Below are 105,968 nucleotides of genomic sequence, written 5' to 3'. Positions count from 1 at the left end.
CCCTCCCCAGCCCCGCCCCCCGCAGGGGGCGGGGAGTACCGGGGCAAGCTTAGGCGGCGGCGCTCCCCCTTCCCCTTCGCGGGGGGAAGGGGGTTGGGGAGATAGGGGTCAGCCGAGGAGGCACCACCGTGGCCGTACGCGGGGAAGAGATCAGCCGCATCCTGCAGCAGCAGATAGCGGGCTTCGACGAGACCGTCACGGCCCAGAACGTCGGGACCGTGATCGAGGTTGGCGACGGCATCGCGCGCATCTGGGGGCTCTCCAATTGCATGGAGAGCGAGCTGTTGGAGTTCCCCAAGAGCAACGTCCAGGGCCTCGCCATGAACCTGGAAGAGGACACCGTCGGCGCCATCGTGCTCGGCCCGTATACCAACATCGCCGAGGGCGACGAGGTAGTCAGCACGGGCCGCGTCATCGAAGTGCCGGTGGGCGACGCGATGATCGGCCGCGTGGTGGACGCGCTCGGGGCGCCGATCGACGGCAAGGGCCCGATCGCCACGACCCGCACGCGGCCGGTCGAGCGCGTGGCGCCGGGCGTGGTGTTCCGCCAGCCGGTGAACACGCCGGTCCAGACCGGCATCAAGGCGCTGGACTCGATGATCCCGATCGGCCGCGGCCAGCGCGAGCTGATCATCGGCGACCGCCAGACGGGCAAGACGGCGGTCGCCATCGACACGATTATCAACCAGAAGGGCGGCGACCTGATCTGTATCTACGTGGCGATCGGCCAGCGCCGCAGCTCGGTGGCCGAGGTCGTCGCCACGCTCGAGCAGTACGGCGCGATGGAGCACACCATCGTCGTCGCCGCCACGGCGTCCGACCCGGCGCCGATGCAGTACATCGCCCCCTACGCCGGCTGCGCGATCGGCGAGGAGTTCATGGAGACCGGCCGCGACGCGCTGATCGTCTACGACGACCTGTCCAAGCACGCCGCGGCCTACCGCCAGGTGTCGCTGCTCCTGCGCCGGCCCGCCGGCCGCGAGGCCTACCCCGGCGACGTGTTCTACCTGCACTCCCGCCTGCTCGAGCGCGCCGCCCGCCTGAACGACGAGCTGGGGGGCGGCTCGCTCACGGCGCTACCGGTCATCGAGACGCAGGCCAACGACGTGTCGGCCTACATCCCGACGAACGTCATCTCGATTACCGACGGCCAGATCTACCTCGAGTCCGACCTGTTCTACCAGGGCATCCGGCCCGCGCTGAACGTCGGCATCTCGGTCTCCCGCGTCGGCGGTGCCGCCCAGACGCGGGCGATGCGCCAGGTGGCCGGCCGCTTGCGCCTCGACCTTGCCCAGTTCCGCGCGCTGGCCGCCTTCGCCCAGTTCGGCTCGGACCTCGACCCTGCCACGCGCGCCCAGCTCGACCGCGGCCTGCGAACGACCGAGGTGCTCAAGCAGCCGCAGTTCTCGCCGCTGCGCCTCGACCAGCAGGTCATGATCATCTTCGCCGTGACCAACGGCTTCCTCGACGACGTGCCGGTCGACAAGATCCAGGCCTGGGAGGCCGAGTTCCACCGCTTCATGGCGAACGCCCACCCCGAGATCGGCGAGCGCATCATGGCCGAGAAGCGCCTGGACGACGACCTGATCGAGCAGCTCAAGGCGGCCATCGAGCAGTTCAAGAAGACCGCGTCCGTGTGAGTGAAGAGTGGTGAGTGATTAGTGGAGAGTAGACCGGGGCTGCGTCTACTCACCACTCTTCACTAATCACTCTGTGTAGGAGTCCGCCCGTGCCAAGCCTGCGAGACATCCGGCGGCGCATCCGCAGCGTGCGGAACACGGCGCAGATCACCAAGGCGATGGAGCTGGTGGCGGCGTCGCGCATGCGGCGGGCGCAGCAGCGCGTGCTCGCCGCCCGGCCCTATGCCGAGGCGATGAGCGCGATGATCAACCAGCTCGGCACGGCGCGGCGCGAGGGCGCTGCCCTCCACCCCTTGCTGCAGCAGCGTGCCGAGCTGCGCCACGTCGCTCTCGTGATGCTGACCACCGACCGCGGACTGTGCGGCGCGCTCAACACGAACGTCATCCGCCGCGGCACGGAGTTCCTGCTCAGCACTCAGCGGGAGATGGAGCTGGTCACGGTGGGACGCAAGGGCCAGGACTTCATGGCCCGCCGCGGCCGGTCCATCCGCGCCACGTTCACCCAGCTCGGCGACCGCCCCGACTACATGGCCATCGTGCCGATCGCGCGGGTGATCATCGACGACTACGAGCAGGGGCGGATCGACGCCGCCTACCTGCTCTATCCGAAGTTCATCTCGACGCTGAGCCAGCGTCCAGAGATCACCCAGATCCTGCCCATCACCCCGCCCGCGGCGACCGATGGCGGCCAGCGCGCGGTCGAGTACATCTACGAGCCCGACCCGCGGGCGATCCTCGACGAGCTGCTGCCGCGCTACGTCGAGGTGGAGATCTACCAGGCCGTCCTCGAGACAGTCGCCAGCGAGCAGAGCGCCCGGATGGTCGCCATGCGGGCGGCGAACGACAATGCCAAGGAGCTGATCGACGGCTTGACCCTGACCTACAACCGGGCGCGCCAGGCCGCGATCACCAGCGAGGTCAACGAGATCGCCAGCGCGGCCAACGCGATGGCCCAGCGAGAGTGATGAGTCATGAGTGATGGGTAATGAGTGGGAGCCTGGACTCATCACTCATCACTCATCACTCATCACTGGAGGCACAGTGGCAACCGGAAAAGTCGTCGAAGTCGTCGGCCCGGTCGTGGACGTCGAGTTCCCGCCGGAGCAGATGCCCGAGATCTTCAACGCCCTCGAGATCACCATGCCCGACAACAGCACCCTGGTCGCGGAGGTGCAGCAGCACCTCGGCAACAACTGGGTGCGCGCCGTGGCGATGTCCAGCACCGACGGCCTGCGCCGCGGCACCGAGGCCCGCGACACCGGCGGCCCGATCAGCGTGCCCGTGGGCCCGGCCGCGCTCGGCCGCATCTTCAACGTCCTCGGGCAGCCGGTCGACGGCAAGGGGCCGGTCGACACCAGCACCCGCTACCCGATCCACCGCCCCGCGCCGAGTCTCGAGGACCAGGAAGTGCGGCCCGAAGTGTTCGAGACGGGCATGAAGGTCGTCGACCTGATCGCCCCGTTCCGCAAGGGCGGCAAGATCGGCGTGTTCGGCGGCGCCGGTGTCGGCAAGACCGTCATCATCATGGAGCTGATCCGCAACGTGGCCGAGGAGCACAGCGGCTACTCGGTGTTCGCGGGCGTCGGCGAGCGCACCCGCGAGGGCAACGACCTCTACCTGGAGATGAAGGAGTCGGGCGTCCTCGACAAGGTCGTGATGGTCTTCGGCCAGATGAACGAGCCGCCCGGCGCCCGCCTCCGCGTGGGCCTGACCGGCGTCACCATGGCGGAGTACTTCCGCGACGAAGGGCGCGACGTGCTCCTCTTCATCGACAACATCTTCCGCTTCACCCAGGCGGGCTCCGAGGTATCGGCGCTGCTCGGTCGCATGCCGTCGGCCGTGGGCTACCAACCGACCCTCGCGACGGAGATGGGCCAGCTCCAGGAGCGCATCACCTCGACGAAGCGCGGGTCCATCACGTCGCTCCAGGCGGTGTACGTGCCCGCCGACGACTACACCGACCCCGCGCCGGCGACCACCTTCGCGCACCTCGACTCGACCATCGCGCTCGAGCGGTCGATCGCCGAGCAGGGCCTGTATCCCGCCATCGATCCGCTCTCCTCGACCTCCCGCATTCTCGACCCGCTCGTCGTGGGCGAGGAGCACTACCGGGTCGCGCGCGAGGTGCAGCGGGTGCTGCAGCGCTACAAGGACCTCCAGGACATCATCGCGATCCTCGGCATCGACGAGCTGAGCGATGACGACAAGCTGATCGTCGCGCGGGCGCGGCGGATCCAGCGCTTCCTGTCCCAGCCGATGTTCGTGGCCGAGGCGTTCACCGGGACGCCAGGGAAGTTCGTCACCCTCAACGAGACGATCCGCGGGTTCGCGGAGATTCTGGAGGGCAAGCACGACGAGCTGCCCGAGCAGGCCTTCTACATGGTCGGGACGATCGACGAGGCGGTGGCCCGGGCCGAAGAACTGGCGAAGGCGTGAGCGGACGTCTTGCGGACCGATTAGGGAGAAACAGGTGCCGAAGCTAACCGTCGAGCTGGTAACCGCGGAACGGGAAGTTCTCAAGCAAGAAGCCGATATAGTAATTGCACCCGCGACGGATGGGACGATCGGCATCCTTCCGCGGCATGCGCCATTGGTCACCACGCTCAATCCTGGAGTCATGACGCTGCGCAATGATGGTGAAGAGCAGGTGCTTTCCGTTTCCGGGGGGTTCCTGCAGGTCTTCCGCGATCGCGTGCTGATCCTGGCCGACGCGGCCGAGCGATCCGACGAGGTCGACGAAGAGCGGGCCGACGCGGCGCGGCAGCGGGCCGAGGCGGCGCTCCGGGAAGCGCAGCGGCGCCCCGGAGGTAGTCTCCAGGCAGAGGCAGCGCGCACGGCGCTCCGTCGCTCGCTGGTGCGGCTCGACGTTGTCCGACGACGGAAGCGCAGAGCGAACCCGTGACGTCCGAGCGCGGCGAGGTGCCAGATGCCTGAGCCGAGCGAGAGCCCGGTCGCGCAGCTGTCTCAGCTCCTCGCTGGCCCCGGGTCCTCCGGCAAGCACCAGGCGGCCGCGCGTTCCGCGGCTGGACCGAGCGTGGTATCGGCGCCAAACGTCGCGCTATCCGTGCGCGGCGGCGCGCCACTCCGGGGCGCCGTTGCCATCGGCGGCGCCAAGAACGCGGCCCTTCCCATCATGGCCGCGTCCCTCCTGACGAGCGGCACGTGCACCATTCGCAACGTGCCGCGCATCGAGGACATCGCAACCCTGACCGATCTGCTTCGCTCGCTCGGGGCGCGGGTGGAGTTCCCCGAGCCGCACACAGCCGTCATCGACGCGAGCAACCTGACCTCCACGCGGGCGCCCGCCGAATTCGTGACGAAGATGCGAGCATCGTTCCTCGTCATGGGGCCCTTGCTCGCGCGTCTCGGCTGCGCAGAGGCCGCCCACCCCGGAGGCTGCGAGATCGGGATCCGGCCGGTGAACGTCGACGTCGAAGGATTTCGCTCGATGGGCGCCGCCGTGCTCAACGACGACGCCGCGTATCACGTCGAATGTCGGCGACTCCACGGCGCGCGCATGTACCTGGACTATCCCAGCCACACAGGGACCGAGAACCTGATGATGGCCGCCTGCCTCGCCGATGGCGAGACGGTGATCCGCCACGCGTCGATGGAGCCGGAGGTGGTGGACCTCGCCCAGTTCCTGAATTCCATGGGGGCGCGGATCCGGGGCGCAGGCACCAGCACGGTGGTCGTTGACGGCGTACCGAAGCTCCACGGCAGCGACTACACGGTGATGCCCGATCGGTTGATCGCGGGCACGTTCCTCGCGGCCGGGCTCATCACCCACGGCGACGTCACGGTCGAAGACGTCATTCCGGACCATCTGGACCCGGTCATCTACAAGCTGGGGCACATGGGCTCAGAGGTCGACACCTGGGGCCGCGCCATCCGATGTCGCTGGCCCGCCAGCGGGCGACTCGAGCGAGTGGACATCCAGGCCATCCACTATCCAGGTTTTCCCACGGACCTGCAGGCGGTATTTGGCGCGCTGCTCACCCAGGCCCACGGGCCCAGCACCATCCACGAGCGCGTATTCGAAAACCGATTGGGGTACGCGACCCAGCTCAACGCGATGGGCGCCCGGATCGAGGTCAGCGCGCAGACCGCGACCATCCATGGTCCGACGCCCCTCCATGGCGCCACGATATCCGCGTTGGACATCCGATCGGGCGCGGCGCTCACCCTCGCCGCCCTCTCGGCCGAAGGCGAAACGCGCATCAACGACGCGTACCACGTCGACCGGGGGTACGAGGATCTGGTCGATGTGCTGCGCCGCCTCGGTGGCGATATCGACCGTCAGTGCTGACTTCGGTGAGCCACTCGCGTATCATGCCCCGCGTCGATCCAACCTAGAACAGGACTCACCGTGTTCGGCAAAGCCATCGGCATCGATCTCGGCACCGCGAACGTCCTGGTTTACGTCAAAGGCCGCGGCATCGTACTCAACGAGCCATCCGTGGTGGCCTACTCCGCCAGCGATTCCAAGGTGCTCGCCGTGGGCACCGAGGCCCGGCAGAGGCTGGGCCGCACGCCCGGGCGCGTGATCGTGACCCGACCCATGCGCGACGGTGTGATCGCGGACTACATGATTACCCAGGCGATGTTGCGGTACTTCATTCGCAAGGTGACGGGCCGCTTCCACCTGTTCAAGCCCAGCGTGATGATCTGCATCCCGGTCGGCGTGACCGGGATCGAGAGCCGCGCGGTCATCGACGCCACCCTCCAGGCGGGGGCGCGCGAGGCGCACCTCATCGCCGAGCCGCTAGCGGCGGCGATCGGCGCGGGCGTGCCGATCTCGAGCCCCAGCGGGAACATGATCGTCGACATCGGCGGCGGCACCAGCGAGGCGGCCATCATCTCCCTCAACGACATCGTCGTCAGCAGCAGCATCCGCATCGGCGGGAACAGGATCGACGACGTGATCGCGACGTACGTCAAGAAGAAGCACAACCTGATCATCGGCGAGCGCACCGCCGAAGAGATCAAGATTCAGATCGGGAGCGCGCTCCCACTGCCTCAAGAGCTGGAGCTCGAGGTCCGGGGGCGGGACCAGGTCGAGGGATTGCCCAAGACCATGGTCCTCACGTCGACGGACATCACTGAGGCGATATCGGAGACCCTGGGGCTTATCGTGGGGAACGCGAAGGCCGTGCTGGAGCAGACTCCGCCCGAGCTGGCCGCCGATATCGCCGACCGTGGCATGCTGCTCACCGGAGGAGGGGCCCTGGTGCGCAACCTGGACACGCTCTTCGCGCGCGAGATCGGCGTCGCGGCTTACGTCGCCGAGGACCCACTGTCCGCGGTCGCCATCGGCGCCGGCAGGGCGCTGGAGAACTTCCACATCTTCCGCGACTGTTTGACATCCGCGTGAGCCGACGGTGACGCCGCTCCTGGTCGCCTTGCTGGCCCTTCGAACCCGTCGCTATACTCAAAGGGCCGCAGGCCACTGGAGGAGGCGTCGATGGTGACGTCCTTTGGGCCGATCGTGCTGGCGGCGGTCATCGCGACCGTCTTCGGGCTACTCCCCCTGATCATCTCCGCGATCTTCGTGCCCCGCCATCCCGACCGCGTGAAGAATGCCCCGTATGAGTGCGGGGTGGAGACGATTGGGCCGACCTCGATCCAGTTCAAGAATCAGTTCTATCTCTACGCGCTGATCTTCGTCATCTTCGACGTCGAAGCGGTGTTCCTGTTCCCCTGGGCTGTCACCTACCGCCAGCTTGGAACCTTCGCCCTCGTGGAGATGGCGATCTTCATCGGCCTGCTGCTCGTCGGGTATGTGTACGCATGGCGCAAGAAAGCGCTCGAATGGACTTAGCAAATGACTGACGCGAGGAATGGATCAAACCCCTCCAATGGATACCACGACACGTCGGCGGAGCAGGCCCGACACGTGCGGCCGCCGCGCCTTGACGGGCTAGTGGCCGCGGGAATCGAACCGGTTGGCGAGGTGCCGCTGGAGCTTCAACACAACGTGCTCCTCACCAGCGTCGACCGCGTGGTCAAGTGGGCGCGGAAATCATCCCTCTGGCCTGTGGCCTTCGGGCTCGCCTGTTGCGCCATCGAGATGATGGCCGCGGGGACGGCGCGCTTCGACATCTCCCGCTTTGGCGCGGAGGTCTTTCGCCCTTCACCCCGCCAGGCAGATCTCATGATCGTCGCGGGCACGGTAACAACGAGGATGGCCCCGGCGGTGCGGCGAATCTATGACCAAATGGCTGAGCCAAAGTACGTCATTGCCATGGGAACGTGCACGATCGCCGGCGGACCCTTCCAGGGCTCGTACAGTACCGTACCGGGGATCGACAACTTCGTTCCCGTCGACGTGCACGTGCCGGGTTGCCCGCCGCGGCCGGACGCCCTGCTGTGGGGCATCATGAAGCTGCAGGAAAAGATCGAAAATCAGCGGACGAGCGGCTAAGGAATGGAGGAGCAGGCATCCGCGTCGGCCCCGACACCGGTCGAGGTGGCAACGTCGCGTCTGAATGCACTCCTCGCCTCGCTCTCCATCGAGACATCCATCGAACCAGTGCACGGCTACCTCGAGTGCACGGTCCCCGCCGATCGTCTCGAAGACGTCGCGCTCAGGCTGCGGGATGATCTCGGTTACGCGTACCTGTCGATGGTCACGGCCGTCGACTACCCGGACCAGCTCGTCGTGATCTACCTCGCCTTTTCGCTGGAGCACCCCAACGGTGTCATGTTGAAAGCGAGCCTCCCGAGAGAGGGCATCCCCGATTGTCCGTCGCTCACGAAGGTCTGGCCGGGAGCCGAGTTCCAGGAGCGCGAAGTCTACGATCTGATGGGCATCAACTTCGTTGGACACCCGGACTTGCGGCGCATCCTCACCGACGACGACTTTCCCGGGCACCCCCTCCGCAAAGACTTCTCCATCGAGCCGGACTACGTTCTGATGCGGCATCTGCGGTTCGGCGCCGAGGGGCAGCTCGCACCAAACGACGCGACCCGCGGACGGGGCGAATGACGGGGCTGGGTTGCCCCGCGGATCTGCCCATCTGTAACCCATTTCAGTATTTGCATCAGCTCGTCGCCGCCATTCTGGGTGCGATTCTGCCGGAGCCCATCCTCACCATCCTGGTGACGGCGCTCTCCATCGGGATGGTCACCACCCTCGTGGCTATTATCGTCATGAGCCAGGTGTGGGCCGAGCGACGCGTCGTGGGCTTCATGCAGGGGCGGCTTGGGCCCAACCGCGTTGGGCCGGCGGGGCTCCTCCAATCAGTCGCCGACGCGGTGAAGCTGCTCGCCAAAGAGATCATCATCCCCTATCAAGCCGATCGGGGCCCGTTTCTCCTGGCGCCGCTGCTCGTCCTCGTGCCCTCCCTGATCGTTTGGTCGGTCATTCCCTGGGGCCCCGGGCTCAGCGTCACCGACCTGAACGTCGGCGTGCTGTTCGTGCTGGCTATGGGCGCATTTCCGACCATCGGCATCCTGACGGCCGGCTGGTCGTCGGGGAATAAGTACGCGGTACTTGGGGGCATGCGAGCCGCCGCCCAATTGATCAGCTACGAGATCCCCATGGTGCTGATCGTCATGGTGCCCGTGATCATCGCCGGCTCGATGTCGCTGGGCGGGATCGTGCAGGCGCAATCCGTCGCGTGGTTCGTCTTCTTCTTGCCCGTCGGACCCATTGCCCTGCTTCTCTTTCTGATCGCGGGGATCGCCGAAGTAAACCGATCACCCTTCGACCTCCCTGAGGCCGAGTCAGAGATCGTGGCCGGCTTTCACACCGAGTACAGCGGAATGGCGTTCGCGCTCTTCTTCCTCGCCGAGTACGCGAATACCTTCGCCGTCTCCGCCATGGCCACCGTGCTCTTCTTCGGCGGGTGGACGGGCCCGGTCCTGCCACCATTTCTCTGGTTCTTCATCAAGGCCTACGTCGTGTTCCTCGCACTCGTGTGGGTTCGGGCGACGCTGCCGCGCATGCGCTACGACCAGCTCATGCGCGTAGCGTGGAAAGTCGCGCTCCCGGTCGCGCTCCTCACCGTCGGCGCGACCGCCGCGGAGGTAAGCTTGCGGGCGATGGCCGCCTGATGCCGACCGAACTTCTGGTCGCGGGCGGCTTCTACACCTTCGCCGTTCTCGCGATTCTTGGCTCGATCGCCTTGATCCTGTCGCGGGTCATCTTTCGAAGCGCGCTCTCCTTGACCCTCGTGCTCGCCAGCGTGGCGGGCGCCTACGTCGTTCTGGGAGCGGACTTCCTCGCGGTCGTTCAGATCCTCGTCTACGTGGGGGCGATCATGGTCCTCATCATCTTTGGGATCATGCTGACCCCGCAGCAGGTCGTCTTAGAAACGGCGCGCGATCCGGGTAAAGCGGTCGCGGGCGTGGCGGTTGCCGCGGCGGTGTTCGTCGTCACGACCGGCGTGCTCCTCGGTAGCACGTGGCCGCGCTCGAACCCCACGCCCGTCGACATGCCGACGACCGCGATCCTCGGCGAGGGTCTGCTGACAACCTTTGGCCTGCCCTTCGAGCTGGCGTCGATCCTGCTGCTGCTGGCCATGATCGGGGCGATCGTGATCGCCCGCGAGGAGTAGCGATGCCGACCGCGCTGCCTCCGCTGTATCCCATCACGCTCCAGCACGGTCTGGTGCTGGGCGCCGCACTCTTTTCCCTGGGGATGATTGGCGCCCTAACGAAGCGGAACGCGATTGAGATCCTTATGTCAATTGAAGTCATGCTGAACGGCGTGATGGTCACCTTCATCTCGTTTGCACGCCATGCTCAGGGCCCGGCGCTTGGCGGCCAGATCTTCGCGATCTTTATCATGACCGTCGCCGCGGCGGAAGCGGCGGTTGGCCTCGCGATCGTGATCGCCGTGTACCGCTTGCGGCGCAGCGTCGCGGTCGACACGGTCAATAGCTTGCAGGGATAGGGGCTGAGGATGGCCGAAGTGGCATGGGCGATCCCTCTGTGTCCGCTCGTGGCCTTCGTCATCATCTCCCTCGGGGCGCGACGCTCTCCGGGCTTCAGCGCAGCGCTCAGCATCGTCGCCGTCGCGGTCTCGCTTGTCCTGGCCGTGGGGGTGATCGCGGATGTCCTGGCCGGCGGCCACGTCGAGCAGAGCCGCGTGTGGATTCCGGCGCCGGCCATCGCCGGACCCATTGTTCCGCTGAATGCGGCGGCGCTGCAGTCCGGCGCCGCGCCCCAGCCGTTTTCGATCGGCTTCCAGGTCGACGCCCTTACGGCCGTGATGCTGCTCGTCGTAACGTCGATAAGCTTCGTCGTGCAGATCTATTCCCTGGGCTACATGCGCGGGGACTCCGGTTTCGCGCGCTACTACGCGTTTCTGTCTCTCTTCAGCATGTCGATGCTGGGGCTGGTGCTCGCCAATAACTTCCTGGCGCTCTTCGTGTTCTGGGAGCTGGTCGGGCTCTGCTCCTACTTGTTGATCGGCCACTGGCACGAGCGCCCGGCGGCCGCGGAGGCAGCCAAGAAGGCCTTTATCGTCACGCGCGCCGGCGACGTGGGACTCCTTCTCGGCGTCCTTTTTCTGTATTGGCACGCGGGCACCTTCGCATTTGGGGACATCGCCCAGATGGCTGCGGACGGCCGGATTCCAGCGGGCGCGCTGACTGTCGGGATCCTGCTGGTCTTCTGCGGAGCCGTCGGGAAGTCGGCCCAGTTTCCCCTTCACGTGTGGCTGCCCGACGCAATGGAGGGCCCGACTCCGGTGAGCGCCCTGATCCACGCCGCGACAATGGTGGCCGCCGGCGTCTACCTGATGGCCCGGACGTTTCCGATCCTCGAGCATTCCTCGACCGCGATGGCGGTCGTGGCGACGATCGGCGGGTTCACCGCGTTCTTCGCCGCGACAATGGGTCTCGTATCGACCGACATCAAGCGGGTCCTCGCCTACTCCACCGTGAGCCAACTCGGATACATGATGCTCGCCATCGGGATCGGGGCGATGTCGGCCGGGGTGTTCCACCTCTTCAACCATGCGTTCTTCAAGGCCCTGCTCTTCCTCTGCGCCGGCAGCGTGATCCACCTGGTGGAGACCAACGAGATGTTCGAGATGGGAGGCCTCGGTCGACGCCTCCCCCTCACCACGATTACGATGACCATCGCTGCTCTGTCGCTCGCGGGACTTCCACCGCTCAGCGGCTTCTGGAGCAAAGACGAGATCCTCGGGGCGGCGCTTGCCGGCCATCCGATTCTGTTTGTCCTCGCCCTCGCCACGGTAGGAATGACCGCGTTCTACATGTTTCGGGTCATCTTTCTCACCTTCAGCGGGAGCTTCCGCGGCACCGGGCACGTCGAGTCGCACGGCGAGCCGATCAGCATGGCCCTATCGCTCGTGATCCTCGTCATCCCGAGTATCATCAGCGGCTTCTGGGGCATGCCCTTTGCCGGCAACCCTTTCGGGAGGTTGGTCAGTGGCTCCGCCGAATCGACCGGGTTTCACCCGGTCGTCGCGACGTCGTCAGTCATCGTGGCGCTGCTCGGGATTGGGATCGCGTGGGTCATGTACGGCGGGGGACGAATCGAGGCCGGCGCGGGGCTCTCTGCGCGCATCGCGCCCCTCCATCAACTCCTGATCCGTCGGTACTACCTGGACGACCTGTACGAATGGCTTGTGGCGCGCGTTTTCCTCGGGATCGGGCGCCTCGCGGCGACCTTCGACGCGGAGGTCATCGACGGCGCGGTGAATGGCACCGGCGCGCTCACGGTACTGATTGGGGGCTCACTCCGACGGATCCAGACCGGCCAGGTCCAGACCTACGCTTGGGCGCTGTTCGCGGGGATCCTCGTCCTCGCGGTGCTCCTCGCGGGCCTGCGGTTGGAGCGATGATGGAGCGCTCATGACACTCCAATCCGACGCGCTGAGCCCGCTGCTCAACTTGGCCATCTGGCTGCCACTTGCAGGCGCGGTCCTCATCGCCGTTTTGCCGCGAGGCGCTGAAGGATCCGCCCGGTGGGTCGCCGTCTTCGTCTCCGGCGCGGTCCTGCTCTTCGCCGTTGCGCTGTTCTGGAACATTGGATTCGCCGCGCCCGCCCTCGCCGGTGCCTCAACCGCTGGTACGCTCGCTCCACACCTGGTCACGACCGTCGGCTGGATCCCCGCCCTGAACGTCCACTACGCGGTTGGGCTGGACGGTCTGAGCGCCCCGATGTTTCTCCTGAACGCCCTCCTCGTCCTGCTCGCCGTGCTCATCTCCTGGAATACCACACTCCGGCCTCGCGCCTATTTCGGGCTCGTCCTCGTCCTCGAGACGGCCGTGAGTGGGGTTTTTTCGTCGCTGGACCTCTTCCTGTTCTTCCTGTTCTGGGAGATGGAATTGGTACCCATGTTTCTCCTGATCGGCATCTGGGGGGGCGACCGGCGGGAATACGCCGCCATGAAGTTCATTCTCTACACCGTGGCAGGCAGCGCCTTCATGCTGGTCGGGATCTTCGTCCTGTACCTTTCCGCGCCTGCCCCGTCGTTCGATCTCGTCTATTTGTCGGCGCAACACTACGCCCCGGTCGCGCAAACGGCCGCGTGGCTCCTGTTCTTCCTCGGGTTCGCTGTGAAGATCCCGATCTTTCCGTTTCATACATGGCTGCCGGATGCGCACACCGAGGCCCCCACCGCGATGAGCGTGCTCCTGGCCGGCGTTCTTCTGAAGATGGGCGCCTACGGGCTCCTCCGCGTCAACGTCGGCGTCCTCCCGGACGCGACGCGCGCATTCGCGTTCGCGCTCGCCGTCCTCGCAGTGATCAACATCTTCTACGGCGCCCTCGTCGCGATGGTGCAGTCAGACCTCAAACGGGTCATCGCGAATTCCAGCATCTCCCACATGGGCTACGTGGTCCTCGGCGCCTCCGCCCTCACGCCCATCGGGCTGGAAGGCGCGGTGTTCCAGATGTTCACCCACGGAACGATCACGGGGCTGCTGTTCATGATGGTGGGGCTCGTCTACGATCGCACGCACACGCGCGTCATTGGGCACCTGGGTGGGCTGGCCGCGCGCATGCCCAACATCGCAGTCATCTTCGTCGTCGCGGCGCTCGCGTCGCTCGGGCTACCCGGGCTGAGCGGGTTCATCGCCGAATTTCTCGTCTTCACCGGTAGCTTCCCCCGGTGGGGCATTGGGACCGTTATCGCCGTTGCCACGATCGCGGTCACGGCCGGGTATATGTTGTGGCTCGTCGAGCGCGTCTTCTGGGGGCCGCAAAAGGGCGAGTGGCAGCATCTCGGCGACGCGTCCGGACGCGAGCTGGTAACGATCAGCGCGCTCGTCTTCGTCATCCTGCTCGTCGGCCTCTTTCCGGGACTGCTTGGCTCGATGATCACCACGGCGGTGGCGCCCATTGCCGCGCGATACTAGCCCCTTTGCCGTCGGGGCCGACGCGGAAGGAGGAGCGAGGTGGGGGTAAGCCTCGAAACCCTGGCCCCCGAGATCATCCTGATCCTTGCCGCGGCGGTGGTCATCCTGGGCGACGCCTTTGCCCCGCGAAACCTCCCGCGCAATACCGTTCTCTCCATTGCCGGGATCGGCCTCCTCGCCTCCGCCATCTCCGCGGTGCCTTTGCTCTCCGTACAGCTTTTGACGTTCAACGGAAGCATCGCGGTCGACTCGTTCGCCGTCTACTTCAAGCTGCTCCTCATCGCCGCGACGGCGCTCGTCCTCCTGGCATCAACGTCGTTCCTGGACGAGGGCCCGCGCTACCGGGCCGAATTCGTTGGACTCTTGCTGCTCGCCACGTCGGCGCTCATGTTCATGGCTGCCGCCGCGGACCTCATTACCGCGTACATCTCCATCGAGATGTCGAGCCTCTCCATCGCGTTCCTCTCCGCCTGGCGCAAACGCGACCTGCGATCGACCGAGGCAGGTCTGAAATACTTCCTCCTGAGCGCCCTCTCGTCTGCGATCATGCTCTACGGCATGGCCATCGTGTACGGCCTGACCGGTCAGCTCCAGTTCGCCGCCATTGCCCGCGCGCTCGGATCGACCCCGAGCGGCGCGCTGCTCCTCGGCCTTACCATGCTGTTGGCAGGTTTCGGCTTCAAGATCTCCGCCGTACCGTTTCAGATGTGGACACCGGATGTGTACGAGGGCGCGCCAACGTTGGTGACGGCGTTCCTCTCGGTTGCCTCTAAGTCCGCAGGCTTCGCCGTCGCCATTCGCGTCCTCTCGACCGCCCTTCCGTCGGCCCAACGCGACTGGGCGCTCCTCGTCGCGCTCCTCGCCATCGCGTCGATGACGGTCGGCAACGTCATCGCCCTCGTGCAGTCCAATATGAAGAGAATGCTCGCCTACTCGAGCATCGCGCAGGCGGGCTACATCCTCGTTGGCGTGGCGGCAGCCACCCCCCGGGGCGTATCAGCCGTCCTCTTCTATCTCATCGCCTACACGGCGACGAACCTGGCAGCCTTCATCGCACTGATCGAAGTCGCGCGCCTGACCGGCTCGGAGCGGATCGCCGACATGCGCGGGCTGCATCAGCGCGCGCCCGGACTCGCATTCGCACTTGCCGTGAGCCTATTCTCCCTCGCGGGCTTGCCGCCCTTTGTCGGATTTTTCGGCAAGCTCTACGTATTCTGGGCGGCCGCGGAGAGCGGGCTCCTCTGGCTCGTTCTCATCGCCGTCGTCAACTCCGCCATCTCCCTCTACTACTACGCGCAGGTCGTTCACGACATCTATCTGCTCCCCCCGCCCGTTGCCGTCGCCGAAGTCGAGCAGCCAGCCAGACCCACACCGGCCATCGTGTCGCTTGCCCTCGCCGTGGCTGGGGTACTGGTTCTCGGGATCGTCTCCGGCTCCTTCCTGGCCGCTCAGAATGTGGCAGCGGTAGCCCTCGCGAGGTAGAATCGCCGCGAAGTGATGGACATTGCCCGCGGTCGCCTTGTCCAGGAGCGTTGGTTCAGCCTCATTCGATGGCTCCTCGCCCTGGGCTTCTTTCTTCAAATCCGCCCTGAGACCGAGCTCCCGCGCTTCGTCGAAGCGAACGCAGGGGTCCTCCTCGTCGCCTTTGTCGTCTACACCCTCATCGTCACGATCGCCGCCGCGACTCGGACGGCATGGACACCCGGGCTCGCCTACACCACTGCGGCGCTGGACGCGCTGTTCGCCGCGGCAGTGGCAGCGCAGTGGTCCGAGCTGGTGCTCAACCCCGGCCTCGTCGGTGTCGGCGCCGCCGCGGTCGGGATAGGCGCGCGTCGATTTCCCATCTACGACACGTTCGGATACGCGCTCCTCATCGAGCTGGCGATGCTGGCCGCACACTTTGCGATCTATCACCACGTTGCGATGGGCCAATTCGATATGCTGGTGGTGACCAGCTTTGCGATGCTACCTGTGCTCGCTCGCGCCGTGACGTTATCCCCAAATCCGGACGAAGAGGGGGCGCAGGTACGCGAGCTCGCGGGGAAGGCGTCGAACGCGCTCCTCGCGCTCCCCTCGGAGAACCAATCGACCGCGGACGAGCTGTTTCCACCCGCCGCGTCGGCCCTGGCAACCTATTCGGATTCCCAGCTCGCAGGCGTGGTCATCCAGACATCGGAAGACCAAGTAGACCTCTACACCGTCTCGGATGGCCAGGATACGAAGGAGCGCCTCGCCGTGCCGGCCCCAGATCAGCTCGCGGCTCGCCTGCTCGCCATCTCCCAGCCGACGGTCCTCACCCGGCGCGACGATCTGACGACGCGCGGCTTGCCAGATCAATATCCCACGCGGCTCGACAGCCTTGTCGCCACACCTCTCCGCAGCCTCTCCAATCGGGGCGCGACGCTGTTTGCCGCCAACAAGAAGGGCGGCGTGTACCTTCCCGAGGATCAGATCCTGGCAGCGATCCTGGGAAGCGAGGTCTCTCGGCTCAAGCTCGCCCACGACTTCGCCGTCGATACGTCGCAGGCGCTGCTTGCGGCCGCGGATGCGCTCCTCGCCGCGGCGGACGCCAAGCGGCCGGGGAGCAAGGCTCAAGCCGAGGAATCGGCGCGGTTCGCCATCGCCATCGCCCGCGAGCTCGGATGGAGTGACAAGGCGCTCGAGGAGCTGGGCCTGGCAGCGCTCCTCCACGACGTCGGAGAGATCGCCGTCCCGGACGCGCTGCTCGACAAGGCCGACCAGCTCACGCCCGAAGAGTTCGAAATCGTCAAGCAGCATCCGCGCATTGCTGCCCGAATCATCGATCCGCTCAACCGCTCCAAGGTCGTTCTCGACGCGATCTACGCGCATCACGAGCGGTGGGACGGCCGCGGGTATCCATCCGGCCTCACGGCCGAGGAGATCCCCGAGGGGGCGCGGATCCTCTCCCTGGCGCACGCGATGGACGCGATGCTCAGCCCCAGACCCTACCGACCTCCAATCGCGCCGGCCGACGCCCTGCAAGAGTTGATTCTGGGATCCGGCACGCAGTTCGACCCATCGGCGGTTCAGGCCTTCCTCGCCGTGCTGAAGCGTGAGGGGGAGGCGTTCCTTCAGCGCCGCGAAACGTCAGGGGCGATCAGCTAGTGGCTGTTGCCATCGCGTCGCAGGATCCCGGCAAGCGGACGCGCACCAATCGCCGATCGCCTCGCCGTAGTCTCGCGCGGAGTGAAGCGCTGCGAATCCGCTGAGCCGGGCATCGGGCACACCCTTGCCGAAGAGCAGCGCCTTGATCCCACCCAGTTCCCGCCGATCTGACAAAATCGATAGGGCGCGGCGGTGCGCCCAGGCGTGGGCGCGGCGCTCCGTGCGCGAGGCCAGGATTCGCTCCACCGTTGGCAACCCGAGCCGCGCCAGGAGCGCCGACTGCGTCGTCGCGGCCAGCAGCCGCGCGCCCCGCGCTTCCGCGGCACGCGTGATCGCGGAAAGGTCGACGTGAGCCGTGATGTCTTGTCCCCCCGGCAGATCGAGCGGATCCTCGCTCATAACCTGGTAGCGGTAGCAGCGAAGGGTCCCACGCGGATGGCGCGCCCCATACAGGAGATCCGCCGGCTCCCCATAATCGAACAACAGGTGATAGCCGCGGGAGACCAGCCCTTGGGCCGCGCCGAGCCAGGCCGGGGCAGACAGGCTCACCTCCGCCTCGTGTCCGTCTTCGAGCCGGCCACCCCCAGCGCGAATCTGGTCGAAGATCTCCGGCACGGACAGCGGCCCCTCGACGTCGACCAGTCGACCGCCATCGATCCCGACGTAGCGCTCGCGCAGGCTTGCGCCTCGCATGACGACGCGATGGAAGGGCAGCGCGTCCAGGAACTCGTTCGCGAACACGCATCCCGCGCCGAGCGGGCTGACATCATCGAGAGAAGATTCGATCCACTCGACCCTCGACCGCCATCGCGCCAGAACCCGCGCCTGTTTCTCGCGCAGACAGCTGCTGCGCTCAACAAGGGCGAGATGGACGGCCGCGGCGAACGGCGGAAAACAGCGCTCAATGGCGTCGAGCGCGTCGCGGGCGAAGCGCCCCGAGCCCGGACCCAGCTCGATGAGCCAGAAGGGTCTCGGACGCTCCAGCGCTTCCCACATCTCGAAGAGCTGCGCGGCGATGAGCCCTGAGAAGGCTGGGTGGATCTCGGGGCTCGTGAGAAAGTCGGCGTCGCGCCCAGGCCCCGCCCTGCGTCCTGCGTAGTACCCCACGGCCGGGTCGTAGAGCGCCAGCTCCATGAATCGCGCAAAGGAGATCGGACCCAGCCGCGCGATCTCCCCCACGACGAGAGATGTGGCCGATCCCGCCGAAGACGCCATCCGCGAGGACGATTGCCGCGTGGGCCGAAGGCTCATTCGCGATCGTTCACGACCTACGGGTCGCGGCGTAGAGCTCGAGCACGCGCCGGGCCCGTTCGACGATTGGGCGGTCGACGAGCTGTCCGCCCAGCGCCACCGCGCCGGCGCCGGTCGCTTCGGCCTCCTCGAATGCGTCAACGACGCGACGCGCGTACGCCGCGTCCGCTTCAGTCGGGGTGAAAACCTCGTTGATCACGTCGATCTGACCGGGGTGGAAGGTTGACTTGCCCGAGAAGCCCAATCTGCGAGCCTGGATTGCGTCCGCGCGAAGGCCCTGCTCGTCGTGGAAATCGGGCCACACGCCATCGATCGCCTGCACGTGGGCGCTCGCCGCCGCCACGACGACGGCGGACCGGGCGTACAGCAGCTCGCGCGCCTCTCCCTCGCGGTTCGTCGGGAGGCCCAGATCCAGCCCGAAGTCTTCCGCCCCGAACATCAGACCCACCATGCGTGGGCAAGCCGCAGCGATGGCGGGCGCGTTCAGCAGTCCCCGAGCGCTCTCGATCGCCGCGACGATGCCGACCGAGCCGCGCGCGAGCCCTGCGCCGACCTCATGCTCGTCCAGGTATCGCTCTACCACGCGCACGTCCTCCGCGGTCTCGACCTTCGGCAGCACCAGGCCTTCCAGCCCCTCGCGCACGACCGCCTCGAGATCGGCCTGCATGTTCTCCGTTCCGATGGCGTTGATGCGGACCCAGCGCCGCGGCCCGCCCGGCGGCTGGCCGAGGACGGACGGCAGAAGCGCGCGCCCCTCCGCCTTTCGAGCGTGCGGAACGCCATCTTCGAGATCGAACATCGCGACGTCGAGGTTTCGCAGGCCGAGAGCCTTGCTGGTCATCTTTTCGCTGTTCCCCGGTACGAACATGAAGGATCGCAGCAGCTCCAATTTCCGCTCCTCTTCTGGTCTTCGGCGGGCCCTCTTTTCTTTGGCGCCAGACTGCGCCAGCAGGTACACGCCTCCTCCGACGGACCGGCCCTCAGTACGTTCTCGGCATGTCCAACACGTGCTGCCCAATGAATGCCAGCACGAGGTTGTTGTTGATGGGCGCAGTCATAAAGAGCCGAGTCTCTCGGAATTTGCGCTCGACGTCGAACTCGGAGGCGAATCCGTAGCCGCCGTGCGCGTCCAGGGTGGCATTGGCCGCCTGCCACGCGGCCTGGCTCGCGAGGAGCTTTGCCATGTTCGCCTCAGCGCCGCACCGTTGGCCGGAATCGAACAGCCACGCCGCTTTGAATCGCATCAGGTCGGCTGCTTCGATCTGCGCGTACGCTTGCGCAATGGGAAACTGCACGCCCTGGTTTGCCCCAATGGGCTTTCCGAACACAACTCGCTCGCTGGTGTAGCGCGCGGCGCGGTCTGTGAACCAGCGGCCGTCGCCGATCGCCTCCGACGCGACCAGGATGCGCTCGGCATTCCACCCATCGATGATGTAGCGAAACCCCCGCCCCTCTTCGCCGACCAGATTCTCGGCGGGCACCTCCAGATCCTGGAAATAGAGCTGGGTCGTGTGATGGTTGATCATCATGTCGAGCGGGCGTATGGTGAGCTGGTCCTTCGGTGCAGCGCGGAGATCGACAAGGAAAACGCTCAACCCCTGCGTCTTGTCTGTCAGCTCGCTGTACGGCGTCGTGCGGGCCAGCAGAAGCATCAGATCGGAATGCTCGACACGCGAGATGAACACCTTCTGCCCGTTGATGACGTAGCGGTCGCCATGGCGTACCGCGGTCGTCTCGAGGCGGGTCGTCTCGGACCCCGCGTTCGGCTCGGTCACCGCGAAGGCCTGGAGGCGCAATCTTCCATCGGCGACATCGGGAAGATACCGGCGCTTTTGCTCTTCGGATCCATGGCGAAGCAGCGTTCCCATCACGTACATCTGCGCGTGGGCGGTCGCGGAGTTCCCACCAGAGCGGTTGATCTCTTCCAGGATGATCGAGGCTTCCGTGATGCCAACGCCTGAGCCGCCATACTCGGGGGGGATGAGACACCCGAGCCAGCCGCCCTCGGTCAACGCTCGAACGAACTCGTCCGGGTAGGCGTGGTTCTTGTCCAGCGCGCGCCAGTACGCGTCCGGGAAATCCGCACACAGCTCGCGGATCGCGGACCGAATCGACCGGTGCTCCTCACTCGCGGAGAAGTCCACGGCTAGCTCCTGGGCTCGGGAAACGCGCTGGCGCTCGGCGCGTGGGCGCGCTTCCATACCATCACGCTGCGTGTATATTCGATCACGACGGTCCCATCTTGCTTGATCCCACGCGTCCGAAACTTCACGATGCCCCACTGAGGCCGTGACTTCGACTCGCGCGCCTCGACGACTTCGCTCTCTGAATAAACGGTCTCCCCTTCGAACAACGGGTTTGGCAGATCGATCTTGTCCCAGCCGAGCGCAAATCCGTTCTCGCTCGTGTCGGCCACGCCGAGCCCCGCGACGATGGCTAGCGTCAGGGCACTATTCACCAATGGCCGCCCGAACTCTGTGCGCTCCGCGTAATGCTGGTTGAAGTGAATTTGATTGGTGTTATTGGTCAGCAGCGTGAACCAAATGTTGTCCGCCTGGGTCACCGTACGTCCGATGCGGGATCGGTACACGTCGCCGACGGCGAAATCCTCGAAATAGCGCCCCTGCCAGCCAGGTTTGAGGGTCACGGCTCGACCTCGCTTCGCATCTCGCGCCCCATTATCTCAGGAGTCCGCGGATGCGTGCCGATCTCAGGCCACGCCAGGTTGGCCAGCGATCAATCGGATCTCGCCCAGACCCGGCATTGCGGCCTCTCGCACGCATGGGCTAGGATTCGCGCGAAGCCCGCCGTTCCTCCAGAATCGCATAGCACGCGGCCCGCACCCCGTCATGATGCCGATGCCCGCTCCTGTTTTGGAGGTCTCCATGACCAAAGCCGCGATTCAGCGCTACGTCCGACCGCTGTCAGAGGTCCGCACGATCATGCTCGAGCGCGCGCGGGAGCAACGAAATCCGTTCGACTACACAGAACCGGGCGAAGTCGCGCGCATCTTCGACGGCTTGACCTCGCTCGACCGGGAGGAATGGGCGGCCGCCTTCAGTCGTGCGGCGGCCCCGCACGTCGAGGAAGCGGCGAAGGCTGAAGCAGCCGGGGACGTCGATCGCGCCCGAGCGGCGCACCTTCGCGCATACGGATACTACCGCGTCGCCCGGTATCCGGCGCCCAACTCGCCCGCTAAGCGCGAGGCGTATCGCCGATCACAGGAGCACTACCTCGCGGCCGGTCGGCTCCTGGACCCTCCCATTGAGCGCGTCGAGATGCCATTCCACGGACGTGCTGAGGAGGGGAGCCACGTTGTGGGATTGCTTCGTCGGCCGCGAGCTGACGCCCGACTCCCCGTGCTCATCAACTTCGGCGGGATCGACTCGTTCAAAGAGGAGCGTCGGGCCGACCCCTTTCTCGCCGCCGGCCTTGCAGTGCTGGCAGTCGATATGCCCGGCGTCGCCGATGCGCCGGTCGCCGGATCCGAGGACGCGGAGCGAATGTTCGACGCGGTCTTCGACTGGATCGCGACGCGTCGAGATCTGGACGACGGCCGTGTTGGGGTGATCGGTGGCAGCACGGGCGGGTACTGGGCGGCGAAGCTCGCCCACACCCACAAAGAACGGCTGTGCGCAGTCGTGAACCAGGGCGGCTGCGCGCACTTCGCCTTCTTGCCCGACTGGGTCGAGAAGTCGCAGCACGGAGAGTACCCGTTCGAGCTGGCGGAGACGCTGGCGTGTGCCTTCGGGCTCTCCACGTTCGACGACTGGGTCGAAAATGCGCCGAGGTTCTCCCTCCTCACCCAGGCGGTTCTTGATCGTCCATGCGCGCCGCTTCTGTGCGTCAACGGCATTCACGATTCCGTCTTTCCCATCGCCGACCACTATCTGCTGCTCCAGCACGGCGACCCCAAGAGCGCGCGTTTCTTCGACGTCGGACATATGGGGCACACGCCGCAGACGACGCCCATCATCGTGAATTGGCTGAGCGCCAGGCTTCGAGGTTAACGATGAATTTCGACGTGGAGTTCGACTCAGGCGCGTTTTATCCTGCCGTGGGGGCGGTGGAGCTTGCGCAAATGGCCGAGGACCGCGGCTTCGGCGCTGTCTGGAAGGGGGAATCCAACAGCACCGATCCCCTCGTCTTGCTGTCGGCCATGGCGGCCAAGACTCGTTCTATTAAGCTGGGAACCGCCATCTATCACATCTTCGGCCGGTCGCCTGTGACCCTCGGGATTCAGGCAGCCACGCTGAACGACCTGTCGGACGGGCGTCTGCTCCTCGGACTTGGGGTCGCGAACCAGCCGATCGCGTCCTGGCACAGTGGAACGTTCGATAAGCCGATCCGCCGAATCCGGGAATACGCCGACATCGTTCGCCAGGTAGCGACCGGCGAGCGCGTCGAGTACGCGGGCGAGATCTACCGTGCTTCGTCGTTCAAGCTGTCGTGGCGACCGAGCCACCCGAAGGTTCCGATCCTGTTCGCCGGTCTCGGCGAACAGATGACGCGGCTGGCAGGACGCCACGCCGATGGCGTCGTGGTGAATATGGCGAACCCGCCGATGATCCGGGAGATCGTGAAACGGGTGAGCCAGGGGGCTCGGGACGCGAATCGGGACCCCGAGCAGCTCGAGTACGTGATCAAAGTGCGCGTGTGCATGAACCCCGACCGCGACAAGGCGAAGGCGAAGCTCAAGCAGGTGCTCACCTTCTACATGCTGGCCGGCGCCGAGGGCGAAGGGTACAACGCGCTGTTCGCATCGATGGGATTTGGCGCCGAAGCGCGCGCGGTTCGCGAGGCGTATGAGCGCGGTGGATTCCGCGCCGGCCAGGCCGCCATTCCCGACGCGATGCTCGACGGTGACGCGACGCGGCCTCCCGTGCCCATGGTTGCCGCCACGACCATCGAAGAGGTGCGCGATCGGCTCCAGCCCTACCTGGAAGCCGGTGCCACGCGGCTTGTCATCCCCTACGTCCCAACGACCGAGGACGCCGTGGGGGAATCGCGGCGATTCCTCGAGAGCTGGCGCTAGAGGCGCTCCAGAAATCGGTCCAGCTCGGCATTGAACCGCTCGGACCGCTCGACAAAAGGGTAATGGCCCGTATCGGCAAACATGATCCGGGCCGACCCCGCAATCGAACGTTCCAGGTACTCCTGAAATTTCGGTGGGGTCCAGCGGTCCTCCTCGCCTGCGACGATCAGCGTGGGCAGCTGAATCTCCCCCAGCCGCCCCATCACGTCGAACCCGCTCGTCGCGAGAAAATCTCCGTAGACGGCACGACCCGTGGCGCGACCGAATCGGGCCCGAAGCCAGTCGCGGACTTCGCGCGGTGCCGTCGGCGACACCGCTTCGTCGAGGGTGACGAGCCGATCGACGATGGCGCTTGGCGGCGAGCTTTCCGCCACCTGGCGGGCCGCCTCGATGAGATCCGGTCGGATGCGGAGCCGAGCGCCAGTCCCGACCAGCACCAGCGCGCTCGCCGCCTCCGGGTGATCGAGGGCCGCGAGGAGGACGGCGGCCCCACCCATCGAGTGCCCGATGAGCGCGGGGCGATCGAAGCCGTGCGCTCGAACGGCAGCGAGGACCTCGCCAACGTACGCTTCGACACTGGTGATCGGCGTCTCGGCGAGCCGGTCCCCATGTCCAGGCAGGTCCAACGCGAGGACTCGGTGCCGCGCGCTGAAGTGCTGGACCTGGCGCTCCCAGACGGCCCCGCTATCCGCCGCTCCGTGGAGGAAGACCATATCCATCAGCGTTCCACCAGCTCGGAAGATAGGGCGAGGCGCCTCCATGGTATGATGCCACCATTCCGCCGAGACACGGGTTCAAACACCGGTGTCTACCGCCCTTCACCGAGGAACTCCACCCATGCGTTACGATCTCGACCTCGATTCGGGCGTCGTGTACCCCGGTACCAGCATGGTCGATCTGGCGAAAGTCGCTGAAGATTGTGGCTTCGACGCCATCTGGAAGGGCGAATCCAACAGCGCCGATCCGATGGTGTCCCTCTCCGCGATGGCCGTGGGCACCCGCACCATCAAGCTCGGCACGGCCGTCTACCACGTGTTCGGTCGAACGCCGGTCACCCTGGGTATTCAGGCTGCGACGTTGAACGACCTCTCCGGCGGACGAGTGCTCATCGGCCTCGGCGTGTCCAACAAGACCATCGCGGCGTGGCACGACGCCACCTTCGACCGGCCCTTGCGCCGGATCCGCGAGTACTCCGACATCGTTCGCCAGGTCGCGCGGGGGGATCGCGTCGAATACGACGGCGACGTCTACACGACCACGCCCTTCAAGCTATCCTGGCGGTCGAGCTACCCCGAGGTCCCCATCTACTTCGCCGGCCTCGGCGAGCAGATGACGCGACTCGCCGGCCGGTACGCCGATGGGATCATGGTCAACATGGCGAACCCATCGATGTTGCGGGAGATATTCGGCCGCGTGCGCGAGAGCGCGGCCGCGGCCGGACGGGACCCATCGACGCTCGAGTACATCGCCAAGGTGCGAGTCTGCTTGCATCCAGATCGGGCCTCGGCCATCGCCAAGCTGAAGGCAGCCCTCGCCTTCTACAACATCGCCGACTTCTACCGCGACCTCATTGGCCAGATGGGATTCGCGCAGGAATCGGCGCACATCCGCGAGGCCTACCGGGAAAGCGGCTTTCGCGCAGCGCAGGCCGCGGTTCCCGACTCTCTTATCGAGGAGCTGCCGACGATCGCCGCGACGACGGTGGACGAGGCTCGCGAGCGCCTCCAGCCCTACCTCGAAACAGGTGTGACACGCCTCATCATTCCGTACGTCGCGGCGTCCGACGACGCCGTCGGAGAGACGCGGCGCTTCCTCGAAAGCTGGGCCATCTAGGAGACGACCGTGGTAGCGGACTTCCGCGCGAACCTGATCGTGGACGACGACGCGATCCTGGAAATCGTCCGCTCGGCGCGCCGAATCGCCGTTCTGGGCATCAAGACTGACGAGCAGGCGGACCAGCCCGCCTTTCGCATCCCGAGCTACCTTGCGTCCGCGGGATTCGAGATCATGCCTGTCCCGGTCTACTATCCCGAGGTCACCACGATTCTCGGCCGAGCCGTGTATCGACGCCTCGTCGACATCCCAGGCGCAGTCGACATCGTCGACGTGTTTCGTCGACCTCAGGACATCGGCCAGCACGTGCCCGACATCCTTGCCAAGGCGCCCAGAGTCGTATGGTTCCAGACCGGCATCCGGAACGATGAGGTCGCCGAAACACTTGCGCGGGCAGGAATCAAGGTGGTGCAGGATCGCTGTTTGATGGTGGAGCACCGCCGGGTTGTTGCGCTGCGAGATCGTACGCTCGCCGTTTAGCCACCGCCCGCGAGGTCTCAGGCGCCGACAGGCTGCCCGTCGTCACCGGCAGGAATGGCGTGCTCCCGCGCGTCGATACCGGGGAAGCGGTTGGCGGCTGGGTCACGAACGACGTGCGGCGGATCCGCGCCCTCGCGAACGTCCTGGATCGCCCCATACACGACGCTACGCATCGCCACGATGCCCCGATCTGAGCCGGCCAGGTTCTCCTGCGTTCGATCGTAGATCGCTCCCTGGCTTTCAGCCAGCATCGTCGTCCAGGCAATGATGTTCGGCTCAGGCATCGACTCGTTTTGCTCGTGGAGGTACTGAGCGATTGCGCTGTGATCGACGCGATAGTCGTTCGTCCGCTCAACACCGTTCCGTCGAGCGTCTTCGTCGCTGAGGTCCCCGTCCCGACGAAAGGCGATGACAAATCGCCAGTGGTGCGTGTCGTCCATGGGCACGTGCCAGTGCACCGAGAAGCCGTCGATTCCCACTCCGGGGACGCAGCACAGACTCGGGAGCATAAAGCTCCGCACTTCGTGAGATATGGCCGCTGGCGATTCCTGCCACGATGAGACGAGGCGGATCCCGAATTCGGTCTCCTCCGGCTCGACCGCGACCTCGTCCTCCAGGTGCTCGTCGGCGAGTTCTGTCGACTGCGTCCTCGATAGGATCCTCCGCAGCGCGATGAGCTGGACCGGATCTACGCTGCCCTCCGCCCCCTGGAGGTAATTGCATTCCTGGACGTACTTGGTGCACCGGCGCTGGCTTTCCGGGACCTGGAAGAACTCGTAGCTCGGCATCAGCGGCGGCTCTCCAGGACCGAGATACGCGAAGATGATTCCAGCGTGCTCCTGGCATGGATACGCCTTGTGCTGAATCTCGTCCTTGAGCGTGCTATCCGGCGGCTCGAGCGGCTGCTCGAGGCACCGACCCGCGTGATTGTAGAGCCAGCCGTGATATCCGCAGCGAAGGCCAGCCTCCTCGACGCTACCGTAGCGGAGGTCCGTGCCCCGATGCGAGCACCAGCGGCCCAAGACGCCCAGCCGCCCCTGGAGATCGCGATAGACGACCAGGTCTTCGCCGAGCAGCCGCGCGGCGACGGGCGGACCGTCGGGCTCCAGCTCCTCCGCCAGCGCGACCGGCTGCCAGTACCGGCGCATGAAGTCGCCACATGGAGTTCCCGGCCCCGTCCGGGTGAGCAGGTCGTTTTCCTCTTTAGTCAGCATCGTTCGTCCTCGAATCAGTCGTCCAACCACATGAGCTTTGCCGGGTTGTCCCGGACCATCATGAAGATCTCGTCCCGACTCATGCCAAAGGCCAGCAGCGCCCGCAGAAAGATGCGCATCCCATCGAGCGAGTTCACGTGCATCACCTGCCCAAAATCTGTGCCGATGATGCAGCGCTCCGGCCCGATCTCCTTCATGGTGCGGATCGTCTCCATCGGGTCGCAAACGGGCTGGTACAAGCTCGGAATCATCGGCTGGCAGTACGTCCCGACATATGCGCCGAGGTCCGCTAGCTGCTTCATCTCATCGAGCAGGAGTTTGTTCAGCTCGAGCAGTGGGTGGTCGAGAACGACCCGGGCGCCGATGTCGCGTGCCGCCCGGACCAGGGGCAATAACTCGGGGTAGTCCGTGTGGCCGAGGCCGATTCCGACGTGGTGCTCGGCCGCCAGCTCCATGATCCGCACGACTTCGGGCAGCACGGTCCCGGTCGTTTCATCGACGAGCCGCACGCCCTCGTGCTCCGGGTGACCCGCCCCCCGCCAAAAGCCGTAGGAGGTGAAAGTGGGGAACCAAATCATCTTGAAGTTCGGATATTGCAGAGCAATGCGGACGGCTTCGGGGTTCATTCCGTGGCACGTGCCCGTGCCGCCGTACACGGTCACTCCCCGCGCCAGATCGTCGGGTCCGAGCGGCTCGCCGCGCGCGGCCTTCGCCTGCCCACGCTCCACCATGGAATCGATGTAGCGCTGGACCAGGTAGGCCGCGTTCGCGCTTACGTTCCAGTGATCTTTAAACGCGACGGCCCGCATGCCGGCTCGGGCCGCGTCGATGGCGACCTCGATCATGTCCTGCGCGCGAAACACGAAATCCGGATAGGCGTGGATGTGGGTGTCGATGGCGCCGACGAGGAGCTCATTCTCGATCCCCGGATGAATCTTCAAGATCTCCGGGTTGTCCTTCAACATCTGATAGAAGTAGTCCTTGGCGTTAAGCTGGCGGACCCGCTCGAGGGTGAGCGTCCGCCCGACCATGATCTGCTCGGCCGCCTCAGCATCCATGAAGAAGTCACACATCCACTGCGTTCCTTTCTGCTCGATTATCGGTTCGGCGAGCCGACTCGCCGCGGACGCGCTCGGTTAGCGGCCTACGCGAGCGCCAGCTCCGGGTAGATCTCCGGCCGGAGAGCGGCGCGCCAGTCTGCGCCGGGCGCGAGGACCCGCTCGATGGCGCGAATGTGGTGGTAGCTGTCCCCTGTTCCCGGCGGGTTTCCGCCAGCGGCCACGGTCCGCACCGCGTCGACCAGAAGGCGACGGGCCGTCACGACCGCCCGATCCGTGGACCCGAGGTGCTCCTGGCTGCGGTCCACGATTCGCCCCATGCTCTCCTGGACTGCATGGTCCTGGGTGTTGATGCCCTCGATGCCGGTAAAGCTATAGGTGCGCTGCTTGGCGCGATCAATGAGCCACGCGTTGTCGCGATTCCGCACCTTTCGAAAATCGGCCGTCTGCTCGCCGCCGGGAAATGTCGGCTGGCGAGATCGACGCTGCTCTTCCGGAATCGGCGTGTCGCCGAAGCTGTAAAACCAGTTGTAGACCATGTGGTTTTCGTCGTCCATCGGCACCCACATGTGCCCATGCACGCGCTTGCCGCTTGGCTCACCCGTCTCCCCTTGGGCAGCCCGTATCTGCGTGAAGGGCATCACGTAGTGATATGTTCGAACGTAGTTCCCCTCGTCGCCGAGGGGACGAATCGATGCATAGAGGAAACCGTAGTCGGTGACGTCGACCTCGAGCTTCGCGGAGATGGACCGCGCACGCAAGCCTGCCAGTCCGCCGCTGTTGGAGCTGCCGGTGAGGGACCGGTGGAGAAATGAGGAGTGGATGCTGTCGATCCCTCCCTCCAGCCCCTGCAGCCAGTTGCACTCCTCCCACGTCTTGTTGACCTGCCGGTGGGTCTCGGGGACCTGCGTCCATTCGAACATGGGCGGAGGCGGCATCGTTTCGCGCGGCCCCATGTAGGTCCAGATGACGCCCCCCATCTCTACGCTGGGATAGGCCTTCGCTTGGATCCGGTGCTTGAAATCCATCTCGACGGGCTCATTCGGCATCTCGACGCACTTGCCGTCCACGTCGAACTTCCAGCCGTGAAACACGCAGCGCAGGCCCTCTTCTTCGTTCCGCCCCAGCCAGAGAGAGGCACACCGGTGGGGGCAAAACTCGCCGAGAATCCCGACCCGTCCGACCGAATCTCGAAAAGCTACCAGGTCTTCCCCGAGCAGCTTCACCTTGACCGGCGGCGAGTCGGGCTCCTCGATCTCCCAGGCCAACAGCGCCGGCATCCAGTAACGGCGCAATACGCCGCCCATCGGCGTACCGGGTCCGGTTCGAATCAGCAGCTCGTTGTCAACCTCGGTCAGCATCGCTCCTCCCGTTCAAGCGCTCGGTCCATGCAGCTTCCTCATTGGCCAAATGGTACCGTCTGGCCCGGAAATCCTGGCGTCGACACTAGAAGGCTGAGACGTACATGCGATTTGGGTCCAGCTCCTCCCGGATCAGCCGCACCTCCTCCTCCGTTGGAGGTGGAGTGAGCGGACAATCCCGCGGGACGTCGATGGGGAACCCGGTGCTGTCGCGAAGGTCCTCGGGCGTGACGCCTGGATGAATCGACAGCACCTTCAGCCGCTTCGACTCGGCGTCGAAGCCGAAGACGGCCTTGTCCGTCAGCACGCGTGAGGGACCGCCGCCCGGCAGTCCTATGCGCGCCCGGCTGTCGCCACCGGACAGAAACCCAGGGCTCGTATTGTGGACCAATCGTTCCACGAGCTTCCGTCGTTCGTGCCGGATGATGATGATGGTGGAGCGCGCATGCGAGGCGATATCGTTCGCGCCGCCCCCGCCGCCAAATCGACGAATGCCGCCGTCGTCTCGGCGGACCTCGCTGCTGTTGTTGTTCCCGAACTGGTCGACCTCGAGCGCTCCAAGGAACCCCACGTCGACCAGGCCTCGATGAAGCATCATCCCCACGACGTCGAGGAAGCTCGTGAAGCACGTCGCCCGGTACCAGTGGCGCGGGTCAGCGTTCCCAACACCCAGCTCCAGCAGGTGCGGGTCCACCAGCCCAATCTCGTTGAGGACCTGGATTCGGGGCGCGTGGGTTCGCTGTGCGAGAGATACAGCGAGCTGCGGGATTCCAAGCCCCGCGAACACAACCTGATCGTCTCGCAGCTCGCGGGACCCGGCCGCCACCATCAGCTCTGATGTCGAGTAGCTGCCCGCTGCTGCCTGGCTCACCGATTCACTCCTATCGCGTCGCTCAGTATCCAAGCAAAGGATCCGCTTTGAGTGCGGAGAGAGCCGCGATCCCGCCTACGCGCTCCAGATATCCAAAGTGATCACCGGTCTTTATGATGAATTCGTCAATATATTCGGCCACGCCCGCGTCGGTTCGGGCTTTGCTGACGTAGTGCTTCAGGTGCTCCTCGTCGTGGTCGTAATACCGATAGAGGGACGTAGGATGGGCGCCGAACGGCAGGTGGACGACCGCCGAGACGTGGAATCCGGGCACGATGGTCAGCTCCGGCTGCTGACGGATCAGGTCCACGGGCACGAGATCCTCGGTTATCACCACCACCTGGCGGGCGGCGCGCGCCGCTTCGGCATTCTCCCATCGGGGACCATACACCCGTGCGTTTCCTTCCGCGTCGGCCATTTGGACCTGAAGCACCGCCACGTCCGGCTGGAGCGCCCGGAGGAGCACGAGGCGCTCGCCGGTGAACGGGTCATCCATCTCCCGCACACTGTCGGGCGCCGTCTCTTCCTCGAGTCGGGTGAGCAGATCGGATCCCAGCATAGAGCGAATCGGCATGTGGGGGATCCCGAGGGCGCCGGCGAGATAACGGAATGACACGGCGAGGCTGCTGTAGTACTCCGCGACGACCTTCTTCTGCTCGTACGCGCGGTTCACGCACTGGATCGGCCCGTATCGGTCGAGCGACCCGCCGCCATAAATGAGCCGGCGCGCGGCGCCAGCGCCTACCAAGAGATCGGCATCGAGGCCCAGAACGCACGCCGAGAGGGTGAGGTCGTGCCGGCCTTGACGGATCAGCTCGTGCGAGAATGCGACGGCATTTCGGGTGCAGGCGAAGCCCGATAGCGCCACGTGGTCTCCGTCGTGTACGAGGCTGGCAGCCTCGGCAAGCGAGACCACTTTGCTCCGCGCCTCATCGCCGCTTCGCTCTGCGCCGTTCATTGGCCCTCCGATCCATCCGCTCGTCCGCGCACTATGCTAGGCGGTTCACGCCCCCGTCGCAAGCACGGCCGCTGAAGCCGCGTCCCTTACTCCGCAATCTCGCGCAGCAGACGATGGGTCGCCGTATCGCTCGCCACCTCCAGCAACGCCGCGATGTCCGACGGCGCATCGACGTCGAGGGCAAGACCCGGGAGCCGACACACCGCGGCCTGGACACCGACCGACTCGGAAGCTCGACGGTGGCGCGCGAGGCTGCCGCGCCCAAAGGCCGGCCGAATCAGGCGCGGTGGACGCAGGTAGAGCGCATTCGTCCCGCGGCCGGCTCGATCGGGCGCGATCGCAACGCGGGGTCGACCCTCGCGAGGCAGCCCCGCGCCGCCGTTCGCTGCAACGTCCGCCGCAGAAGACCACGCCTCGGCTCCTCCGCTCTCGGCTGAGACCAGCGCGCGTATTTCGGTGGACGATACCAGCGGCGTATCCGGGAGGATCACGAGGATCGCGCGCGTCGGCGCCGTCGCCGAGATGGCACGGGCCAGCGCCTGGTTGAGGGTCCTGGCTCTGGGATCTTGTGGCATTGGCCGCGCGCCGACGGCGTCCGCGCGATCCAGCACCCGCACGTCTGGACTCACGACCGTGACCACGAAGCCCGCTCCGCGCACCGCCGCCGCCACGTCTTCCAGCATCGCGAGGACGAGACGCCCTCGCTGCTCTTGGCTCAAAACGCGGCTCAGTCGGAGCTTCGCGTCCCGCAGCTCCTTGACGGGAAGGAGGACAGATACGCACGCGGGACTGGTCACCACGTCCCACGATTGACCGCGCACGTCCTTCTCGCGCGGCGCCTCGACGCCCACGGCGCTAGCGCCCGCAGGAATCACAATCCACGGCGTGCAGGACTCGATCAGCGAGGGCTCGCTTCTCCTCGGGACCCGTCATCAAGGTTGGCGCGACGACGGCGCGCATCCGGAGCGCTTCGACGCGCGAAGCCAGATGGGCATCGGTCGAGTCCAGCACGAACGTCCCGGCGACGTCCCGATAGAGGGCCGCGACGCCAAGGGCAGACACCTCCGCCCCCATTCCCGCGAGCATCGCGGCCGCCGGCCCCTTGATCGCTGCGCCCCCGATGATGGGCGTGACGGCGACGACGCGCTCGCGCCGCCGGGCCAGCTCGTCGCGCACGCCCGGGATCGCGAGAATGGTTCCGATGCTGACGAAGGGGTTGCTCGGCGCAATGATGACCGTGGTGGCGGAGCGGATCGCGTCGACGACGCCCGGGGCTGGCGACGCCTCGGCAGCGCCCCGCACGTCGACGCCCCGCACCACATCTCGCTGGCCGCGCTTCACGAAGTACTCCTGGAAGGGGAAGTCTCCCGCCGGCGTTCGGATGAATGTCCGAACGGAGTCGTCGCTCATCGGGAGCACGTGGACCTGCACGCCAAGCCCCTGACAGAGCCGCTCGGTGACGGCCGAGAGCCGCGCTCCCGCGCGAAGGAGCCGCGTTCGTTCGAGGCAGGCCGCCAGATCGCGATCACCAAGCCGAAACCACGTCTCGACGCCGAAGCGCTGGAGCTGGTCGAGCGTGACGAAGGTATCTCCGCGAATGCCCCACCCGCGCTCCTCATCGACCAGGCCCGCGAGGGTGTACATCACGATGTCGAGGTCCGGTGAAACGTGAACGCCGTAGAACTCCGCGTCGTCACCGGTGTTCACGATCGCCACCACCTGCTCGGGAGCAACAACCTGGACGAGTCCCTGAAGAAAGCGGGCCGCGCCTACGCCACCGGCCAGCACGGTCACCAACGGCCCCGAATCCGCAGGCGCGGTCACCACTCACCCCTATCCGTTACCCTGCCGCGTTCTCATCGAAAGAGATCCTCCGCGGGGTCGCGCACCAGCGCGTGCGCTCCACCGGGGGCCCGATCGAATGCGAAGCCGCGCACGAGGGCAAACGGTACGCCGTCCACCTTTCCCATCACCAGCTCCGCCGCCGATGCCAGCTCGTCGGCGATGGCAACGATCGTCACGCGCAGCTCGTACCCGTAGGGGTCGTGCTGACCGGCAAACGAGCGCAGCGGCTCGATCCCTGCTACCCCGATGGCCACGTTCGTCAGCCCGTTGCGCCACGCCCGGCCAAAGGTGTCGGTAATGATGACAGCGGGCATCGCGCGGCTCAATTCCCGGACCCGGTCGCGCAGTGCTGCGGCCGACGCGTCGGGGTCGACGGGAAGGAGCGACACGACGCCCGGACCGACGTTCGACGCGTCCACGCCGGCATTGGCGCAGACGAACCCGTGGCGCGTCTCCGCGATGATGATGCCTCGATCCATCTTGACAATTCGGCGGGACTCCCGCAGCACTGTCTCGATCTGTCGAGCGTCTTTGCCGTAACGATCGGCCCACTGCTGGGCGATCGGCGAGGGATCCACTTCGGAAAGGCGAACGATTCTTCCCTCCGACTTCGATACGGCCTTCTGGGTCACGACGAGGACGTCGGAATCCAGGATCGTCGTCCCTCGGGCCTTCGCCGCTTCGAGCGCGAGGCGTGCGAGGTCCGATCCGGTCTCAATTTCTCCCTCCACCGGAAGCGGAATGATTCGGACCTCCGGCGGCCCCTGCTCGATCACGAACGGGGCTCCGCCGCGGGCAGACCGGTGATGCGGATACCCGCACCGGGAATTTTGTAGCGGATATTGATGCCGACAAGGAGGGCGGTGATCGACTCCACGATCCGGGCGTTCGCCAGCGGCCCGGCGTCCACAAAGCGCGCACCGTCCAGCGCTTCCACGAGGCGCGCCACGCGAACCTTCGACCCGCGCTCGTCGCCACACACGAGGACGTCGCAATCGATCGCGGCCTCGAGATGGTCAAGATGGCCGGCCGAGATGTTGTGGAACGCCGCGACGACCGAGACGCCATCGGGTACGGACTCCGCCGTCGCTTCGGCCGCGGATCCCTCCCACACACCCAGTACGCGCGTTGCCCGTCCGCCGATAGCCGCGGCCAGCGGGACAGTGACGTCGACGACTACCTGGCCGGGCCGCAGCGCGCCGCGGATCGCCTTCAACGTCGTCTGCTGCGCGGCGAACGGCACCGTGAGGACGACGATCTCGGCAGACGCGGCCGCCGCGACGTTTTCGGCGCCATAGACCCGCCCACCACCCACGCGCTGCTGGATCCGGGCCGCCATCTCCCCCGCGCGAGACGCATCGCGTGAGCCGATGGCGACCGGAAAGCCAGCTCGCGCCCAGCGCAAGGCCAGCCCGGAACCCTCTGGCCCCGTGCCTCCAATCACTGCGATGGTCTCGCGTCCAAGTTCACGGGCCATGAAACGGACCTCCCCTGCCGACGGCTCCGCAGCGAGCTCTTGACGCTGCCGATGACGTCAGATGGCGTCGACCACGAGCTCCGCGGTCGGCCGGCGCTCGCGGACCTTGGGCCACGCCACGGGATAGCCAATAGTAATCAAGCCCTGCGGGTTCAGGTCGGCGGAGAGTCCGAGCGCCTCGCGCACCACGTCCGGGCAAAAGAGCGGGGCGCACATCCAGCCGGTGGCGAGGCCGCGAGCGAATGCCGCGAGCATCATGTTCTGGACCGCGGCGCCGACGCTGTGGGCGGCCATCATCAGCTCGGCGCGCTGGCGGCCGGCGTCCGGGTATGCGTCCAGCCCCTCGCTGGTAAGGCACACGACGATCCCCGCTGGCGCCTCGACGATGCGGCGGATCGATTTGCGCTGCTCCGCTTCGATCGCGTCCGGCGCCCAACCATCGCGCGCGAGGTCTTCACCCCATCGCGCCCCCATCGCACGGGCGAGCCGGTCCTTTGCCGCGCGGCTCCGCAGGACGACAAACCGCCACGGCTCCGCGTTGTGGGGTGACGGAGCCCACCGCGCCGCGTCGAGCACGGCGTCGAGGTCGTTGTCGGAGATGGGGTCTGGTCGAAAGGATCGTACCGACCGGCGCCCGCGAATTGCGCGGTCCACGACTGGAACGACGTCCGCGCCGTCTACGGTTCGGCGGGACGCGGGCTCGTCGGCGATGCTCATCGCGGGGACGCGGCCGACGCACGCGCGCTCACGCCCGCTCCTGCCGCGATGCCTGGACGGAACCGGAAGTCATCCCGGGTGATCAGCTGCTGATACGATCCGAAGCGATCCCCGCTAGTATCCACAACGTCGAGCGGATCGGGTACGGCCGGCTCGTCCGGCAGCTCCCGCAGGATTCGATACGTGGTGGAGCGCTCGGCAGGAATGCGCCCGGCCGCACGGATCAGCGCCCGGATCTCCCGCGGACGCGTGAGCTGGCCGTGGGAGGCGCCGGCGGCGGTCGAGATGCTCTCGTTGATGAGCGTGCCACCGAAGTCATTGGCGCCGGCCGCGAGACACGCCTGGGCAAAGCGTGGCCCCTCCTTCACCCACGAGACCTGGATGTTGGAGATGAATCCGTGGAGCATGATGCGGGCCACCGCGTACATCTTCAACACCTCGGTCCCACTGGCCCCCGGGCGCACACCTGGCACCAGGCCTTTGAGGAACATCGGAGCCTCGGTATGCACGAAGCTCAGCGGCACAAACTCGGTGATCCCGCCCGTCTCACGCTGGATCTCGCGCAGCGTTGCCAGGTGCTGGGCGCGATCTCGCGCAGTCTCAACATGGCCGTACATGATGGTTGACGTCGTGGGGATGCCAGCGCGGTGCGCGCCGGTGATCACGCGAATCCAATTCCGCACCGAAATTCGACCCGGTGAGATGATCCGTCGCACCCGCTCGTCCAAAATCTCCGCCGACGTCCCCGGCAGTGAGCCGACGCCCGCGTCTTTCAACCGCTCCAGGTACAGCTCCACGCTGCACCGGGAGCGAGCAGCTCCATAGAGCACCTCTTCCGGCGAGAACCCGTGGACGTGGATGTCCGGCAGCTCGCGCTTGATGGCTCGACACACGTCCAGGTAGAGAGAGCCGTCCATCTCCGGCGGTAGGCCTGCCTGGATGCACACCTCAGTGGCTCCGAGCTCCCACGCCTCCCGCGCCCGACGCACGACCTCGGAGATCGGCAGAAAGTACCCTTGCTCCTCCAAATGGCCGCGACTGAACGCGCAGAACCCGCACCGCTTGATGCAGACATTCGTGAAGTTGATGTTGCGGTTGACGACGTAGGTGACCCGATCCCCCACCGCCCGACGCCGCAGCTCGTCCGCTGTCATCAACAGGAGGTTGAACGAGCGGCCGCTGGCCCCGAACAGCAGCTCCCCCTCGTCGACGCTGACCTCGCGTCCATCGAGGGCGCGATCGAGGATCCGAGCGATTGTCGGGTCCGCCCCGTCGAAGAGCCGAACAAGGCGCTGCCCGGCCCCGCTTGCGTGATCCTGGCCGCTCAGCTCCACCACGGCTCCTCGTCGCGGACCAATCCGTCGATCCCGGCCCACGACTCGATCTGTGAGCGAAATCGCGGCGGGACAAATGACGGCCGACGGAGGTATTCGGGGTAGATGCACAGTCGTTCGCGCAGGTCGAACCCCGCTTCTTTTGTCGTGTCGCGAAGGTGGGCGATCGCCGGCCACGCGCACTCGGGGTTAATGTGGTCGATCGTCACCGGGGAGATTCCGCCCCAGTCATTGATTCCCGCGCGAAGATAGCTGGACAGGTCGCTGGTTTCGCCTTCCAGGAAGAGGTTGGGCGGCGACTGGATGTTCATATCGGGCCCGAGGATGAGCCGCGCGACGGCAATCGTCCGCGCCATGTCGAGAGCGGAGGGCTCAGGCCATCTGCGCATCCGAATCGTCGGCTTCACCCGAAAATTCTGGATGATGACCTCCTGGATGTGTCCATAGCTCGCGTGCAGCTCACGAATGGCGAAGAGCGAATCGACACGTTCCTCGAGGGTTTCCCCAATCCCAATGAGGATACCGGTCGTGAACGCGATTTCGAGATCCCCCGCCGCCGCGATCATATCCAGGCGCACGCGGGGCGCCTTTCCCACGCAGCCGAAATGCGCCTGCCCCTGCTCCATGAGTCGCTCGCTGACACTTTCGAGCATGAGCCCCATCGACCCGTTCACCTCGCGAAGAGCCATCAGCTCATCACGGCCCATCACTCCCGCGTTCGTGTGGGGGATGAGTCCGGTCTCGTCGGCCACCAAGTGGCACATCGCGCCCAGATAGTCGACGGTACTCCGGTACCCCAGGCGACGGAGCGCATCGCGCGCGATGGCGTATCGCTCCTCCGGGCGCTCCCCAAGGCTGAACAGCGCCTCCTTGCAGCCCCGATCGCGGCCAGCACCCGCGATCTGGAGGACATCCTCCGGATCGAGCGTGCGCGCATCCGGATGCCCGGGCGCCTTCGCGAACGTGCAGTACCCGCACTTGTCGCGACAGAGATTGGTCAGCGGGATGAACACCTTGCGCGAGTACGTCACGGTCCGGCCTTTGCCGCGATCCCGCAGCTCCCCGGCCGCCGCGATAATCGCGGGCAGCTCGTGGGCATCCGCGCGCATGAGACGATACGCGGATGCGCGATCGAGAGCCCTCCCCGCGAGGACCCGATCGAGCGGCGCACGGACCCCAGGAGGGCACGCCTGAAGATCGGGAGCTTCGACTGTGGGGCTCATTGGTCGCGTGCTCCTGCGCTGTCGGGGAATACCCGTACTCTAGCCGTCGGGCCGGAGCGTGTCAACCGAGCGCCAGAGGCCTATCGACCGCGAGAGCCCAGCGGTGCGCTGGATGGGCCAATGCTATAATCGGTCGCCCAGAGCCCTCCCCGCTCGCCCCGGACGCTCGCACCATCGCTCCTCAGGACTGACCCATGGCCGATTATCCGTTCCGTGAAGTCGTCGAGATCCGCGGACACATCATCGACTCCATGATCCTGCCCACCATCATGGACGAGATCATGGACCGCGGCGGTGAGTTCGATATCCAGACGATCGAGGTTGGCCGCCACAAGGAAGACACGAGCTACGCGCGAATCGAAGTCCGCGCCGCGACCGCCGACGAGCTGGCGGCCCTCATCGAACAGATCGGGCGTCTGGGCGCCACCCCGGTCCAGGCCGCCCCCGTCCAAACCGCGGCGGCGCCTCGCGACGGCGTGTTTCCCGACGATTTCTACTCCACGACCAACCTGCAGACCCTTGTGAACATCGCGGGCACCTGGCAACCGGTCGCCTACCCCGAGATGGATTGCGGCATCCTCGTCGACACCCAAGCCCGAACAGCACGGTGCGTCACGCTTGGTGAGGTGCGCGCGGGCGATCGCATCGTGGTCGGACACGAGGGCATTCGGGTCATCCCGCTGGAGCGGCCGCGCCAGCAGCCCCCCGTCTTCGCGTTCATGGGGAGCAGCGTCTCGCCGGAGAAGCCGAACCCGCGCCTGATCCGCGAGATCGCGACACGGATGCAGGCCGTCCGCGCCGCTGGGGAGAACATCCTCCTCGTCGGCGGCCCGGTCCTGATCCACACCGGCTGCCGCCCCCAGGTGGAATGGCTCATCGAGCACGGATACGTGCAAGCCCTCTTCGGGGGCAACGGGCTCGCAACGCACGACATCGAGGTCGCGCTCTACGGCACATCGCTCGGGGTGTCGCTCCAGGACGGGATTCCGGTCGAGGGTGGGCACGAGCACCACCTCCGCGCGATCAACGTCATTCGACGAGCGGGGGGGATCCGCGCCGCCGTCGAGCAGGAGATCCTCACCTCAGGAGTCATGCACGCCTGCGTGCGACACGATGTCGATCTGGTCCTGGCCGGCTCGATTCGCGACGACGGCCCGCTTCCCGACGTGATTACCGATACACAGCTCGCGCAGACGGAGATGCGCCGCGTGATTCGGCGAGGCGTGAAGTTTGCCCTGATCCTCGCTTCAATGCTCCATGGCATCGCCACCGGGAATCTGCTTCCGGCGGATACGACAACGGTCTGCGTCGACATCGAGCCGGCCGTGGTGACGAAGCTCTCCGACCGCGGTACGTTTCAGAACATCAGCATCGTCGCGGACGTGGGAAGCTTCCTCCGGGAGCTGGTTCGCGACCTCGCGGACTGAGGGCCACCGCGTAGGGGAGAAGACTAGACGCGGGACTCCGCGCGTACTCGGTCGAAACAGGTGCTGCAATAGACCGGACGGTCCCCCCGCGGAAGGAATGGCACCATCGTCTCGACGCCACACGATGCGCAAATCGCGGGATGCATCTCGCGCCGTGAGCCCAGCTCGAGTCCGCCAGAGGCCGCTCGGGACCGGCGCAAGGCTCGGCAGTCCGGGCACCGCGCCGGCTCATTGAGGAGTCCTTTCGCGGCGTAGAACTCTTGCTCTCCCGCCGTGAACACGAAGTCGACTCCACATTCCCTGCATCGCAACGTCTTGTCAGTGTAGATCACGCTCGCTTGCCTCCCCTAAGGCCTCGTTGGCGGACATTACCATGTATCCGAGTGTGCCTGTCCCCACCGAGATCGGACTCGTGGCCACGGTGAGACGCGCGCGTGTGCAGCGAACGCCTACAGTCATTCTCGACGCCGCGAGAATCACGCAATGAACGTCGCTTTGCCCGATTCTTCCGTAGGCCGGCGCGCAGTATATCGAAACGACGTCACAAATGCAACACACGTAACAAACGCTGCTGGTGGCGCGCCGGTCACTCAGAGGGGTCGCCGGCGCGGAAGGCCCGGGCGGCGAGGATATGCCGGGTCCGTCGATTCGCTTTTCCGAATCGTAACAATGACGCGGTCGGGCAGAATTTCGGGCAGGCATGCGTCGTCCACGGACACCACGACGGAGCCCAATAGTCGAAGCGCGCGCTCGGCCTCGGGTAACTCTCGATCGACCCCTTTGCGCGTCTTCATGAGCAAGGCGTACCCACCAACCCGGACGAGAGGAATAAGGAGCTCCACGAGCGTCGGGATGGAGGCTACAGCACGGGTAACGGCCGCATCGTAGCGTTCTCGATGCTGTCCGTCGCGGCCGAGGTCTTCCGCGGCGCTGTGAATCGCGACAACGTTGCGAAGACGAAGCTTCTTCACGACATGGTGAACAAACTCGACCTTCTTTCGGGTCGCGTCCACCAAGACGAATCGCAGCATCGGCAGGAGAAGCGCAACCGGCAGACCGGGAAAGCCGGCTCCCGTACCCACATCGACAACTTCGCCTGGAACTGGCCCGAGGAGTGCTCGGAGGACGGGAACGATCGTCAGGGAATCGAGCACGTGTTTGACCTCGATCTCCCCCCGGGACCGGATCCCGGTGAGATTCGCCCGCTCGTTCCACGCAAGCAGTTCATCCACGAGGCTTGCGAGCGCGACGCGATCCTGCATGTCGACGTCGATGCCCAGGATGGGCGCGGCCCAGCCCAACACATCAGACAATATTGATTGTTCGGTCACGAAAGAGATCCTATAATCTCATCAATAGCCGGATTGTCGATTCACATTATCCCGCCCGCGCCATTCGCATCCGGAAATCGTTTGTCAACGTGGAGGAGCCCCTCACTCTTGCGTTCGAACGACACACAGGCCAACGAGAGCACCAGACTCGGGGAAGCCATCAGCGCCTACATCCAGACCCTCGCCACGGAAGATCGTGAGCTTACCTCGCGAGAGCTTAGTCGGTTTGGTCGCTGGCTCGGAACCGACGTCCTTGTTTCCCGAATCACCGCGGTCGACGTCTCTCGCTATCAAGAGCAGTTCTCCGAGTCGAGCGTCGACTTGAACCGTCGGCTCGAGCCCGTCAAGGCGTTTCTCACCAACCTCAAGACCCAGAAAGTGACGTCCATCAACCTCGGAGCCCACATCCGCCTTCGCCGCCCTCCGGCGCGGAAGCGCGCGCCGTCGGAGCGCAAGGATGAGCCGGAGCAGGTCCGCATCACCGAGCGTGGCTTTGCCGCGCTCACGGAAGAGCTGAAGGACCTGGAGGAGCGCGTTCGGCCGGAGGTTACCGAGCAGCTTCGACGGGCCGCGGCCGATAAGGACTTTCGCGAGAATGCGCCCTACGACGCGGCGAAGCAGCGCCTGGCTGAGGTGCAGACGCGCATCAATGACATCCGGAAGACCTTGAGCGCCGCCAGCATCTACACCGGGAACTCCACGGATACCGTTGACCTCGGCACCAAGGTCACGCTCCACAGCCTGCTGGACGACGAGCTCGTCGTCTATACGATCGTCGGCCCGGGAGAGGTGAGCGCGCGTGACGGGCGGATCTCTACCCAGTCGCCGGTGGGCAGCGCACTCATGGACCGCGGCGTGGGCGAGGTAGTAGAAGTTCAGACGCCGGTCGGCCCTCACAGCTACCGTATCGAAAAGATCGAGCCTCGGTAGCGCCGGTCTTTCCCATCCCTGTACCCTCTACGCCATGAGGCCGCGGCTCACTTTGGCGCTGTTGGCGGCTCGAGTTGCGTCGCTCTCAAGCCGCCGCCTCGGGCATGGCGGAACCGTTCTTCCTGGCCACGTCGTGCCTCGCATCGATCCGTCCGCGCTGTCCCACATCGCGCACCAGCTCACCCACGGCGTGGTCATCGTTTCCGGAACAAACGGGAAGACCACCACGGCCCGGCTGCTCGCACGGACCGCAGAAGCCGATGGTCTCCGTCCGATCCACAACCGATCTGGGGCCAATCTGATGACCGGTGTCGTCAGCGCGATGGCCTGTTCGACAGACCTCCGCGGAAGACCGTCGGGGGAGATCGGCATCTTCGAGGTGGACGAGGCGACCGTCGGCGCCGCCGTCGACGGTCTCTCTCCACGCGTCGTTGTGCTCACGAATGTATTTCGCGATCAGCTTGATCGCTACGGTGAGGTCGAGCTGATCGCCTCTCGGTGGCGCGAAGCCATCGCCCGCCTCGACCCTCACGCCACGGTCGTTCTGAATGTCGATGACCCGATCGTCGCTCAGCTCGCCTCAGTCTGCGGCTGCAGAGTCGTGGGCTATGGAGTGGAGGACGCGAGTCTGGGAGAACGCGAGCCGTCCCACGACGCGGATCGACGCCTCTGCCCCAGCTGCTCCGCTCGCCTCCGATACACCTGGTCGCTGTACGCGCATCTTGGCCACTACGCGTGCGCTTCCTGTGGATGGCACAGGCCCGAACCGGACGTGTCCCTCGTGCGCGGCGAGTTCCATGCCGGACCAGAGGCTCCCGCAAGCGTGCTGGCGATCCGCACGCCGCGCCAGGTGATGACGTTTCGCCTGGCGCTCCCAGGGCTCTACAGCGCATACAATGCGCTCGCAGCCGTCGCCGCGAGCACGGCGGTGGATCTCAGTACGAACGCGATCGTTGAATCGATGGAGCGGGCCGAATCGGTCTTCGGGCGCAGCGAGCGCGTCGGGATCGGCCCCGGCGCCGTGATCCTGACGCTGGTCAAAAACCCTGTCGGGTTCAATCAGGCTCTGCGCGCCTTCGTCCCCGGCCAGGCATCGCCCAGCGACGGCGAGGAGAGCGCCGCCCCCTCGTCCACTCCTTTCCCGCATAACCTCACGGTGATCGCGATTAATGATCTCTTCGCCGACGGCACGGACGTAAGCTGGCTTTGGGACGTCGACTTCGAAGTGCTCGGCGGACACGCGGGGCGTGTTCTTTGCACCGGGACCCGAGCCCACGATCTCGCCCTGCGCCTGAAGTACGCGGCGCTGGGTGACGTCGCGGTCGAGCCCCGGCTCGCGTCAGCCGTGGCTGCCGCCGTGGCGGAAGCTACGATGGGTGATCGGGTGCTGCTCTTCGCCACGTATACGGCCATGCTCGAGGTTCGGCGCGAGCTTGAGCGGCTCGGCCACGTCGCTCCCTTCTGGGAAGACTAGTGGACCTCCGCCTCGTCTACCTGTACGGGGACCTCATGAACCTGTATGGCGACCGCGGGAACATCCTCGCCCTGCAGCAGCGGTGCGCATGGCGAGGGATCCGCCTGCAGGTCGAGAACGTGACGATCGGTGACCGCTTCGACCCGGCAGCCACTCAGCTCCTCTTCTTCGGCGGCGGTCAGGACGCCGAACAGGCCGCGATCAGCCGCGACCTCGCCGTCCGCACGGGCGAGGCCGTCGAGGAAGCGATTCAGGATGGCGCGGCGCTCCTCGCCGTCTGTGGCGGATACCAGCTGCTGGGACGGTCCTTCCGAACGGCTGAGGGGGTGGAGATTCCCGGCACCGGCCTCTTCGACGCGTATACGATCGCCGGATCGCGGCGATGCGTGGGAGACGTCGTGGCCGAGGCAACGCTCGACGGCGACCGTTTTCCGCTCGTTGGTTTCGAGAACCACAGCGGGAAGACGTACCTGATGCCCGGTGGATCGACCGCACCAGCGACGGATCAGGCGGGCCCTCGCCGGACCGTTCCCCTCGCGCGCGTCATCGTGGGAAGCGGGAACAACGGCGAGGACGCGACCGAAGGGGCGCGATACCTGGGAGCGATCGGCACCTATCTGCATGGTCCCATCCTGCCCAAGAACCCATGGCTTGCCGACTGGCTCATCCTGACCGGCCTCCGCAGGCTGATCGGGCCCGAGGCGACACTGGCCCCGCTGGACGACCAGCTCGAATCGGCCGCGAGGGACGCTTTCACCGAACGCGCACGACGACGGCGCCATACGCGCACCAGCATTCGATGACCACGGGCGACACGCCACCTGCGCCAGGGCAGTTAGAGGCAACGCCGAGGGCAGGTCGGCGTGTAGAGGACAGGACTGGCTCGCTGCCCGGCGAACGTCGCGCGGCCGACGGGTCGTTGCAGCGCTTGATGGGCGCGGCGGTGATCGTGATGAGCGGCTTCGTGGCGAGCAAGCTCCTCGGCCTCGTGCGAAACATCGTCATCAGCCACCAGTACGGCGCCTCGCGCGACTACGAGATGTTTCTCGCCGCGATCAGCGTTCCCGACACGGTGTTCCAGGTGCTCGCCGGCGGCGCGGTGAGCGCCGCGTTCATACCCGTATTTGCCACGTATCTATCCCAGAGCGATCGTGAGCGGGCGTGGCGCCTCGCAAGCGCCCTGGTCAACGTCGCTTTGATCACGCTGGGGTGCGTCTCCGCGCTGCTCGCCCTAGCCGCCCCGGCCATCATGGGCATTCTCGTGGCCGGCTGGCCACCCGAGAACCAGGCGCGCGCGGCGACGCTCACCCGCATCATGCTCGTGACCCCTGCCGTCTTCGCCGCCAGCGCGCTCCTCACCAGCGCGCTGAATGCCGTGCACCGCTTTGCGCTGGCCGCGGCGGCGCCCCTGGCCTACAACCTTTCGCTCATCTGCAGCGCGCTCCTGTTCCGCTCCCTCGGCGCCGAAGCGCTCGCGCTCGGCGCGGTCGTCGGCGCGTTTCTCCACCTGGGCGTGCAGGTCCCGGGTGCCCTCCGGGTCGGCATGCGCTACTCGCTGACGCTCGGACTCGACCTCCAGGGGACGCGGGACGTGATTCGCCTGATGCTCCCCAGGGTCATTGGGCTCGGCGTGAGCCAAGTGAACCAGCTCATCAACGTCGCGCTGGCCTCCTTTCTGGTCGTCGGAAGCATCGCCTACCTCAATTACGCCTGGCTGATCCTGATGGTGCCGCTGGGCATCTTTGCGATGGGTCTTTCGACGGCCCTCTTTCCGACCCTGGCGCGGCAGAGCGCCGAGGCGCGCGCGGACGAGGAGCGCGCGACCTTCCTCTTTGGGCTCCGACTCATTCTCTACACCACCATACCCGCCGCCATCGGGCTCATCGTCCTCGGCCGCCCGATCGTGAGCCTGCTCCTCCAGCGCGGCGCCTTCACCGGCGCGGACGCAGCCGCCACCGCGATGGCGCTCGGCTGGTACGCCATCGGACTGCCAGGGCACTCGATGATCGAGATCGTCGATCGCGTCTTCTACGCCGAGCGCAATACCGCCACGCCGGTGCGCGTGGCGGCTGGGGCCGTGCTGCTGAATGTCGCACTGAGCCTTGTGCTGATGCGGACCGGCCTCTCGTTCGGCGGGCTCGCGCTGGCGAATTCCATCGCCGCGCTCGCCGAGGCGACGACGCTCACCCTCCTCCTTCAAAGGACCCTGGGCTGGGTCTATCCCGTGGAGCTGCTCGATTTCGGGTGGCGCATTGGGCTGTCCGCGATCGCGATGGGCGTCACGGCGATGTTGCTCCAGGGAATCGCGGGACAGGCGGGCGGCGCCTATCAATGGATTGGTCAGCTGGCCCTCGTCGTCGGCGTCACCGGCGCATCGGGCGTTACCTACGTGGCCGTCGCTCACCTTCTGGGGGTCCGGGACGCCCGCATGGTGGCCCGGCTCCTGCGTGGCCGGTAACGAGCGCCAGGAGGCCTGCACAGATGGCCTCACGTGTCGATTGGTATACTGCGGCCCGCGCACTACCGTTTCAGGAGGGTCGAGTGCACAGAATCGCTGTGTTTCTCGGGATCCCGCTGGCCGCGGTCGGCCTGGCGCTCGCGGGGATCGCAACAGCAACGGAGTCGACGACCCTGGCTCAGGCTGGGCAGCCCCTGACGATCGTCACCGGCCAGGGTCAGGGCCCGATCGCGGAAGAGGACTTCATCGGCGACCCCGCCCTTGGCGGCAATACCGTGCGGGTCACGACCGGATCGACCGTGATCTGGAAGGTCATGTCTGACGAGATCCACACGGTTACCTTCCCGGGCGATGGTCCGATCCCAGACGTATTTATTCCCCAAGAGGATCCCAGCTTGCCCGGCATGTTCAACCCGCAGATCGTGTTCCCCACCGTCCCCGATGGGCCGTGGGACGGGAGGTCCTTCATCCATGTCGAGCTGCCCACGGACGGGCCCCAGCTCGCGGTCACATTCGCGCGACCGGGCACCTATGATTTCCTCTGCCTCTTCCACGTAAACATGAAGGGACGAGTCCAAGTCGTTCCGCCCGGATCGGCGGGGATCACCACTCAGGCGGCTCTCGATGCGCAGGCGACTGCCATCGACGCGATTCGCCAGACCCAGGCGGCGGAGATTCTGGCGGAGCGCGGAAGCGCGACGCGAATCGAGGGTGGCCGAGGAACCGACCTGTGGTTCGTCCGCGCTGGGACGGATACACGCAACGGCAACCTCGACATCCAGGCGTTTCTCCCGGGCGATCTCACCATCTCGCAAGGGGACACCGTCGTCTGGTACGTCGATCACCTACAGCCGCATACGGTGACGTTCCGGCCGACGGACGGCTCATCCGTCGATCTGTTCGTCCTCCAGTTTCCGGATGGGACCGTGCTCTCGCCCCCCGCTCCGGGACAGCCACTGCCACCGGAGGTGCTCGCGGCGATGCACGATCCGGACTCGGCGCCCCGAGTCGTGTTTGGTCCGGGCGCGGAGAGAACGACCAATCCGATCTACGATGGTCGCAGCCTGTACAGCTCCGGCATCATCGGAGAGCACCCACGGATCACGGTGCCCCTCGACAAGGTCTGGGCGCTCACGTTCAACACGCCAGGCACCTTCAGCTACAGCTGTCTGCTCCACGAGGATCTCGGAATGAAGGGGACCATCACTGTCCAGAGCCGCTGACCGGGTTGCCCAGGGCCCCGACTCACAAGGCGCCCCTCGCCTCATTGGTTCGGGCATTTCCTCGCTGCACCCTGGGTTGTGGCCGCCGCGGGCACGTTCGGTGGCAGCGCTCCTCTCGTCGCTCGCATGCCTGGCGATCGGGGCCGCTTGCTCGGGCCCTTCCTATCCGGCATATCCATCATCGGGGGCGTTGGGCGCGCGCGACGCCGGGGCCGAACTCGGCACCTGGGACCAGACCGTCGCGTCGGCGAAGCAAGAGGGCAAAATCATGATTCTTGGTCCGCGAAGCGCCACCCTCCGGTCCGCGCTCAGCGATGGGTTTCACCGCCGATACCCAGAGATCGCTCTCGATTATCGTCCGGTCGACCCAGCGGACCTCCGTCGATGGGCACAGTCCTCAGAGCCGCGGGGAGATCTCGTCGTCGCGCCACCGGGCGCCATCGTGCGCGCGCTGCTCGCAGCCCGCGCCGCCGATCCCATCGGTCCGTATCTCACGGGGCCCAACGCCAGTAGCCGCGATGAGGCTTCGGATGAAAACGTCGACACGGGGTGCCTCGTGTTCGCGTCGGCGGCGAAGGCGCCGATCGCCTACAATCCGGCCCTGGCGCCCCCGGGAGAAATCCACTCGTGGCGTCAGCTTCTGGATGCGCGGTGGAGAGGGCTGGTCGGATTCGTGGACCCTCGACGCAACGAAGAGGCGCGCTTGACCGCGGCGTTCCTGGCTCGCACCGGTGGGCTTGGCCCAGATTTCTTGCGCGAGCTGTTTGCCACGGGCGCTTCCCTTGTCATGAGTCCGTCCGAGGCGATGCAGGAGCTGGAACAGGGCGCGCTCGCCGTGGCGATTGGCGTCGACGATCAGCTGGTCGCCGATGCGCGAGCCAAGGGCGGACAGATCGATGTTCTCCCGCCCGATGCATTCGATGAGAATAGCTACGTAACCGCTGGACCGAGCGCTGTGTCCGTGCTGACGCACGCCCCCCATCCCGAGGCTGTGCGAGTGTATCTGGACTATCTTCTCTCACCCGATGCTCAGATCACCTGGGAGAGCGCGTCAGGCTTCGCCCGTACTCAGTCGGATCCCGAGCCTGACGCGATGGAGGCGCCGAGGCCCGCCCCGAGCGCCGATGTCGAGCCGCGGTGCGTGGCTGGTGACGTCGACGAGGAAGCCCAGCTGGATTCGCTCATCCGGAGCGTGCTGGCATGATGGATCTCTCGACGCTACAGGTGGCCGCGCTGGACGACTCGGCGATGGCCGCGGCACGGGCCCGCCTCGACCAGCTCACCAAGCCGCCCGGGAGCCTCGGCCGCCTCGAGGCCCTGGCCGTCAAGCTCGCCGGGATCACCGGACGCGCGCGCCCCCGAATGGCGCGCAAAGCGGTCATCGTGCTGGTCGGTGATCACGGAGTCGCAGCGGAAGGCGTGTCGGCGTATCCATCCGCGGTGACACCGCAAATGGTCCGCAACTTCCTGACCGGCGGTGCCGCCATCAACGTGCTGGCCCGCCGCGCGGGAGCGCGCGTCATGGTGGCGGATCTCGGGGTCGCCGCGGAGCTTCCATCCCATTCCGCGTTGATCCAGAGGAAGATCGGCCTCGGCACGCGTAACATGGCTGTCGGGCCGGCGATGGATCGGGCAGAAGCGATGGAGGCGATCGCCGCAGGCGCCGACATCTTTCAGTCCGCATTCGACGATGGCGTGGACCTCGTCGCCACGGGAGAAATGGGCATCGGGAACACGACCGCGGCGAGCGCGATCGTCGCGGCGATCACGGGCCGCCCGGTCCAGGACGTGACTGGTCGGGGGACCGGGCTCGACGAAGAGGGCTGGCGACGAAAGGTCGCGGTGATTCAGCGAGCGCTCGAGGTGAACCGCCCTGACCCGTCAGACCCGATCGACGTCCTGTCCAAAGTCGGCGGCTTCGAGATCGCCGGTCTCGTGGGCGTGGTCGGACAAGCCGCGCTTCGGCGCGTGCCGGTGGTCATCGACGGGTTCATCTCCGGCGCCGCGGCCTTGATTGCGACGGAGCTGCTACCTCGCTCCCGCGACTACCTCATCGCAGCGCACAACTCCGTCGAGATCGGCCACCGAGTCCTGCTGGAACGCATGGAGCTGACGCCGCTCCTCAACCTCGACCTACGGCTGGGCGAGGGCACGGGGGCGGCCATCGCGATGCATCTGGTCGACGACGCGGTGGCCATCCTCGATGAGATGGCGACGTTTGCCGATGCCGGCGTGTCCGGGCCGATCGAGGATGATCACACCTTCTGATAGATGCGGGCTCCGGCCTCGCGAAACTCGCGCGCCTTCTCCTCGAGCCCCGCGGCGATGGCCTGCTCCTCCTCAATCCCCCTGGTGCGCGCGTACTCCCGCACGTCCTGGGTGATGCGCATGCTGCAGAAGTGCGGCCCACACATCGAGCAGAAATGCGCCACCTTCGCCGGCTCAGCGGGCAGTGTCTCATCGTGGAACGCGTAGGCCGTGTCGGGGTCGAGGGCCAGGTTGAATTGATCCTTCCACCGGAACTCGAACCGCGCCTTCGAGAGCGCGTCGTCGCGCAGATGCGCGCCCGGGTGGCCCTTGGCAAGATCGGCGGCGTGGGCAGCGATCTTGTAGGCGATCACGCCATCCTTCACGTCCTTGCGATTTGGCAGGCCGAGATGCTCCTTCGGGGTCACGTAGCAGAGGAGCGCTGTTCCGAACCAGCCGATCATCGCGGCGCCGATGGCGGAGGTGATGTGGTCGTAGCCCGGCGCGATATCGGTCACCAACGGACCGAGGGTGTAGAAGGGCGCCTCGTGGCATACGTCGAGCTGGCGGTCCATGTTCTCCTTGATCTTGTGCATCGGCACGTGGCCGGGCCCCTCGATCATCACCTGGACGTCATGCTTCCACGCGATCTCGGTCAGCTCCCCCAGCGTATCCAGCTCGGCGAACTGGGCCGCGTCGTTCGCGTCCGCCGTGGAGCCGGGGCGTAGGCCATCGCCCAGAGAGAATGAGACATCGTAGGCGCGCATGATGGCGCAGATCTCTTCGAAGTTGGTGTAGAGGAAGTTCTCCTTATGGTGGGCTAGACACCACGCCGCCAAGATCGAGCCTCCACGAGACACGATGCCCGTTACCCGATTCGCGGTCAGTGGGATGAAAGGAAGCCGCACCCCGGCGTGGATTGTGAAGTAGTCCACCCCCTGCTCACACTGCTCGATGAGCGTGTCGCGGAACACCTCCCAACTCAGCTCTTCGACCTTGCCATTGACCTTCTCGAGCGCCTGGTAGATGGGAACCGTGCCGATGGGGACGGGCGAGTTCCGAATGATCCACTCGCGCGTCGTGTGAATGTTCTTGCCGGTGGAGAGATCCATCACTGTGTCGGCGCCCCAGTGGGTCGCCCAGCACATCTTCTCCACCTCCTCCTCGATGGAGGAGGCCACCGCCGAATTCCCGATGTTGGCATTGATCTTCACCAGGAAATTTCGGCCGATGATCATCGGCTCGGTTTCCGGATGGTTCACGTTGGCCGGAATGATGGCGCGGCCCCGGGCGACCTCGTCGCGCACGAACTCGGGGTCTACGTTCTCGCGGATGGCGATGAACTGCATCTCCGGGGTGATGATGCCCCGGCGCGCATACGCGAGCTGGGTGGGAGCCGCGCCGTCCTTCCCGCGAAGCACCGGACGTTTGAGGCCGGGAAAGACGGCCATATTGGCCCGGGCATCCCCGTTGCGCATGCCATCGTCCCGAGGCTGGACCTCTCGGCCCGCATATTCCTCGACGTCGCCCCTTTCGAGAATCCACGATCGCCGAAGGGCCGGAAGGCCGCGCCGCACATCCGTTTCGACCTCGGGGTCGGTATACGGGCCGCTCGTGTCGTAGACCCGGACGGGCGCATTCGGCTCGTCACCGTAACGCCCGGTCGTTGGGTCGAGGGTGACCTCGCGCATCGGGACACGAATGTCGGGCCGCGATCCGGAGACATAGACCTTCCGACTGGCGGGAAATGACTGGGTCACCGATTCGGAAACCTCGACGGCCATGGCGCTCCTTCCTTTCCATCCACAAAAATGACCGCCCCCAGCCGAAAGGCCGACCGGAGCGGTCACCGTCCTTCGGCCGCATTCCCTACGCTCGTCTTCCGCGCCGCGTTGCCGAAACAACCGTGCGGCTTGCCGAGATCAGGTTCGAGGGGTTGGTGGGCCTGACCCCACCTCTCAGCTGCACGCTCCCCCTGCGAGCCGGTCAAATATGTGGTTGTGCCTGCGTTACGCGAACTATAGCATCTGGCCGACGCGCGCACCCGCTTCGCGGCCCCGCTCGTCCCAGTCGCCCCGTTGATCTCGGATACATAACACCGACGCGAGGATAGTTGACAGCGCGCCAAGAGGGCGCATACCATCTGGCCAGCGCACAATGGGAAATGCAGACTTGGTCGGCTCCAGATGTCCGCGCGCCCCGCTTCGCCGCGCGGTGCCGTTCAGTGCCCTCGTTCTGTCGTGGCTCCTCTTGTTGGCTTGCGAGGCCGACCGAGCAAATCTCTCCGCGGCCCCGATCACGAAGAGCAACGCCGCGACCGCCAACGCGTCCCCGGGCGTCGAAGGTGAGCTCCGCGTATATGCCGCCGCGTCGCTGACCGACGCCTTCACAGAAATCGGTCGCGACTTCGAAGCGCAGAACCCGGGCGCCCATGTGGTATTCAACTTCGGTCCCTCGTCCGGCCTACGCACCCAGATCGAAAACGGCGCCGCCGCGGACGTATTCGCCTCCGCGGACGACGTCCAGATGGCGAGCGCCGTGAAGTCGGGCATCGTGGCGGGCGAGCCTCAGCCCTTTGCCCGCAACTCGCTCGCCGTCGTCCTGCCCGCCGACAATCCCGGGAAGATCGACTCGCTCCATGATCTTGGACGCCCCGGGGTGCGCCTCGTCGCGACCAACCCGCAGGTACCGGTGGGCGCGTACACCCTCCAGGTGCTCGACAAGCTCAGCAGAGATCCGACTTACGGCCCCGAGTTCTCGAAAAACGCCGTCGCTAACATCCGTTCCCACGAAGAGGACGTGCGCTCGCTTCTGGCGAAGGTGACGCTGGGCGAGGCGGATGCCGGGGTTGTATACACTTCCGATATCACGCCCCAGGTTGCGTCCCAGGTGAAGGTCATTGCGATCCCCCCTGCCGACAACGTCACGGCCACCTATCCCATCGCGGTGGTCCAGGGATCTCACCGGCCGGACGTTGCGCAGCGCTTCGTCGAATCCGTGCTCTCGGACGACGGACAGAAGACGCTGGCTCGCTGGGGTCTGCAGCCGGTCCAGTAGGGCGAGCGCGTGACGGCGGTCACCGTTCCCGCGTCCCCTCGCGTGGAAGCGATGGCCGCGCGCAGACTCTGGGCGCAGCGCGGAACCCTCCTCGTCCTGCTCTACAGCGCGATCCTGATGCTCTTCCTGATCGTTCCACTCCTGGTGGTGCTCTGGCGCACGGCCTCCAGTGGCCAACTGGGCCCCTATCTGGCGAACGACGTCGTGGTGAGCGCCCTTCGCTTGAGCATCCTCACCACGACCATTGCCCTCACATCCTCGGTCGTTTTTGGAACCCCGCTCGCGTACCTCCTCGCCCGCGGGCGATTCCCAGGGCGAGGCGTGATCGACACACTCGTCGACCTCCCCATGGTGCTTCCGCCGGCCGTGGCTGGCGTGGCGCTGCTCCTGACCTTCGGCCGGCGCGGTCTGCTTGGCGGGTGGCTCGGAGCACTCGGCATCGAAGTCGGCTTCACCACCGCCGCGGTCGTTCTGGCCGAGGTATTCGTGGCGGCTCCCTTTTACGTGCGCGCCGCCAAGACTGGCTTCGAGGGTGTCGATCGGGAGCTGGAGTACGTGTCGGGCAGCCTCGGCGCGTCTTCCCTGCGGACGTTTCTCCGGGTCACCGTGCCCCTCGCCATGCCAGCGCTGCTCGGCGGCGCGGTCATGACGTGGGCGCGCGCCCTCGGCGAGTTTGGCGCGACCATCATGTTCGCGGGCAATTTCCCCGGCACCACCCAGACCATGCCCCTGGCCATCTACGTCGCCATGGAGCGCGACCTGCCCGCCGCGCTGGTCCTCGCCAGCATCCTCATCGTCGCCTCCTTCGTCGTCCTGCTGGGATTCAAGACGCTCGCTCGCGCGCGCGTGTCGGCCGTTCCATGACCACGACCGGAGCGCGCGCGCCGTGTTAGAGGTGGCAATTGAAAAGCGCCTCCGCGACTTCGAGCTACGGACCGCCTTTTCGGCGGACGACGAGCTTATCGTCCTCTTCGGCCCATCAGGCGCTGGTAAGTCCGTCACCGTGAGATCGATCGCCGGCATCATTACCCCGGATGCCGGCTCGATCAAGATCGACGGTCGGCCCGTCTTCGACGCCTCGCGCGGAATAGACGTCCCGATTCAAAAGCGGCACGTTGGCTATGTCCCACAACACTACGGGCTCTTCCCACACTTGAGCGTCGGGGAGAACGTCGCATATGGGCTCGCAGGGATCCCGGCAGACCGTGCTCGGGCGCGCGTCAGCGACATGCTCGGGCGCCTCGATCTCGCCGGGTACGAGCGTCGGCGCCCGCGCGAGCTCTCCGGGGGACAGCAGCAGCGCGTAGCCCTGGCGCGCGCACTGATCACCGAGCCGCGCGTCCTGCTCCTCGACGAGCCCTTTTCCGCCCTTGATTCGATGCTCCGGGCACGGCTCCGCAGGGACCTGCTAACGATCCACCGACAGTTTCCGGTTACGACGATCTTTATCAGCCACGATCTCGGCGAGGCGTACACCCTGGCCGACAAGATCGCCGTCTATGATCGCGGCTCCGTCCTCCAGGTGGGGAGCCGCGATGACATCTTCCGCCGCCCGGCCTCCGGCCGCGTGGCTCGGCTGACCGGCGCGTCCAACGTCTTCCCAGCACGCCTCGTCGCGCGAGCCGAGCCGCACGGGCGCGGAGTAGCCTGCGATGAGCCCGAGCGCGGGCACGGTCTTCGCGTGCAGCTCGCCGGAACGGACAGCATCCTGGCGGCGGAAGACCCCGGCGGCCTGCTCCAGGCCAGCGTGTCCATCTGCATTCGGCCGGAGGCGATCGTCGTTGAGGACCTATCTACCGCGGATCGTCCGAATCGCATTCGCGCGCGCGTGCTCGATCATGTGCCGGGGGCAACGAGCGTCACGCTCTTCTGCGAGGCATCGGCATCGCTCGCGGGCCAAGGGCGAATCGAATTTGAGGCGGTGATCCCGGCGGAACGCTTCCGCATTCTGAAGCTCGCGAACGGAGCCGAATGCGTCTTGCACCTCCCACCGGCGGACCTTTTCGTCCTTCCGGACGACGAATCGAATGGATGAGATAGCCCGAGCGCTGGCCGTGGCCACCGAGGCCGCGGTCGCCGCGGGGTCCTTGATCCGAGAGGACTTTCACCGGCCCGGGGGCGCGCGCGGACACGACGATCACGCTGAGGTCGACGAAGAAGCGGAAGTCTTGATCCGGGGGAAACTGCTCACAGCCTTTCCGGAGTGGGGCTATCGCGGCGAAGAGACCGGGAGCGCCAACCTTGACCCACCGCCACGCTTCATCTGGCTCGTTGACCCCAACGACGGCACACGGTCGTACCTCGAAGGCTACCGAGGGAACGCGGTCTCCATCGCCCTCCTGCGCGACCGAGAGCCAGTCCTCGGCGTCGTCTTTGCGCCGTGCGCGCCTGATGACGATGGTGACTTGATTGCCTGGGCCGAAGGGTGCGGCCCCGTCACCCGAAACGGCGCCCCCGTCGCCCCGCCCGCATGGCACGAGCGAATTCGCGACGGCGACTGCGTCCTGGTTTCGGTCGACGCCGACAACGACGCGCTGGTAAACAGCCGGATTCTTGCTCCGGGGCGCTATCGGATCATGCCCAGCATCGCCTATCGGCTCGCTCTCGCGGCGGTCGGCGACGCCGCGATCGGGACAGGACTGAAGGGCGCTGGCGACTGGGACTACGCGGGCGGCCAGGCGCTTCTTCGTGGAAACGGCGCCGACATGTTCGATCAGCACGGTGTTCCGGCGGTCTACACGGCGGAGGGCGAAAGCCATTGTCGCGGCTGCTTCGGTGGCGCGCAGGGCCCGATCCGGCAGCTCCTGTCGCGTCCCTGGCGCGAGATGCTGCCGCGCCGTCACCGCCACGACCCGACCGGCCTGATGCCGCCTTTCCCCACGCTTCCGCCCGGACGTCACGTGCGCGACGCCGCCTCCCTGCGACGCGCCCAGGGATGTCTCCTCGGACACTTCATCGGGGACGCGCTGGGAAGTCTGGTTGAATCCCCATCGGGGTCAACCGCGCCAGCCAGGCCCCCCGAGAGTCCGGTCGAGATGGGAGATGGCGGGCCGCTCCAAACCCTGGCTGGGCAACCGACGGACGTCTCCGAGCTTGCGCTGACCCTCGCTCACACCATCGATCGCGCCCGCCGGTACGACGACGAGCTGGCCGCGCGAGCGTACGCGTACTGGCTCCGGTCGCAACCATTTCGGATTGAAGGAGCCACCGCGACGGCGCTTCGTGCAGCGCCGAACATCAGCCTGCCACTCCTCGTGCGGTCGGCGGACGGCGGCTACCGCATCGCCGCGGCTCATCGAGATGGCAGCGTCGAGAGCGTCGCGGCGTCCGCCCGCGCGGCTGCCGACGCGGCCAGCACCGGGTTCGGATCGCTGACCCGCGCGAGCCCTCTGGGGATCTTCGGCCACGCCATGGAGCCGGACGACCTCGCGTCGATCGCGCGGGCGGATAGCGCCCTCACCCACCCAAACCCTATTTGTCAGGACGCATGCGCGGTGTACGTTGTTGCCATCGCTCACGCGATTTCGACCGGCGCGGCAGCACGCGACGTCTACCGTTTCGCGCTAGACTGGGCGGAAAGCGGGTGCCAAACGGCCGAGGTTCGCGGCGCCCTCCGGAACGCGGAGGTCGAGCAGCCATCTGGCCGCGCGATCACTCGAGCGAGCGCCCTAACAGCCCTGCAAATCGCCTTCCATCAGCTCCTTCACGCACCGGGCGCTCAGGAGGGGATCGAATCGGTCGTCCGGCTGCCGGGCCCGGCCAGCGCGCACGCGGCGGTGGCGGGCGCGCTCCTGGGCGCCGTACACGGTCGCGAGTCGCTCCCCGCCCGCTGGCGAGGTCTGGTGCTGACGTGTCGGCCCGTCGCTGGCGCGCCGGGCGTGAGGCGACCGCGCCCGGAGGTCTTCTGGCCGACGGGCGCGCTCGAGATGGGTGAGCGGCTCCTGTGGGTCGGAGCAGCGGACCTCGCGTGAGGCGCGCCCTCCTTGCCGTGGCCATTTTGGCCATCGCTGGAGCGGCCGCCTGGGGGCTTCTCGATTCGACTCGACGAGGCCAGACGATCGTTCGCGAGCTGCCACCGGCGGCGCGCGACGAGGCGTCCATCGGAGCCGCGACGGGCGCCTGGTATGAGCTGCTCTTCACGTCGCCGAGCTTCGCAGAGGGGCCGGCAGCGCGGCACAACTCCATCGAAAAGCGGCTCGTCGCCATGATGGACCAGGCAGAGCGAACCCTCGATGTCGCCGTCTACGAATTCGACCTACCATCGGTGGCCGACGCAATGGCCCGGTCCGCCCGCCGAGGGGTCCAGGTTCGCATGGTTACCGACAGCGACACGCTCAAAGACACGGGTCACGCTGCTACCCAGAAGGCCATCGAGACACTGCAATCGGCTGGCGTTCCCATCGTCGACGACAACCGTCGGCCAATCATGCACAACAAGTTCACCATCGCCGACGGCGAATGGGTGGAGACTGGCTCGTGGAACTACACGATGAGCGACACCTTCAGAAACAACAACGACGCCATCTTCGTGCACTCACGCGACCTGGCTGCCAACTTCGAAGCGGAGTTCGCGAAGATGTTCGACCAGCGGAAGTTCGGAACAGCCAAGTCCGCCGGCGTCCCGCACCCATCGCTCTCGATCGCGGGCGCCCACGTCGAGAACTATTTCTCTCCGGAGGACAAGCCCGCGACCCACGTGATTCGCTGGATAGGGAGCGCACGGCAACAGATCCATTTCATGGCGTTCTCCTTCACCCACGACGGCATCGGCGATGCCATGCTCGAGCGGGCCCGCGCGGGCGTGTCCGTCGGCGGCGTGTTCGAAGCGGAGGACTCAGAAACCCGGGCGTCCGAGTTTCCGCGCATGAAGGAGGCCGGACTCGACGTGCTGCAGGATGGCAACCCGTGGAGGATGCACCACAAGGTAATCATCATCGACGAACATGTGAGCCTCTTCGGGTCGTTCAACTTCTCGGCGAGCGCTAATCGGGCGAACGACGAGAACCTTCTGGTCGTCGACGATCCCGGGCTCGCCTCAGCCCTCGAAGCCGAGTATCAGCGCGTTCGAGCCACCGCAATCAGCCCCCCGTCGCGACGCGCGGGGTCTTGAGACACCCGGGCAAACGGTAAAATCGGATGCGATAACGCGAGATTGGCGCGAATACGCTCCGCGTTCCGTAGCATGCATGCACTGAGGTTGGGAATGAAGCGGTGGATGTACTCTGCGCTCATCGCCACCGCCACGTTGGTTGGATGCACGCAAAACGGGGCACTTTCGCCGGCGCAGCGATCGGCCACGCAGGCAAGCGGCGCGTCGCCAGGCTCCCGGGTCCTCACGGTCGGCATTGCGAATGAGCCGCCGAGCGTCGGTGCCGTCGCCCCCATCGCGGGGGGCTTCGGCTCGAGCTTCTCGTATCGACCGTTTAACGAACTGCTGGAGATCGTAGATGACCGCGGGATCGCGCACCCCGCGCTAGCGGAGGCGCTGCCAGTACTGAACACCGATACCTGGCAGGTCTTCCCGGATGGCACGATGCTGACGACGTACCGCTTGAAGCCGAACCTCACGTGGCACGACGGCGCCAAGCTGACAGCCGACGACTTTGTCTTTTCATATCACGTCCTGATGACGCCCGGCCTCGGATTCATCAACGGAAAATCGGCCCCGCTCAACCATATCGACGACGTGCAGGCGCCGGACGAACGAACCATCGTCATTCACTGGACGAGCCCGTTTCCGGGTGCGGACGTCCTTCAGCAGGGAGGATCGATCCTCGGCCTGCCGGCGCTCCCGCGCCACATCCTCGAGGGCGTGTACCGCGACGGCAGTCCGGATGCATTCGGCGCCCATCCATACTGGAACACCGCTTTCATCGGGACGGGTCCGTACAAGCTCGACCGTTGGGAATTCGGATCCTTTATCGACGCGTCGGCATTTGATGGCTACGTCTTTGGCCGCCCGAAGATTGACCATCTCAAGATCCTCTTTGTGGAAGATCCGAACGTGGCGCTCTCGTATCTGCGCGCGGGAACCATCCTCTTCGCCACCGATAGCGCCATCGACTTTCCCCAGGCTCTCGAGCTCAAGAAGGATTGGGGGCCAACCCATCGGGGCGTCTTCCAATACACGGCCCGATCGCTCCGGTCTATCGTGTTCCAGTTCCGACCCGAATACGTGAATCCAAAATCACTCCTCGACGTGAGAGTTCGTAAGGCAATTGCGTACGCCGTGGACAAACAGGCCATCAATGAAGCGCTTTTCGGCGGTGAAGGCCAGACGATCGACTCGATCTTCGACAACCGGGCCGATTTCTACCCTCAGATTGACGCCGTCATTACCAAGTATCCTCTGGACTTGCGTTCAAGCGAGCGGCTGATGAACGACGCAGGGTTCCGCAAAGGAACCGATGGCACATATTCCGGGCCTGACGGACGATTCGTCGCCGACTATCGCTCGGGGATTGGCGCCGAAGGCGACGCCGAGCGCGCGATTATCGGCAACACGCTGCGTCAAGCCGGCTTCGACGTCACAGAAACTCCTCAATCACAGGCGCAGTCGCGCGACGGCGAGGCGCGCGGCACGTTCCCGGGTATGTACGGTCAGTCCACCGGCGCCGGGGAGAGCAACCAAGTCGCGAGTCTCTCCACGGATCAGGTTGCCGGGCCGGCAAACCGCTGGACCGGCCGCAACCGGCAAGGCTGGTCCAACGCCCAGTTCGACGATCTTGCGCAACAGCTCGATACGACCCTCGACCGGAATCGGGGGAACCAGATCCGTGTCCAGATCGCCAAGCTCGTCAGCGAGGAAGTTCCCGAGATCATGATGTTCTGGAATCTCAATCCCGAAGTCTTCGTCTCCGACCTCGAAGGCCCCGTTCAGACGGCGCTCCTGGCAACCGGCGGTGCGAGCTGGAACATGTATCAATGGGAGCTGCGGTAGCCCTCGAGCCAATTGCGTGCCACCGTGAGGTTCAGCGAAGCTCCCACTCGTGGATGTTCCAACTGATGTTCCCCTCCGGCGGAGCAATGGCAATCCCCTTGAGCTCCGAAACGTACACCCATGGCTGGCCGCGGATCAGGAGCGAGATGGATTGCATGTCATCCGTCATGACGTGGACCATAGACGTCACCTGGGCCTCGCGCTCTTGAAAGTCCAGCGTCTGCGCGAACGCCGACGCTAGCCGATCGAAATCGGCGTTCGACCAGCCTGACCGGTTCGCGCCCGCCCATCGCGTATCCTGGGTGCCGATATTGGCGCTGGTAAACCCCAGCAGGGCGCTGCCACAACAGTTCTGGCTGTTGCTGAACGTCGCCGGGAAGGTGGCTCGCTTTTCGGGATTGCGCGCTTCAGACGCGGACAGCACGTTCTCCTGCACGTCGAAACCGGCTTGTCTCCATCCAGCGGCTAGGATCGACATCTCCGACTCGTTGTCGCTCCCCGCGTTCGTTTCGGTGAGCCAGCTCAAGCGACCGTCCGTTGGGCTCGCGTAGACGCCATCGGGACCTTTTCGAAACCCCGCTTGCTGCATGAGCTGGTCCGTCTGCTTCAGGTCGTACGGGTACTTCACCGCTCCCTTTTCGGCGGCAGGTCCCCAGATCGACTGCGGCGCGACGAGGCTGTCCGTGGGAGTGGCGAGGCCGTAGTACAGAGCATCGTTGAGCGCGTTCTTGTCGACCGTATGGGCCAACGCCTTCCGAACCGTTCGGTTGAGGAGCGCTTGCGGCTGCGCGATGTCGGCCCGATTCTGGAAGTGCACGGCGCGCCACTGGTTCGGATGAATGACGACGTTCCCCTTCCCTTGCGGGATCCAGTCCTGCTTCAGCACCTGGACTTCCGGCAGCCCCATGGACGTTCCGTCGGTCATGAGCACTTCGCCCGCGAGGATCCGCGACAGGACCGCGCGCTCATCGCTGCTAAAGTCCAGGCGGATTTTTCCGATTTTCGGTTTCCCCAGGATGTGCCTGTCGAACGCCTCGGCCTCGATGTAGGCGCCAGGCTCCCATTGCGTCAGGCGATAGGGACCCAGCCCCACGTATTCCCGCGTCCAGAACGGATCGGCGACGAAGGCATCCATCGCCCCGCTTCGGAACGAATCTTCGAGAATGTGGCGGGGAAGGGGCGGAAACTCCGTGTTGAGCCCGTCCGTAAACGACACATCGGGGTACGGCTCTTTCCAGTGGATCACGAGCGTGCGCGAGTCTTGCGCGACGACGTCTCGGATCGATCGGAACGGGGAAGCGCCCGATTGACCGAACTCTTTCGTCGAGTACACGTTCCACGCGAAGACGAAGTCGTCGGCATCCAAGGCCGCACCATCCTGCCAGACGACGTTTGGTTTGAACCGATAGGTCGTGGTCATCGTGCCGTCGGGACTGAGCTGCCAGTTATCCGAATTGAGCTGAGGAAGAGCATCGACGAGATATGGACGGACCTTGCCGTCACCATCAAGCAGACCAATGCTCGCGTTGAACATGCGGCTGGGGAGGTAGAGTCCGATCCCGGCCGTCTGCAGCGGCCGCGTCGTGATCGTCGGCGGCTCGACCCGAATCGCCACCACGAGCGTTCGCCCCGATGGCGCCGCGGGAGGCTGGCTCGCGCCCGAGCCGGAGGTGCCCGGGGCCGTGGAGGGCGCACATGCCACCAGCACAGCCATGACCACGGCGCACGCCAGGAGTCGATGCGCCAGGCCGGTCAAGTCCGTCGCCCTCCCGATCCGCGCTGCCAGCCGCGGAGTCGCGCCCTCCGAATGCGCTGTCGCGATGGCGCCCTGAGGTTGCATGCCGATAACCTTCCCTTCCCCCGCCGGGTAGCGCGGTACAATCGCAGAACGGTTCCAAGCAGCGTAGCGCGGAGCGAATCGTAGTGACAAGGGGCGATTGTGCGATGAGCGTAGCGACCAGCGCGTTCACCCGAGAGCCCTGGACCCGGTGAACACTCCCGCCGTCCAGGACGCCGCCGTGGCCGCACCCGCTGCCCGCGCCAACCAGAGGCTCGAACCGGCCGGTTCGCTGCCTGAGTCCCCATCGCTCCTTCGGCCGCTGCGGCACCGCAATTATCGCTTCTACTGGCTCGCGCAGTTTCCATCGGTTCTCGCCCAGAACATGCAGCAGGTGGCTCTGGCATGGCTGGTCCTCCAACTCACCAACTCTCCCCTGCTCCTCGGTGTCACGGGCCTCATGCAATCGGCTCCCCAAATCGCGCTGTCGTTCGTGGGAGGGGCCGTGGCAGACCGCATGGACCGGCTCCGCCTCCTCATGACCACCCAGGCGACCACCGCGCTCCTGTTTCTCGCCCTGTCCGTGCTCACCCTCACCGAGCGCGTGCAGGTCTGGGAGGTCATGCTGTGCGCGTTCCTTCTGGGGTGCGTTCGATCCTTCGATCAACCGAGCCGCCAGGCATTGATCCCCCTCGTCATCCCGCGCGAAGAGATCCCGAGCGCGGTGCCGCTTGGCAATACCGTGTGGCAGGGGACAAGACTCGTAGGCCCGGCGTTCGCAGGCATGCTGATCTACCTCATCGGCGTCGGTCACACGTTTCTGGTGGCGTGTATGGGGTTCGTCCTTGCGCTCGGCCTTTTCAGCCGCATACGCGTGGAGCAGCCGCCTGCACAAATGACCGACCGCGGACTCATCCGCAACATGCTGGATGGCATGAATTTTATTCGGACCAACCAGATCTTCTATGCGCTCATCGGCCTCACCTTCTTCAACAGCGTGTTCGGGATGTCGTACGTTCTGCTGCTGCCGATCTTTGCCCGCGACATCCTCAACGTCGGATCGCAGGGCTTCGGCTTGCTCGAGTCCGCGGCCGGCCTGGGTTCGCTCCTTGGGACGATCGGCGTGCTTTACCTGGCCCGGTGGGGGCGAAGCGGCATCCAGGCCCTGGCGGGCTCTGCCGTCTTCGGCGCGCTCCTCATCGGATTCGCGCTCTCACCCTCGTACGCCCTCTCGCTCGCTTTCCTCTTTCTGGGGGGCGCGGCGAATCAGATGTACATGACGACCATCAACACGAGCCTGCAGCTCAACCTGCCCGAGGATTTTCGGGGGCGGGTGATGGGCGTCTGGGGCCTCACGTGGAGCCTCATGCCCTTCGGCGGCACCATCGCCGGGGGCATCGCGGAAGTCTCCAGCCCCCAGATAGCCATCGCGCTCGGCGGCGCGCTCGTCGTCGGGCTCGCGCTATTTATTGCGGCTGCGCTTCCCGACGTCCGGGGCCTGCGTCAGGAAGTCCGATCTACGGAAGGCGCCCCACTGGGACGGGCGCCGCAATGATCCCGGCGATGTAGGCGCGCGTCACCATCCGCTCCACATCACGAATGCTTTTCACCGCGTCATCGCCCTTCGCGATCGCCGCGAGGACCGGCGCGAGCTGCGCGTCATCAAGCTTCTGGAGCGCGGCTCGGTGGCGCGCGACCTCCTCCAGCACGTCCTTCGGCGGCGTGCCGAACTCGTACGGGAGGAAGCGGTCGACGATCGCCTCGTCAACCAGGTCAATCCGATTCGTGGTCAGGACTACGGCCGTGCGCGACGTATCCAGCTCGTCGATCGCGTGGAAGAACACGCTGTTCTGGCTGAAGTGCCATTCTTTAGCGCCGCCCGAGCTGCGTGCGAGGAACAGGCTCTCCACATCGTCGAACAGGAGCACGGTCCGGCGTGTCGGGTCCTCCTCGTGCCGGTGGCCGTGGAACTCGCCCTCGCGCGCGTACTGGAAGAGCTTCCGAAGCTGCTCTTCGCTGTCTCCGTAACGTCCGCGGGCGATATCAGCGCCGTCCACGATCACCAGCACGACGTCGTCGCCGGCCAACTCGGGCGAGAACGGATCGTGGCCGTGGATGTGGGGCTCCTCGTGCACGTGATGGTGGCCGATGCCGTCCGCGTGCTCGTGGCCATGCGTTTCGGATACCTGGGCGATCTCGCCGGCGAACAAGTCTCCGCCGAAAATCCGTGCCAGCTCATACGTGAGGCGGCGCCCCATGGTCGTCTTGCCGATGCCGACGCCGCCGTAGAAGAGAAATCCTTTGAGCGCGCTGCGCGTGATGTCATTCCGCCACTGGTGAGCGACGATCGCCGTCGTCTCCGCCAACACGCGTCGGTATGGGGCGCCGACGATGTCGTTCGCGCTAACGGCGGTTCCATCGGCGCCGGGCTCGCCGAGGAACGGACCGAACTCCTGGAACAGCCTGGAAGGCCGATAGAGATTGACGTCCGAGTCTCGCATTGTCCGTCCGTCCCCCCTCAGGCTTCCACCGAATGTCGTTCCCAGAGCGATGGATCGCTGCCATCGAGGCGCGCCGGCTCCTCGTACATGGGAAGCGGATACAGACAGAAGCTCATCAGCTTGTACTGGCTCTCCCACATGTGCATCCGGATGATCACCGCAATGTTGTCTGGATCGGCGTTGAAGTGCTGGTGCCACGACCATTTCGATACCAGGGTGGCATCGCCCGCGGCCCACTCGTGGCGCTCGCCGTCGATGACGCTGTAGCCCTTGCCGTCGACGCAAAACAGCACCGCCTCACCCCCGTGGCGGTGCTTCGATTGCCAGCCACCTGGCGCTATCTGGAACATCACCATGCTCAGCCCGGTGCCATGGAAACCCTGGCTGATGTCGACGAGAAACGTGCTCCTCGTCCCCTTCTTGTTGAGAAGCAGCGTCTGCTCCTTGAAGTGAGTCACGAGCGTCCCCGTAGCCAAACGGCGCTCGTTCTCGGCGGCGGCGAGGATGGCGGCTTCGTATTCCCCCGATTTTCCCTCTACGGCTCGCGCAATCCGCTGCAGCTCGGTGTCCGGGAAGAAGGGACCGCGGGGCTCGGCCTGGCCGATGTCATCCATGCTGTCAAGGTGGAACAGATCGAAGAGCGGGGCGTCGCTGATGCTGACGAAGCGCGCCGGCGTGTTCCCAGTGTTGACCGTGTAGTGCCAGGTGTTGGTTGGAATGTACACCGCGTCCCACTTACCCCACGTTGCGCGCCGATCATTCACGACCGTGTACCCTTCGCCTTCGAGACAGAACAACTCGGCGCTGTGCGTGTGCCGATGGGTGCTCGTGCGAGCGCCCGGCTCGATCTCGATCATTCGCGTATCGATCACGCGGGACGGGCACTGGCCGCCCGGCCCGATGAGGGTGCCGTACGAGGCATTGCGCAGCGGGGAGTACGACATGCGCAGATTCCTTGCGTACGCCATGACCTTGCGATTTCGCTCCCAATCGTCGACGTCGGCCGCGCGCCGCTCCATCTGGATGTCGTAGTGAGTTTGAACCTCCCGCGCTCGCTCTCGCACCGATCGCTGCCTCCGCACAGAAATCTCAAGGCGCCGCGCCGCGCCCACTCATGCTCGCTTCCAAGTCTATCTCATCCCTCGACAGCGGCGCAGTGCGCACTCGGAAACTCCGGAGCGCGCCCTGCGTCCCCGCACAAGAAGCCATTGACCGGTCCGTCGCCGCTGAACTATGCTTGCGGCATGCACGAAGCTGAGCGGCGCGCGCAGACCAAGGACGACATTCGTGACCCCCGCCGACGCCGCTCGACCCATTCCATCGCAACTCGCGGGTCGTGCTGAAGCAGGACCGAACGCCGCCGCATCGAGTGCGCCAGCCAGTATGGGCTGTAGCCGCGCTCCCGCACTTCGGCTCCCCGACCACGGATCCTTGGCCGTCCGCGCCATGTGCGTAGCCGGAGCGCGCGGGCGGTGAGCATCGAATCGCGGAATCCGGCCCCGGCGTCTCCGGGTGATGCGCCACCGGGTCGCACACCGGTTGCCGCTTTGCGCCACCGGGACTTTCGCACGTACTGGACCGGATCCGTCATCTCGAGTATCGGAAGTCAGTTCACCTCGGTCGCCATCGCCTGGCAGATCTACGAGATTACGAACTCGCCCCTTCAGCTCGGGCTTATCGGTCTCGCCCGAGGTGGACCGACGCTGGTGCTGCTGCTCTTCGGCGGACTGCTGGCCGACGCCATCAACCGCCGCAAGCTGATGATGCTGACCCAAATCGGTCAGATGTGCGTTTCCGCCAGCCTCGTCCTCTGCACCTTTGCCGGCGTGATCTCGCCCCCCGTGCTGTACGGGGCAAGCGTGCTGCTCGCGCTGTTCGGATCATTCGAGAACCCGGCTCGGCAGGCGATGGTCCCGAATCTCGTGCCCCGTCACGAGCTGACGAATGCCCTGGCGCTGAACAGCTCCCAGCGCCAGGTGGCGACCATCGTCGGTCCGTCGCTCGCCGGCCTGGTCCTGGCAGCCGCCGGCCCGGTCCTGTGTTACGCGGTCGATGCAAGCTCGTGGCTCGCCATGCTGGCTGCGCTCCTCATCATGCGGCCGACGGCCCAGATCGCTGCGGGACGGCGCGCGGTATCGCTCCAGTCGTTGCGCCAGGGTCTCGCCTTTGTGTGGGCTCACCCCGTGATCCTCTCGCTCATGGCGCTCGATTTCGGGCAGAACTTCTTCGGCAACTCCCGGGCGCTCCTGCCCATTTACGCGCGCGACATCCTGGAAGTCGGTCCGCAAGGGCTCGGGCTCCTCTACACGGCGACCTCGTTCGGTGCGCTCGGGATGGCGGCGTTTATCAGTGTTCGGCCGCAGGTGCGCCGGGCGGGGATGTGCGTCCTTGCCAGCGTCGCCGTCTACGGCGTTTTCATGGCGCTCTTCGCCATTTCGCACACGTTCTGGCTCTCGTTCCTCATGCTCGCCGGGGCAGGGGCGTCCAACTCGTTGAGCAACGTACTCCGGGGGACCATCAACCAGCTCATCACACCGGACGAGCTGCGCGGGCGTGTCACCAGCGTGAACAGCATGTTCACCAACACCGGCCCGCAGCTTGGACAATTCGAGGCGGGGACGCTGGCATCCGTCGTGGGCGCGGAGGGGGCGACCCTGGCGGGAGGCCTCTTCGTGGGCGCCCTCGCCGTGGGGCTGGCGACCGGGACCGTATCGGTCCGTCGCTTTGAAATCGGGGCCGTCCATCGTGCGGACGCGACCCCCGCGCCTGACCGAGCAGTGCGCGTCGAACGTACCGGCTCGGGAGTCCGCTAAGCCCCTACGAGAGGCTCGCCGCGATTCGGCTCAGGAGCGCGCCGATGGCTGCATCGAACCGGTCGATGGCCATGATGACGATAGTGGCGACGCCGGCGAGGACGAGGGCGTACTCCATCATCCCCTGCCCCGGTTTCCGCGCGCGAAGGGCTCGCTGGCGGCGCGGCGCAAAACGCTCAATGAGCCCCGTCTTCATCACTCCGCGCCAAATTCCGCGGGCATCCTCTGCCCCGACTGCCTATCGGCGCTGAAATCTTAACAGTCGGTAATGATTATGTAACGAACAACGCCATTACAGAGACGACACGCTTACGCGGCCGCTCCGCTCGCCGCGAACCCTTGGGGAACCGCCCGCTGATCGCGAATGAGGAGGGCGAGACTTGCGCCGACGACGCAGACGAGCGCGCCGGCGAAGAATGCGACCTGGTAATCGCCGAGCCACACGCGCACGGCCCCCGCGGCAAGTGCGGATGTCGCGGCGCCAACCTGATGGGAGAAGAAGATCCATCCATAGATGGTTCCGATGGACCGCTTGCCAAACAACTGCGACGACAGCATCGTCGTCGCCGGAACTGTCGTGTACCAGTCGAGCCCGAACAGGATCGCAAAGATAAAGAGCCCGGGAAACCAGGTGACAAACGGGAGAACCATGAGCGCGATACCGCGAAATCCGTAGTAGGCGGCCAGAAGCCGCCGCGGATCCACACGGTCGGTGAGCCAGCCCGAGCCCAGGGTGCCCACGAAGTTGAGCCCTCCCATGAGCCCCACGGCCGCTGCCGCGGTGACTTCTGGAATCCCGTGGTCGATAGCGTGCGGAATGAGGTGCGTTCCGACGAGTCCGTTCGACGTCGCCCCGCACACGAAGAAGCTCCCGGTGAGAAGCCAGAAATCGACCGATTGGATCGCTTTCGACAGCGGAACAGCCGGCGCCGCTGCCTGCTGCTCACGACCAGCGCCTGACGATGTGGAATTCGCTGCGCCATACGCCTGGACGCCAACTTCGGCCGGCTCGTCCCGCATGAAGAGGGCCACGGGAACGAGCGTCAGAGCCGCCGCAAGCGCTAGCGTGATGCTCGCGCCGCGCCAGCCAACGCCCACGACCAGCATCATGAGGAGCGGGACGAAGACGACCTGGCCCGTCGACGTCGCCGTGCCGAGCAATCCGATCACGAGTCCACGTCGGCGCACGAACCACCGGCTCGCAACCGTCGCGGCCAGGACCGAGCTCCCGCCCGCCGCCAGTCCGATGACCAGCCCCCACAGTACCGTGAGCTGCCAGAGCGCATTCATGCCGATGGTGGCTGCGACGGCCGCGCCCAGCACCAGAAGGTTCGCCGTTACCACCTTCCGAGGACCAAAGCGATCGATGAGGCGCCCAGAGACCGGTGCACCGAGACCGTAGAGCAGCAGGTTCACGGAGATCGCGCCCGCGATGGCCGCGCGGTTCCACCCAAATTCGGCCTCGAACGGGTGGATGAACACGGACGGCGCAGCGCGGATACCCGCGGATACGAAGGCCGCGCTGAATGCGAGCGCCGCGACGAGCCAGCCATAGTAGAAGGGAATGAGGAGCCGTGGGGCGCGAAGAGAAGCCGAGGGACTCGCTCTCACTGGTGAATAGCTTGGAAGGCAGACTCCGCCATGACCTCGACGACGGAGCGGCCGTCGCGCACGGCCTGAACCATCGCGGCCTCGCGCTCGACGATGCGCTCTGCCGCCTCGATCACTTCTTCCGCGCGCTCGGCTGGGATGAAGACCACGCCGCTCCCGTCCGCGATAACGAGGTCGCCCGGGCGGACCTGGACGCCGCCGCACTGGACCAGCGTGTTGAACGCCTCCTGAATGATTCGCCCCCGCGCTGTCACTGGTACACCGGCCCGCGCGTAGACCGGAAATCCAATCTCTCGACTGCCATCAACGTCGCGGCAGGCGCCATCGATGATCACACCACGGACGCCCTTCACCTGCGCGGCGTTGGAAAGGATGTCGCCCCAGCTCGATACGTCCGTCCGGCCAGCGTTGTCGACGACGATCACATCGCCCGGCTCGGCCGCCTCCACGGCAGGCGTGGCGAGGTGATGTTCCGGGCGGGTCAAACCGGCCGGCACGATCTTGACGGTCACCGCTCTGCCGACGATTTTGGGACAGGCCCACACGGGGCGAATGCCGATCACGGCGCCTCGGAGCCCGAGGTGGTCCAGCGCGTCCGACACGGCGCACGTGTCAACCCGCTCGAGGCGGGCGAGGAGTTCTGTGTGCGATGCCATGCTGACAACTCCTTAGCGACGGAGGAGCGCTAACGTCCACTCCGTTGAAGCTGGTGGTATCCGTATTTCACGCGCGCCTCGCGCAGCGACGTCCCCGACAGTGCCTCTTCGACGATGTGGTCCTCCAGCTCGGCGATCTCCAAGGCGACTTCGAGCACTTTTTCCGCGTGCTCCTGCTGCACGACCAGCACGCCATCGTCGTCCCCGATCACGACGTCTCCGGGCCGCACGCGCACGTCGCCCAAGGTGACCGGCACATTCATGCCCGACACCTCGACGCGGTCTTTCCCGGTGCGCATGAATCGCCCGCAGCTGTAGATGGGATAGCGGACGTCGAGCGCGCGATACACGTCGCGGCACACTCCGTGGATCACCGTCCCAGCCACGCCGCGCGCGTGGGCCACGGCTGTCAGGATGTCGCCCCAAACCGTGCAGTCACGTCGGCCGCTGTTGTCGAGGACGACCACCTGCCCGGGCTCCACGTCGTCGATGTAGTCGCCGACCGTCCCCGGGGGCGAGCCGGCCGGCACGTACTGAATCGTGTATGCGCGGCCAATCATGCGCTGCCCATTTTGTAGGGGGCTGATGCCGAAGGCGCTACCGGGCATGCGAAGACGGTCGAGGGCATCGGAGATGTTCGCAGTGGACATCCCCCGAAACTTCTCGATGATCGCGTCGCTCATTCCTGACTCCTCATACGATATGCTCCGTGGACGCGACGGCAACGCGGGGGCCGAATGTCGCTGAGGGCAATACGAGGGTGGCAGCCGTCGTCCGCGCCGCGATGGCATGGTAGCAGGCGACATGCTCTGGAACAAGCAAGCCAACTCGGGTTCGCCGCCTTGGCCGGACCGGTCGCTCCGCGTTCTACAATGGCTCCATGACCGTCCTGCCGCGCCCGTACGATGGCCAGCACCTGGGAGACCGGCCGCACGTCGCCGTGATCTTCCGCGATCAGATCGGCGACTTTCTCGTCGCCACTCCCCTCATGCGGGGGTTCCGCGAACGGTTCCCCCGGCTGGTCCTGGACTACCTCGGCGGTGAGCGCACGCGAGAGCTGGAAGCCGCGAGCGACCTGATCGATGCCCGGTACTCCCTGTATGGCCGTGAGTCCGATCTTTCCGCGCTCCGGCGGTTTTTGAGCGCGCGTCGCGATGAGGCCGGCGGCTACGATCTGGCCATCAATCTCGAGTTGGACACGCGCGCGGCAGAGGCGTGCTCGCTCATTGACGCGCGCTTTGTTGCCGGGCGCGTCGCGGCGGATTCGTCGAGCGAAGCGAGAGTCGTTCACGCCGGGCGCCACGTCGACCGGCTCTGGACGGACATGGCGTGGAATCGTTCCACGTTGCTCCAGGATTTCCCCGAGCTGACGAGCCAATTCATCGGGGAGATCTTCTGCCGCCTCGCTCGTGTAGAGACGGACTTCACGAAGACGGAAGCGCCAATAGTCGAGGCACCCGTGGACACGCCAGAGGTCCTTCTATCCACGGGCGCCAATCGCGTGGCAAAGCTGTGGCCGGCAACCCATTGGCTCGCCGTGGCGCGGTGGCTGAGGGAGTCGGGACGCGCTGTCGGACTTCTCGGCGCGCCGCCCGGCAACGATACCTACCATGTAGCGGACACGGACGACGCGCTGATCCGTGCGGGCGTCCGTGACCTTCGCGGCGCGCTCTCGCTCCCGCAGGTCGCAGGCGCGCTGGCGCGCGCCGCCATCTTCCTCACCGTGGACAACGGCCTCATGCACCTCGGCAGCGCGGCCGGTGCGCGCTGCGTCGCCCTATTCGGGGCGAGCCCACAACGACTCTGGGCGCCACGTGGCAAGAACGTCCACATCGTCGAGCCGACACTGCCATGCGGGTTGTGCGAGGAGAATCGCTTTCGTAACACTCACTGCTTGCTTCCCGTGCACCAGTGCATGACAACTATCGAGCCGGAGCGAGTCATCCAAGAGATCCAAACGGTGCTCGCCGGAGGTTGCACACGGCCATGATTCAGCCCACCTTACGCCTCGGCATCGCCGGCCTCGGGCAGGCTGCCGCGTCCATGCTGCCGGACATCGTCGCGCACCCCCACGTGCGGCTCACGGCTGCGGCCGATCTTCGGCGCGAGGCGCGCGAACGCTTCGCCGCGGAGTTCGACGGGGAAACATACGAGCGCGTGGAGGACTTGTGCGCGAGCCCCGGCGTCGACGCCATCTACGTTGCGACACCGCATCAGTTCCACGCACTCCATACCATCGCCGCGATCGAGCACGGTAAGCACGTTCTGCTCGAAAAGCCGATGGCCCTCACGCTCGAGGACTGCGATGCCATGATCCAGGCGGCCGAAAACCGCGGCGTTCACCTCCTGGTCGGGCGGGGATCGCATGGGTTCGATCCGCCCGTCCTGCGCATGCGGGAGATCATCCGCGCGGGCGACATCGGTCCACTGCGGATGGTGAACACCTGGCATTTCGGCGACTTCCTCTACCGTCCGCGCACGCCCGAGGAGCTGGACACGCGGCTGGGCGGCGGCGTCATCTTCAACCAGGGGCCGCATCAGATCGATGTCGTCCGGGTGCTGGCTGGCGGGGTCGCAACCCGAGTTCAGGCCATGACGGGCATCTGGGACCCTGATAGGCGCTCCGAGGGCGCCTTTGTGGCGTACCTCGAGCTGGCCGGCGACGTGGCCGCGACCATCGTCTACAGCGGGTACGACCACTTCGATACGGACGAATTTCACTGGTGGGTGGGGACCTACGGCCAGCCGAAGAAGCCGGACCACCACGGCGCGACCCGGCGGTCGCTCCAGGCCCTGCTGGCCTCCGGGGAGGACGAGGCCGCCCTCAAAGCGTCGTTCGGCTACGGCGGCACCCGCCGGCGCGAGGGCTCAGACGGCGGACCACCGTCGGCCCACCAGATCCACTGGGGCATCACCCTCGTGAGCTGCGAGCGCGGCGACATGCGGCAATCGCTGGACGGCATCCTGGTCTACGGCGACGATGGGAAGCGCGAGGTTCCGGTGCCGAAGAGCGCCAACATCCGGGGCGGCGTCATCGAGGAGTTCTACGACGCCATCGATCGCGATGAGCCGCCCCTTCGCGACGGTCGCTGGGAAAAGGGAACGCTCGAGATCTGTCTGGCGATCCTCGAGTCAGCACGCACACGCGAGCCGATCACGCTGCGCCACCAGGTGCCGCTGCGCGAATGAGTCCCATCCCTCGGCGGCGGGGCTACTGCTGGCCACCGATCGGCGGGCGAGGATCTTTGCAGAAGAACGGATCGCCGCCGAGCTGACCGTGGTATTCGTACGTCACGTCGTCGACGGAGAAGACCACGCGATAACCCGGCATCACGATCTGTGGATAGGCCCGACCGGGCTGGGGGCAGCCGAGAGCGCCGTCGGGCCAAGTCACCGCGTCGGCGGACACCACGGCGATCGATTCGACGTCCACACCGAGTCTGGCTGCCAGGTCCGCCCGCGCAGCGTGAATCGTCGCGTCGTCGGGCGCTGTGCCAACCGGGCCCTCGCCTTCTGCCGGTCCCACCACGACCTGATCCGGCCCCGTCTCCGGCGGCGCGCCGGCGCGCGCTCCGCGCGGGATCCCGACCTGAACCGCGATCACGAGGCCGAGCGCACCCACGGCGAAAACCGCCACGATGCCGCGCCCGTTCACCAGCGATCTCGCCCGAATCCAACCTGCCATCAAACGATGTCCGTGCGATCCATATCCAGCGTACCAGAGGCGTCCGCCCGCGCGCACGCCGAAAACGGGGTTGTTCGGGGATGTGTCTCGAGGCGCGTGGCTCCTCCCGCGCCCGGCGGGATCACACGAAGCCCAGGCGCTCGTACCGGGCGCCCAGCGTGGCTTGCTGGTCGGCGCCGAGCCACCCCTCCAGCACGGTGCCGTAGACCGATCGAAAGTCAATGCCGTACTTGAGGTTACCGTTCGCGTCGAGATCAGTCAGGCTCGGATGATCGCCGTACAGGCCGCCCTTCACGCGAGATCCGATGATGAGCATTGGCGCCGCGGTCCCGTGATCCGTCCCCAGGCTGGCATTCTCGTGGACCCGTCGCCCGAACTCCGAGAACGTCATCACGAGGACGCGGTCGGCTTTTCCCTGGTCGGCGACGTCCCGCAGAAACGCGTCAATGGAGTCCGAAAAGCCGCCAAGGAGCCTGCTGTGAGTAGCCGCTTGGGCCGAGTGCGTGTCGAAGCCCCCGAAGGCGACGTAGTAGATCCGCGTTCCGAGATTGCCGGCCATGAGCTGTGCGACCGTCTTCAAGCTGTTTGCGAGGGCGAAGCTCGGGTACTCGATGGAGCCGCGGTAGGCGGCGACCGCCCCCTGAACCTGGGCGACGGACGCCAGGGCCGAGCTCGCTGTCCGAGCGACCAGGGACTGCAGGGGCTGTGAGCCGTAGTCCTGTCCGTAAATCCACGTTGCCGCATCCTGAAACGCCTGATCGTCTTCCGGGTGTCGCGGATCGCCGCGGAGCTGATAGTTCTCGATGCTCGAAATCGACGCCACCGTGACGCCCTGCCCACGAAGCGCCGGACTCAGCACGTCGGTCACGCTTGTGGCGTACATCGGGTTCGCCGCCTCACCCGCCGTCGCGGCAAGATAATCGGCGAGCCACCCGTCGTGAATCGAGGCATCGGGCGTCGCACGGTGCCAGACGTCCATGGATTGGAAATGAGACAAGATCGGGTTCGGATAGCCAGCACCTTGCACGATGGCGACATGCCCTGAGCGATAGAGCTCGGCGAGCTTTCCCATTTCGGGGTGGAGCCCGATCGCACCCTCGAGCGGGATGACGGCGTCTTCGTCGATCCCGATCGTCGGCCGCGCCTCGTGGTACCCGTCCAGGCCGAAGGGCACCACCATATTGAGGCCGTCATTCCCGCCGCTCATCTGGACCACAACCAGAATCGTGTCCGAGCCATACGGGCTGGACGCGCTAGAGTTGGCCACCACGCGGCTTGTTCGAGAGAGAAACGCGGGCACGGCGCCGGCCGCCGCCAACACCATCCCACCGCCGAGAAGAAAACGTCGTCGCGTTAACACGGGGATCACCTCCGCATGTGCAGGAGTATTCGTGCATCGACTGCATCACGCCATCTGGTACACGGGCGTGATCATGATCAAGTGGGCCGCTCCACGCACCGCTCGGTCAGTCCGCTGCGGGTCGGCGAAGAACGCATCTGTCGGGCCGCTGTACCCATGCGCGACGTACTGCAGCAGGTGGGCCCGGGTCGCCGCAGATACGTCACCATCGACGAGCAACTGAGCGAGCGCGTCCACCAATTGGTCGGGCGTCCGAATGCCGAGAGCATCAATGATCGCGGCGGGATTGGGCCCGAACTTCTGGTTGTTTCCCCGCTGTGCCGTCAGCAGGCCAGCCGCGTTCGCGCGCTCCAAGAGCGTCGCGCTGCTGATCCACCCCGCTCCCCAGTCCCATCCCGCAACATTCGGCGGGTTGAAGAGATCCATGCCCATTCGCCGAAGAAGGCCCGGCGCACTCTTCGGGATCTCGCGAACCCCAAACTGCTTCATCATCCCGATGAACAGCTCGGCCGGACTCTTGACGACGCCGTGATACGCGTCGTCCGACAGGAAGTCCGGTGAGTGCAGAATGGCGCGAACCAACTCCCGAATGCTGTAGCCCGAAGCGCGGAACTGGTCTGCGAGCCGGGCGATGGTGTCCGACGAGGGATGGTCGTGGACGAAGAATCGGTACAGCTTCTCTGCGATGAAGGGCGCGGCAGCGGGCTGCTGGAGGATGATGTCCAGAACGTCATCGCCGTCCCATGGGCCGGTCTGACCGAGGAACGTTTTTTCACCGAAGTCGTGCTGGTTTCGATTGAAGACGAATTCGCCGTCGCGATTGAAGAACCAGCCGGTGAACGCGCGCGCCGCCTCGCGCACGTCCAGCTCGGTGTAATTCCCCGACCCCAGTGTGAAAAGCTCCATCAGCTCCCGGGCGTAGTTTTCGTTGGGGCTGCTCTTGCGGTTTGTGTTGTTGTCGAGCCAGCGGAGCATGGCCGGGTCGCGCGAGACCGCGCGCAGGAGCGTGCCAAAGTCGGCCATCGCGTTGGCCCGCAAGAGCCCAATCTGTGCGTACATGGCGGGCGGACGACCCACCTTGTAGTTCGCCGTGGCGAAGTGGTCGTGCCAGAACAAGGTCATCTTCTCTTCGAGGGGACGGGCTGTGCTCAGCATTCGGTGAAGCCAGATGTGCTGGATCGCCGGCAGCCGCGCGGTTCCCAGGGTCTCCTCCAGATCCGCCACGGACGCCTCGAGCGCGTCGTTTGCGACCGCGTCGTAATCGACCAGGTGGTCGACGGCCTGGTCAAAGTCCATGCCAGCGTAGGATCGAATCTCATCTGGGCTTCCGCCAAAGCCCGCCCGACGCAGTAAGTGCGCAACTCTTCGCAGATTGGACTCGATACTCATCTCCTCCTCCTGTGGCGCGACGCCCGTTGGAGTGGGTGTTCATCAGGGACGCGATTACAAGAATGACGGACCGGCGGGGCAAAAAGTTTCAGACGGCCCATCGAGTTGTCCGCGATGGCACGCCCTCGGATAATCGCGAGGTCGGAGGTGCTCGTTGGAGCGAGGGCAGCTGCCAGACCAGGAACTGGTGCGAAGGTTCCGCGACGGCGACTCGACCGCGTTTGAGGCCCTCGTCGAGCGGCACACCGCGACCATCTTCAACTTCGCCGTGCATCTGCTGGGTGATCCCGCGGATGCGAGCGATGCGACCCAGCAGACGTTTATCCAGCTCTTCGCATCCGCTCGCGGCTGGCGGCAGGACGCGCCGTTCCGTGCGTGGCTTCTCAGAATCGCCCGGAACAAGTGCATCGACCTCCTTCGCCGACGCCGGGCAGTCCCTATGTCCGAGCTGACTCGCGGAGAGGAAGCAGCCGATCTCGATCCGGCCGACGCTGACCCGCTGCCCGAGGAGATCTACGAGCGTGCCGAGCTCCAGCAGGCGATCCAGGCGGCCATCGACGCGTTACCGTTTCGGAATCGAGAGGTCGTTCTCTTGCGATACCTCGGAGGGCTGACGTTCGCCGAGGTCGCCGAAAGCCTCGGCATTCCGGAGAACACGGCAAAAACCCTCTTCCAACGGGCGAAATCTCAACTCCGCCGCGAGCTTGGTCGCTATCGCTGAAACTGAAAGGGGACCTGCCGCGTCCCTAGGATGGAGGATTGATGAGCATCGAGCCAGCGCCCGACGACGTCGACCGATTGTTTGCGCGCCTCGAACGCGTGGAGCCGCCCCCGGACCTCCAGGCTCGTATCCTGGAGACGATAGCCGCCCGCGCCCGGGCGCGCCGTCGCATTGGACGGATCATCCTGGCGCCCGCGCTCGTCCTGATCGCCACGTTCTCGTTCCTCGCGGGACGCCAGTTGAGCGCCTCGGGTGCGCTCGTGCTGGCGGACGCCGTCCGGACAGACCTCGACCTCGTTCTCGCCGCCCCGGTCGACGTCGCCCTCGCCACCATCGACCTGATCCCCTGGGCGCACGTCGGCGCGGTCGCATTGGGCATCCTGCTGTTGGCCTATGGTGGATCGTTGATGCTTCAGCCTGACGCTCGGTTCCGCGCGCTCGACCGGGACGGGGGATGGCCATGAGCGCGCGCGCCCGTCGCGCCGTCGCCATTGCCGCCGTTGCCCTGGCCGGACTCAGCGCCCTCGTAGGCGGGACTGCGGCCGGAGCCGCCACTGCCGCGCCCGGCCCCAATGTCACGGTGAGCGCCCCGGGCGCTGGCCCGGCACGGGATTCCGACGGTTCGGAGCAGGCTCTCGCCGTTCGGCCTCAGCAGCATCTGGTCCTGGGCATCGTGCGCGGGATTCGCGGCCAACGGATCGCGATCGTCGCGCGCACCGGCCGGCACGTCGCCATCGTGCGCCCGGCCACGAAAATCTGGATCAACCAGCGTCCGGCGGGGCTCGACGCTATACAGGTCGGCGATAGCGTTCTGGCGCTGGGAAGGGCCGGGCCGCGCGGCGCCTTCATCGCGCGTGCCATCCGTGTCGTACGACGGCCCGCCCAGACTCAATAAAAGATCTCTGCCAGCCGATAAAGGCCGAGGTCGACGGTCTTCATCCGCCCGACGGCGGACGCAATGGAGACGCGCCTGAGGCGTCCGTCCTTCAGCGAAACCATCACACCAAAAGCGCCATCATGGACCGCGTCGACCGCCTCGACGCCAAAGCGCGTCGCCCAGATGCGATCGATGGCGGACGGGCTGCCGCCGCGCTGGAGGTGACCGAGGACCATGACCCGCGTTTCCAGTCCCGTGCGCTGCTCTATGACCCGCGACAGCGTTTCGCCGACTCCGCGTCGATCGAGCCGAACGTGTCCGAAGGCGTCGACTTCGCGGATCGCCTCTTTCGACACCACCTCCGGCATCGTGACGCCCTCAGCCACCACGATGAGAGAGAACTCCTTCCCCATCGCGAATCGCCGACGAAGATGCTCGCAAATGCGATCCACATCGATGGGAACCTCGGGAATCACGATGAAGTCCGCGCCGCCAGCCAATCCTCCCGCCACGGCTACCCAGCCGGCGTCGCGACCCATAACCTCGGTCACCAAGACGCGATGGTGCGCGCTGGCGGTCGCGTGGAGACGATCCAACGCGTCGACGACCGCGGTCACGGCCGTGTCGTACCCGATGCAGTAGTCGGTCTCGGAGAGATCGTTGTCCACGGTCTTGGGTACCCCAACCACCCGCACGCCCAGATCGCTCAGGCGGCAGGCGACGGAGAGGGTATCATCGCCACCGATCGCCACGATCGCGTCGATCTGGGCACGCTGAAGGTTCTCCAGAACCTGCTGGCTACCGTGATCCTCTTTGAAGGGGTTGGTCCGGGACGTGCCCAGGATCGTGCCGCCGAGGTGCAGAATTCCCGAGACGTCGGTCGGCTGAAGCGGGCGAACGTTTCCCGCTCCCATCAGTCCAGCCCATCCATTGCGAATCCCGATGGGCTCGTCACCGAGTTCGAAGCACCGCCGAGCGACGGCGCGAATGGCCGCGTTGAGGCCGGGGGCATCGCCCCCGCCAGTTAACACACCTACTCGCATCGCACTACCTCCTGATCGGCGTGAATTCCAGGAGGGAGCTGCGCAGCTCCCAAAACCGAGCCGCGCCATTGCGGATCGTGTCCCACCAAAAAGTATACTGACGGCCCCAGGAGGTGCCGATGCAAACAACTCGCGGGCAGCGACAGGCTGAGCGGCTTCGGGCTGCTGTGGCGGCTTTCGTGGAGCAGATCCAGCGCGTCCCGCCGGAGCTCTTGGCCCGGCCTCCAAAGCCCGGCGAATGGTCACTCCTCGAGCTGGCCGCCCACTCCGCGGAGATCTACCCCTATTGGGCCAAGCAGATCGTGTGGCTTCGCCAGCATGCCGGGCAGCCCTTCGGACGCACGGCTTCCGACCCCGAGCGCATCAAGTTCGTCGAAGAGCATCGATCCGAACCGCTTGACCAACTTGTCGGCGCTATCCAACGGGGCAGCGAGGAGGCGGCACGCGCCCTCAGCTCGTATAGCGACTCAGAGTGGGAGACAGTCACGGGCATTCACGCGGCGCGCGGCGAGATGCACATGGACGGCATCGCGGATTTGTTCCTCGCCGGTCACGCGGAGGAGCACCTCCGCCAGCTTCGGGAGACCCTCGCGGAGCTCCAGTCCTAGCGAAACCCAGGCCGTATAATGCCTCATGCCCGCCCTGCGGCATGAGGGATCGTGATGGACGAGTCCATTTTGCGGGTCCGCACGACCTTTGCGGCAATGGTCAATCGCCCCAGCTCCTCAATCCCCCTCGCGGAAACGTGCCTGCTCATCGCTGCCGAGGAATACCCACAGCTCGACGTCGGCTCCTATCTCTCCCGTATCGATTCCCTGGCCGACGGGATTCGCGAGCGCGTGGACAACGCCGAGGATGCCCGCGCGGCGGGGACGGCGCTGGCACGCTTCCTCCATCATGAGGAGGGATTCCGCGGTGACGAAGAGGACTATTACGATCCCCGGAACAGCTTTCTCAACGAGGTCATGGACCGAAAGCGCGGGATCCCCGTGACCCTGTCGATCCTCTACATCGAGATCGCGCGAAGACTGGGCCTGCCCGTCTCCGGTGTCGGTCTTCCCGGTCATTTCCTCGTGCGGCTTTCAGACGCCGGCACCTTCGTCGATCCCTTCACCGGTCAGGTCGACCTGCAAGAGGCCGACTGTGCGGAGCGGGTCCGGGCGATCCACGGGGGCCGCCTCAAGTTCGAGCGGAACATGCTCACCGCGCTCAGCAACCGCCAGATCCTCGTGCGGGTGTTGCGCAACCTCAGAGAGATCTATCGGGAACGCGCGGACACGCACAGACAGCTCGCGGCCTTGGACCGAATCGTCCTCCTGCACCCGCAGGACCACCACGCGCGCCGCGACCGGGCGGCGGTCCTGGAGCAGCTGGGCGAGTACCAGAGAGCCCTGCGCGACATCGAGCAAGTGCGGCGGCTTCAGCCGTCTCTTCGCAGGAGCGAGCGATTCCGCGCCTGGCGCCGGTACCTGCGCGAGATGGCCGCCCGAATGAACTAGTGAGTCACTTCTCACGGGCATGACCCCAGCGCGCGTAACGCAATCCGGTCGGGGGGTTTCTTCGCCGCGACGTCGAACACCGCACCAGGGCGGCTGGGGACAAGCCTCAGCCCGACCGGACCCTACCGCCACAAGCGAGAGAGCTGACCCGCTCGTGCCGGGGCCACGACCTGCGCGCATGGACTGAGCTGTAGGTCAGCCGAGCCCGCCGCCCATCGGTCGCGGGCAGACGTACACGTCCTCGCCAACCACCCGCACACGAAACACCTTGAGCGCGTACCCACGAACGACTCGGGCCATGGGCGGCCAGATGGGCTCGCCGCTCCGAACGTCGTAGCGCCAGAGGTGCGCGAAGCACGTCAGGGTATGGCCGCTCATGCTTCCCAGCGCAAGGGCGGTACCCAGGTGCGGGCACCATCCGCCGACGGCGTAGATGGCCCCCTCGACGTTGGCAAGCACGACCACTTCGCCATCAACCTCGACGTCCACTGCTGCGCCGGGGGCGACGTCGGCAACGGAGGCAACGCGGATGAAGTCGTCGTCGGTCATATTTGCGCGAGGGTATCGCGCCGACCGACCTGCGCCACGAACGCTCGCAGCCGCTCTGGCTGCTTCTCGTGAAGGCGCCCAGGTTGAAGGCGCGGTACGCGAGGACGCGGCGACGGAGCGCGGCCGGAGGGACCGGCCGCGCCCGTGATGCCGACGCTAGAAGTTGACGCCTTCGTAGGACATGGACGCGTCGCCTGGACGCGTGTAATTCACCTCATTCACGATCGCGACAATCGGCGCCCCAGTGACGCTGGCTACGATGGCCGAGCCGATGGTGTTGGGTGGAATCGACGGGTTGTCGGGCTGATAGAACGTGTCCGAGCTGCCGGCGGCGATGAGCGCGGCGTCCACGGCGTGCTGGCCACCGGGCAGATAGTACGTGATGTTCACAGTCGCATCGGCCGCCCCCAGGTTCTGGACCTGGACGCCGGAATCCCAGCCGTTCGATCCCTTGAACACCACGGGGATGCTGATCTGGGGAGTCCCCGTGTTGAATCCGGAATACGCCATTCCGGTTCCGCGGTCGGCGTTCAACTCCTGCACGACCACCGAGATCGGACCATTCGCGTTGAACACGCCGGACCCCACGAAGCCATCCGGCAGCTCCTGAATGGCGGGGAGGTAGTACGTGAAGCTCTCGTTGGGAGCCAGCGTGCGCGGCGCCAGGTTGAAGGAGACGTTGGCGTCGCGTGGGAAGATGGACGCCGTCACCGTGACCGGGCTCGACGCGACGTTCACCACCTGGGCGCCGCTGACCCATCCGTTGTAGTTCTTGAACAAGAGCGGGGCATTCATGACGTTGGTGCCGCCGGCGAATCCCGCGTAGCTCAGCAGCACGCCCGTATCCATCTGGATCGTTTCCGCCGCGACTTGCATTGGCGAGCCCGCGCCGGCCACCACGGCTGTCCCCACGAAGTCCGGCGGCACACCCACCTCAGGTCCGAGATGGATGCGGGCAGAGGCGAGCGGCGGGATCACGCGCGGAATCGTCGAGATGGGCGTGGTGACGCCGGTCGGGAATAGGGTGATCGTGTAGTTGCCGGGCGCATGACCCGTGTTCTGAACGCTGATGGTCGTGAAATAGCCGTGATAGCCGCCGAACGCAACGGGCACAGACTCCTGAGGCGCGCCAGGCCCGGCCATGAGGGAGAAGGAGCCCGCCGACGAGCGTGCGGCCTGCGCCGCCTGAACGTCGCCCGACCCAAGATCCGTCGATCCGGTGAAGATGGTTCGGTTCACGACGCCGGCGATCGGCTGCGCGGACTGCACCACGGCCGATCCGTCGAACCCCGGCGGCAGGTTGGGCATGACGGAGAGGTCGAATACGGCGGATTCTCCGGCCCCCAGCTGCGTCGTCCTCGACCAGGATGGATCAGAGAATCCGTTGAGATCGTAGAACTGCACGTTCACAGACGTCGGTCCCGGCGAGATGTTCTGGATGAACATGGCCGTGCTGTCGTCGCTCGATCGTTTGATGGCGACCGGAACGAACAGCGTGGACGCGAGGGCGGTGACGTTGAATTGACCGGCGAGCGGCGGTGACGGCGGCATGCCCGGGTTGACCACCGTGATGGCATAGGGCCCGGGCGGCAGGCCGGCGGGGACCACGCCTGTGAGGAGCGTCGGCGATACAACGGTCGTCGGCAGCGACCGTCCCTCGATCTGGATCACGGCGCCGGGCATGAAGCCCGTCCCGGAAACCGAGATGGTGCTGGAATTGGTCGAATCAACGGACGTTGGGGCGATGCTCGTCACGACCGGCGGCGACCCGGTCGTCACCGTGCCAGTCGCCGCGGGCGTGGCGGTGGCGGTGGAGCCGGGCGGGACCGTCGCCGTAGGCGCCGGCGTTGCCGACGGCGGAGGTGTGACGGTGGGTGTTGCTGGCTGCCCCGAGACGGTGGCTGGCTCGCCCCAGGGCGACGTTACGGCCAGGGCCAGGAGTCCTGCGAGGATCAGGACGCTCATGATGCGCATGGTGACCTCCCACACGAAAACGTAGAGAGCAATCCGTCGCTATCTCTGTCGGTGATCGTCACTGGCACCTTCAGCATGCCACGAAGGTTCGCGTTATCGCAATCTGTGATCTCCCGGCGGATGTGAGAAAGCCTGACGTTCACGAGTCCCCACCTCCCCTGAAACGACCGCGCGCTGGAGGCACGCGGGCACCTCCGCGCGCGCACCACGCTCCACCGATGCCGCTTCCGACGTGCGAAAGGAGGGGCTGCTGGGGCAAGAAACGCGCACAAGGCTGGTGGCGAGTGGAAGCGAAGCCGACGAAAGGCCGGTGGCGGGGGTGGGGATCGAACCCACGACCTAGCGGTTATGAGTCGCTCGCTCTGACCGACTGAGCTACCCCGCCATCAGAGGTCGTGCCGCGACTCCTGATTATACGAGACCCGTCTCGAACGGGAGACGGGTCTCGCAACCGTTGATCGGCTTAGCAGCGCGAGTAGCCGCACGTAAAGCACTTGTCGCAGCCCTCCTCGTGGACGAGGGCCATGCCGCAGTCCGGGCAGAACGCGCCCGACAGCTTCAGCGCCTTCCCATTGAGGCGCGAGGGCGTGGGAGCGGGATCGGCCACGGCAACTGGCGGCGTGTCGCCACTCAGCGCCGCAAGGTGCTCCTCCAGGACCCGCGCCAGAGCGTCAGGGAGGGAGCGCGTTCGTTCCGGACCGAATCCGGTGCTGTTGGCGCCGCCAATGCCGCGCAGCTTCTTGATCATCTCCTCCATTCGCTTGCGCGGGGGCATCGCCGAGGGGATCCGGAGCAGCAGCGAGCTGAGCTTCCCAATGGCTTCCGAGAGCGGGGCGATGTCACTTCCCGCCTTCCCCTGGTTCACGAAGACCTCGAGCGGTTCCCCACGCTCGTCGTGATTGACGGTGATGTAGGCCGTCCCGAGCGGGGTCTCGATCTGATACGTCACGCCTCTGAGCGCGTGCGGCCGCTCACCCAGCTCGGAACCGTTCGCCGCCGCGGGCGCCGCGCTCGCGATGACGCTCTCGCGCGCTGGCAGCTGCGCGCCAGACTCGGACGGCGTGCCCGCGCCGACGTGCAGCACGCCCTCCTTGCAGCCGTCCCGGAACACAGTGATGCCGTTGCAGCCCAACTCATACGCCAGTCGATACGCGGCGGCAACGTCCGCCACGGACGCGTCGTGCGGAAGATTGATCGTCTTGGACACCGCGTTGTCCGTATGTTTTTGCCAGGCCGCCTGCATCTGCACGTGCCACCTCGGCTCGATGTCATGGGCAGTGGCAAAGACCGCCTGCCACTTGTCCGGCACGGCGCCCACGCCGCGAACCGTTCCGCGCTCGCGTACGGTCCGCGCCAAGTCCTCTGTCCAGAAGCCCTCGCGGCGGGCGATCTCTTCGAACATCGGGTTCGTCTCGAGGCTCAGCTGGCCATCGAGCGACCCCTTCCGGTCAAAGACGAGCGCGAAGAGGGGCTCGATCCCCGACGAGCAGCCCGCGATGATCGAGATCGTGCCCGTCGGCGCGATCGTGGTCACCGTCGCGTTGCGCAGCGGCCGATCATCCTTGTAGATGCTCTTCGACCAATTTGGGAACGGCCCGCGCTCCTCGGCGATTCGCGCGGACTCCTCGTGTCCGACCCGATTGATGAAGGCCATCATCTCCGAGCCCAGCTCCAACGCCTCGCGGCTGTCGTATGGAACCTCCAGCAGCACCAGCAGGTCCGCCCAGCCCATGACGCCGAGACCGATGCGACGGTTGGCTTTCACGGCCTGATCGATCAGGTCATCGGGATAGGGGTTGACGCTGATCACGTCGTCCAGGAACTGAACGGCGACGCGAACCGTCTCCTCCATGCGTCCCCAATCGATCCGATCGCGCGCGGCCACCCGGGCGTGGCCGTTGGTATGTCCTTGGCCATTGCTCTGTCCCGTTCCACGGGGTTTGACGAAGCTCGCCAGATTGAGCGACCCCAGGTTGCACGCCTCATTCGGGTAGAGCGGCTGCTCGCCACAGGGATTCGTCGCCTCGATCGGGCCCATCTCCGGCACGGGGTTGGCCGGGCCAGCGTTGATTCGGTCGAGGAAGACCACGCCCGGATCGCCGGTCTCCCACGCGCATTCCGTCATCTCTTTGAACACATCGCGCGCGCGCAACCGACCCACCACCTCACCGGTGCGCGGCTGGATGAGGTCGAATTCGCCGTCACCCTCCAAGGCGCGCATGAACGCATCCGTGACGCCCACGGAGATATTGAAGTTGCTGATCTGCGCTTCGAGGAGCGCCCGCTTCAGAGACGCTTGCTCGTCCGCCGAGAGTGCCGCCGCGACGGAATCGAAAGCGTACTGGTTGCGCTCGTTCAGGTCTCGCTTGCAGCGAATGAAGTGCATGATGTCGGGATGGTCGACGCGCAAAATACCCATATTGGCGCCGCGGCGCGTGCCACCCTGCTTCACCGACTCCGTTGAGGCGTTGTAGACCTCGAGAAAGCTGACCGGGCCGCTCGCGACGCCACCGGTCGATCCGACGATGTCGCCCGCAGGCCGAAGGCGCGAGAACGAGAACCCGGTGCCCCCGCCGCTCTTGTGAATAAGGGCCGTGCGCTTGTTGGTCTCGAAGATCCCTTCCATAGAATCGGGGACCGGCAGCACGTAGCACGCGGAGTACTGCAGCCCGTTGTTCTTGCCCGCGTTCATGAGGGTCGGCGAGTTCGGAAGGAAGTCCAACCGCGCCATGACCGAGTAGTAGCGCCGGGCGCGGCGCTCGATGGCTTCGGGCCCTTCCCACGGCTCGCTCCCGCGCGCCACCTCGCGCGCGACCCGCCAGAAGGCGCCGCTGGGCGTCTCCAGCGGAGCACCGCCATCCTTGCGGTGGAGATATCGGCGCTCCAGGACCGTTCGCGAGTTGGGCGTGAGCGACGGCTCCGGCAGATCGCTGGGAGCTCGCAGCAGGTCACGATCGGTTCGTTCGGCCTGGTCAACCATTCAGCCCATCTCCTTTGGCGGCAACGCCGACGCGTGGTGATACCTTGAGAATAGAACAACCGTTCTCATTTGTCCAGTCGCGGAGAAAAGAGCCCAGCAACGGCTCAATTCTCCAGCGGTTGCGGTCCTGACCTCGTAGTACCACAATATCTTGTGGTCTTTTGGGGGAGCGGCCACTACATGTGGCATATTAACACCGCGCTCCCGCGCGTTCCATCACGATTATGTGACGGTGATGACGTGCTGACACTGAGCGCCAGCTAGGGCCGCGATGCCCGGCGCCGCCGCCACCAGCGCCAGCCCCCAATGGACAAGAACAAGAGCGCCGGGACGTATTCCACCGCGCGAACGGCCGGCCACCATCCCGTTCCTCCGGGCAGATATGCCACCTCGGTCAGCGTCCCGGCGCCCATCAGCCACAGCCACGCCAGCGCGTCGTTGATCTGGAGCCAGCCGCGACCCGTCGCCGGCCGCAGCTCGAGCGCCACCAGCGGCGCGAGCCAGGTGAAATACCAGGGCTCCACCACCGGGGCGACCAGCACGTACGCCGCCAGCACGCGGCTTCCGCCCGTCAGGGCGCCTCGCGCGCTTCCGTCGCCCCACCACCACGCGGCCGCCGCGGCTCCGGCCACGACCACGAGACCGATCGCGCTCGCGAGGGCGCTCGCGCCGCTGGGCGCTACCATCGCCGCGATGCGCTGAACGATCAGGTGCAAGCTGTCATTGAACTGCTCGTCCCCCGCTTCCCGCAGCACGCCCAACACGAGGCCCGGTCCCGCACCGATGAGCGGCAGTGTCAGCAAGGCACAGACGCCGGCCCAAGCCAGCGTGGCCCGCCCGCCGGCGCTTCGAACGAAGGCCGGCACGAGAAACGCCGGCGTCGCTTTCACCATCGTCGCGAGGCCGAGCGCCCCCATCGCGGCCACGCGTCGCCGACCGGTCAGGAGCAGGGTTGCGGCCAGGACGAAGGCGATCATCACCGCGTCGTTGTGGCCACTATGGGCGAAGTGCACGGCGCCCATCGGGCTCCAGGCAATCACGACGCACCGCCGCGGGTCCATGCCGAATCGCGCCAGCACGATCGCGAGCAGCGCGGCCGACACGAGGTCCGCGCAAGCGGCGAGGCCCTGAATCGCGATCAGGCGCTCGGGCAGCACGGCGTACGCGGCAGCGCTGAGAAGCTCGGCCAGCGGCGGGTACGGCGTCCGCTGGTCCGGATGATTCACTCGGGGCCAGATCACCGCGTCTCGATAGGGTGCGAGCGCGGGGTCATTGGGCGCAGAGGCGTACGGATTGAGGCCGGCGTGCATGAGCCGCGCATCCCACACGGCTCGATACCCGTCGTCGGAAAGGCTGGGCGAGATGGAGAGCAGCGGTAGACGCATCAAGATGGCGATGGCGAAGATCAGTACGAAGTCCCATCGCCCCGGCCGCGTGTCGAGGGCGATCACCGTTCGCGCCGCGGCGACGAAGCATACCCACGCGGCGATGGTGAGGGCCACGTACCGCTGAAGGTCCGCGCCGGGCACCACGTGCAGGAACGCCAGCGCCCAGGCGACGAGCGCGAGGCCGCACGCGACCAGCACCCCTCGGAGTGGGGTCCGCGTCCGCGTGGCTACCACTGGTCGCGCATCGTCGCTTCGTCCGACGGGCGTCCCTCACACCGCGCGATTGCCTTGCTCTTCCCTTCGCGCGGACGCGCCGCTTTTGCTTGCACGTGCCCGGCCCTTGCGCTAAGATATGGCGATGTTAGCACTCGCTTCACGAGAGTGCTAACCCCGAAACCCAGGTACCCCAACGAGCCGGTGTGCAGGACTGGCCGGCGCAGACTTCAAGAGGAGGGAGGGAGATCTATGACCAAGACCGCGAGCAAGCTTGTCCCCTTGGGCGATCGAGTCGTCGTGCGTCCGAAGCAGAAGGAAGAGATGACGAAGAGCGGGATCGTGCTTCCCGACACCGCCAAGGAGAAGCCGCAGGAGGGCGACGTCATCGCCGTTGGGCCGGGCCGCGTGCTCGACAACGGGACGCGCGTGGAGATGGGCCTCAAAGTTGGTCAGACCGTCTTGTACGCGAAGTACGCGGGCACCGAGTTCAAGCTCGACGACGAAGAGCTATTGATCCTTCGCGAACCGGACGTCCTCGCCGTCGTGACCGAGTGAGACTCGCCAACTCAGACGCGATAGACCCGAGCGCCAAGAACGCGTAAGAGAGATCAGAAAGGAGATCCAATGCCGGCGAAGCAGCTGGAATTCAGTGAAGAAGCGCGCCGATCGCTGCGCGAAGGGATTGACGCGATGGCGGACGCGGTCAAGACGACGTTGGGACCACGTGGCCGCCACGTGGCGCTGGACAAGAAGTTCGGCGCCCCGAACGTGACGCACGATGGCGTTACGGTCGCCAAGGAGATCGAGCTGGAGGACCCCTTCCAGAACATGGGCGCCCAGCTCGTCAAGGAAGCGGCGACCAAAACGAATGACGTCGCCGGCGACGGTACGACGACCGCCACCGTGCTCGCTCAGGCCATCATCCACGAGGGCTTCAAGAACGTTGCCGCGGGCGCGAACCCAATGGGGGTCCGTCGCGGCCTCGAGAAGGGCCTGAACATCGTTGTCGACGCGATCCGCGAGATGGCGACTCCGGTGAAGGGCCGCGACGACATCGCCCACATCGCCACGATCTCGGCCGCCGATCCAGAGATCGGCAACATCCTCGCCGACATCTTCGAGAAGGTCGGCAAGGATGGCGTCATCACGGTGGAAGAGGGCAAGAGCCTCTCCCTCGAGGTCGAGTACACCGAGGGAATGAAATTCGATCGGGGCTACATCAGCCCCTATTTCGTGACCAGCGCCGAGCGGATGGAGGCGATCCTCGAGGAGCCCTACATCCTGATCACCGACAAGAAGATCAGCGCCATCGCTGACCTGCTGCCCGCGCTGGAGAAGATCATTCAGAGCGGCAAGAAGGAAGTCCTCATCATCGCGGAGGACGTGGACGGCGATGCGCTGGCGACCCTCGTCGTCAACAAGCTGCGGGGCACCATCAACGCACTGGCCGTGAAGGCGCCGGGCTTCGGGGACCGGCGAAAGGAGATGCTGCAGGACATGGCCGTCCTCACGGGCGGCACCGTCATCTCCGACGAGACCGGCCGCAAGCTCGACAGCGCAACCCTGGACGACTTGGGAAGATGCCGCCGCGTCGTGGCCAATAAGGACGAGACCACCATCGTCGAGGGCCGGGGCAAGTCCGACCAAATCCAGGCCCGTATCGGGCAGATCAAGGCCCAGATCGAGATCACCACGTCGGATTACGACCGCGAGAAGCTGCAGGAGCGGCTGGCCAAGCTCTCCGGTGGCGTCGCCGTCGTCAAAGTCGGCGCGGCGACCGAGATCGAGCAGAAGCTGCGCAAGTCGCGGGTCGAGGACGCCATCGCGGCCACCAAAGCGGCGGCTGAGGAAGGCATCGTGCCCGGCGGCGGCGTCGCCCTGATCAACGCCGCTGCCAAGCTGGCCGACGTCAAGCTCGAGGGCGACGAGGGCGTGGGCATCCGCGCCCTGCGCCGCGCCCTCGAGGAGCCGCTGCGACAGATCGTCGAAAACGCGGGCCTCGAAGGCTCAGTGGTTGTGGAGGAGGTCCGCCGCCAGCAGCGCGAGCGAAAGAGCAACAACGTCGGGTTCGACGTCTCCGCCGAGGAATACACCGATATGGTAGCCCGGGGAATCATCGACCCGGCCAAGGTGACGCGCTCGGCTTGCGAGAACGCCGTGTCGATCGCCGGCATGATCCTCACCACCGAGGCGCTGGTGACCGACGTGCCCGAGAAGGAGCACCACGGCGCACCGCCGATGCCCGAGTACTAATCGCGGCCCAGCTCAACGGCAATACGGGGCGGTCCGATTCGTCGGACCGCCCCTTCGTCGTGCGCGCGCATATCTCAGTCGGGGCCGGAGAAGCCCCGCCGGCGCGGCTCGCCGTTCAGGAATACCCGATCCAGCGGCACGATACGGAAGAGGACCCACACGTTCCCGTCCGAGTGGCTCCGAATGGCCGCGGTGATCTGCTGGGCCAGGTCTTTCCCGTGCCGCGCGAGCTGCTCGTCCGAGCTCAGCTCCACCCACACCTCGGTCCCGGGATAGTCCGACTCCGCTTCCACTCGACGGATCACCACGTCCTCGGGACGAGCGTTCAGCACGCCGGCGATTCGGTTCTCGAGGACCGCCAGCGTGTCGGCAAAGAGCGACGGTGAGCCGTAGAACTCTGCGAATATCACGGGGCCTATTGTAGCCGCTGGACTCCACCCGTCCGGGCAAGGCCTTTGAGCGCGTCGGCCACGCGGAACGGGTCGCTGGAAACGACGCTCGCGGCGTACAGCTCCATCGCCCCGATGTCGGCGGTCTTGTTCGTTGGCACGCCCCGATCGACGATCCGCACCATGCACGGAAAGCCGCTCCAGTCCTCCTCGCTCGCGGCGAGAGGCGGCAGGTAGACGACGAGATTGAAGCTGGTGACGCCGAGATGGTGCACGAATTGCTCGAGCACACGCGCGGCGGCCCGCTCCACGTTCGCGTCCAGACGGTCCCCGATGATCAGCGTCTCCTTCTCTTTGATGGGGGTGAGGCTGCTGATGATCGTGGCGCCCGGCGCGTCGACGGCGAGGCCCAGGGAGCGATGCACGGCGACCAGGTCGTCGAAGTAGCCGCTGCCAGAGCGATCGCGGTATTCCAGCGCTTGGCGGCGAAGCCCCTCGATCTTCGCGTAGTGCATGTCGTGGGTCGCGGCAACCTGGGCGTGGCCGTGGAGGATCGACGCGCCGCTCTTCCATAGACAGTTCCACATGAAGAAGAAGTACTTCGCCTCCGGGTCGAGGTCGAGCACCCGATGCGCCCACTCGAGCCCGACGTCCATCGCGTCGCTTACCGAGGCCTCGTCGAAGTGCAGCGGATTGTGCTCGTCGAACACCACGACGCTGTGGAACGCATCATATTTGGCCACGTTCGCGGCGGTAATCGCCCGCTTCCCCTCGACCCGACCGAACACGTCGGCGGGCGTGCCCGTCAGCGGCGTGCAGAACGGGTCCCCGACGCCTTCGCTCACGAGGGCGTCGATGTCGCTGGAGTGTTCGGACTCGAAGGGCCGGGAAGCCCTCAGCGCATTGAAGAGGGTTCCCTCCATCGTCACGCGGTTCGTCGTTTTGACGATCACCTGACGCTCGACAGCCGTGACCGATCCGAAGTGGCCCGTTATCCACGCGTGCATCGATTCAGGCGGGACCAGCTCTCCGACGGACCGACTCACGTGAAACAACCGGTCGAACCGGGCGCGATCGACGGAGGAAAGAGCCGACACCAGCGCCGGAAGATTCGAGATGCTGCGCTCTTCCACACGCCGAGTCTTTCCGTTGTGTGCCATGCAATGAATCCTTTGTGCGCAAGCGAGATATTTGTCATAAGACGCAGGTGCTGCGGGATTGTACGGGTTTCGATCCCCAGCGCCCCCCGGCTTCGCACCCGCCCGGGGTGTATAGGATCTGTCGGTCCCCGCACAGCGCCGCGTTGACACTCGATCAGACACGGGCAGATAATCTCGGAGATTCATCACCTGCGAGGAGCGCTGTGGCACAAACGGCTGTCGTCGAAGATTCCCTCGTGATCGCGGGCCAGCCGCTGCGCTCGCGCCTGATCCTTGGGACCGGCAAGTACCGAACCAACGAAGAAATGGTGGCGGCCATCGAGGCGGCGGAGGCGGAGGTTATCACGGTGGCCCTGCGGCGCCTCGACCTCGACGACCCCTCCAAGAAAACCATACTCGACATCATCGACTGGGAACGCTACCGCATCCTTCCCAACACCGCTGGCTGCCAGACGTCCGACGAGGCGATTCGGGTGGCCCACCTGGCGCGCGCCATGGGCCTCTCCGATTGGATCAAGCTCGAAGTCATCCCGGACCAGCGGTATCTCCTTCCGGATCCCATCGGGACGTTGGACGCCGCCCGCGCGCTCGTCGCGGAAGGGTTCACGGTCCTGCCCTACATCAACGACGACCCCGTCCTCGCCCAGCGGCTGCAAGAAGTTGGCTGCGCGACGGTCATGCCCCTCGCGTCGCCCATCGGCTCCGGGCAGGGCATGGTGAACTTCGAGCAGATCAAGATCATCATCGAGCAGGCAGCCGTGCCGGTGGTGGTCGACGCCGGCATTGGGGCCCCGTCGGACGCGTCGCTTGCCATGGAGATCGGGGCCGATGCCTGCCTCGTCAACACGGCCGTTGCATTGGCGGAGAATCCGCGGCTCATGGCGAAGGCCATCGCCCAGGGCGTGCAGGCCGGCCGAAGCGCCTTCCTGGCCGGGCGCATCCCGAAGAAGGCGTACGCCTCAGCGAGCAGCCCGCTGGAAGGCGTGCTGCGGTGAGACGTGCACGATGACCGGCGGCGGAACGCGCGCAGCCATCCCTTTGTGACGGCGACGACCCCAGTTGCCCTCCGACTCCCGATCTTTTGCCTCGTGACCGATCGGCATCTCCTGGAGGGCCGGTCTATGGAGTCCGTCGTGGCGGACGCGGTCGAGGGGGGTGTCACCCTGGTCCAGCTTCGTGAGAAAGACTTGCCGACCCGCTCCCTGATCGACCTGGCCCATCGGCTGCGCGACGCCGTGCAGCCGCGAGCCGCGCTCGTCATCAATGGTCGGGCTGACGTCGCGATGGCCGTGGACGCGTTTGGCGTGCACCTCCCCGCCGACGGTCTCCCGACGGACGCGACCCGCGACATCGTGGGCGCCGACCGACTGGTCGGCCGATCCGTCCACAGCGCCGCGGAGGCGCGGGAGCGCAGCCGCGAGCCACTGGACTACCTGCTGCTCGGCACGATCTTTCCCAGCCGCTCCCACCCGGGGGCGGGGGGGATCGGCCTCGACGCAGTGCGGGACGCGCGGGTGTGCCGCGCGCCAGTCGTCGCCATCGGCGGTATTGGGGCTGACTCGGCTGGCCAGGCGATCGGGGCCGGAGCCTCGGGCGTCGCCGTGATCTCGGCAATCCTCGCCGACCCCCGCCCGCGCGACGCCGCGCAACGGATCCACGAGCGCATGGCGGAAGCGTGGGCGCGGCGCCCCGTCACCAGCGAGGCCTAGCGGTGCGGCTCGCGGTCAACGGCAAGCCCCGGGAGATCGACGGCGAGCAAACGATCCTGCAGTTCCTCGCAGCCAACGGCGTGAATCCACTGATCGTCGCCATCGAACACAACGGTGAGATCATCCGGCGCGAGCGATTCGGCGAGGTCACGCTTCGCGAAGGGGACACGCTGGAGATCATCCACGTCGTCGGCGGCGGCTGAAGCCCAGCAGCTACAATTTCCCTCACCTCGAGAACGAACAGGGAGGAGCCCATGCTCACGGAGGCACGCATCCCGACGGCCGCATCGGACATCGCCGACCTGCGGGACTGGCTCGCGCGTGTCGAAGCCATGGGCGAGCTCCGGCGCATAACCGAACCCGTCGACCCGATCGAGGAGATGAGCGCCATCACCTATATGGTCGGGAAGCGGATCGGGAGCCCGGCTCTGCTCTTCGAGAACGTCAAGGGCTATCCCGGCCCTTGGCGCTCGCTCTTCAACCTCCTCGGCTCCAGCAACAACCGCATCGCTCTGACCTTGGGGATGGAGCCCAACCGCCCGCCGATGGAGCTGATCCAGGAAGCGCGCCAACGACTGAGCCGACGCCTTCCGCCGGTTGAGGTCGACCCTTCCACGGCGCCGGTGAACGAGATCATCCTCCGGGGCGACGAGATCGACCTGACGAAGTTCCCGGTCCCGAAGCACTGGCCCCTGGATGGCGGCGGCAGGCCCGGGGAAGACGTCGGCCGCTACATCGGTACCGCGGACGCCGTGCTGACCCGCGACCCGGATACCGGCATCATCAACGTCGGCACGTACCGCATGATGGTGCAGGGGCCCCGCGAGGTCGGGCTCTACCTCTCGCCCGGCAAGCACGCGCGCCTGGACATCACGCGCGCCTGGGAGCGGGGCGAGGGCATCGACGTCGCCGCGGCCTGGGGTATCGACCCCCTCTTCATGATCGTGGGCGCCATGGGCTTTCCCAAGAACGTCTCGGAGTACGAATTCGCCGGCGGCATCCGAAATCGACCCGTCGAAGTGACGCGCGGCGTCACCACCGACCTTCTGATCCCCGCCCGCGCCGAGATCGTGATGGAGGGCCGAATCGAGTACAAAGCAACCCGCCGCGAGGGCCCGTTCGGCGAGTTCACCGGCTATTACGGGCGGCCCGAGGGCACCTGCCCGCTCGTCCGCGTCACGGCGCTCCACATGCGCCCCGACCCGATTTTCACGAACGCGCTCATGTCCGATTGGCCCTCATGCGAGCAGAACGGCTTCTTCGCCATCGCCCGATCGGCGCGCATCTGGGACGATCTGGACAAGCTCGGCGTGCCGGGCATCAAAGGAGTCTACATTCACCCCGCCGCGGCCGGCGGGTTCGGCGCCGTGATCGTCTCGATCGAGCAGCGATACGCCGGCCACGCAGCGCAAGTGGCGGCCCTGGCGGCGCAGGTGCCGGGCGGCGCCTACTACACCAAGTGGATCATCGTCGTGGACGACGACGTGGATCCGAGCGACTGGGACCAGGTGTTCTGGGCGATGACGACGCGATGCGATCCCGAGAAGGACATCGACGTCCTCCGCCAGACTTGGTCCACGTGGCTGGACCCGACAAAGAATCCGCCCGAAGAGCGGCCGTGGGGCTCAAAGGCGTTGGTCAACGCCTGCCGCGAGCACAAGTACCTACCGATTTTTAGCCAGCGCACGGCCCTGACGCGCGGGATGTACGAGCGCGTGAAAGGCCGGTGGTCAGAGCTGGGGCTCGATTCGTTGGGCGAGCCGCCACGCCTTCCCATCTTTTTCGAGGACATGCGACCGCCGGCAAACCCTGAGCTGACCGACCTGCACCAGGCGTCGCGAATCGCGACGAGTGACGAGCCACCCAGCGAGGCGCCTCGGATGTGAGCCGCTACCAGTAATAGTGGCTGTAGAACTCGTTGGTGTCCTCGGTGCCGTCGGCCCAGGAGATGGTCTGATAGGTGACGTACGACCCGCCGCCGAGAGGAACGGGTCCGTCCACCGTGGCCGTCCGGTCGAGGGGCTGCTCGGGGTCCAGCTCCGCGTGGACGCCGCCGGCGTCGATCCACGCATGGACCGTGATGGGCGTGGACGAGTCGTTGCGGATCACCAGCGTGTTCGTGGCATCGAGACCGGGACCGAGGATCGGCACCAGCCCATAGTGGTTCTCGCGAAAGTCCGTCTCGAGGCCGGCCTCCAGGGCGGCGTTCCAGAGCGCGGTCGAAAGCCAGCAGACGCCGCCGCCCCGCATCGGAATAAGGCCGTGAATGGAGGTCGCGACGCTCATCAGATAGATGGGGTCTTCCTGGAAGTCCCAGGTATGGGCGACATCGTCGAATGAGAGCTGCTCGCCCGGAGGGATGACCGTTCCGTCCAGGAAATTCACCGCGATCTTGATGTTGGTCAGCGCCACGTACCCGACGCCCGAGAGAGAGGCGGCCCCCTGTCCGGCGGGCGGCGGCGGCGCTGGCACGGGGACGGCCTCGGGCGCGAGGAGGTCCGGACGGTCGACGCACGCGGCATCGCCGCCCGTACACTCGGGCGCGACGGGACGATAGAGGATACGCGCGGGCAGCACGGTCTCCAGGGGCGCTCGGACGCCCGAGACCAGAAGCGAGGCCTGATAGAAGACGATCATCGCGCAGAGCGCGGCGGTATACGGGCGCACCTGATTGAGGAGAAGACGGCGGCGGTACACGGCCATCGGGATGGCCTGCGACCGCATAATGGCATAGGACTGCACGGCAACTCCCGGCTGCGTGGATAACGCGGCAGTATAGCCCATTCCGAAACGCGTTCGAAACAATCGCAATTGTGTCTTCAGGACAAGACAGGCGGGACGACTTCCGTGGAATCCGTAACAGACGAGATCGAGATCGAGCTGACGAGCGCGGCCTTCGGCGGGAGCGCCATCGGTCGCGTTGACGGGCAGGTGGTGTTCGCTCCCTTCGCGCTGCCCAGGGAGCGCGTGCGCGCCGCGATCACGCAGCGCAAGGCCGACTACTTCCAGGTGGAGGTCCGCGAGATCCTGGAGGCCAACCCGGCGCGCGTCGCGCCCCGCTGCCCGGTCTTCCGCGTGTGTGGCGGCTGCCAATGGCAGCACGCCGACTATCCGCTGCAGCTCGCCATGAAACGGTCGGTCGTCGTGGACCAGCTACGTCGCATCGGCGGCTTCGCGGAGGCGGAGGACCTCGTCCGGGACGCGGTGGGCATGATCGACCCCTGGGGATACCGAAACCACGTTCGGTTCAGCCTCGGTCGCAAGTACGGGGACGTCGGATTCACGTACAGGGGCACGCGCCGCATCCTGCGAGTCGATGCGTGCGACATCACGCATCCCGCGATCGTCGAGGTCCTGCGCACGATCCAGCGCCGCTGTGCGGGATTGCGGACGCACCAGATCACGGTGCGCTACGGCTGCAACACGGGCGACCTGCTGGTCAACCCGGCCCTTCCCGCTGTACCTGAGCTGGCAACGGGCCAGACCTCGCTGACGGAGGAGCTGCTGGGGCGCCGCTTCGTGATCTCGTCCGCCGCCTTCTTCCAGGTCAACACGAAGCGCGAGCGGCGGCCGATGCCGTCGGCGTTGCAGGGGGCGGGACGGGTCGACGGAGGAGACGGTGACTACTCCATGGCGGACCTGCTGGCGGCGTGCGTCCTCGCCCGCCTCGATGCCCAGCCAGACGACGTGGTGGTCGACGCCTACTGCGGGGTCGGCACCTTCGCCGCGCTCGTGGCGCCCAGGGTGCGGCTCGCGATCGGGATCGAGGAGTCAGCGGCGGCGGTGCGCGACGCCGAGCGCAACACGGCTGACCTGGGCAACGTGCGCTTCGTGACGGCGAAGACCGAGCACGCGCTCGCCGCGCTGGCGGACGAGCGCCCGAGCGCCGTCATCCTGGACCCATCGCGCGTTGGCTGCGCCCCCGCCACGGTCGCCGCGCTCCTCGGGCTGCGCCCGCGGCGCATCGTCTACGTCTCCTGCGACCCGGCCACGCTGGCCCGCGATCTTCGCCTCCTCTGCGACGGCGGCTACATGGTCGAGCAGGTGGAGCCCATCGACATGTTCCCGCAGACCCACCACATCGAGACGGTGACGGCGCTTCGGTGGGATCCATCGGCGACGGCTACGAGCACGAGCCAGGCGAATTGATGGGATCGTGGTACCGCGATTACTATGAGGGCGCCTTCGAGCGCTCTTGGGCCCACATCGGGCGAAGCGTCGTGGAGAATTCCTTTGGACACGACCCACCTCATGTTTGAGCAGCCAATCCTGAACTCGCCCTACCTCTACCCATCGCGGCAGTGGGAACTCGTCGACGGGCAGCCTGCTCAGCGCATCTTTCAGTACCGCCGCCCGGCATCGCTCATCGCCCCGATCCCAAAGCCGAAAAAGCAGAAAGGCCCCCCGTCCAGACCAAGATGGTTTTCCACGAGGGAGCCGGCCTTTCCACCGCGGGGCAGCAGTGCGACCCGATTTCGCTCATCAATGACGACCTCAAGAACACGGGCAAGCGCAACGCTTTCGTCATTTTCGGCGAGCAAGACATCAGCCGCCTCCCCGAGCCCGATGGCCGCATCCGGGTCAAGGTCAACGGCGTCGACGTCTTTGATCCTAAGACTGGCGAGGCACGCAGTGACGGGCCCGACGGGATCGCCTGCTGGTTCATCGACACCGACTATAACGAGGAGAGCTTCTTCGTTCGGCGCGCCTACTTCCTCGGCGCCCATGACTCTTACAGCGCGCTCAAGACGACCCTCAAGGCTGAGATCAACGAGGATGCCTGGGCTGCCCTGCGCAGCGACACCCCTCGGCCCTTTGAGAAGCCGAAGCGGCGTCGCATGGCGGTCGATAAAGACCACCTGGGCGACTTGATCATGAAAGTCTTCCGCGTCTCATGAACCCACCCGGCGATTCCTCGAATGTGCCCGATAGATCTCTCGTCAATCCCCCGATCATCGAGGCGGTCCTCGACATCGACTGCTCCATGCCACCCGACTTCGACGTTGCTGCCCTCGAGCCGCACGTCCGTTCGGCGTACAGCGATCGGTACCCTGTAGTCCGCCCAATCCTCCTGCAGCAGCATCTCTTCACTCCGGGGAGCGGAGGACATCCTGTCCATGAGGAGCAGACCTCCGTCCAGGGATTTCAACTATGGCAGCAGGATGAGAAGCAACTCCTCCAGGTCCGGTCGCAAGGCTTCTCGTTCAATCGTCTGAAACCGTACTCCACGCTGGCGGAATACCTTCCGGAGATCGAGCGGGCATGGAAGACGTTCGTGTCGATGACATTGCCACTGCAGATCCACGTGATCCGTATGCGCTACATCAATCGGATTCTCCTGCCGACTCGGGGTGATCTCGTCAACCTAGACGACTACTTCGCCATTGGTCCCCGCCTCCCGGACAGCGATTCGCTCATCTTCACAGGATTCCTCGACCAGCACTCTGCGCAAGAGCGCGCCACGGGCAATGCGGTTACCATCATATTGACCGCCGGACAGCCGACGGAGGATGCGCGCGTGCCGATCATCCTCGATATCGAGACGTCGCGAGCAGTAAGCGTGCAGCCAGACGACTGGTCATCGATTCTCGAGATCGTGGAATCGTTGCGGCGCCTAAAAAATCGCGTATTCTTCAATTCGTTGACGGCAAAATGCCTGGAGCTGTTTGATGCCTCTTCTCAGTGAGCGCGCCGCGACAGTGGCCGCTGGCTACTCCTCGTTGCTCCCAGCCACCCACGCGCGGAGCGCAATCTCTCAGGAGGCGCGCCTCGTCCAGGAGCGCGCGAGCGCCGTGATGGAGTCCGGAGAGCGCTCTATTGCGCTCTTCGGCGGTAAGAGCAAGGAGCTCCGCGAGCTGTGGGCCGTGTTCGACGAGTCGCGTGAAGAAGGCGCCGACGAATCGGACGCCATCTCCTACCACGCGCTCGATATTGCGTCCGACTTCATCCGGGCGCTACCGGACGATGTTCCACTACCCGAGCTTGCCGGGGAGCCCGGAGGTTACGTCTCTATGGACTGGATCATGGGCCGGAGCCGGGTTTTTTCGGTCAGCGTGGGACCACGTCAGCGACTGCCGTACGCGTGGCTGGACGGAGCCGACCAGGGCCACGCGGTGGCATTCTTCGACCGCAGCTCTGTGCCGCCAAGGATCCTGGACGGCATCAGAAGGACTGTTGGTGTCGGAAAGCCTCCCTTCCGGGCTTCCTAGCACCGTCCGCGACGAGGAGGACCTCGCCCGATTCCTCTTTTCCCGAAGGGACCTCAGCGGCCACATCGTCAAGCACGGGGTCTTCATGCCGAGGCATGGGGAAACGTCCGTGTTCCGACATGGAAAGGCGCCCGGGGAAACGCTCTGGGAGCTTGGACGGCTCGCCGCGGGAGGCCGCTCGCTACGCGGCGCGGCGATGTTCAAGGCTCGGAGCGTCAGGGCAGCGGCCCTTGACGTGAATCCGGACGAGCCCCCGCCGCGCCATGCGGTGATTGTCGGCTGGGCTACGATCAGTTCCCACCCAGAGCTTGCTCGATCGCAGGACAAGGAAAAAGCTATGAAGTTGGCAGAGAGCGCCGAGGCTATCCGCTATACCTCGTAAGCTGAAGTCCGTTCGCCGCGGATCGACGGAGCGCATCGGCGGACTTCCGCATTGCAGATACTTTCACAGACAGGCTCGGCCAGCGGTGACCTGCGGCCCATCGTGCGTCGCGCCCCGGTTCTCCGTACCATAGCCACAGCAGCCCCCGGCCGAGCCATCCGCCCAGGAGCCGAGGGGTGAGCGCCCGACCGTCACCAATTCGCTCATGGATGGAGGCCCACCATGGCACAGCCGGCGCCCGAGGTCCTGCGAGCCCGCGACCCGAACCACAAGGTCGAAGTAGAGGACAGCCCCCGCTGGGTGCGCGTGGAGCTGAACGGCCTCATCATCGCCGACACCAAACACGCCAAGCTCCTTCGAGAGACCCAGCAGCGCCCGGTCTACTATTTCCCGCCGGAAGACGTCCGGCTCGACCTCATGCAGCAGACAGACCGGCACACCCACTGCCCCTATAAAGGGCAGGCCTCCTACTGGACGGTCGCTATCGGCGACCGGGTGGCCGAGAATGCGGTCTGGAGCTACCCGGACCCCTATCCAGAACACGACCAGATCCGGGGCCATCTCGCCTTCTACTGGAACCAGATGGACGCCTGGTACGAGGAGGCCGAGCAGATCTTCGGCCACCCCCGGGACCCCTACCATCGCGTCGACGTCATCGAGAGCACCCGACACGTCCGCGTCGCGATCGATCGGGAAACCGTCGCGGAATCGCGCAGGCCGCGCCTGCTCTTCGAGACCGGCCACCCGACGCGCTTCTACCTGCCGCGCGACGACGTGCGCATGGACCTCCTCTCGCCGACCGAGACGCGCACGCGTTGCCCGTACAAGGGTCAGGCGTCCTACTGGACGGCGCGGGTTGGCGACACGGAACTGGCGGACATCGTCTGGTCCTACGAGGACCCAATCCCGGAATGCCCCAAAATCAAGGGCTACCTCTCCTTCTTCAACGAGAAGGTGGACGTCTGGGTGGACGGCGAGCTGGAGAAGCGGCCCATCACCGGATGGTCGTAGCCCGTCTCGCGAGCCCAACGCTGCACGCGCCGGTGGAACGGAAACGCACTCTGGAGGAGATGTCATGGCCGCTTCGAGCGGAGAGAAGGCGCTGAAGCTCGGGATCGTCGCGCGATCTCAATACGCAGCCCTGAAAAATGAATCGGTCAAGCCGCGCGGGGCGACGCTCGAGTGCGTCGAGGTCGCTCCAATGCCCCGCCTCTTCGACCGCATGATCAAGGACCGCGAATTCGACGCATCGGAGATGGCGATCGTCACGTATCTCCAGGGCCGGGAATTTGGCGAGCCATTCACGGCGATCCCGGTCTTCCCCTTGCGCGCCTTCCCCCACGGCACGATCCTCTACAACGTCAACGCGGGGGTCCAGTCGCCAAAGGACCTCGAAGGGAAACGGATCGGCGTTCGCGCCTATGCTGGAACCGCGGGTGTGTGGGCCCGAGGCCTGCTCCAATCGGAGTACGGCGTCGATCCCGCGAAGGTGACCTGGATCATCAATGACCTTGAGCACATCGCGGCCTACCAGCTCCCGGCCAACGTCCAGCTCGTCAAGGGCGCGAACCTCGCCGAAATGCTGACGTCGGGCGAGATCGCGGCGGGCATCGGTGTGATGGGCGTCGATTCCCCCGAGGTCAAGCCTCTGATCCCCAATCCGCGTCAGGCGCAGGTCGAATGGTTCCGCAAGACCGGCGTCTTCCCCATGAACAACACCGTCGTCGTCAAGAACGAGCTGCTCACCTCGGACCCCGGCCTCGCCGAATCCCTCTTTGGCGCGTTTAGGGACGCGAAGGCCGACTACCTCCGACGGCTGTCCGAGCCTGGGGAGAAGACCCGGGACGAGGAGGCGGACCGCCGCCTCATGGAAATCGTGGGCAGCGATCCGCTCCCGGTGGGAATCGACGCCAATCGGAAGGCACTCGAGATGATCGTGCAGTTCTGCTACGACCAGCAGATCATCGCGCGGAAGCCCGACGTGGACGTGCTCTTCGCCCCCGCCACCCGGACCTTGACGTAGAGGGCCCGATGGAGACGGTCATTCTGAGCCCGCAGGCGAAGGATCTATCCAGGATTGCCCGTTACTGAATAGACCCTGCGCTTCGCTCAGTATCACGTGCCATTTCTTGGCCGCGCCTCTAGAAGCCGTAGAAGGCGCGCGGGTTCGTCTCGAGGAGCTTTGTCGCCACCGTCTCGCTGATCCGCCCGTCCTCGACCCAGCGCCGCACCTCTCCGAGGGCCTGCAAGTTCGCCGAGATGTCGCCGTGGCAGTAGTCGGTACCGATCATTAGGTTGTCCTCAGCGTCGAGGCGAACCAGGTACTCAATATCGTCCACGGGGTCGATGGCCACGAACAGGCGATTCGCCCGGAAGAGGTCCTGCTTGAGCTCGAAGGTCTGCGCCCGCTCGTGGAGCGCCTGTGAGCGCCGCTGCATCCCGAGCTGCGAGAGGCAGTAGGGGATCCACGACGCGCCGGCCTCGATGAACCCGAACCGCAGCCGCGGAAACAGGTCCGGTATCCCGGCCGTGATCAGGCCGATGAACGAGGCCATCAGCGGAAAGCCCCGATCCCACTCGCGTCCGGGCAGCGGGTGCCCGGTGTGAATGCAGATGGGCAGATCGAGCGCGCTCGCTTCCTCATAGATGGGAAAGAAGCAGGGATCGGTCACCGGCTTCTCGAGGTCATAGCCCCGCTTGTAGACGCCGCACGCCCCGTTGTCCTTTGCCCAGCGCAGCTCCTCCACCGACCGCTTCGCGTCCAGCATCGGGACCTGCGCCACCCAGCGAAGGCGACCACCGGACGGCGCGCACCGATCGGCCAGCCACCGGTTGTACGCCGACGCCAGCGCGGCCTCAGCCACCGGGTCGCTGGCGCCGTATCGGATGAAGAACGTCGGAAAGATGACCTGCACGTCGACGCCGAGCCGATCCATGTCGCGGAGTCGCACTGCAACGTCGTGCATCTCCCGCGCCGTCCGGGGTGGATGGTGTGCATCGTCGCGGATCGCCCTCGGGACCATTTGCCCACCCACGAGCCACCACCGCCCGCGCCCCGCATTGGGGCCATCGGGCGCCGCCTCCGTGGGCATGACGGTCACGGGTGCGAATTTGCGGCAGTCCCCATCGAGGTACTCCCACGTCGCTTCGCATTCGTCGACGTGGGTATCCGCGTCGATCACCATCTGGCTTTGACCTCCATCAGGAACGTTAGGCCCCGCCCCGTTCGCCCTGAGCCCTTCGGCTTCGCTCAGGACAGGCCTGTCGAAGGGCGCTCAGGACGGGCGCGGCACGTTCGGTTGACCGCATCCCATCACAGCCGGTAGAAGGCCCGGGCGTTATCGCCGAGGATCGCCGCCTTGTCGCCATCGCCCAGGTCGCCGCGCTCCAGGATCTCGTCGATCTCCTCCATGCAATTATCCATGCTGATCTCGTGCGGGAAGTCGGACGCGAACATGAAGGCCTGAGGACCGACCCGTTGCACCGCGTAGGCCAGGGCCTCCTCGTTGCCCTCGCACCCGACGAAGATTCGCGGCGATCGAAAATACTCGGCCACGGGCTTGTCGATGGCGAGGCCGCTGTAGAGCCGCTCGCGCTCCAGGCGGTCGATCACGAGCGGGATCCAGGCCGTGCCGCCCTCGAGAAAACCGATTCGCAGGTCGGGGAACGCGTCGAGCACTCCGTCAACGATGAACCCCGTCATGGCGATGGCCAGCGGGAAGGGCATCCCGAGCGCGCGGGTGGCGGGAAACACACGGTAGGTGTCGAACCCGAGGTCGCCATAGCAGCCTCCGTGTACGGCGAGGGCGCATCCGAGCTTCTGCGCTTCCTCGTAGATCGGCCAATAGTCCTTGTGACTCACGTGCGGCGTCAGCCCGTTCGAGGGAATCATCGCCGCCACCATGCCCAGCTCCGTCACCGCGCGCCGCAGCTCCTGAATGGCCGAGGGCACGTCCTGCATGGGAATGAGCGCGGCGCCCTTTAAGCGCGGGTTGAACTGCAAATACCGGTCGGAGAGCCAGTCGTTGTAGGCCCGCGCGTAGGCCACGGCCCAGTCGGGGTAAACGATCTGCCCAAAGGCCAGACCCGTCGTCGGATAGAGCACGGTTGCGTCCAGGCTGGCCTTGTCGAGAAACTCGACCCACCGCGCGGCGTTGATGCTCCGGTCGAAAGTGCCCGGCTGGCGCGGCCCGCGACTCACGGTAGGCGTGTGGAATCGGTCGAGGCTTGGAAGCACCGCGCCCCGCCCATCGCGATACGGCCCTTCGAGGAAGTCGCTGATCTCCTCCATGTTCTCCATCACATGGCCGTCAGCGTCCACGTAGCGGTTGACCATCGATGCTCCTCCCCTGCCTGGGCTCTCGGCTGGTCGCGGCGTCCCGCGCGGGCCGACGCCCTCCGTCAGCGCGACAGCCAAAGGGTAGCGACCCGCGGTGACGTCGTCAACGAATGATTGAGCCGCGTGATTGCACTGCCACCGCTTGCCGGCCTCGGCGGGTGGCGGTACGCTCGCCGGGGAACTCGACGACGGAGTGGACCGATGGGCACAAGAGCGACGTATGGGCTCGTCTGGATGGCGCTCTGCGCTCTCACCGTACACTGCGGTCCTCCGCCGCCGGGGGCCGACCGCGGCCGAAGCCAGGATCCGCAGGTCGTCGGGCCGAAACGCCTGGTAGCCGCGATCCACGGGAACCCGGTGTCGGTGAGCAACGCGCTCAACGCTGGCGGCGGCGGTCGCATCGACGGCGGACAGGAGCTGAGCGGGCTGACCAGCTCGGGGTTCGCCGTCCAGAGCACCTCGGGCGAGTGGATCCCGCTGCTCGCGGAGCAGCTGCCGAGTCTCGAAAACGGACTCTGGACCCTCCTGCCCGACGGCGCGATGGAGACGACCTGGGTGATCCGCCACGGCGCGCTCTGGCACGACGGCGCGCCCTTCGTGGCCCACGACATCGAGTTCACCGCGGAGATGAACAACGACGGAGCAATGCCCTGGCCCATCGACCCCATCTATCCATACGTGGACTCTGTCCGCGCCGTCGACGATCGGACGCTCGTCGTGAGGTGGAAGGAGCCTTTCATCCGGGCGGACCAGGTGCCGTTCAATCCGCCCTTCCCGAGCCACCTCCTGGAGGAGCGCTATCGGGCGGATAAGGACAACGTCGCGACCCTTCCCTACTGGACGACCGACTTCGTGGGAACCGGTCCGTTCCGCGTCCGCGACTTCGTGCGCGATAGCCACGTCGTTCTCACGGCGTTCGACCGGTACGTCCTCGGGCGGCCCAAGCTGGACGAGCTGGAAGTCCGCTTCATCCCGGACGATAACGCCATCGTGGCGAACCTGCTGGCCGGCGCGATTGACCTGACCCTGGGACCAGGGATGTCCCTCGATGAGGGAATTCAAGTGCGCGACCGCTGGGCCGAGGGGACGATGAGCTCCGGCGTCTCGAGCGTCATCAATCTCAACCCCCAGTTCCTCAATCCGGACCCGCCCGTTCTCCTCGACGCGCAGTTCCGCCGTGCGTTGTATATGGCCATCGACCGGAAGCGGCTCTCGGACGAGCTGATGTTCGGCCTGTCCGAGATCGCCGACGGCACGATCAACTCTGCCGAGGTCGAGTACCCGTACGTCGCCTCGTCCATCGTTCGATACCCGTACGACCCCGACCAAGCGGCTCGGATCATCGACGACCTCGGGTTCCGGAAGGGAGGCGACGGCATGCTCGTTGACGCAGCGGGCAAGCCGCTCTCGGTGCAGATCATGGCGACTCAGGACGACAGCAACGCGAAGCCGCAGCTCGCGGTTCTCGACTCGTGGAAGGCGCTGGGCGTGACGCCGGACGCGGAGGTCGTGACGCCGCAACGGCAGCGCGACCTCGCGTATCGGGCGAACTTCCGAAGCTTCTCGCTACAGTCGGGTATCGTCAACGGGGCCGATGGCGTGAACGCCCTGCTCAGCCGGGAGGCGCGCCTCCCCGAGCGCAACTACCGCGGGCGCAACTACACTCGCTTCATGAACCCGGAGATCGACGCGCTCGTGGATCGCTACTTCACCACGATCCCCTTCGCGGATCGCATGCAGGTCTTGAGTCAGATCATCCACTACACGACGGACAACCTCGTATGGATGCCGCTCTACTGGCGCATGCTGCCGACGCTCGTGAACAAACGCGTGGTCGGCGTGCAGCCGCACGGCAGCGGCAACCAGTGGTGGAACGCGCAGCTCTGGGACGTGCAGTAGCGTCGGCCCCACCCTCCCCCGCCGCGGCCGGGGAGGGGGCTGCGAATTCGCCTCGCCCCCCAGCGGGGGGAGCAAGAATCAACCCCTTCCCCCATTGCGGGGGAAGCAAGAATCAACCCCTTCCCCCATTGCGGGGGAAGCAGGAATCAACCCCTTCCCCCATTGCGGGGGAAGCAGGAATCAACCCCTTCCCCCCTTGCGGGGGAAGGCGGGGATGGGGGGCCTCACGCCCAACGCAACCCTCCCCGTTGTCGTGCAGGGGGAAGCAAGAATCAACCCCTTCCCCCCTTGCGGGGGAAGGCGGGGATGGGGGGTGTCACCGGGGCGCGGCGCCTAATCTCCGCGGTACTTCCACTGATACGTCGGGTTCGTGTAGACCTCCGGGGGCATCCGCGACTCGATTCCGCGCTTCGCCAGCTCCGCCTCGAACCGACGCCGAATCTCGGGGTCCTCCTCCGTATACGGAATCTGCCGCGCGTCGAGAGACTCATCGGTGTCAAACACGCGCCCCGGTCGAGCGATGGCGAGGTAACGAGCCGGTGTCGTGCCCGTGTTGAAGTGCTGGTGGTACCACTGGTTCGGCGGCACGAACACGCTCGCCTCGCCCCACGGGACGTACGTCTTCTCCTTCTCACCGCCCTGCGGCCACAGCACGCTGAAACCCTCTCCCTCCGGAATGACGATCACGGTCCCCGGGCCGTGGCGGTGCGCCATCTTGTACGTCCCGACCGGGAACACCGACATGTGGCCACCCCGGCCGGTGCGCGACCGAAAGTCGACGACGCTGCCGCCCGCGCCGCGACGTCGGTGCGCTTCCAGCTTGTCCCAGCTCTTCATATCTGGGAAGAAATTTCCCACCCACAGCGCGCGGATGCCCCGCTCGCCCGGATCGTCGCGCTCGACGGACACCGCCTCGGAGAACGCGTTCGCCTCGCGGTAAACGATGTCGAGATCGACGAAGTCATTACTGAAGAAGAATTCGGGAATGGGCATGATGAGCATCGCGAGGGGGAGGTAGTTGCACTGCAGCAGGCGGACTTCCTCACCCCCCCGAACGTTACTGAGCTGATACGTGTAGTTCGGCGGAATCATGAACAGGCTGTTCTTCTGGAACTCGAATTGCCGCTTGGGCTTGTCGCCCGCCCAGACGGTGCACATCCCGTGCCCCTGGACGCAGTAGCACATCTCCTCGAGCGCGATCTTCCACGGCGGCAGCGTCTCGCCGCCCGGGATGGCCGTGACGCGGGACTCCTGGATGTCCTCCTGCCCGGCCAGGACCAGGAACGCGGCGCGGCACTGGCGAAACTCCCACCACCCTACCTCGACCGTCCGAAGGTCCTCGATGAAGAAGGCGCGGTGGATGGGAATCCCCTGCCGCCTGATCCACTTCTCGTAGGGCGTGAGCCGCTCGTCCGGCGCGATCACGCGCCGCCCCTCCTCTGTCGCTGCCATGGCCACTCCAGCTTTCAAATAATCGCATCGGTTTGCGCGGGCTGTGGCGCCCGCCGTTCGCGGGCGGCAAGGGCTGCCTACCGCGGCGCTGCTGCTGTTGTACCACGCGCGGGCGCGTCGTCCGTCGCGCAACCGGGATCACGGTAGCTTTCTTCCCGGTTCCCTCCGCGCCCATTATGATGGCGTCGTGTGCTCGCAGAGAGCGCTCGGCGCCCTGCCAAGGAGGTGCAGCGTGAAGTTCGGGGCCTACGCGATGCCGAGCTTTCGAGAAGAATTCGGACTGACCCAG

At 66.0% G+C, this 105,968-nt stretch carries 96 protein-coding genes, 1 tRNA gene, 1 pseudogene and 1 riboswitch; of the genes and pseudogenes, 56 read left to right on the top strand and 42 right to left on the bottom strand.

Annotated elements, in window-relative coordinates; translation table 11 throughout:
- Window positions 1-128: 128 nt before the first annotated feature.
- The 16 genes from atpA (at window position 129) to VFC51_14115 (ending at window position 17,104) form a co-directional block, all read left to right on the top strand.
- Window positions 129-1,640, top strand: a complete 1,512-nt coding sequence (gene atpA, locus VFC51_14190; GenBank protein HZT08174.1) for a F0F1 ATP synthase subunit alpha — start codon at window positions 129-131, stop codon at window positions 1,638-1,640.
- An 89-nt stretch (window positions 1,641-1,729) separates the two neighbouring features.
- Entirely contained in the window at window positions 1,730-2,605 is an 876-nt protein-coding gene (gene atpG, locus VFC51_14185; protein ID HZT08173.1) for an ATP synthase F1 subunit gamma, read from the top strand.
- 76 nt (window positions 2,606-2,681) lie between these two features.
- The gene (gene atpD, locus VFC51_14180; protein HZT08172.1) at window positions 2,682-4,076 is read left to right on the top strand and encodes a F0F1 ATP synthase subunit beta; all 1,395 of its coding nucleotides are present in this window, start codon (window positions 2,682-2,684) and stop codon (window positions 4,074-4,076) included.
- A 34-nt stretch (window positions 4,077-4,110) separates the two neighbouring features.
- Window positions 4,111-4,542, top strand: coding sequence for a F0F1 ATP synthase subunit epsilon (locus VFC51_14175; protein HZT08171.1), 432 nt, complete (start codon window positions 4,111-4,113; stop codon window positions 4,540-4,542).
- Window positions 4,543-4,566: 24 nt separating this feature from the next.
- The gene (gene murA / locus VFC51_14170) at window positions 4,567-5,949 is read left to right on the top strand and encodes a UDP-N-acetylglucosamine 1-carboxyvinyltransferase (GenBank protein ID HZT08170.1); all 1,383 of its coding nucleotides are present in this window, start codon (window positions 4,567-4,569) and stop codon (window positions 5,947-5,949) included.
- 60 nt (window positions 5,950-6,009) lie between these two features.
- Window positions 6,010-7,014 carry a rod shape-determining protein gene (locus tag VFC51_14165; protein ID HZT08169.1) on the top strand — a complete coding sequence of 335 codons (1,005 nt, stop codon included), beginning with the start codon at window positions 6,010-6,012 and terminating at the stop codon, window positions 7,012-7,014.
- A 90-nt stretch (window positions 7,015-7,104) separates the two neighbouring features.
- Window positions 7,105-7,461, top strand: a complete 357-nt coding sequence (locus VFC51_14160; protein ID HZT08168.1) for an NADH-quinone oxidoreductase subunit A — start codon at window positions 7,105-7,107, stop codon at window positions 7,459-7,461.
- Window positions 7,462-7,464: 3 nt separating this feature from the next.
- A complete protein-coding gene (locus VFC51_14155) occupies window positions 7,465-8,064 on the top strand; it encodes an NADH-quinone oxidoreductase subunit B family protein (GenBank protein ID HZT08167.1) in 600 nt (199 codons plus the stop codon).
- Between the two features lie 3 nt (window positions 8,065-8,067).
- A complete protein-coding gene (locus VFC51_14150; protein ID HZT08166.1) occupies window positions 8,068-8,628 on the top strand; it encodes an NADH-quinone oxidoreductase subunit C in 561 nt (186 codons plus the stop codon).
- Window positions 8,625-9,698 carry an NADH-quinone oxidoreductase subunit NuoH gene (gene nuoH, locus VFC51_14145; protein ID HZT08165.1) on the top strand — a complete coding sequence of 358 codons (1,074 nt, stop codon included), beginning with the start codon at window positions 8,625-8,627 and terminating at the stop codon, window positions 9,696-9,698. Before VFC51_14150 ends, nuoH begins: the two co-directional genes overlap by 4 nt.
- Window positions 9,698-10,201, top strand: a complete 504-nt coding sequence (locus VFC51_14140) for an NADH-quinone oxidoreductase subunit J (GenBank protein ID HZT08164.1) — start codon at window positions 9,698-9,700, stop codon at window positions 10,199-10,201. Before nuoH ends, VFC51_14140 begins: the two co-directional genes overlap by 1 nt.
- A gap of 2 nt (window positions 10,202-10,203) precedes the next feature.
- Window positions 10,204-10,539, top strand: coding sequence for an NADH-quinone oxidoreductase subunit NuoK (gene nuoK, locus VFC51_14135; GenBank protein HZT08163.1), 336 nt, complete (start codon window positions 10,204-10,206; stop codon window positions 10,537-10,539).
- 9 nt (window positions 10,540-10,548) lie between these two features.
- Window positions 10,549-12,459 carry an NADH-quinone oxidoreductase subunit L gene (gene nuoL / locus VFC51_14130; protein ID HZT08162.1) on the top strand — a complete coding sequence of 637 codons (1,911 nt, stop codon included), beginning with the start codon at window positions 10,549-10,551 and terminating at the stop codon, window positions 12,457-12,459.
- A 10-nt stretch (window positions 12,460-12,469) separates the two neighbouring features.
- A complete protein-coding gene (locus VFC51_14125; protein HZT08161.1) occupies window positions 12,470-13,978 on the top strand; it encodes a NuoM family protein in 1,509 nt (502 codons plus the stop codon).
- 39 nt (window positions 13,979-14,017) lie between these two features.
- Entirely contained in the window at window positions 14,018-15,460 is a 1,443-nt protein-coding gene (locus tag VFC51_14120; protein HZT08160.1) for an NADH-quinone oxidoreductase subunit N, read from the top strand.
- A gap of 15 nt (window positions 15,461-15,475) precedes the next feature.
- Window positions 15,476-17,104, top strand: coding sequence for an HD domain-containing phosphohydrolase (locus VFC51_14115; GenBank protein ID HZT08159.1), 1,629 nt, complete (start codon window positions 15,476-15,478; stop codon window positions 17,102-17,104).
- Here the strand turns inward: VFC51_14115 and VFC51_14110 are convergent.
- Genes VFC51_14110 through VFC51_14095 form a run of 4 tightly spaced genes read right to left on the bottom strand, consistent with a single transcriptional unit; the run spans window position 17,087 to window position 21,002 of the window.
- Window positions 17,087-18,355, bottom strand: a complete 1,269-nt coding sequence (locus tag VFC51_14110; protein HZT08158.1) for an SAM-dependent methyltransferase — start codon at window positions 18,353-18,355, stop codon at window positions 17,087-17,089. The genes VFC51_14115 and VFC51_14110 overlap by 18 nt on opposite strands.
- Window positions 18,356-18,365: 10 nt before the next feature.
- Complete coding sequence (locus VFC51_14105; protein HZT08157.1) at window positions 18,366-19,313, bottom strand: CoA ester lyase; 948 nt, start codon at window positions 19,311-19,313, stop codon at window positions 18,366-18,368.
- 22 nt (window positions 19,314-19,335) lie between these two features.
- Entirely contained in the window at window positions 19,336-20,499 is a 1,164-nt protein-coding gene (locus VFC51_14100) for an acyl-CoA dehydrogenase family protein (protein ID HZT08156.1), read from the bottom strand.
- Between the two features lie 2 nt (window positions 20,500-20,501).
- Window positions 20,502-21,002, bottom strand: a complete 501-nt coding sequence (locus tag VFC51_14095; protein ID HZT08155.1) for a MaoC family dehydratase — start codon at window positions 21,000-21,002, stop codon at window positions 20,502-20,504.
- Between the two features lie 238 nt (window positions 21,003-21,240).
- Between VFC51_14095 and VFC51_14090 the strand changes: the two genes are divergently transcribed.
- Window positions 21,241-22,365: an alpha/beta fold hydrolase gene (locus VFC51_14090; GenBank protein HZT08154.1), complete on the top strand. Its 1,125-nt coding sequence runs from the start codon at window positions 21,241-21,243 to the stop codon at window positions 22,363-22,365.
- Between the two features lie 2 nt (window positions 22,366-22,367).
- Window positions 22,368-23,390 carry an LLM class flavin-dependent oxidoreductase gene (locus tag VFC51_14085; protein HZT08153.1) on the top strand — a complete coding sequence of 341 codons (1,023 nt, stop codon included), beginning with the start codon at window positions 22,368-22,370 and terminating at the stop codon, window positions 23,388-23,390.
- Here VFC51_14085 and VFC51_14080 read toward each other — a convergent pair.
- Window positions 23,387-24,109: an alpha/beta hydrolase gene (locus VFC51_14080; protein ID HZT08152.1), complete on the bottom strand. Its 723-nt coding sequence runs from the start codon at window positions 24,107-24,109 to the stop codon at window positions 23,387-23,389. The two genes, VFC51_14085 and VFC51_14080, sit on opposite strands and share 4 nt — an antisense overlap.
- A 118-nt stretch (window positions 24,110-24,227) precedes the next feature.
- Between VFC51_14080 and VFC51_14075 the strand changes: the two genes are divergently transcribed.
- Both VFC51_14075 and VFC51_14070 read left to right on the top strand, forming a co-directional pair.
- Window positions 24,228-25,223 carry an LLM class flavin-dependent oxidoreductase gene (locus VFC51_14075; protein HZT08151.1) on the top strand — a complete coding sequence of 332 codons (996 nt, stop codon included), beginning with the start codon at window positions 24,228-24,230 and terminating at the stop codon, window positions 25,221-25,223.
- Between the two features lie 9 nt (window positions 25,224-25,232).
- The gene (locus tag VFC51_14070) at window positions 25,233-25,703 is read left to right on the top strand and encodes a CoA-binding protein (GenBank protein HZT08150.1); all 471 of its coding nucleotides are present in this window, start codon (window positions 25,233-25,235) and stop codon (window positions 25,701-25,703) included.
- A 17-nt stretch (window positions 25,704-25,720) separates the two neighbouring features.
- Here the strand turns inward: VFC51_14070 and VFC51_14065 are convergent, their stop codons facing one another.
- The 12 genes from VFC51_14065 to cofG form a co-directional block, all read right to left on the bottom strand.
- Window positions 25,721-26,917, bottom strand: coding sequence for a Rieske 2Fe-2S domain-containing protein (locus tag VFC51_14065; GenBank protein HZT08149.1), 1,197 nt, complete (start codon window positions 26,915-26,917; stop codon window positions 25,721-25,723).
- Window positions 26,918-26,931: 14 nt separating this feature from the next.
- Window positions 26,932-27,990 (bottom strand): DUF6282 family protein, encoded by a 1,059-nt coding sequence (locus tag VFC51_14060; GenBank protein HZT08148.1) that lies wholly within the window; start codon window positions 27,988-27,990, stop codon window positions 26,932-26,934.
- 71 nt (window positions 27,991-28,061) lie between these two features.
- Complete coding sequence (locus VFC51_14055; GenBank protein HZT08147.1) at window positions 28,062-29,336, bottom strand: Rieske 2Fe-2S domain-containing protein; 1,275 nt, start codon at window positions 29,334-29,336, stop codon at window positions 28,062-28,064.
- Between the two features lie 85 nt (window positions 29,337-29,421).
- The gene (locus VFC51_14050) at window positions 29,422-30,207 is read right to left on the bottom strand and encodes a CoA-transferase (protein ID HZT08146.1); all 786 of its coding nucleotides are present in this window, start codon (window positions 30,205-30,207) and stop codon (window positions 29,422-29,424) included.
- A gap of 22 nt (window positions 30,208-30,229) precedes the next feature.
- On the bottom strand, window positions 30,230-31,165 hold the full coding sequence (locus tag VFC51_14045; protein ID HZT08145.1) for a CoA-transferase: 936 nt from the start codon (window positions 31,163-31,165) through the stop codon (window positions 30,230-30,232).
- An 86-nt stretch (window positions 31,166-31,251) separates the two neighbouring features.
- Window positions 31,252-32,016 (bottom strand): 2-phospho-L-lactate guanylyltransferase, encoded by a 765-nt coding sequence (gene cofC / locus VFC51_14040; protein ID HZT08144.1) that lies wholly within the window; start codon window positions 32,014-32,016, stop codon window positions 31,252-31,254.
- A gap of 4 nt (window positions 32,017-32,020) precedes the next feature.
- Window positions 32,021-32,989, bottom strand: a complete 969-nt coding sequence (gene cofD, locus VFC51_14035) for a 2-phospho-L-lactate transferase (protein ID HZT08143.1) — start codon at window positions 32,987-32,989, stop codon at window positions 32,021-32,023.
- 32 nt (window positions 32,990-33,021) lie between these two features.
- Entirely contained in the window at window positions 33,022-33,786 is a 765-nt protein-coding gene (gene cofE / locus VFC51_14030; protein ID HZT08142.1) for a coenzyme F420-0:L-glutamate ligase, read from the bottom strand.
- Entirely contained in the window at window positions 33,783-34,487 is a 705-nt protein-coding gene (gene npdG / locus VFC51_14025; protein ID HZT08141.1) for an NADPH-dependent F420 reductase, read from the bottom strand. The genes cofE and npdG overlap by 4 nt, the downstream gene beginning before the upstream one ends.
- 57 nt (window positions 34,488-34,544) lie before the next feature.
- Window positions 34,545-35,204, bottom strand: a complete 660-nt coding sequence (locus VFC51_14020; GenBank protein ID HZT08140.1) for a nitroreductase family protein — start codon at window positions 35,202-35,204, stop codon at window positions 34,545-34,547.
- Window positions 35,201-36,460 (bottom strand): 5-amino-6-(D-ribitylamino)uracil--L-tyrosine 4-hydroxyphenyl transferase CofH, encoded by a 1,260-nt coding sequence (gene cofH / locus VFC51_14015; protein HZT08139.1) that lies wholly within the window; start codon window positions 36,458-36,460, stop codon window positions 35,201-35,203. The genes VFC51_14020 and cofH overlap by 4 nt, the downstream gene beginning before the upstream one ends.
- A gap of 68 nt (window positions 36,461-36,528) precedes the next feature.
- Window positions 36,529-37,761 (bottom strand): 7,8-didemethyl-8-hydroxy-5-deazariboflavin synthase CofG, encoded by a 1,233-nt coding sequence (cofG, locus tag VFC51_14010; protein ID HZT08138.1) that lies wholly within the window; start codon window positions 37,759-37,761, stop codon window positions 36,529-36,531.
- A gap of 194 nt (window positions 37,762-37,955) precedes the next feature.
- Between cofG and VFC51_14005 the strand changes: the two genes are divergently transcribed.
- Window positions 37,956-39,188, top strand: a complete 1,233-nt coding sequence (locus VFC51_14005; GenBank protein ID HZT08137.1) for a TIGR00300 family protein — start codon at window positions 37,956-37,958, stop codon at window positions 39,186-39,188.
- A 23-nt stretch (window positions 39,189-39,211) separates the two neighbouring features.
- On the opposite strand, the gene VFC51_14000 is transcribed toward VFC51_14005, so the two are convergent.
- Together VFC51_14000 and rsmG are read right to left on the bottom strand one after the other, a co-directional pair.
- Window positions 39,212-39,520, bottom strand: coding sequence for a zinc-ribbon domain containing protein (locus VFC51_14000; GenBank protein ID HZT08136.1), 309 nt, complete (start codon window positions 39,518-39,520; stop codon window positions 39,212-39,214).
- A 258-nt stretch (window positions 39,521-39,778) separates the two neighbouring features.
- Window positions 39,779-40,519 carry a 16S rRNA (guanine(527)-N(7))-methyltransferase RsmG gene (gene rsmG, locus VFC51_13995; protein ID HZT08135.1) on the bottom strand — a complete coding sequence of 247 codons (741 nt, stop codon included), beginning with the start codon at window positions 40,517-40,519 and terminating at the stop codon, window positions 39,779-39,781.
- Between the two features lie 108 nt (window positions 40,520-40,627).
- Between rsmG and greA the strand changes: the two genes are divergently transcribed.
- The 7 genes from greA (at window position 40,628) to cobT (ending at window position 48,872) form a co-directional block, all read left to right on the top strand.
- Entirely contained in the window at window positions 40,628-41,449 is an 822-nt protein-coding gene (gene greA, locus VFC51_13990) for a transcription elongation factor GreA (GenBank protein HZT08134.1), read from the top strand.
- Window positions 41,450-41,582: 133 nt separating this feature from the next.
- Window positions 41,583-42,923: a MurT ligase domain-containing protein gene (locus tag VFC51_13985; protein HZT08133.1), complete on the top strand. Its 1,341-nt coding sequence runs from the start codon at window positions 41,583-41,585 to the stop codon at window positions 42,921-42,923.
- A complete protein-coding gene (locus VFC51_13980; protein ID HZT08132.1) occupies window positions 42,923-43,726 on the top strand; it encodes a glutamine amidotransferase in 804 nt (267 codons plus the stop codon). Before VFC51_13985 ends, VFC51_13980 begins: the two co-directional genes overlap by 1 nt.
- A 116-nt stretch (window positions 43,727-43,842) precedes the next feature.
- Window positions 43,843-45,381: a murein biosynthesis integral membrane protein MurJ gene (gene murJ / locus VFC51_13975; protein ID HZT08131.1), complete on the top strand. Its 1,539-nt coding sequence runs from the start codon at window positions 43,843-43,845 to the stop codon at window positions 45,379-45,381.
- Window positions 45,382-45,464: 83 nt separating this feature from the next.
- Complete coding sequence (locus tag VFC51_13970; GenBank protein ID HZT08130.1) at window positions 45,465-46,604, top strand: hypothetical protein; 1,140 nt, start codon at window positions 45,465-45,467, stop codon at window positions 46,602-46,604.
- A 268-nt stretch (window positions 46,605-46,872) separates the two neighbouring features.
- Window positions 46,873-47,808 (top strand): extracellular solute-binding protein, encoded by a 936-nt coding sequence (locus tag VFC51_13965; GenBank protein ID HZT08129.1) that lies wholly within the window; start codon window positions 46,873-46,875, stop codon window positions 47,806-47,808.
- Window positions 47,808-48,872: a nicotinate-nucleotide--dimethylbenzimidazole phosphoribosyltransferase gene (gene cobT, locus VFC51_13960; GenBank protein ID HZT08128.1), complete on the top strand. Its 1,065-nt coding sequence runs from the start codon at window positions 47,808-47,810 to the stop codon at window positions 48,870-48,872. The genes VFC51_13965 and cobT overlap by 1 nt, the downstream gene beginning before the upstream one ends.
- Here the strand turns inward: cobT and thiC are convergent.
- Window positions 48,860-50,635 (bottom strand): phosphomethylpyrimidine synthase ThiC, encoded by a 1,776-nt coding sequence (gene thiC / locus VFC51_13955; protein ID HZT08127.1) that lies wholly within the window; start codon window positions 50,633-50,635, stop codon window positions 48,860-48,862. The genes cobT and thiC overlap by 13 nt on opposite strands.
- Before the next feature lie 64 nt (window positions 50,636-50,699).
- A riboswitch (TPP riboswitch) is annotated at window positions 50,700-50,837 on the bottom strand.
- Window positions 50,838-51,023: 186 nt separating this feature from the next.
- Here thiC and modA point away from each other — a divergent pair.
- The 6 genes from modA to VFC51_13925 all read left to right on the top strand — a co-directional run bounded on the left by modA (window position 51,024) and on the right by VFC51_13925 (window position 58,848).
- Complete coding sequence (gene modA, locus VFC51_13950; protein HZT08126.1) at window positions 51,024-51,908, top strand: molybdate ABC transporter substrate-binding protein; 885 nt, start codon at window positions 51,024-51,026, stop codon at window positions 51,906-51,908.
- A 9-nt stretch (window positions 51,909-51,917) separates the two neighbouring features.
- On the top strand, window positions 51,918-52,772 hold the full coding sequence (locus tag VFC51_13945) for an ABC transporter permease (protein HZT08125.1): 855 nt from the start codon (window positions 51,918-51,920) through the stop codon (window positions 52,770-52,772).
- Window positions 52,773-52,794: 22 nt separating this feature from the next.
- Entirely contained in the window at window positions 52,795-53,943 is a 1,149-nt protein-coding gene (locus VFC51_13940) for an ABC transporter ATP-binding protein (GenBank protein HZT08124.1), read from the top strand.
- Entirely contained in the window at window positions 53,936-55,879 is a 1,944-nt protein-coding gene (locus VFC51_13935) for an inositol monophosphatase family protein (GenBank protein HZT08123.1), read from the top strand. The genes VFC51_13940 and VFC51_13935 overlap by 8 nt, the downstream gene beginning before the upstream one ends.
- Window positions 55,876-57,018, top strand: a complete 1,143-nt coding sequence (locus VFC51_13930; protein HZT08122.1) for a phospholipase D-like domain-containing protein — start codon at window positions 55,876-55,878, stop codon at window positions 57,016-57,018. The genes VFC51_13935 and VFC51_13930 overlap by 4 nt, the downstream gene beginning before the upstream one ends.
- Before the next feature lie 93 nt (window positions 57,019-57,111).
- Window positions 57,112-58,848: an ABC transporter substrate-binding protein gene (locus tag VFC51_13925; protein HZT08121.1), complete on the top strand. Its 1,737-nt coding sequence runs from the start codon at window positions 57,112-57,114 to the stop codon at window positions 58,846-58,848.
- A gap of 31 nt (window positions 58,849-58,879) precedes the next feature.
- On the opposite strand, the gene VFC51_13920 is transcribed toward VFC51_13925, so the two are convergent.
- Complete coding sequence (locus tag VFC51_13920) at window positions 58,880-60,688, bottom strand: ABC transporter substrate-binding protein (GenBank protein HZT08120.1); 1,809 nt, start codon at window positions 60,686-60,688, stop codon at window positions 58,880-58,882.
- Window positions 60,689-60,866: 178 nt separating this feature from the next.
- Between VFC51_13920 and VFC51_13915 the strand changes: the two genes are divergently transcribed.
- Window positions 60,867-62,180: an MFS transporter gene (locus tag VFC51_13915; protein ID HZT08119.1), complete on the top strand. Its 1,314-nt coding sequence runs from the start codon at window positions 60,867-60,869 to the stop codon at window positions 62,178-62,180.
- Here the strand turns inward: VFC51_13915 and VFC51_13910 are convergent.
- Window positions 62,143-63,126: an ATP-binding protein gene (locus VFC51_13910; protein ID HZT08118.1), complete on the bottom strand. Its 984-nt coding sequence runs from the start codon at window positions 63,124-63,126 to the stop codon at window positions 62,143-62,145. The genes VFC51_13915 and VFC51_13910 overlap by 38 nt on opposite strands.
- A gap of 17 nt (window positions 63,127-63,143) precedes the next feature.
- Complete coding sequence (locus VFC51_13905) at window positions 63,144-64,190, bottom strand: cupin domain-containing protein (GenBank protein HZT08117.1); 1,047 nt, start codon at window positions 64,188-64,190, stop codon at window positions 63,144-63,146.
- A gap of 408 nt (window positions 64,191-64,598) precedes the next feature.
- Here VFC51_13905 and VFC51_13900 point away from each other — a divergent pair, with 408 nt between their 5' ends.
- On the top strand, window positions 64,599-65,939 hold the full coding sequence (locus VFC51_13900; GenBank protein HZT08116.1) for an MFS transporter: 1,341 nt from the start codon (window positions 64,599-64,601) through the stop codon (window positions 65,937-65,939).
- Between the two features lie 4 nt (window positions 65,940-65,943).
- Here VFC51_13900 and VFC51_13895 read toward each other — a convergent pair whose 3' ends face one another.
- From VFC51_13895 to VFC51_13880, 4 genes are all read right to left on the bottom strand, one after another.
- Window positions 65,944-66,135, bottom strand: a complete 192-nt coding sequence (locus tag VFC51_13895; protein ID HZT08115.1) for a pilus assembly protein — start codon at window positions 66,133-66,135, stop codon at window positions 65,944-65,946.
- 113 nt (window positions 66,136-66,248) lie between these two features.
- Complete coding sequence (locus VFC51_13890; protein ID HZT08114.1) at window positions 66,249-67,550, bottom strand: MFS transporter; 1,302 nt, start codon at window positions 67,548-67,550, stop codon at window positions 66,249-66,251.
- Window positions 67,547-68,206, bottom strand: coding sequence for an RraA family protein (locus tag VFC51_13885; protein HZT08113.1), 660 nt, complete (start codon window positions 68,204-68,206; stop codon window positions 67,547-67,549). The genes VFC51_13890 and VFC51_13885 overlap by 4 nt, the downstream gene beginning before the upstream one ends.
- Window positions 68,207-68,235: 29 nt before the next feature.
- Window positions 68,236-68,889 (bottom strand): RraA family protein, encoded by a 654-nt coding sequence (locus VFC51_13880; protein HZT08112.1) that lies wholly within the window; start codon window positions 68,887-68,889, stop codon window positions 68,236-68,238.
- Window positions 68,890-69,086: 197 nt separating this feature from the next.
- Here VFC51_13880 and VFC51_13875 point away from each other — a divergent pair, with 197 nt between their 5' ends.
- Entirely contained in the window at window positions 69,087-70,196 is a 1,110-nt protein-coding gene (locus tag VFC51_13875) for a glycosyltransferase family 9 protein (protein ID HZT08111.1), read from the top strand.
- Window positions 70,193-71,395 carry a Gfo/Idh/MocA family oxidoreductase gene (locus VFC51_13870; protein ID HZT08110.1) on the top strand — a complete coding sequence of 401 codons (1,203 nt, stop codon included), beginning with the start codon at window positions 70,193-70,195 and terminating at the stop codon, window positions 71,393-71,395. The genes VFC51_13875 and VFC51_13870 overlap by 4 nt, the downstream gene beginning before the upstream one ends.
- Before the next feature lie 22 nt (window positions 71,396-71,417).
- Here the strand turns inward: VFC51_13870 and VFC51_13865 are convergent, their stop codons facing one another.
- The 3 genes from VFC51_13865 to VFC51_13855 all read right to left on the bottom strand — a co-directional run bounded on the left by VFC51_13865 (window position 71,418) and on the right by VFC51_13855 (window position 74,640).
- A complete protein-coding gene (locus VFC51_13865; protein HZT08109.1) occupies window positions 71,418-71,891 on the bottom strand; it encodes a hypothetical protein in 474 nt (157 codons plus the stop codon).
- Window positions 71,892-72,012: 121 nt separating this feature from the next.
- A complete protein-coding gene (locus VFC51_13860; protein ID HZT08108.1) occupies window positions 72,013-73,251 on the bottom strand; it encodes a DUF1501 domain-containing protein in 1,239 nt (412 codons plus the stop codon).
- Window positions 73,252-73,296: 45 nt separating this feature from the next.
- Window positions 73,297-74,640 carry a DUF1800 domain-containing protein gene (locus VFC51_13855; protein HZT08107.1) on the bottom strand — a complete coding sequence of 448 codons (1,344 nt, stop codon included), beginning with the start codon at window positions 74,638-74,640 and terminating at the stop codon, window positions 73,297-73,299.
- Window positions 74,641-74,794: 154 nt separating this feature from the next.
- On the opposite strand from VFC51_13855, the gene VFC51_13850 reads away from it, so the two are divergent.
- Genes VFC51_13850 through VFC51_13840 form a run of 3 tightly spaced genes read left to right on the top strand, consistent with a single transcriptional unit; the run spans window position 74,795 to window position 76,256 of the window.
- Window positions 74,795-75,361 (top strand): sigma-70 family RNA polymerase sigma factor, encoded by a 567-nt coding sequence (locus tag VFC51_13850; GenBank protein HZT08106.1) that lies wholly within the window; start codon window positions 74,795-74,797, stop codon window positions 75,359-75,361.
- Window positions 75,362-75,402: 41 nt separating this feature from the next.
- Window positions 75,403-75,825 (top strand): hypothetical protein, encoded by a 423-nt coding sequence (locus VFC51_13845; protein ID HZT08105.1) that lies wholly within the window; start codon window positions 75,403-75,405, stop codon window positions 75,823-75,825.
- On the top strand, window positions 75,822-76,256 hold the full coding sequence (locus VFC51_13840; protein HZT08104.1) for a hypothetical protein: 435 nt from the start codon (window positions 75,822-75,824) through the stop codon (window positions 76,254-76,256). Before VFC51_13845 ends, VFC51_13840 begins: the two co-directional genes overlap by 4 nt.
- Here the strand turns inward: VFC51_13840 and VFC51_13835 are convergent.
- Window positions 76,250-77,281, bottom strand: a complete 1,032-nt coding sequence (locus VFC51_13835; protein HZT08103.1) for an ATP-dependent 6-phosphofructokinase — start codon at window positions 77,279-77,281, stop codon at window positions 76,250-76,252. The genes VFC51_13840 and VFC51_13835 overlap by 7 nt on opposite strands.
- A 119-nt stretch (window positions 77,282-77,400) precedes the next feature.
- On the opposite strand from VFC51_13835, the gene VFC51_13830 reads away from it, so the two are divergent.
- Window positions 77,401-77,889: a DinB family protein gene (locus VFC51_13830; GenBank protein HZT08102.1), complete on the top strand. Its 489-nt coding sequence runs from the start codon at window positions 77,401-77,403 to the stop codon at window positions 77,887-77,889.
- Between the two features lie 54 nt (window positions 77,890-77,943).
- Window positions 77,944-78,780, top strand: a complete 837-nt coding sequence (locus tag VFC51_13825) for a transglutaminase-like domain-containing protein (protein HZT08101.1) — start codon at window positions 77,944-77,946, stop codon at window positions 78,778-78,780.
- Window positions 78,781-78,975: 195 nt separating this feature from the next.
- Here VFC51_13825 and VFC51_13820 read toward each other — a convergent pair whose 3' ends face one another.
- The 5 genes from VFC51_13820 to VFC51_13800 form a co-directional block, all read right to left on the bottom strand.
- Window positions 78,976-79,329, bottom strand: coding sequence for a Rieske 2Fe-2S domain-containing protein (locus VFC51_13820; GenBank protein HZT08100.1), 354 nt, complete (start codon window positions 79,327-79,329; stop codon window positions 78,976-78,978).
- A gap of 156 nt (window positions 79,330-79,485) precedes the next feature.
- On the bottom strand, window positions 79,486-81,303 hold the full coding sequence (locus VFC51_13815; protein ID HZT08099.1) for an IPT/TIG domain-containing protein: 1,818 nt from the start codon (window positions 81,301-81,303) through the stop codon (window positions 79,486-79,488).
- Between the two features lie 311 nt (window positions 81,304-81,614).
- A tRNA-Met gene (locus VFC51_13810) sits at window positions 81,615-81,688 on the bottom strand.
- 78 nt (window positions 81,689-81,766) lie between these two features.
- Window positions 81,767-84,283 carry an adenosylcobalamin-dependent ribonucleoside-diphosphate reductase gene (locus tag VFC51_13805; protein ID HZT08098.1) on the bottom strand — a complete coding sequence of 839 codons (2,517 nt, stop codon included), beginning with the start codon at window positions 84,281-84,283 and terminating at the stop codon, window positions 81,767-81,769.
- Between the two features lie 260 nt (window positions 84,284-84,543).
- On the bottom strand, window positions 84,544-85,905 hold the full coding sequence (locus tag VFC51_13800) for a glycosyltransferase 87 family protein (GenBank protein ID HZT08097.1): 1,362 nt from the start codon (window positions 85,903-85,905) through the stop codon (window positions 84,544-84,546).
- 231 nt (window positions 85,906-86,136) lie between these two features.
- On the opposite strand from VFC51_13800, the gene groES reads away from it, so the two are divergent.
- Together groES and groL are read left to right on the top strand one after the other, a co-directional pair.
- Window positions 86,137-86,442, top strand: coding sequence for a co-chaperone GroES (groES, locus tag VFC51_13795; GenBank protein HZT08096.1), 306 nt, complete (start codon window positions 86,137-86,139; stop codon window positions 86,440-86,442).
- 69 nt (window positions 86,443-86,511) lie between these two features.
- Window positions 86,512-88,140 (top strand): chaperonin GroEL, encoded by a 1,629-nt coding sequence (gene groL / locus VFC51_13790; protein HZT08095.1) that lies wholly within the window; start codon window positions 86,512-86,514, stop codon window positions 88,138-88,140.
- Window positions 88,141-88,214: 74 nt separating this feature from the next.
- Here the strand turns inward: groL and VFC51_13785 are convergent, their stop codons facing one another.
- Both VFC51_13785 and VFC51_13780 read right to left on the bottom strand, forming a co-directional pair.
- Window positions 88,215-88,550 carry a hypothetical protein gene (locus tag VFC51_13785; GenBank protein ID HZT08094.1) on the bottom strand — a complete coding sequence of 112 codons (336 nt, stop codon included), beginning with the start codon at window positions 88,548-88,550 and terminating at the stop codon, window positions 88,215-88,217.
- A gap of 5 nt (window positions 88,551-88,555) precedes the next feature.
- The gene (locus VFC51_13780; protein ID HZT08093.1) at window positions 88,556-89,689 is read right to left on the bottom strand and encodes a hypothetical protein; all 1,134 of its coding nucleotides are present in this window, start codon (window positions 89,687-89,689) and stop codon (window positions 88,556-88,558) included.
- Between the two features lie 203 nt (window positions 89,690-89,892).
- Between VFC51_13780 and VFC51_13775 the strand changes: the two genes are divergently transcribed.
- From VFC51_13775 to VFC51_13760, 4 genes are read left to right on the top strand one after another with little or no spacing between them, the layout of a single operon-like run.
- On the top strand, window positions 89,893-90,684 hold the full coding sequence (locus tag VFC51_13775) for a thiazole synthase (protein HZT08092.1): 792 nt from the start codon (window positions 89,893-89,895) through the stop codon (window positions 90,682-90,684).
- Window positions 90,685-90,687: 3 nt separating this feature from the next.
- Window positions 90,688-91,398 carry a thiamine phosphate synthase gene (locus VFC51_13770; protein ID HZT08091.1) on the top strand — a complete coding sequence of 237 codons (711 nt, stop codon included), beginning with the start codon at window positions 90,688-90,690 and terminating at the stop codon, window positions 91,396-91,398.
- Between the two features lie 2 nt (window positions 91,399-91,400).
- On the top strand, window positions 91,401-91,601 hold the full coding sequence (thiS, locus tag VFC51_13765; GenBank protein ID HZT08090.1) for a sulfur carrier protein ThiS: 201 nt from the start codon (window positions 91,401-91,403) through the stop codon (window positions 91,599-91,601).
- A 51-nt stretch (window positions 91,602-91,652) separates the two neighbouring features.
- Window positions 91,653-93,284, top strand: coding sequence for a UbiD family decarboxylase (locus tag VFC51_13760; GenBank protein HZT08089.1), 1,632 nt, complete (start codon window positions 91,653-91,655; stop codon window positions 93,282-93,284).
- Window positions 93,285-93,288: 4 nt separating this feature from the next.
- Here the strand turns inward: VFC51_13760 and VFC51_13755 are convergent, their stop codons facing one another.
- Window positions 93,289-94,140 carry a VanW family protein gene (locus VFC51_13755; protein HZT08088.1) on the bottom strand — a complete coding sequence of 284 codons (852 nt, stop codon included), beginning with the start codon at window positions 94,138-94,140 and terminating at the stop codon, window positions 93,289-93,291.
- Between the two features lie 105 nt (window positions 94,141-94,245).
- On the opposite strand from VFC51_13755, the gene VFC51_13750 reads away from it, so the two are divergent.
- The 6 genes and pseudogenes from VFC51_13750 to VFC51_13725 all read left to right on the top strand — a co-directional run bounded on the left by VFC51_13750 (window position 94,246) and on the right by VFC51_13725 (window position 100,012).
- Window positions 94,246-95,547, top strand: a complete 1,302-nt coding sequence (locus tag VFC51_13750) for a class I SAM-dependent RNA methyltransferase (protein ID HZT08087.1) — start codon at window positions 94,246-94,248, stop codon at window positions 95,545-95,547.
- 338 nt (window positions 95,548-95,885) lie between these two features.
- Window positions 95,886-96,296, top strand: a pseudogene (locus tag VFC51_13745) (site-specific DNA-methyltransferase).
- A gap of 23 nt (window positions 96,297-96,319) precedes the next feature.
- Window positions 96,320-97,084 (top strand): TIGR04255 family protein, encoded by a 765-nt coding sequence (locus tag VFC51_13740; GenBank protein ID HZT08086.1) that lies wholly within the window; start codon window positions 96,320-96,322, stop codon window positions 97,082-97,084.
- Entirely contained in the window at window positions 97,068-97,607 is a 540-nt protein-coding gene (locus VFC51_13735; GenBank protein HZT08085.1) for a hypothetical protein, read from the top strand. The genes VFC51_13740 and VFC51_13735 overlap by 17 nt, the downstream gene beginning before the upstream one ends.
- Before the next feature lie 604 nt (window positions 97,608-98,211).
- Complete coding sequence (locus VFC51_13730; GenBank protein ID HZT08084.1) at window positions 98,212-99,000, top strand: DUF427 domain-containing protein; 789 nt, start codon at window positions 98,212-98,214, stop codon at window positions 98,998-99,000.
- Between the two features lie 64 nt (window positions 99,001-99,064).
- Window positions 99,065-100,012: an ABC transporter substrate-binding protein gene (locus VFC51_13725; GenBank protein ID HZT08083.1), complete on the top strand. Its 948-nt coding sequence runs from the start codon at window positions 99,065-99,067 to the stop codon at window positions 100,010-100,012.
- 118 nt (window positions 100,013-100,130) lie between these two features.
- Here VFC51_13725 and VFC51_13720 read toward each other — a convergent pair whose 3' ends face one another.
- Together VFC51_13720 and VFC51_13715 are read right to left on the bottom strand one after the other, a co-directional pair.
- Window positions 100,131-101,174, bottom strand: a complete 1,044-nt coding sequence (locus tag VFC51_13720; protein ID HZT08082.1) for an amidohydrolase family protein — start codon at window positions 101,172-101,174, stop codon at window positions 100,131-100,133.
- 128 nt (window positions 101,175-101,302) lie between these two features.
- A complete protein-coding gene (locus tag VFC51_13715) occupies window positions 101,303-102,325 on the bottom strand; it encodes an amidohydrolase family protein (GenBank protein HZT08081.1) in 1,023 nt (340 codons plus the stop codon).
- 204 nt (window positions 102,326-102,529) lie between these two features.
- Between VFC51_13715 and VFC51_13710 the strand changes: the two genes are divergently transcribed.
- Window positions 102,530-104,227 carry an ABC transporter substrate-binding protein gene (locus VFC51_13710; protein HZT08080.1) on the top strand — a complete coding sequence of 566 codons (1,698 nt, stop codon included), beginning with the start codon at window positions 102,530-102,532 and terminating at the stop codon, window positions 104,225-104,227.
- 333 nt (window positions 104,228-104,560) lie between these two features.
- Here VFC51_13710 and VFC51_13705 read toward each other — a convergent pair whose 3' ends face one another.
- Window positions 104,561-105,679: a cupin domain-containing protein gene (locus tag VFC51_13705; GenBank protein HZT08079.1), complete on the bottom strand. Its 1,119-nt coding sequence runs from the start codon at window positions 105,677-105,679 to the stop codon at window positions 104,561-104,563.
- Window positions 105,680-105,968 lie beyond the last annotated feature (289 nt).

The sequence above is a fragment of the Chloroflexota bacterium genome, from assembly GCA_035652535.1.
GTDB lineage: Bacteria > Chloroflexota > UBA6077 > UBA6077 > SHYK01 > DASRDP01.
Note: the sequence above shows the minus strand (reverse complement) of the source record. Positions and strands in the feature narration are given on the sequence as shown.

Coding starts and splice junctions, on each gene's coding strand:
- VFC51_14045 (HZT08145.1), bottom strand. CDS start 31,165: ATGAACGGCGCAGAGCGAAGCGGCGATGAGGCGCGGAGCAAAGTGGTC.
- VFC51_13760 (HZT08089.1), top strand. CDS start 91,653: ATGCTCACGGAGGCACGCATCCCGACGGCCGCATCGGACATCGCCGAC.
- VFC51_14155 (HZT08167.1), top strand. CDS start 7,465: ATGACTGACGCGAGGAATGGATCAAACCCCTCCAATGGATACCACGAC.
- VFC51_14085 (HZT08153.1), top strand. CDS start 22,368: ATGAATTTCGACGTGGAGTTCGACTCAGGCGCGTTTTATCCTGCCGTG.
- npdG (HZT08141.1), bottom strand. CDS start 34,487: ATGGCCCGTGAACTTGGACGCGAGACCATCGCAGTGATTGGAGGCACG.
- VFC51_14080 (HZT08152.1), bottom strand. CDS start 24,109: ATGGATATGGTCTTCCTCCACGGAGCGGCGGATAGCGGGGCCGTCTGG.
- VFC51_13910 (HZT08118.1), bottom strand. CDS start 63,126: ATGCGAGACTCGGACGTCAATCTCTATCGGCCTTCCAGGCTGTTCCAG.
- VFC51_13920 (HZT08120.1), bottom strand. CDS start 60,688: ATGCAACCTCAGGGCGCCATCGCGACAGCGCATTCGGAGGGCGCGACT.
- VFC51_13925 (HZT08121.1), top strand. CDS start 57,112: ATGAAGCGGTGGATGTACTCTGCGCTCATCGCCACCGCCACGTTGGTT.
- VFC51_13735 (HZT08085.1), top strand. CDS start 97,068: ATGCCTCTTCTCAGTGAGCGCGCCGCGACAGTGGCCGCTGGCTACTCC.
- cofG (HZT08138.1), bottom strand. CDS start 37,761: ATGAGCCCCACAGTCGAAGCTCCCGATCTTCAGGCGTGCCCTCCTGGG.
- VFC51_13710 (HZT08080.1), top strand. CDS start 102,530: ATGGGCACAAGAGCGACGTATGGGCTCGTCTGGATGGCGCTCTGCGCT.
- VFC51_14020 (HZT08140.1), bottom strand. CDS start 35,204: ATGAGCATCGCCGACGAGCCCGCGTCCCGCCGAACCGTAGACGGCGCG.
- VFC51_14150 (HZT08166.1), top strand. CDS start 8,068: ATGGAGGAGCAGGCATCCGCGTCGGCCCCGACACCGGTCGAGGTGGCA.
- VFC51_14060 (HZT08148.1), bottom strand. CDS start 27,990: ATGTGTGACTTCTTCATGGATGCTGAGGCGGCCGAGCAGATCATGGTC.
- VFC51_14125 (HZT08161.1), top strand. CDS start 12,470: ATGACACTCCAATCCGACGCGCTGAGCCCGCTGCTCAACTTGGCCATC.
- VFC51_13875 (HZT08111.1), top strand. CDS start 69,087: ATGACCGTCCTGCCGCGCCCGTACGATGGCCAGCACCTGGGAGACCGG.
- VFC51_13845 (HZT08105.1), top strand. CDS start 75,403: ATGAGCATCGAGCCAGCGCCCGACGACGTCGACCGATTGTTTGCGCGC.
- VFC51_14075 (HZT08151.1), top strand. CDS start 24,228: ATGCGTTACGATCTCGACCTCGATTCGGGCGTCGTGTACCCCGGTACC.
- VFC51_13705 (HZT08079.1), bottom strand. CDS start 105,679: ATGGCAGCGACAGAGGAGGGGCGGCGCGTGATCGCGCCGGACGAGCGG.
- VFC51_14065 (HZT08149.1), bottom strand. CDS start 26,917: ATGCTGACTAAAGAGGAAAACGACCTGCTCACCCGGACGGGGCCGGGA.
- VFC51_13805 (HZT08098.1), bottom strand. CDS start 84,283: ATGGTTGACCAGGCCGAACGAACCGATCGTGACCTGCTGCGAGCTCCC.
- VFC51_13715 (HZT08081.1), bottom strand. CDS start 102,325: ATGGTCAACCGCTACGTGGACGCTGACGGCCATGTGATGGAGAACATG.
- VFC51_13840 (HZT08104.1), top strand. CDS start 75,822: ATGAGCGCGCGCGCCCGTCGCGCCGTCGCCATTGCCGCCGTTGCCCTG.
- VFC51_14160 (HZT08168.1), top strand. CDS start 7,105: ATGGTGACGTCCTTTGGGCCGATCGTGCTGGCGGCGGTCATCGCGACC.
- VFC51_13965 (HZT08129.1), top strand. CDS start 46,873: ATGATTCTTGGTCCGCGAAGCGCCACCCTCCGGTCCGCGCTCAGCGAT.
- VFC51_13870 (HZT08110.1), top strand. CDS start 70,193: ATGATTCAGCCCACCTTACGCCTCGGCATCGCCGGCCTCGGGCAGGCT.
- VFC51_13830 (HZT08102.1), top strand. CDS start 77,401: ATGCAAACAACTCGCGGGCAGCGACAGGCTGAGCGGCTTCGGGCTGCT.
- groL (HZT08095.1), top strand. CDS start 86,512: ATGCCGGCGAAGCAGCTGGAATTCAGTGAAGAAGCGCGCCGATCGCTG.
- VFC51_13725 (HZT08083.1), top strand. CDS start 99,065: ATGGCCGCTTCGAGCGGAGAGAAGGCGCTGAAGCTCGGGATCGTCGCG.
- groES (HZT08096.1), top strand. CDS start 86,137: ATGACCAAGACCGCGAGCAAGCTTGTCCCCTTGGGCGATCGAGTCGTC.
- VFC51_13880 (HZT08112.1), bottom strand. CDS start 68,889: ATGAGCGACGCGATCATCGAGAAGTTTCGGGGGATGTCCACTGCGAAC.
- VFC51_13720 (HZT08082.1), bottom strand. CDS start 101,174: ATGGTGATCGACGCGGATACCCACGTCGACGAATGCGAAGCGACGTGG.
- murA (HZT08170.1), top strand. CDS start 4,567: ATGCCTGAGCCGAGCGAGAGCCCGGTCGCGCAGCTGTCTCAGCTCCTC.
- VFC51_13825 (HZT08101.1), top strand. CDS start 77,944: ATGGACGAGTCCATTTTGCGGGTCCGCACGACCTTTGCGGCAATGGTC.
- cobT (HZT08128.1), top strand. CDS start 47,808: ATGGATCTCTCGACGCTACAGGTGGCCGCGCTGGACGACTCGGCGATG.
- VFC51_13730 (HZT08084.1), top strand. CDS start 98,212: ATGGCACAGCCGGCGCCCGAGGTCCTGCGAGCCCGCGACCCGAACCAC.
- VFC51_13835 (HZT08103.1), bottom strand. CDS start 77,281: ATGCGAGTAGGTGTGTTAACTGGCGGGGGCGATGCCCCCGGCCTCAAC.
- nuoL (HZT08162.1), top strand. CDS start 10,549: ATGGCCGAAGTGGCATGGGCGATCCCTCTGTGTCCGCTCGTGGCCTTC.
- VFC51_13865 (HZT08109.1), bottom strand. CDS start 71,891: ATGGCAGGTTGGATTCGGGCGAGATCGCTGGTGAACGGGCGCGGCATC.
- VFC51_14110 (HZT08158.1), bottom strand. CDS start 18,355: ATGAGCCTTCGGCCCACGCGGCAATCGTCCTCGCGGATGGCGTCTTCG.
- VFC51_13820 (HZT08100.1), bottom strand. CDS start 79,329: ATGACCGACGACGACTTCATCCGCGTTGCCTCCGTTGCCGACGTCGCC.
- thiC (HZT08127.1), bottom strand. CDS start 50,635: ATGGCCGTCGAGGTTTCCGAATCGGTGACCCAGTCATTTCCCGCCAGT.
- VFC51_13815 (HZT08099.1), bottom strand. CDS start 81,303: ATGCGCATCATGAGCGTCCTGATCCTCGCAGGACTCCTGGCCCTGGCC.
- VFC51_14005 (HZT08137.1), top strand. CDS start 37,956: ATGGCCGATTATCCGTTCCGTGAAGTCGTCGAGATCCGCGGACACATC.
- VFC51_13935 (HZT08123.1), top strand. CDS start 53,936: ATGGATGAGATAGCCCGAGCGCTGGCCGTGGCCACCGAGGCCGCGGTC.
- VFC51_14090 (HZT08154.1), top strand. CDS start 21,241: ATGACCAAAGCCGCGATTCAGCGCTACGTCCGACCGCTGTCAGAGGTC.
- VFC51_13885 (HZT08113.1), bottom strand. CDS start 68,206: ATGGCATCGCACACAGAACTCCTCGCCCGCCTCGAGCGGGTTGACACG.
- VFC51_14140 (HZT08164.1), top strand. CDS start 9,698: ATGCCGACCGAACTTCTGGTCGCGGGCGGCTTCTACACCTTCGCCGTT.
- nuoH (HZT08165.1), top strand. CDS start 8,625: ATGACGGGGCTGGGTTGCCCCGCGGATCTGCCCATCTGTAACCCATTT.
- VFC51_13855 (HZT08107.1), bottom strand. CDS start 74,640: ATGAGTATCGAGTCCAATCTGCGAAGAGTTGCGCACTTACTGCGTCGG.
- VFC51_13895 (HZT08115.1), bottom strand. CDS start 66,135: ATGAAGACGGGGCTCATTGAGCGTTTTGCGCCGCGCCGCCAGCGAGCC.
- VFC51_13780 (HZT08093.1), bottom strand. CDS start 89,689: ATGGCACACAACGGAAAGACTCGGCGTGTGGAAGAGCGCAGCATCTCG.
- nuoK (HZT08163.1), top strand. CDS start 10,204: ATGCCGACCGCGCTGCCTCCGCTGTATCCCATCACGCTCCAGCACGGT.
- VFC51_14115 (HZT08159.1), top strand. CDS start 15,476: ATGGACATTGCCCGCGGTCGCCTTGTCCAGGAGCGTTGGTTCAGCCTC.
- VFC51_14055 (HZT08147.1), bottom strand. CDS start 29,336: ATGCTGACCGAGGTTGACAACGAGCTGCTGATTCGAACCGGACCCGGT.